General features: G+C 67.7%; 83 protein-coding genes and 9 pseudogenes (1 of these 92 running past the window's edge). 61 read left to right on the plus strand and 31 right to left on the minus strand.

Features of this window, described 5'->3' with window-relative positions; genetic code table 11:
• The 5 genes in view from ABZ920_RS01390 to ABZ920_RS01410 are tightly spaced (at most 13 nt apart) and all read left to right on the plus strand, a layout consistent with a single transcriptional unit that may run on beyond the window.
• Window positions 1–769, plus strand: partial view of a transposase gene (locus ABZ920_RS01390; protein WP_361497313.1) — the 3' portion only. The gene continues 143 nt to the left of window position 1, outside the view; 769 of the gene's 912 nt are visible here — the last part of the coding sequence; the start codon falls outside the window, past its left edge; the stop codon is at window positions 767–769.
• Entirely contained in the window at window positions 720–989 is a 270-nt protein-coding gene (locus tag ABZ920_RS01395; protein ID WP_361497316.1) for a hypothetical protein, read from the plus strand. Before ABZ920_RS01390 ends, ABZ920_RS01395 begins: the two co-directional genes overlap by 50 nt.
• Window positions 950–1,543, plus strand: coding sequence for a Mu transposase C-terminal domain-containing protein (locus ABZ920_RS01400; RefSeq protein ID WP_361497319.1), 594 nt, complete (start codon window positions 950–952; stop codon window positions 1,541–1,543). The genes ABZ920_RS01395 and ABZ920_RS01400 overlap by 40 nt, the downstream gene beginning before the upstream one ends.
• Window positions 1,543–2,286, plus strand: a complete 744-nt coding sequence (locus ABZ920_RS01405; protein WP_361497322.1) for an ATP-binding protein — start codon at window positions 1,543–1,545, stop codon at window positions 2,284–2,286. The genes ABZ920_RS01400 and ABZ920_RS01405 overlap by 1 nt, the downstream gene beginning before the upstream one ends.
• Window positions 2,287–2,299: 13 nt before the next feature.
• Window positions 2,300–3,412 (plus strand): hypothetical protein, encoded by a 1,113-nt coding sequence (locus ABZ920_RS01410; protein WP_361497325.1) that lies wholly within the window; start codon window positions 2,300–2,302, stop codon window positions 3,410–3,412.
• Between the two features lie 33 nt (window positions 3,413–3,445).
• Here ABZ920_RS01410 and ABZ920_RS01415 read toward each other — a convergent pair whose 3' ends face one another.
• The 3 genes and pseudogenes from ABZ920_RS01415 to ABZ920_RS01425 all read right to left on the minus strand — a co-directional run.
• Entirely contained in the window at window positions 3,446–3,649 is a 204-nt protein-coding gene (locus tag ABZ920_RS01415) for a hypothetical protein (RefSeq protein WP_014668659.1), read from the minus strand.
• Window positions 3,613–4,101 carry a helix-turn-helix domain-containing protein gene (locus ABZ920_RS01420; RefSeq protein WP_361497327.1) on the minus strand — a complete coding sequence of 163 codons (489 nt, stop codon included), beginning with the start codon at window positions 4,099–4,101 and terminating at the stop codon, window positions 3,613–3,615. Before ABZ920_RS01420 ends, ABZ920_RS01415 begins: the two co-directional genes overlap by 37 nt.
• A gap of 591 nt (window positions 4,102–4,692) precedes the next feature.
• Window positions 4,693–5,076, minus strand: a pseudogene (locus ABZ920_RS01425) (helicase associated domain-containing protein); the annotation flags it as partial.
• Between the two features lie 333 nt (window positions 5,077–5,409).
• Here ABZ920_RS01425 and ABZ920_RS01430 point away from each other — a divergent pair.
• The 3 genes from ABZ920_RS01430 (at window position 5,410) to ABZ920_RS01440 (ending at window position 8,376) form a co-directional block, all read left to right on the plus strand.
• A complete protein-coding gene (locus ABZ920_RS01430) occupies window positions 5,410–5,835 on the plus strand; it encodes a hypothetical protein (protein ID WP_361497330.1) in 426 nt (141 codons plus the stop codon).
• A gap of 47 nt (window positions 5,836–5,882) precedes the next feature.
• Window positions 5,883–6,275, plus strand: coding sequence for a hypothetical protein (locus ABZ920_RS01435; RefSeq protein WP_361497333.1), 393 nt, complete (start codon window positions 5,883–5,885; stop codon window positions 6,273–6,275).
• Window positions 6,276–6,633: 358 nt separating this feature from the next.
• The gene (locus tag ABZ920_RS01440; protein ID WP_361497336.1) at window positions 6,634–8,376 is read left to right on the plus strand and encodes a hypothetical protein; all 1,743 of its coding nucleotides are present in this window, start codon (window positions 6,634–6,636) and stop codon (window positions 8,374–8,376) included.
• Between the two features lie 526 nt (window positions 8,377–8,902).
• Here ABZ920_RS01440 and ABZ920_RS01445 read toward each other — a convergent pair.
• Complete coding sequence (locus tag ABZ920_RS01445; RefSeq protein ID WP_361497339.1) at window positions 8,903–11,323, minus strand: tetratricopeptide repeat protein; 2,421 nt, start codon at window positions 11,321–11,323, stop codon at window positions 8,903–8,905.
• Window positions 11,320–11,715 (minus strand): hypothetical protein, encoded by a 396-nt coding sequence (locus ABZ920_RS01450; RefSeq protein WP_361497342.1) that lies wholly within the window; start codon window positions 11,713–11,715, stop codon window positions 11,320–11,322. Before ABZ920_RS01450 ends, ABZ920_RS01445 begins: the two co-directional genes overlap by 4 nt.
• A 290-nt stretch (window positions 11,716–12,005) precedes the next feature.
• On the opposite strand from ABZ920_RS01450, the gene ABZ920_RS01455 reads away from it, so the two are divergent.
• Both ABZ920_RS01455 and ABZ920_RS01460 read left to right on the plus strand, forming a co-directional pair.
• Window positions 12,006–12,749 (plus strand): hypothetical protein, encoded by a 744-nt coding sequence (locus tag ABZ920_RS01455; protein WP_361497345.1) that lies wholly within the window; start codon window positions 12,006–12,008, stop codon window positions 12,747–12,749.
• A 220-nt stretch (window positions 12,750–12,969) separates the two neighbouring features.
• Window positions 12,970–14,043 carry a hypothetical protein gene (locus ABZ920_RS01460; protein WP_361497348.1) on the plus strand — a complete coding sequence of 358 codons (1,074 nt, stop codon included), beginning with the start codon at window positions 12,970–12,972 and terminating at the stop codon, window positions 14,041–14,043.
• Window positions 14,044–14,754: 711 nt separating this feature from the next.
• On the opposite strand, the gene ABZ920_RS01465 is transcribed toward ABZ920_RS01460, so the two are convergent.
• On the minus strand, window positions 14,755–15,786 hold the full coding sequence (locus ABZ920_RS01465; RefSeq protein WP_361497351.1) for a hypothetical protein: 1,032 nt from the start codon (window positions 15,784–15,786) through the stop codon (window positions 14,755–14,757).
• 926 nt (window positions 15,787–16,712) lie between these two features.
• Between ABZ920_RS01465 and ABZ920_RS01470 the strand changes: the two genes are divergently transcribed.
• The 5 genes from ABZ920_RS01470 (at window position 16,713) to ABZ920_RS01490 (ending at window position 22,363) form a co-directional block, all read left to right on the plus strand.
• Window positions 16,713–18,140 (plus strand): transposase family protein, encoded by a 1,428-nt coding sequence (locus ABZ920_RS01470; protein WP_361497354.1) that lies wholly within the window; start codon window positions 16,713–16,715, stop codon window positions 18,138–18,140.
• 96 nt (window positions 18,141–18,236) lie between these two features.
• Window positions 18,237–19,244, plus strand: coding sequence for an ATP-binding protein (locus ABZ920_RS01475; protein WP_361497357.1), 1,008 nt, complete (start codon window positions 18,237–18,239; stop codon window positions 19,242–19,244).
• Complete coding sequence (locus tag ABZ920_RS01480) at window positions 19,241–20,047, plus strand: ATP-binding protein (protein ID WP_361497360.1); 807 nt, start codon at window positions 19,241–19,243, stop codon at window positions 20,045–20,047. Before ABZ920_RS01475 ends, ABZ920_RS01480 begins: the two co-directional genes overlap by 4 nt.
• A complete protein-coding gene (locus ABZ920_RS01485) occupies window positions 20,001–21,149 on the plus strand; it encodes a hypothetical protein (protein ID WP_361497363.1) in 1,149 nt (382 codons plus the stop codon). The genes ABZ920_RS01480 and ABZ920_RS01485 overlap by 47 nt, the downstream gene beginning before the upstream one ends.
• 458 nt (window positions 21,150–21,607) lie before the next feature.
• The gene (locus ABZ920_RS01490) at window positions 21,608–22,363 is read left to right on the plus strand and encodes a phage Gp37/Gp68 family protein (protein ID WP_361497366.1); all 756 of its coding nucleotides are present in this window, start codon (window positions 21,608–21,610) and stop codon (window positions 22,361–22,363) included.
• Here ABZ920_RS01490 and ABZ920_RS01495 read toward each other — a convergent pair.
• A complete protein-coding gene (locus tag ABZ920_RS01495) occupies window positions 22,335–23,456 on the minus strand; it encodes a three-Cys-motif partner protein TcmP (protein ID WP_361497369.1) in 1,122 nt (373 codons plus the stop codon). The genes ABZ920_RS01490 and ABZ920_RS01495 overlap by 29 nt on opposite strands.
• Before the next feature lie 444 nt (window positions 23,457–23,900).
• On the opposite strand from ABZ920_RS01495, the gene ABZ920_RS01500 reads away from it, so the two are divergent.
• From ABZ920_RS01500 to ABZ920_RS01515, 4 genes are all read left to right on the plus strand, one after another.
• The gene (locus ABZ920_RS01500; protein WP_361497372.1) at window positions 23,901–24,497 is read left to right on the plus strand and encodes a helix-turn-helix domain-containing protein; all 597 of its coding nucleotides are present in this window, start codon (window positions 23,901–23,903) and stop codon (window positions 24,495–24,497) included.
• 23 nt (window positions 24,498–24,520) lie between these two features.
• Window positions 24,521–26,602 carry a hypothetical protein gene (locus tag ABZ920_RS01505; RefSeq protein ID WP_361497375.1) on the plus strand — a complete coding sequence of 694 codons (2,082 nt, stop codon included), beginning with the start codon at window positions 24,521–24,523 and terminating at the stop codon, window positions 26,600–26,602.
• Window positions 26,602–27,324: a helix-turn-helix domain containing protein gene (locus ABZ920_RS01510; RefSeq protein WP_361497378.1), complete on the plus strand. Its 723-nt coding sequence runs from the start codon at window positions 26,602–26,604 to the stop codon at window positions 27,322–27,324. The genes ABZ920_RS01505 and ABZ920_RS01510 overlap by 1 nt, the downstream gene beginning before the upstream one ends.
• Before the next feature lie 94 nt (window positions 27,325–27,418).
• The gene (locus tag ABZ920_RS01515; protein ID WP_361497381.1) at window positions 27,419–27,565 is read left to right on the plus strand and encodes a hypothetical protein; all 147 of its coding nucleotides are present in this window, start codon (window positions 27,419–27,421) and stop codon (window positions 27,563–27,565) included.
• Window positions 27,566–27,760: 195 nt separating this feature from the next.
• Here ABZ920_RS01515 and ABZ920_RS01520 read toward each other — a convergent pair whose 3' ends face one another.
• On the minus strand, window positions 27,761–28,303 hold the full coding sequence (locus ABZ920_RS01520; protein WP_361497384.1) for an ATP-binding protein: 543 nt from the start codon (window positions 28,301–28,303) through the stop codon (window positions 27,761–27,763).
• Between the two features lie 203 nt (window positions 28,304–28,506).
• Here ABZ920_RS01520 and ABZ920_RS01525 point away from each other — a divergent pair, with 203 nt between their 5' ends.
• Together ABZ920_RS01525 and ABZ920_RS01530 are read left to right on the plus strand one after the other, a co-directional pair.
• The gene (locus ABZ920_RS01525; protein ID WP_361497387.1) at window positions 28,507–28,743 is read left to right on the plus strand and encodes a DUF397 domain-containing protein; all 237 of its coding nucleotides are present in this window, start codon (window positions 28,507–28,509) and stop codon (window positions 28,741–28,743) included.
• Between the two features lie 87 nt (window positions 28,744–28,830).
• On the plus strand, window positions 28,831–29,733 hold the full coding sequence (locus ABZ920_RS01530; protein WP_361497390.1) for a helix-turn-helix transcriptional regulator: 903 nt from the start codon (window positions 28,831–28,833) through the stop codon (window positions 29,731–29,733).
• 29 nt (window positions 29,734–29,762) lie between these two features.
• Here ABZ920_RS01530 and ABZ920_RS01535 read toward each other — a convergent pair whose 3' ends face one another.
• The 6 genes from ABZ920_RS01535 to ABZ920_RS01560 all read right to left on the minus strand — a co-directional run bounded on the left by ABZ920_RS01535 (window position 29,763) and on the right by ABZ920_RS01560 (window position 35,585).
• Window positions 29,763–30,563, minus strand: coding sequence for an SAM-dependent methyltransferase (locus tag ABZ920_RS01535; RefSeq protein WP_361497610.1), 801 nt, complete (start codon window positions 30,561–30,563; stop codon window positions 29,763–29,765).
• A 115-nt stretch (window positions 30,564–30,678) separates the two neighbouring features.
• The gene (locus ABZ920_RS01540; protein WP_361497393.1) at window positions 30,679–31,293 is read right to left on the minus strand and encodes a hypothetical protein; all 615 of its coding nucleotides are present in this window, start codon (window positions 31,291–31,293) and stop codon (window positions 30,679–30,681) included.
• A gap of 27 nt (window positions 31,294–31,320) precedes the next feature.
• On the minus strand, window positions 31,321–32,397 hold the full coding sequence (locus ABZ920_RS01545; RefSeq protein ID WP_361497396.1) for a helix-turn-helix transcriptional regulator: 1,077 nt from the start codon (window positions 32,395–32,397) through the stop codon (window positions 31,321–31,323).
• A 1,659-nt stretch (window positions 32,398–34,056) separates the two neighbouring features.
• Complete coding sequence (locus ABZ920_RS01550) at window positions 34,057–34,578, minus strand: hypothetical protein (RefSeq protein ID WP_361497399.1); 522 nt, start codon at window positions 34,576–34,578, stop codon at window positions 34,057–34,059.
• A 62-nt stretch (window positions 34,579–34,640) separates the two neighbouring features.
• Entirely contained in the window at window positions 34,641–34,934 is a 294-nt protein-coding gene (locus tag ABZ920_RS01555; protein WP_361497402.1) for a hypothetical protein, read from the minus strand.
• Window positions 34,935–35,408: 474 nt separating this feature from the next.
• Window positions 35,409–35,585: a hypothetical protein gene (locus ABZ920_RS01560; protein ID WP_361497404.1), complete on the minus strand. Its 177-nt coding sequence runs from the start codon at window positions 35,583–35,585 to the stop codon at window positions 35,409–35,411.
• 462 nt (window positions 35,586–36,047) lie between these two features.
• Here ABZ920_RS01560 and ABZ920_RS01565 point away from each other — a divergent pair, with 462 nt between their 5' ends.
• The 3 genes from ABZ920_RS01565 to ABZ920_RS01575 all read left to right on the plus strand — a co-directional run bounded on the left by ABZ920_RS01565 (window position 36,048) and on the right by ABZ920_RS01575 (window position 46,789).
• A complete protein-coding gene (locus ABZ920_RS01565) occupies window positions 36,048–39,614 on the plus strand; it encodes a LamG-like jellyroll fold domain-containing protein (RefSeq protein ID WP_361497613.1) in 3,567 nt (1,188 codons plus the stop codon).
• Window positions 39,615–39,733: 119 nt separating this feature from the next.
• A complete protein-coding gene (locus ABZ920_RS01570) occupies window positions 39,734–46,327 on the plus strand; it encodes an RHS repeat-associated core domain-containing protein (protein WP_361497407.1) in 6,594 nt (2,197 codons plus the stop codon).
• A gap of 24 nt (window positions 46,328–46,351) precedes the next feature.
• Complete coding sequence (locus ABZ920_RS01575) at window positions 46,352–46,789, plus strand: SUKH-4 family immunity protein (protein WP_361497410.1); 438 nt, start codon at window positions 46,352–46,354, stop codon at window positions 46,787–46,789.
• Window positions 46,790–47,127: 338 nt separating this feature from the next.
• On the opposite strand, the pseudogene ABZ920_RS01580 reads toward ABZ920_RS01575, so the two are convergent.
• A pseudogene (locus tag ABZ920_RS01580) lies at window positions 47,128–47,286 on the minus strand (IS701 family transposase); the annotation flags it as partial.
• Window positions 47,287–47,446: 160 nt separating this feature from the next.
• Between ABZ920_RS01580 and ABZ920_RS01585 the strand changes: the two are divergent.
• A pseudogene (locus ABZ920_RS01585) lies at window positions 47,447–47,795 on the plus strand (transposase family protein); the annotation flags it as partial.
• A 16-nt stretch (window positions 47,796–47,811) separates the two neighbouring features.
• On the opposite strand, the gene ABZ920_RS01590 reads toward ABZ920_RS01585, so the two are convergent.
• Window positions 47,812–48,813, minus strand: coding sequence for a hypothetical protein (locus tag ABZ920_RS01590; protein WP_361497413.1), 1,002 nt, complete (start codon window positions 48,811–48,813; stop codon window positions 47,812–47,814).
• A 175-nt stretch (window positions 48,814–48,988) separates the two neighbouring features.
• Here ABZ920_RS01590 and ABZ920_RS01595 point away from each other — a divergent pair, with 175 nt between their 5' ends.
• The 6 genes from ABZ920_RS01595 (at window position 48,989) to ABZ920_RS01620 (ending at window position 53,700) form a co-directional block, all read left to right on the plus strand.
• Window positions 48,989–49,252 carry a helix-turn-helix transcriptional regulator gene (locus ABZ920_RS01595; protein WP_361497416.1) on the plus strand — a complete coding sequence of 88 codons (264 nt, stop codon included), beginning with the start codon at window positions 48,989–48,991 and terminating at the stop codon, window positions 49,250–49,252.
• A gap of 148 nt (window positions 49,253–49,400) precedes the next feature.
• Window positions 49,401–50,291 carry a DUF6083 domain-containing protein gene (locus tag ABZ920_RS01600; protein WP_361497419.1) on the plus strand — a complete coding sequence of 297 codons (891 nt, stop codon included), beginning with the start codon at window positions 49,401–49,403 and terminating at the stop codon, window positions 50,289–50,291.
• A 3-nt stretch (window positions 50,292–50,294) separates the two neighbouring features.
• On the plus strand, window positions 50,295–50,771 hold the full coding sequence (locus ABZ920_RS01605) for a hypothetical protein (RefSeq protein ID WP_361497421.1): 477 nt from the start codon (window positions 50,295–50,297) through the stop codon (window positions 50,769–50,771).
• Window positions 50,768–52,297 (plus strand): UvrD-helicase domain-containing protein, encoded by a 1,530-nt coding sequence (locus tag ABZ920_RS01610; RefSeq protein WP_361497424.1) that lies wholly within the window; start codon window positions 50,768–50,770, stop codon window positions 52,295–52,297. The genes ABZ920_RS01605 and ABZ920_RS01610 overlap by 4 nt, the downstream gene beginning before the upstream one ends.
• 220 nt (window positions 52,298–52,517) lie before the next feature.
• Window positions 52,518–52,724 (plus strand): DUF6417 family protein, encoded by a 207-nt coding sequence (locus ABZ920_RS01615; RefSeq protein WP_361497427.1) that lies wholly within the window; start codon window positions 52,518–52,520, stop codon window positions 52,722–52,724.
• Window positions 52,725–53,214: 490 nt separating this feature from the next.
• On the plus strand, window positions 53,215–53,700 hold the full coding sequence (locus ABZ920_RS01620) for a lamin tail domain-containing protein (RefSeq protein ID WP_361497429.1): 486 nt from the start codon (window positions 53,215–53,217) through the stop codon (window positions 53,698–53,700).
• A gap of 475 nt (window positions 53,701–54,175) precedes the next feature.
• On the opposite strand, the gene ABZ920_RS01625 is transcribed toward ABZ920_RS01620, so the two are convergent.
• Window positions 54,176–54,886, minus strand: a complete 711-nt coding sequence (locus ABZ920_RS01625; protein WP_361497432.1) for a hypothetical protein — start codon at window positions 54,884–54,886, stop codon at window positions 54,176–54,178.
• A gap of 310 nt (window positions 54,887–55,196) precedes the next feature.
• Between ABZ920_RS01625 and ABZ920_RS01630 the strand changes: the two genes are divergently transcribed.
• The 5 genes from ABZ920_RS01630 (at window position 55,197) to ABZ920_RS01650 (ending at window position 60,000) form a co-directional block, all read left to right on the plus strand.
• Window positions 55,197–56,453 (plus strand): IS256 family transposase, encoded by a 1,257-nt coding sequence (locus ABZ920_RS01630; protein ID WP_361497434.1) that lies wholly within the window; start codon window positions 55,197–55,199, stop codon window positions 56,451–56,453.
• On the plus strand, window positions 56,450–56,758 hold the full coding sequence (locus ABZ920_RS01635; RefSeq protein WP_361497437.1) for a DNA-binding protein: 309 nt from the start codon (window positions 56,450–56,452) through the stop codon (window positions 56,756–56,758). The genes ABZ920_RS01630 and ABZ920_RS01635 overlap by 4 nt, the downstream gene beginning before the upstream one ends.
• A gap of 814 nt (window positions 56,759–57,572) precedes the next feature.
• Window positions 57,573–57,959 (plus strand): hypothetical protein, encoded by a 387-nt coding sequence (locus ABZ920_RS01640; RefSeq protein ID WP_361497440.1) that lies wholly within the window; start codon window positions 57,573–57,575, stop codon window positions 57,957–57,959.
• A gap of 77 nt (window positions 57,960–58,036) precedes the next feature.
• Window positions 58,037–58,780: an ATP-binding cassette domain-containing protein gene (locus tag ABZ920_RS01645; RefSeq protein ID WP_361497443.1), complete on the plus strand. Its 744-nt coding sequence runs from the start codon at window positions 58,037–58,039 to the stop codon at window positions 58,778–58,780.
• Window positions 58,781–58,782: 2 nt separating this feature from the next.
• Complete coding sequence (locus ABZ920_RS01650; RefSeq protein WP_361497446.1) at window positions 58,783–60,000, plus strand: hypothetical protein; 1,218 nt, start codon at window positions 58,783–58,785, stop codon at window positions 59,998–60,000.
• Window positions 60,001–60,801: 801 nt separating this feature from the next.
• On the opposite strand, the pseudogene ABZ920_RS01655 reads toward ABZ920_RS01650, so the two are convergent.
• Window positions 60,802–60,938 (minus strand): annotated as a pseudogene (locus tag ABZ920_RS01655) (AAA family ATPase); the annotation flags it as partial.
• 236 nt (window positions 60,939–61,174) lie between these two features.
• Here ABZ920_RS01655 and ABZ920_RS01660 point away from each other — a divergent pair.
• The 4 genes from ABZ920_RS01660 to ABZ920_RS01675 all read left to right on the plus strand — a co-directional run bounded on the left by ABZ920_RS01660 (window position 61,175) and on the right by ABZ920_RS01675 (window position 66,122).
• Window positions 61,175–62,056 (plus strand): nucleic acid/nucleotide deaminase domain-containing protein, encoded by an 882-nt coding sequence (locus tag ABZ920_RS01660; RefSeq protein ID WP_361497449.1) that lies wholly within the window; start codon window positions 61,175–61,177, stop codon window positions 62,054–62,056.
• A 230-nt stretch (window positions 62,057–62,286) separates the two neighbouring features.
• Window positions 62,287–63,747, plus strand: coding sequence for a hypothetical protein (locus tag ABZ920_RS01665; protein WP_361497452.1), 1,461 nt, complete (start codon window positions 62,287–62,289; stop codon window positions 63,745–63,747).
• 92 nt (window positions 63,748–63,839) lie between these two features.
• On the plus strand, window positions 63,840–65,540 hold the full coding sequence (locus ABZ920_RS01670) for a nucleic acid/nucleotide deaminase domain-containing protein (protein ID WP_361497455.1): 1,701 nt from the start codon (window positions 63,840–63,842) through the stop codon (window positions 65,538–65,540).
• Window positions 65,541–65,549: 9 nt separating this feature from the next.
• Window positions 65,550–66,122 carry an SUKH-4 family immunity protein gene (locus ABZ920_RS01675; RefSeq protein ID WP_361497458.1) on the plus strand — a complete coding sequence of 191 codons (573 nt, stop codon included), beginning with the start codon at window positions 65,550–65,552 and terminating at the stop codon, window positions 66,120–66,122.
• A gap of 19 nt (window positions 66,123–66,141) precedes the next feature.
• Here the strand turns inward: ABZ920_RS01675 and ABZ920_RS01680 are convergent.
• A pseudogene (locus tag ABZ920_RS01680) lies at window positions 66,142–66,555 on the minus strand (hypothetical protein); the annotation flags it as partial.
• A gap of 184 nt (window positions 66,556–66,739) precedes the next feature.
• Between ABZ920_RS01680 and ABZ920_RS01685 the strand changes: the two are divergent.
• The 10 genes from ABZ920_RS01685 (at window position 66,740) to ABZ920_RS01730 (ending at window position 76,104) form a co-directional block, all read left to right on the plus strand.
• On the plus strand, window positions 66,740–67,399 hold the full coding sequence (locus ABZ920_RS01685) for an HNH endonuclease family protein (protein ID WP_361497461.1): 660 nt from the start codon (window positions 66,740–66,742) through the stop codon (window positions 67,397–67,399).
• An 823-nt stretch (window positions 67,400–68,222) separates the two neighbouring features.
• Window positions 68,223–68,432: a hypothetical protein gene (locus ABZ920_RS01690; RefSeq protein ID WP_361497464.1), complete on the plus strand. Its 210-nt coding sequence runs from the start codon at window positions 68,223–68,225 to the stop codon at window positions 68,430–68,432.
• A complete protein-coding gene (locus tag ABZ920_RS01695) occupies window positions 68,429–69,106 on the plus strand; it encodes a restriction endonuclease (RefSeq protein ID WP_361497466.1) in 678 nt (225 codons plus the stop codon). The genes ABZ920_RS01690 and ABZ920_RS01695 overlap by 4 nt, the downstream gene beginning before the upstream one ends.
• Before the next feature lie 468 nt (window positions 69,107–69,574).
• On the plus strand, window positions 69,575–70,747 hold the full coding sequence (locus tag ABZ920_RS01700; RefSeq protein ID WP_361497469.1) for a hypothetical protein: 1,173 nt from the start codon (window positions 69,575–69,577) through the stop codon (window positions 70,745–70,747).
• A 64-nt stretch (window positions 70,748–70,811) separates the two neighbouring features.
• Entirely contained in the window at window positions 70,812–72,089 is a 1,278-nt protein-coding gene (locus tag ABZ920_RS01705; RefSeq protein WP_361497472.1) for a NucA/NucB deoxyribonuclease domain-containing protein, read from the plus strand.
• Between the two features lie 114 nt (window positions 72,090–72,203).
• Complete coding sequence (locus ABZ920_RS01710; RefSeq protein WP_361497475.1) at window positions 72,204–72,635, plus strand: hypothetical protein; 432 nt, start codon at window positions 72,204–72,206, stop codon at window positions 72,633–72,635.
• Window positions 72,636–73,168: 533 nt separating this feature from the next.
• The gene (locus ABZ920_RS01715; RefSeq protein ID WP_361497478.1) at window positions 73,169–74,086 is read left to right on the plus strand and encodes a hypothetical protein; all 918 of its coding nucleotides are present in this window, start codon (window positions 73,169–73,171) and stop codon (window positions 74,084–74,086) included.
• Window positions 74,087–74,225: 139 nt separating this feature from the next.
• Complete coding sequence (locus ABZ920_RS01720) at window positions 74,226–74,990, plus strand: TIGR04255 family protein (RefSeq protein ID WP_361497481.1); 765 nt, start codon at window positions 74,226–74,228, stop codon at window positions 74,988–74,990.
• A gap of 10 nt (window positions 74,991–75,000) precedes the next feature.
• Window positions 75,001–75,774: a hypothetical protein gene (locus tag ABZ920_RS01725; RefSeq protein ID WP_361497484.1), complete on the plus strand. Its 774-nt coding sequence runs from the start codon at window positions 75,001–75,003 to the stop codon at window positions 75,772–75,774.
• A 123-nt stretch (window positions 75,775–75,897) separates the two neighbouring features.
• A complete protein-coding gene (locus tag ABZ920_RS01730) occupies window positions 75,898–76,104 on the plus strand; it encodes a hypothetical protein (protein WP_361497487.1) in 207 nt (68 codons plus the stop codon).
• Window positions 76,105–76,135: 31 nt separating this feature from the next.
• On the opposite strand, the gene ABZ920_RS01735 is transcribed toward ABZ920_RS01730, so the two are convergent.
• Window positions 76,136–76,549, minus strand: a complete 414-nt coding sequence (locus tag ABZ920_RS01735; RefSeq protein WP_361497490.1) for a hypothetical protein — start codon at window positions 76,547–76,549, stop codon at window positions 76,136–76,138.
• A gap of 97 nt (window positions 76,550–76,646) precedes the next feature.
• Between ABZ920_RS01735 and ABZ920_RS01740 the strand changes: the two are divergent.
• The 3 genes and pseudogenes from ABZ920_RS01740 (at window position 76,647) to ABZ920_RS01750 (ending at window position 82,250) form a co-directional block, all read left to right on the plus strand.
• Window positions 76,647–77,407: pseudogene (locus tag ABZ920_RS01740) on the plus strand (transposase).
• Window positions 77,408–77,713: 306 nt separating this feature from the next.
• Window positions 77,714–78,088, plus strand: coding sequence for a CU044_2847 family protein (locus tag ABZ920_RS01745; protein WP_361497616.1), 375 nt, complete (start codon window positions 77,714–77,716; stop codon window positions 78,086–78,088).
• A 61-nt stretch (window positions 78,089–78,149) separates the two neighbouring features.
• On the plus strand, window positions 78,150–82,250 hold the full coding sequence (locus ABZ920_RS01750) for a trypsin-like peptidase domain-containing protein (protein ID WP_361497493.1): 4,101 nt from the start codon (window positions 78,150–78,152) through the stop codon (window positions 82,248–82,250).
• Window positions 82,251–82,553: 303 nt separating this feature from the next.
• Here the strand turns inward: ABZ920_RS01750 and ABZ920_RS01755 are convergent, their stop codons facing one another.
• Entirely contained in the window at window positions 82,554–82,703 is a 150-nt protein-coding gene (locus ABZ920_RS01755) for a hypothetical protein (protein WP_361497496.1), read from the minus strand.
• A 1-nt stretch (window position 82,704) separates the two neighbouring features.
• Between ABZ920_RS01755 and ABZ920_RS01760 the strand changes: the two are divergent.
• The 6 genes and pseudogenes from ABZ920_RS01760 to ABZ920_RS01785 form a co-directional block, all read left to right on the plus strand.
• A pseudogene (locus ABZ920_RS01760) lies at window positions 82,705–83,155 on the plus strand (restriction endonuclease); the annotation flags it as partial.
• Window positions 83,156–83,388: 233 nt separating this feature from the next.
• Entirely contained in the window at window positions 83,389–85,278 is a 1,890-nt protein-coding gene (locus tag ABZ920_RS01765; RefSeq protein WP_361497499.1) for a hypothetical protein, read from the plus strand.
• A gap of 376 nt (window positions 85,279–85,654) precedes the next feature.
• Entirely contained in the window at window positions 85,655–86,851 is a 1,197-nt protein-coding gene (locus ABZ920_RS01770; RefSeq protein WP_361497502.1) for an exonuclease SbcCD subunit D, read from the plus strand.
• Window positions 86,851–89,859, plus strand: coding sequence for an SMC family ATPase (locus ABZ920_RS01775; protein ID WP_361497505.1), 3,009 nt, complete (start codon window positions 86,851–86,853; stop codon window positions 89,857–89,859). Before ABZ920_RS01770 ends, ABZ920_RS01775 begins: the two co-directional genes overlap by 1 nt.
• A 72-nt stretch (window positions 89,860–89,931) precedes the next feature.
• Window positions 89,932–92,172 (plus strand): Helicase associated domain protein, encoded by a 2,241-nt coding sequence (locus ABZ920_RS01780; protein ID WP_361497508.1) that lies wholly within the window; start codon window positions 89,932–89,934, stop codon window positions 92,170–92,172.
• A 1,305-nt stretch (window positions 92,173–93,477) separates the two neighbouring features.
• Window positions 93,478–94,484, plus strand: a pseudogene (locus ABZ920_RS01785) (IS5 family transposase).
• 82 nt (window positions 94,485–94,566) lie between these two features.
• Here the strand turns inward: ABZ920_RS01785 and ABZ920_RS01790 are convergent.
• On the minus strand, window positions 94,567–95,187 hold the full coding sequence (locus ABZ920_RS01790; RefSeq protein ID WP_361497619.1) for a histidine phosphatase family protein: 621 nt from the start codon (window positions 95,185–95,187) through the stop codon (window positions 94,567–94,569).
• A gap of 456 nt (window positions 95,188–95,643) precedes the next feature.
• Here ABZ920_RS01790 and ABZ920_RS01795 point away from each other — a divergent pair, with 456 nt between their 5' ends.
• Window positions 95,644–96,516 carry a hypothetical protein gene (locus ABZ920_RS01795; RefSeq protein WP_361497511.1) on the plus strand — a complete coding sequence of 291 codons (873 nt, stop codon included), beginning with the start codon at window positions 95,644–95,646 and terminating at the stop codon, window positions 96,514–96,516.
• Window positions 96,517–96,667: 151 nt separating this feature from the next.
• On the opposite strand, the gene ABZ920_RS01800 is transcribed toward ABZ920_RS01795, so the two are convergent.
• Window positions 96,668–96,886, minus strand: coding sequence for a DUF2399 domain-containing protein (locus ABZ920_RS01800; protein WP_361497514.1), 219 nt, complete (start codon window positions 96,884–96,886; stop codon window positions 96,668–96,670).
• Between the two features lie 3 nt (window positions 96,887–96,889).
• Between ABZ920_RS01800 and ABZ920_RS01805 the strand changes: the two are divergent.
• A pseudogene (locus tag ABZ920_RS01805) lies at window positions 96,890–97,240 on the plus strand (bifunctional 5,10-methylene-tetrahydrofolate dehydrogenase/5,10-methylene-tetrahydrofolate cyclohydrolase); the annotation flags it as partial.
• 19 nt (window positions 97,241–97,259) lie between these two features.
• Here ABZ920_RS01805 and ABZ920_RS01810 read toward each other — a convergent pair.
• The 8 genes from ABZ920_RS01810 to ABZ920_RS01845 all read right to left on the minus strand — a co-directional run bounded on the left by ABZ920_RS01810 (window position 97,260) and on the right by ABZ920_RS01845 (window position 111,652).
• On the minus strand, window positions 97,260–98,567 hold the full coding sequence (locus ABZ920_RS01810; RefSeq protein WP_361497517.1) for a TIGR02679 family protein: 1,308 nt from the start codon (window positions 98,565–98,567) through the stop codon (window positions 97,260–97,262).
• Window positions 98,564–102,802 (minus strand): TIGR02680 family protein, encoded by a 4,239-nt coding sequence (locus tag ABZ920_RS01815; RefSeq protein ID WP_361497520.1) that lies wholly within the window; start codon window positions 102,800–102,802, stop codon window positions 98,564–98,566. Before ABZ920_RS01815 ends, ABZ920_RS01810 begins: the two co-directional genes overlap by 4 nt.
• The gene (locus tag ABZ920_RS01820; protein WP_361497523.1) at window positions 102,799–104,073 is read right to left on the minus strand and encodes a TIGR02678 family protein; all 1,275 of its coding nucleotides are present in this window, start codon (window positions 104,071–104,073) and stop codon (window positions 102,799–102,801) included. The genes ABZ920_RS01815 and ABZ920_RS01820 overlap by 4 nt, the downstream gene beginning before the upstream one ends.
• Entirely contained in the window at window positions 104,070–105,740 is a 1,671-nt protein-coding gene (locus ABZ920_RS01825; protein ID WP_361497526.1) for a TIGR02677 family protein, read from the minus strand. The genes ABZ920_RS01820 and ABZ920_RS01825 overlap by 4 nt, the downstream gene beginning before the upstream one ends.
• Before the next feature lie 914 nt (window positions 105,741–106,654).
• Window positions 106,655–107,521 (minus strand): GNAT family N-acetyltransferase, encoded by an 867-nt coding sequence (locus tag ABZ920_RS01830; protein ID WP_361497529.1) that lies wholly within the window; start codon window positions 107,519–107,521, stop codon window positions 106,655–106,657.
• A gap of 468 nt (window positions 107,522–107,989) precedes the next feature.
• A complete protein-coding gene (locus tag ABZ920_RS01835; protein ID WP_361497532.1) occupies window positions 107,990–109,960 on the minus strand; it encodes a DUF3732 domain-containing protein in 1,971 nt (656 codons plus the stop codon).
• On the minus strand, window positions 109,957–110,439 hold the full coding sequence (locus tag ABZ920_RS01840; protein WP_361497535.1) for a three component ABC system middle component: 483 nt from the start codon (window positions 110,437–110,439) through the stop codon (window positions 109,957–109,959). The genes ABZ920_RS01835 and ABZ920_RS01840 overlap by 4 nt, the downstream gene beginning before the upstream one ends.
• The gene (locus ABZ920_RS01845) at window positions 110,426–111,652 is read right to left on the minus strand and encodes an ABC-three component system protein (protein ID WP_361497538.1); all 1,227 of its coding nucleotides are present in this window, start codon (window positions 111,650–111,652) and stop codon (window positions 110,426–110,428) included. The genes ABZ920_RS01840 and ABZ920_RS01845 overlap by 14 nt, the downstream gene beginning before the upstream one ends.
• Window positions 111,653–112,535 lie beyond the last annotated feature (883 nt).

Consider the following 112,535-nt stretch of genomic DNA (forward strand, 5'->3'; position numbering starts at 1 on the left):
CGCGCTAGGAGTGTCGGAGCGTACGGTGTGGCGCTGGCTGGCCACCGCTCAGAGCGATGAGACCGCGGCCGCCAACCCCGGCGCACGCTCCCGGGTCGATGCAAGGTTCACGGTCACCCCCGAGGTCCGTGGGCTGTTGGCGCTGTGGAAGGGGAACGTGCGGGCGGTCCACCGCGAACTGGTCCGGCGTGCTGCCAGGCAGTCTCCGCCTGCAGACGCACCGTCGCTGACGACGCTGCACCGGGCGATCCGCCGTGATCTGACGCCGGGGGAGCGGGCGGGGCTTGCGGGAGGGGAGCGGGCGGCGCGCAAGCATGATGTGTTCCTGGCCCGGCCGCGTCCCTGGCGCAACCATGTGTGGGAGACCGACCACGTCCAGGTGCCGGTGCTGGTCGACGTCGAGGGCAAGGCCCGCAGGCCGTGGATCACCTGGTTCACCGACTGCGCCACCAACGCGATCACCGGCGTCGCGGTCACGCCCGGGCATCCGTCGCGGGAGTCGGTGCTGGCCGCGCTGCGCTCCGCGGTCCTGCGTGAGAAACCCTACGGCCCGTTCGGCGGCGTGCCCGAGAAGGTGCGGGTGGACCGTGGCAAGGACTTCCTGTCGAGGACGGTGACCGCCGCGTTCGATCTGCTGGACGTGACGGTGGAGGACCTGCCCGCCTACACCCCCCCACCTCAAGGGCACCATGGAGGGGCTGAACCGGGCGGTGGAGAGCATGTTCCTGGCCTCGCTGCCCGGCTACGCCCGCCAGCCGCGCCCCGGTAAGCGTGCTTCCCGTCCGAAGGACGAGGTGCTGCTGGGCTTCGAGGACTTCACCGCCCGGCTGCTGGAGTGGACGCTGTGGTGGAACACCGAGCACCGCCCGGCACCGTTGCGGGGCAGGACCCCGCTTCAGGCGTGGCAGGACGATCCCACTCCGCTGCGGGACGTGCCGGCCGCGGATCTGTGGACGTTCACCCTGAGGACGCCGGCACCCGCACGCTGACCACCCGCGGCATCCGCTTCAGGAAACGTGACTATGTGGGGCCGTGGATGACCGGCCAGGCCGGGATCCAGGTGAGGGTCCGCTTCATGCCCCACCACGACCACCGCATCGAGGTCTACCACGCCGCCACCGGCCGCTACCTGGGTCCCGCGGACCTGGCCGACCGGGCCACCGACGAACAGATCAGCGCCGTACGGCGGGCACGGGCCGCCCGCACGCGCCGTCTGAAGAAGGACCTTCAGGCCTCGCAGCGCGAGCGCTACGCCGCCGTGAACCAGTGCGAGGCACCTCAGCGGCTCGGCGCGCTGACCGGCGCGCAGGCCGAGGCCGAACTCGCTCAGACTGCCGACTTGGACCTCGCGCAGCTCGCGATGCCAGATCTCATCCCGCACGCTGCGCCCCCGGCCGACTGGCGCACCCCGGCTTCCCTGGCCGCGCTGACCACGCCAGGCCCGCCCATCCGGTACCCGTACGGCCGTGACGGCGCTTCCGCCCCGGACGGCCGCGACGGGCGGACCGCACCTCTCACCACCGATGTAGACGGAGACGCCTGATGACCGCGGTCACCTACCAGTACGTCGATCTGCCGGACGCCTCCGTGGTCACCACCCGCGCGCTGCTCACTGCCCGGGAGAACATCGCCGACACGGTCGCTGCCCGCGCGATGATGTGCATCCACGGTGGCGCCGGCTTCGGCAAGACCCTCGCCGTCAACATCTGCCTGCGCGCACTCGAACCGGGCGAGGACGTCCGCAAGATCACTTTCCGGGCCCGGCCCACGGCCCGCGCGGTGCGCTACGAACTGTTCACCGCGCTCGATCTGGCCGGCGAGCCACCGCGCCACCCCAGCGAGTTCGACCGCCTGCTGAAGACGGCCCTGGCCGAACGTCCCCGTACCTTTCTTGTCGACGAAGCCCAGTGGCTCAACGGTGAGGCGTTCGAATACTTCCGCTACCTGTGGGACGAGCCCTCCACCCAGCTCGCGATCATCTTCGTCGGCGGCGCGGGCTGCCACACCGTGCTGCGCCGCGAACCAATGCTCTCCTCCCGGATCTTCATCTGGCAGCAGTTCACCCGCCTCACACCCGACGAGGTCCTCGAGGTCATCCCGCTGTTCCACCCGGTCTGGGCCGGCGCCGACCCCAAGGACATCACCTTCGCCGACCAGCATGCCGCGCCCGGCAACTTCCGCGCCTGGGCCCAGCTGACCGCCCACACCCGCGCCGCCCTGGCCCGCACCGGCCGCCCACGGGTCGACCAGGAACTGCTGCGCTGGGCCTTCAGCCGCCTCGCCTGACCACCGCACCACCATGCCGCTCACCGTGCCACCGCCGCCCGTCACCGTGGTCATCGACCGCCATGACGACGCGCTCCACACGCACACCGCTCTGGCCGCCCACCATCCGCCGTCCGGCCGGATCACCCTGCACCCCGGCCCGGGCACCACCAGCGAGACCGGCCTCGCCCACGACCTTCTCGCCGCTCTGGGCAAGCCACCCCTGCTCCCGGGCCGCTTCCCTGCCGGCCGTCAGCCCGCCTGGGAAGCCACTGCCGCCTGGATGACGGCCCTGCCCGTGAACCGGCTGACCGTCCTGCGCGCGCACCGCCTCACCGCCCGACGCGCGATGCGCCTCCTGCAGCTCCAGGCCCTCACCGGTGTCCACCTGACCTTGGTCTGCCACCGCCCTCACCTTCCCGCCGCACTGCACCAAGCCCTGCAGACGGCCGACTACTCCGTCACCGCCGACTTCGAGGCCGCCCGCCGCCACTACTACGGCACGCCTGTCACCGAACTCCGGCCTGCAGACGAGCCCGCCGCGCCGGCCAGCCGATGGCTCACCCTGCCCGCACTGGACCGCCTCGTCTCCTACGACAGCCCCCGCCCCTGCGCAGACCCGTGCACGCCGCCGCCGATCGCCTGGCGCCACCGCCCACCGCCCGTTCCTCTCACCGAGCACACCGCCCAGCGAGTCGCCCACCGGCTTCACACGGCGACCGCACATCCTCGCCTCACCGCGACCCTCACCGCCGCCCTGTTCACCGGCGCCTCCCTCCAGCAACTCGCCACCGCCCGCCCCCACGACTACGACGACACCGCGGCCACGCTCGCCCTGCACGACCGCGCCCGCTACACCGACGGCTGCGCCGCCTACCCCGTACCACCGTGGGCGGGCATCTTCCTGCGGGCCGCGGCCTGCTTCACCCGGCTCCTCTCCGGCAAGGACCAAGAGCTGCTCGCCGCGCCAGGTGACCGCGGGTACCTGCTGCGCATGGCGGAGACGGCCAGGCTGCGCCCGCCCCAGCCGCCCACAGCCCGCCGCAAAGGCCCGGTCGGCTGTGTGGAGTGGGACTGGCGCGAGCGGCAGGAAGCCGAGAGGTACGAAGCGATTCCGGCCGACCGAGCCAGGCCGTCGCGACGCTGACCCACCCTGCAGTACTCGCTCGATGGGCCAGCCTCAGCCGATCGAGAAGTCGGCGAACTCGACGTCGCTGAAAGCCACGTGCAGGCCGTGGGCCCGGCGGCCCCACTCGCGAAAGTAGGCGTGTCCCAGTGCACGGGCGAGTATCACCGTCTGCTGCTGCTCGCCCGCGCCGGCATCCCGGGCGGCGAACAGCTCCCGGGCTACCTCTCCCGGCAGGTCCTGGGTGATCCACCGCACCCGCGGATCGTCCGAGGACCCCGCAGGAGCCGCGAACCCAATCGCGCACGGGTATGGAAGACGAAGCCCTCCGCCTCTGCCTGGGCACGTCGACGGGCCCGTACCCGGGGCTGCCACCGAGCCAGAACCGCTTCCTCGATCGCCCGGACCTGCAGCGGACCCGGCGGACCACGTGCCTCGGCTCTCTTTGACACCCACCGCTGCACAGTGCGCTGCGAGACCCCCAGCATCGTGGCAACCTTCCGGGTGGAACCCCGGTTCCTCGCCAGCAGAAAACGTAGGCGGGCCTCAGTACTTGAGGGAATGCGCCGGGTGCGCAACGCGCGCTCCAGTCCCTGCTCGATCTGTCCCACGTCCGCCTCCCCAAGCGACCAGCCGGCACGGACGGCGCCCCCACAGTCCGTAGCATCAGCTATCCCGCATCGCCCGCCCCTGCCTGCCAGTTTCTGCATTCTCGGGACAGCGCCGGATGACGCAGGCTACGAGCCCCCTGGAGGGCACCGGCGACAAGCTGGCGGCGTGCGTCAGGACGGAAGTTGCCGACACCCCGGTGCTTGGGACCGGGACAGGTACGCAGCGCACGCTCCATCTCCTGAGCGATCTTTCCCATGTCCTGCCTCCAGTGCCCTGCCTCTCAGGTCTCCCACACCCGCCCGCCCCTGCCCGCTGGTTCTGGCATCTCCGGTACGGCACCGGCCAACGTCGGCTACGGGGGTGTTTTGAGCATGGGCACGACGAGGTCTGTACGTCCCCGTGCACCGTGACATGGGGGAACGACGTCGTCCTGACGCAAGTCCGCGCCTTCAGCCTTGCGACACCGCACGACGGCCTGGAAAGCGGGCAGGACTCGGGGCCGACGGGTGCTCTTCAGCGGTCGAGGGTGGGGAGGCACACTTCCTCCTGATCCTGCGTCTGATGGAGCCGCCCCGATCCTGCTGGGGGGCGGCGGCCGCGTCATGCCATCGCCCGACCCGCACACTCAGAGGTGGGCCCGTACGCGATATGTACGCTTTCATGGGCGCTGCGGGTATGCATACGTCTGGTTATGTCCATCGCATGCCAATCGTGGAGAGCTGCTCTACTCGCTCGGGCGACAGCGTGGCGGCCCGGCTGCGCTGATTCCCGATCCATGCACCAAGCCGGATCTGCCATTCCTCCTGGTCCTGGCCGCTGCCGCCCTTCCCGTCGCCGACGACGATCGTCTCGATGTGCTTCCTCGGGACTCGCAGGTGACCTTCGCGTTGGTAGTACTGGGTGGCGGCGGCGAGGTTGCGCGCCCATTTGTCGGCCTGGCTGCGCCGCGGCTTGGGTTTCTCGTCCTCAGCCGCGGGCTCGATCCCGAGGACGTGTTCACACATCCACTGCTGCACGCCCGTGAGGCTGTCCCAGCCGAGGCGGACCGAGCGTACCCACCGTCCGAGGTCTTTGTGAAGTGCCGTTGCAGTGCCACTGAGGGGATGTCGTTACTGAGTCAGTGTCAGGTGTCGGAGATGGATCCTCTGACCTCGGTTGAGTGTGATGCCCTTGGTGGCGGCTGCTGACATCAGTCGGTGGCGTCAAGTGACGATCCTGCTGGACAGATCGATGGCACCTCCTATGCCGCGCAGTACTGCAGCTCTTGACCTGTCGCAGCGAAGGTTGAGCCTTCTCACCAATCGTCCCTGGAGTTCGGGGCGTTGAGGAGAGCATTGATGGGTTGGTCGGCGTGTTCGGCGGCGTAGATGGCTGTCGTGCTGCGATCGGGTCAGGAGCAGGCGGCGGTGAACACGCGGCTCGGATCTCACTACTCTGGCGTCCCTGTCGATGTTGAGGGGGAGGCCGTGAGGCGAGGGACATCGGAGTACGAGGCGGCCCAGGAGGCCATGGCGGAGATCCTGCTGGAGCGGGCCCGTAACGGGGACTGGCCGATCCAGTACGGGAAGCTAAGCAAGCTCCTGGAGGATGAGGGCCACACCGTCCCTGCACACAGCGTGGAGATGGATCACCTCTTGGCCGACGTCTCCCACCAGGAGAGCCCGGACTGCACGAAGGCGATGCTCTCTGCCATGGTGGTGCTGAAGGAGAAGGGGGAGCCTGGTGCAGGGTTCTACCGCCTGGCCCGAGAGGAGTTCGGCCGCAAAGGCGACAACGTGACCATCTGGGGCGAGGAGATGAAGCTCCTGGCCCGTGACTTCAGGCAGAGCTGAAGGCGGTCACCGAGGCATGGCGAGCCCTGGACTCCTGAGCGACCCAGATGACAGGACTCTTCGACCCCGCGCAAGGCGCCGAGGCGACACGGCGATACGTGCGCCGCAAGGCGAGTATCGCGGTGATGGAGCACCGCAAGCGTGAGGCACCGGAGCGCTACCCCTGGACGCGGATCGGCATCTCTGAACGCCGCTACTACAAACTCCTGCCGCAGTTCGCGCAGAAGGTCAACGGCCGCTACGCGTACGACCACGACGACGTGGTGGTGCGCATGAAGAACCACCTGGATCGCGCCGACCAGGCACGGACCGTGCGAGCAGCCGCCCTTGACGTTCTCCGGGCACACGGTTTCCGCGACGACGCCGCACGCAAGTGGCTCCAGCGCCATCGACCCGAAGATGCCGTCCATGCGTGGCCGCGCGGACGACGACCGCAGTAGTCGCAGCCCGAGCCGCCGCGTAGTCCTCCGTCAGATGAACATGCCCGCTGCCCGCCCTAGTTCCCGGAGCCCCGAGTCCCAGCTGCTGACCGCGGCCAGCAGCCGCCTGCCCATTCGGATCGCCGTTGGTGGCCACATCATGCCGGAGCGGTCCGACCACGCACCTCCGAAACAGGACCTGCTGCCCCTACACCGCGATGGCGACGCCTCCCTGGTGGTGCGCAGACGCTCACCAGGCGCGCATGCCCCGGCATGGCCAACCACGACGAGTCGCGACCCCAGGTGGCATGCGTGCCCCCACGGAAATCAGTACGCAGCACGAGCAACGCTTCCGATACTGGTCTGCCAGGAGGTCCGCATGGGAGTCGATCCGACCGTGCTCGCCGGCATCGCAGAGGTGTCAGTCGAGTTCGCGTCTCTGCAGGAGCTGTTGCAGCGCTGGATCGCGCGTGTCAACGCCGAGGCATGGCAAGGCCAGGCGGCAGCCGAAGCTGACGCGCTCTGGGCTGCCCTGTGTTTCCACGTCACGGAACGGGGAGGGCTGGCGGGGGACTTCATCGGTCATGACGCCGATCGTTGGCCTGCGAACCCCCAGGCCGTTTCGGACAGTGCCGTGGAGACCTGGGCCGATTATGCGGAGGCTGTCGGTCATCCCATGCTGCGTGCCCGCCTGCATCACCTGGTGTGGGAGGCGCGCAAGCGTTTCCCGCATGCCCGGAAGGCGATCGAGGACTATACGGAGGCTGTGCCCCGATTCCTGGGAATGGCGGACCGTTCCGCGGGACGCTGCCGGGCCAGTGACTGCCTGTGCTTCGCGTACGACCTTGCGGTACGGCTGAGCGTGCGGGACCTGGAACTCATCACCAAGCAGACCATGATCGGCTTTGTTCGTGAGCTTTTCGACGCCCCCCAGGAAGCGGCGCCGGGCCTGGTCCTGGAGATCCTGAGGAAGCTGGTTGGCCGCAACGCCTCAGACGCTGCCGTGCAAGCACTCCTCAGCCGCGCCACCAGCATCCACAGCGGGGACATTGCAGTCCTGGTCGAACTGCTGCAGCTGCGGATCGCGGGGACGCAAGACCCGCAAGAACGGACGGCACTGCAACGGCAGATCGTCGAATCGCTGCTTACCGAGGCAGAGCGGTTCCCGGGCTTTGTCCGGCTGGACCGGCTCAACGCGGCAGCCATCGCAGCACGTGACTACGGCTTGGAGGACCTGTTCGACGAGGCGCGGGTACGGATGCAGGCGATCGATCCGGACCAACTCGGCATGGGAAGCTTCCACTTCGAGTTCCCTCTGCGGCGAGACGAGATCGAGGACTACTCCCAGAAGGTCCTTGGCCAGGCACGGACCCTCGGACAGGCCTTCAGCGCCCTGGCCAGCCTGCCGGCACCCTCTGGAACGCGGCAGGCAGCCCAGGAACATGCACGGAGGCTGGCATCCGAGGGACTGCTGTCCTCCTTCGTCCCCAGCATCCGGATCAACGCCGCCGGCCCCGTTCCCGTGGCGGAGGCCCGAGTGCGCACCGCAGCGGACGACGAGAACGAGTGGCACGTCACCGCAATGATGCTCACCTCTGTCTACGTGCACCACCTCCTGGAGACGGTGGGGGACCGCTTCGACCCGACCGCCGCCCAGCTTGCCCAGCTGTTCACGGCCGACCCCATCATCACGGGGACCCGGGCTGTCAAGCTCGCGCTCGCGTTCCGCTACTACTGGAGCGGGGAGTACGATGCCGCCCTCGCGATCGCCCTGCCCCGGATCGAAGGAATCCTGCGGGAGACCCTGCGCTATCGCCGCATTCCGATCCTCCAGCCTCCGCAGGGTGACAGTCGCGGCAGAGTGACCCTCCTGACCACCCTCATCGACCGGGTGACGGACGCCGGCATGCACGCCGATTGGCAGGCCTTCCTGCGTCTCCTGCTCGTCGACAGCGATGGAGGACTCAACCTCCGCAACAGCGAACTCCACGATCTGTCGGACACGGAGACGGCCCCTCAGACGGTTGCCCTCGTGCTCCTGGCCGCGCTGCACGTCACCGCACATGCTCACCAGGCGGCTGCACCCGCCTCGGGGATCGGAGAGGAGCAGCAGCGAGGCTGACGCTGTGGACGTCAGCGCTTCAGGCCAGGGCGGCAGGCAAGAGCCTGCAGGGACACCATGTCCCGGTCACTGTGGCCCAGCCAGTCCGGGCAGCGTCGTGGGCGAGAGTGGCTGGGCCGTGCCATCAGTGCTGCCGGCCGTGCTTGTTCTACAGTCGATGAGCTTGGCGTGAGCCATCTGCGCGCGACGGACGCTCCCTTCGAAGGCTCCGGCCCGCAGGAGTGGCCAGTCGTCGGTGAGTTCCTTTCCGATGGAGCTTGGCAGGCCGTTGTCATCCCACCCCCAGGTGGAGTGAAGGAGGAACTCGCCGACCCACGGGTAGGCGCGGCACTCGGAGCCCGTATCTATGGCGATCATGGAGATCAGGAACTCGAAGCGTTCGCAGGCCTCGTGGTAGGCGCTGTCATGGGGTTCGATGAATCGATCCCGAGTTCGTCGGCCTCGCCGCCAGGAGGCGCGAACATCAGCAGCAAGGGAGCGCGGCCTCGGGCTTCGCGTGCGCGCGCCCCCGTGATGTGCGACTGGGTCAGGACTGGAGCAGCGCGAGCAGCTCTCGAACGTCGGCCGCTTCGCTGGTGAGACCAAGGTCTTCAAGCAGGCAGGCTGCACGCGTGAGGTGAGTGATGGCCTGGCTCGTGTCGCCTGCGGTGATACAGGCCCGGCCGATGGCGCTCAGTGCGTGCGCGTACAAATCGTGGGCGTTGGCGCGTTCGCACGCTGCTTGCGCCTGTAGTAGATAGGCAATTCGCTGCTGCGGTGTGAGGTCGGTCAGCAACTCGGTGCAGGTCATCAGGATCGCCGCCTCGTCGCGGGGATTGCCTGCGGTGCGGCGGGCGGCTTCGATGGCCCGCTCGCAGACCGCCTGTGCTTCCTCGCTCTGTCCTGATGCCTGGAGTGCGAACGCTGCCGTACACAGCGCTTTCGCTTCGTTGGTGGTGTCGCCGAGTTGCTGGAACAGCGAGGACGCTTCTTCTGCTGCGGCGCACGCCTGTGCGACGTTCCCCAGTTCCTGGTGGTCCAGGGACAGGTTGTTCAGTACCGCGGCCTGTTCCTGCAGGTCTCCACAAGCCCTTTGGGCCGTCAGGGCTTCCTGGTGGATCTGTAGTGCCTCGGCAGGTTTCCCTGAGTCGTGCAGGGCTGAGCCGAGCCCGTTGAGTGCCTTGCCGCGTTCGTTGTGGTTGTCCATTGAGGCGAAGAGTTCGGCGGCCCGCCTGTGAGCGAGGACAGCCTCGTCGTAGCGTGAGGTCTCGGTCAGGGCGATGCCGAGGTTGTTCCATGCTCCTGCCTCGGCGGCAAGCGCTCCCGCTTGGTGAGCAACGTCGCACGCGATCGTCGTCACGGCGATCAAGTCGTCGAAGTATCCGCGCCAGGTGAGGTAGTCGTAGAGGATCACCGGGAGTTGGACAGCAAGGTCCTGGTGCCCGGTGGCGGCTGCGGCGGCCACGGACGCGGTGAGATTGACACGCTCGCGGTCCAGCCAGGCCAGTGCCTCCGCTTGACCGGTGAATGCGCCTGCCGCAGATGAGTGCGCCCTCATGGTGAGGCGTGCGCTCGCCGCGAAGGCGGTGGTGGTGTAGTGCTCGAGCAACCGGCTGCATGCCTGAGCGTGGGACTCTGCTGCACCCGGTGTCTCTTCTCCTCCGACGCCATTTGCTGCGGCCCGCTGAGCGCCGTGCACGAGTTCGGTGGCGTAGTCGCGGACGAGGTCGTGCATCGACCAGCGCCTGTTCACGCAATCGAGCAGATGCGCCTGGACGAGATCGCGGAGCATGGTGCGGACGGCCGGCAGCGGGCGGGCAGTCAGGACTGCCGCTGCTTCAAGGCCGATGTCGGGACCAGGATTGAGCGCCAGGAGACGAAAGAGTCCGGCATGATCCGGTGAAAGGCGACGGTAGGAGAGACCGAAGGAGGCACGGACAGCCCGCTCTCCGACGTCCAGGAGGCTCAGCCGTGACCGGGCCGCGGCGAGTTCGGCCGCGAGCTCGGCGACGGTCTGGTCGGGTTCCAGGATCAGCAGGGCGGCGCTGATGTGCAGAGCCAGCGGCAGGTATCCGCACAGGCGGGCCAGTTCCGCAATTCCGTCTCCGGTCTCGAGGACGCGTCGGTCGGCGGGGTTGGCTTGCTGCAGGGCAGCCCGCAGGAGTGCCACCGCCGCCTCGGGGCTGAGCACGGCAAGATCCAGGAGCCGCGCGTCGAGTGTTGGCAGGGTGTGCCGGGAAGTGATCAGGACTTGGTGCCGACGGCTGCCGGGAAGCAGGAGACGGACCTGATCAGCGCTGGCGGCGTTGTCGGCCACGATGAGCAGACGTTGCCCCTGGTCGGCCCGGTCTTCCAGTTCGGATCGATACAACGCTGCCCGTTCCTCAGCCGCTGCAGGAATGCTGGCCGAGTCGACCCCGAGGGCCCGCAGGAGCGCCTCCAGAGCCTGGCCTGGCTGCACTGTTTTGTCGTCGTATCCACGCAGGTCGATGAAGAGGCTGCCGCTGAACCAGCCGGCCTCGGTGGCGGCATGCCCGCAGGCCAGGGCGAGCGCCGTTTTGCCCACACCGGCAAGTCCGGCGACCGAGGTCACCAGCACGGGCGGCAGGACACCATCTGCAGCCGGGGCAGCGATCGGTCCGGCCCCGGAGGAGTTCACGTCCCGCTGCGGCGACACGGTGTGCGGCCGAAGGGCCGACAGAATCTGCTCGATCTCTGTGTCCCGGCCGGTGAGCTTTGAGGGCGCTGCGGGGAGGGAGGCTAGCGCGGTCGGCGCGGGTGCGGCTGGGTGAACGTTGACCGTCAGAGGACTGTGGTCGCCCGTGGTGACCGCGCCGATGTTTCCGGCGGCCGCAACAGAGCGCAGGCCGGACGCCTCCACGCCAGTTTCCGGCATCAAGGACTGCCGGTCAGCAGGCGAGTTCTGTGATTCGGCGGCTGGTCTGGGCTTCCTCTGCCACGGATTCATGCGCGCGCGTCGTCTCCGGTGATGGCCTCGCCGACCCCGCCGGCCGCTGCGACGCCTCGCTCACCCATCGCTTGCGCCGAACCGAAAGTCCCTGCTGCTGGTAGTGGTGTCACCGGGGGTGTGGTGAGGGTGGCGCGATCGCCGGTAACCGCTCGACCGATGCTGCCGCCGGCCGCGACGGAGCGCGTTCCCGCCGCTGTCGCAGCCGCCCCTTGGCTGCCGCCAGTTGACGGCCGCAGAAGCGTGTAGCAACTCAACGCGACCCCGACCAGACCTGTGACCGAACCAGCCACGCTCGCCACCTGACCAGCCGTGTCGAGATCGACCACGGCCGCGACGACGCCCAGCCCCACCGCCGCCAGCCCGCACAGCACCGCCAGCAGCCACACCATAATTCTCGCCCGTCCCGTCACTCCCACATCATCGCACTGGCGACTGACATCCCGGCCGCCCACTGCTCGACCCCAGCGCCGCACCGAATCCTCTGCTGCCCGGGGGCAGGGCATCTGGCCGGCTGCGCTGAATCGGATTGTTGTTCGTGTGGCTGCCGCGTCATGCTTGCTGCAACCGTACGGCTCTGGATCAGGCGGTTCACCTACTCCTGGAGGAAGTGATGGGGGCCCGCGGTCAAGCGGGGGCGGATCCCGCGGCGCGCCACCGCAGCAGACTCGGGGCGTTCGTAGTGCGCGCCCGCAGGGTGGAGGCCCACTCGCTGGCGGCGGACTGGGACGCGTTGGTTGCCCTGGCCGGCGCGCCGTACGTCGTGACGGCCCTCGGTAATGGTGAGGTACACATCCGGCAGGAGTGCCCCGCCGAGGAAGTCGTGGAGTCGGCCGCGGCCCGGATCAGGCCTCTGTTGCTGGAAGATGACGCCTGCTCGTATCTAAAGGCACTGGCCGCGGTTGGGTACTTCTGCCGAGAACTGCCACACGACACGGCGTGGATAAGGACGGCGCGGGCCGAGTGGCGCACGAGAACTGAGGCGAACGCCGCACGGGAGGGCGGCTACCAGGTCATGCTCGGTGACACCGCCGAGGGCTGGACCGTCGAACTCGACGACCGCAAGCTGGCCACGGCGTGGATCTACGGAGACGTGGTTCACCACGACACCCAACTCCTCGACGAGGCCGATCCCTTTGGCCTGTCTGAACGATTCCGTGCCGCGGTGCCCCTGGTCGCCTGGGCCATGGTCAAGGCGATCGAACTCCTCAACTACGTCAGAGCCCTCCAGACTGACGGACTTCTTGGGCTCCCAGTGCAACTCTTTGACCGTGAGGTCGTCCTGGCATCGACCCGCTGGGAGCACACGGCACGGGCGTACATGGCACCGGTCGGAACGCCCGCACCCGCTGACGCCCTGGCTCCCTTCAGCGACGAGTGGATCCCGGTATCGGACAGCACTGTCCTGCGGCACGCAGATGACTGATCCCGGCTGGGAGTCCACGTCTCGCGATCTGACGGCGGGATTTCAAGTAATGCGTGCCGCACAGCAGCTCCTCCCTCGTGCCGGTGAGGCCTACCTGCCTACGAGAGAAGAGGTCGTCCTGCACGTAGTCGGCAACAGTGCGCAAGGGATAGGCCAGCCCGATCAGCAGGCCGACGGGCGCTCTCGAACCAAGATCGAGGCCGTGAATAGGATTGCCCGAGTGGCAGACAAATTGATCGGCAAAGGACCCCTGCGCGGCTACCTCCTGGAGGAGGTGCTGGCTTGGCTCCTGCGCTCCAGCGGCTTCGAGGTCCTCACCGCCGACGACGATCGGGACACGGAGCCGTGGAAGGTCCTGAAGGAGGACAAGAACGGTCTGCTGGTCCGCGGACGCGGAGCCTGGCACCAGGTCGACGCGCTCGGGCAGTTCCGCTACGTCCCACCGTTTTCCCTGCCGGTCCGCCTGTTCGTCGAGGCAAAGTACCTGACCACAACACCAGTTCAGCTGCCCACCGTGCGCAACGGCCACGGCGTGATCCACGACGTGAACGAGGGCGAGACCACCACACTTACCGCTCCCGGGACCGGCCGGCCCCGGACGCGATACCGCTACAGCTACGCAATCTTCTCCACCTCCGGCTTCAGCCCCGCGGCACAGGACTACGCGCTGGCCCATCAGATATCCCTGGTCGACCTCTCCGCACCGGACTTCGCCGTACTGCGGGATCTCGTCAAGAACACAGCCGACACCATTCACGCAGTCCTCGAAGCGACACCGGCGGCCCAGCGGCCGAAGATACGCGACATCCGGGCCTATCTGCGCGGCCCACTGCTGGAAATGGACCCAGGTAACGTTGAACTGGCCGACGCGATTCGCGGCCCACTGGACTACCTGGCTCAGGCTCTGCACAGCCGGTCACAACTCGGTCTGGTCCTGGCCTTTCCCGCAGCACCGTTCGTCCTGGGGTTGGCCTCGAACGATCTGTACTCATTCGTGGATTACGCCAGAGAGCACCCCACACACGCGGTACGCCTGCGCCGCATCAACCAGCCGGCCTCACATCCCGTGTGGGAACTGCGCTCCGCGGAGCACCCGGAGGCATATGCGCTGCGGTTCGGACTGCCGGAGCGGATAGAAAAGTGGATCGTTGCGCAAGACGAAGGGATGCCCTCACGAACCCGGTACGTCAAGCGCAGCATGCTGTCGACCATGACCCTGTACTGGATGCACGGGGAGCACGCCCAGACCTTTCAACTCCGTTACGAGCCAGGCGAACTCCGACTCGACAGCTGATCGCCCGATACGACGAAGCCCCGGTGCCCGGGCCTGTCGAGGGTGTGGTGATCGACGGAGTACGCGAGTGGTGCTCCCGCACCGCCCCTCAATCATGTCGTCCCTGCCGCTACTCAACTCACCGGTGTTCGAACCTGGTCTTCATGCGGGCATTAAAGCGCTTCGAGAGAAGTTCATCGCGTGCCTGCCGGACATGCGGTACTCGAGCGCAGTGGACATGCGAGCCGAAGTGGAGCGCTATATGTGACGAGACGTGACGATACCCAAAGGCGCACGTACCGACCGGTCGTGCGGCCTCGCGGGTGCGCTCTCCGCGTGGTGGATCTGGGACAGCAGCTGAGGTGTCGCGGAGCGGGCCGGGGGAGAGGCGCGTCCTCCACGTAGAGACCGAAGGCCCTACGCCCACCACCCCGGGCCCGGCCAGCGGTTGACGGGGAGGGGTAAGCCTGCAGTGGCGCACACCCTCGCAGGGCGGGCCGCGACCGGCCATACCGCGCGGGGCAACGTTCCGGCTGCCAGGCGCGCCCCATCGAAGCACCGGGAACGCGGTGCAAGAGGAGGCCCCTACGGGATCCTCGTCTACGCCTCGGGGGTCTCCAACAGCGCCGTTTCCATGAAATCCGTGTATCCACCGGCCATTGTCTCGGTGCCAGCCAGCGTTCTTTAACCTGGGGATCTCGCAGTATTTCTCGCTGAAGCGACTGCGGCAGGTCAGGGCAGGTCGCCGAAGAGCGTGTCCTGGACCGGGGGAGCGCTGCGCGGGCGGGGGAGGGGGCGGCGCTGTTCCTTCGGTGGGGGAGGGTTTCCGGCAGCGCCGTTGGTCAGCGCGTACTGGCAGGCGGCGCGCAGGTCAGGCAGTTCCAGTTGTGCGCCCATGAGGCCGAGGAAGTCTGCGACGCTCCAGTCGATGAGGGCACCTTGGCGGGAGAGGTACAGCCCTACGGATTTGATGGCGTAGTTGTTGTTGTAGTCGAGCAGGAGGTAGCCGGCGAGCTGGTAGAACTCGGTGCGGCCCATCCGGTCGGGGCGGGTGGTGGCTTTGCAGTCGATCAGTTGTCCGTCCAGGATGAAGTCGGCATCGGCTCCGTCGACGTCCATGCTGCCGTCGAAGACGGGCCCACAGACCCGTTGTGCTGCGGGCAGTTGTCGCAGGCGGTTGAAGGGGCCGGGGTGTGCGGCCAGAGCCATCTGCCGACGGATGTCGTCGACCACGTAGGACGGCACGGCGTCGACGAGTTCGTCCAGTGTCGCTCCGGGCCTGCTCGCCCCCAGACTGTTGCCGCGCAGCCAGCCCCCGAAGCGGTAGATCGCCTCGAAGCTCGAAGCGCAGTGGCATAGCCGTACCAGCCGGTCCTCGTCCTTTGCATCGAGCACCAGCGGCTGGCCGTCGCTGTTTGTGTACCGGGCCAGCTCTTTCAGCATCACCAAGCCTGCGGCCTGCACCGTGTTGATGACTTCCGGACTCGGCCAGCCGTCATCTTGGATAACGGCCCGTACGATTCCGTCTTTGATCGGCTGCCCGGTGGGGGCGCCGAGGCTGATGCGCAGCCGGTGGTCGATTGTGCGGCCAAGCGTCCGGTATTCCTGGCGCTGATCTGGTCCGATCACAGGCTTTACCGGCGCGGGATAGTGGGTCAGGCGCTTGCGGCAGTCGCGTAACAGGTCATGGGCGTTGGGTAGATGTTCACTCAGGAACCGGGACATCGTCGATGTGGGGTCGCTGAGGGATGAGGTGAGGCTCATGCCCGCATCCTGGCGCACTCAGCCAACCACCAGTTCGTGCCCGTACGCCGTACCGAACGGTAGCCGAATTTTCGCGTCATCCCCGTTTCATCGGCACCAGGCCCATTGTCAGACCCTGCCTCTACAGTGCCCCGCCCTCTTCCCGGCAGCGTTTTGCCGAGCACACCTGTCACCCGGCCAGGAACCGCTCCGACCTGCGAAGGCGACCTGCCGGAAGGTCAGGCCGGCCGATTGCCTGGCGACGGATTGCGTAAAGTCCTCACCGCTGCTACGCGCGTTGCACGGCAGCCCGGAACAGCGGAACAGATGACCGGAAAAATCTTGAGCTCCACCAGCTCGCTCTAAGTTCGAGCCGTGTTCGGCACGCCGACCGCGTCCAGCACATCGCGGCCCTCATGCCATGCGCCCACCCGCTGTGGCGTGGGCCGCCCCTGCCTTTCGGCCGACCATCATCGGGGGAGCTATCTCGAGGAGAGGCACTGCACGCGCCTGGCAAAGCCGCGCGCCCTCGCTGGCGCGATGCGCACCCCGGCCAGATCCATGCATGGCACTGGCACAAGGGGACGGAACAGAGCCGACAAGCCCTTCTACAACATTCGCTGTTCTGCCACGAAGCGACTCGTACACCCCAACCCGCCAGCAGCAAACCACTCTGACCGACGTGAAGCCGGCCAGCGTCGCCATCGAACACATCCCCTACCCCGACTTGAGAATTCAGCTGCCGTCCGCGTGTCCGGCGCCTACAGAAAGACATGGTCCCTGTGGTGGTTCCTGACCCAAGTGATCACCCTGCAGCCGACGGCACAGTCCGACTACGGCGCGAACGTGACGAACTTATGGGTCCCGCCATCCGGGCCCTACTGGAGTTGTCGAAGCGGGGCGAGCTCACCACCGCGCATGTCCAGCTCTCCGCCCACACTCTCGGAGTGCACGTCAGAACGGTGTGGCGCAACCTGGCCCGCGCCCGGCTCGGCGAGCCCTTGCAGCGCAGCCGGGACCGCTTCGAGATCACCGACGACATCCGGGTTCTGCTGGCCTACCACCGCGGCAACGTCAAAGCCGTCCACGGTGAACTCGCCATGGATGCCGAGAAGACGGGTGCCACCCCGGTGGGCCTGTCCACCTTGCACCGGGCCGTCAAACGCGACCTGACGCCCGGCGACCTGGCCGGCCTACGAGCCGGGCTGCCGGCTTCCCGCAGCCATGACCCGCACCTGCGTCGCCCGCCTACAGCACGCAACGAGGAGTGGGAAGGCGACCACAAGCAAGCCCCCGTCTGGGTATGGGCTGACGGGCGGCTGGTCAAACCGTGGGTGACCTGGTTCTGCGACTGCCACACAGGCATGATCATGGGCTGGGCCGTCACTCCCCACTTCCCGCACCGCGGCTCTATCCTGGCCGCTCTCAGATCCTGCATCCTGCGCGGCGACACCTACGGGCCGGCAGGAGGCCTGCCCACCAGAATCCGTATCGACCGCGGCAAGGACTTCCTGTCGCGTGCCGTCCAGGAGGCCCTCGGCGCCTTCGCCGTCCAGGTCGATGTCCTGCCTCCCTACACCCCCCATCTCAAGGGCAGCATCGAAAACCTCAACCGTGCCGCCACCAGCATGTTCTTCTCCAAGTTGCCCCGCTATACCAAGGCCCAGAAGCTCGATACCCGTCGCCGCTCGGGGGAGAAGGACCCACCCCTGACCTTCGAGGGCTTCGTCGAGCGCTTCGCGAAGTGGGTTCACGAGCGCAACACCGAACACAAGATGGCCGACTACGGCGGTCTCACCCCGCTGGAATGGTGGAACAGCGAGGACACCCCGCTTCGCGAGGTCAACGCCGAAGACCTGCACGCCTTCCTCCTGGAAGGAGACCGTTCCACCCGGGTCATCCACGGCCATGGCATCCGCTTTAAGGGACGTGACTACATGGCCGGCTGGATGACCGGCCGCTCCGGCACTCGCGTCCACGTCCGCTTCCAGCCCCACCACCTCGAGCAGATCGAGGTCTTCGACGCCGACAACCGCCACCACCTGGGCACCGCCTACCTCGCCGACCAGGCCACCGACGAGCAGATCGAGCAGGTCTACCAGGCCCGCACCGAACGCGCCCGCCGCCTGCGCCGCGACCTGCGCAGGGCCGAGGCCCTGCGCCGCCGACGCTTCAAGCCGCACACCACCGCGGGCCCGGCCCGCACAGACGCAGCCATGACCCGCCAGCAGGCCGTAAAAGAACTGCGCACCCTGCGCTCCAACCGGCCCGCCGATGACCTGCCCCCCGACTACATGCCCCGCCGGGTCATCCCCTCGGGCCGCTGGGCCGTCCCCAGCACCCCCGAACCCACCCAACCCGAGGAACGCACGTGACCACCCCGCTCCCCCGACCCGCCCTCCAACCGGGCCACCCGGATCATCCGCGGCCAGCAGGTGCGCTGGCGAGGCCGCCCCTACACAGCCACCTGGATGACCGCCCACGCCCAGTGCACCGTCTGTATCCGGCCCCGCGGCCCCGACACCTTCGACGTGTACGACGCCGCCACCGGCCAGCAGCTCGGCACAGCCCACGCCCAGCCCACCCACCCCGCACCTGACGACACCCACACCGCCCCGATGACCACGAAGGACACAGACGTGACCGACACCGACACCACGCAGACGACACCCCGCCCCGACCAGGACGAGGTCGTCGGCGAACCCGACTTCTACCTCAACCTCGCCGACGCCCGCATCGTCGCCACCGAAGCCCTCCTCGAAGCCAGCGAAAACATCGCCGACACCATCGAAGCCCGGGCGATGTCCTGCATCTACGGAGACGCCGGCCTCGGCAAAACCTTCTCCGTCCTGGCCGCCCTGAAGGAAGTCTCCGCCGAACGCGTCCTGCTCCTGCAGTTCCGCTCCCGCCCCACCCCCCGCGACATCCGCCAGGAACTGTTCACCGAACTCCGCCTCGAAGGCGAACCTCCCTCCCACCCCAGCGAGTTCGACCGCCTGCTCAAGCGAACCCTCGCCCGCAAGCCCTACGTCCTCGTCTGCGACGAAGCCCAGCAGTTCAGCCGCGAATGCTTCGAGTTCGTTCGCCACCTGTGGGACACCGGCAAGAACAAGAACCGCCCCGCCGTCCTCTTCGTCGGCGGCGAAGAGGCCTACAAAACCCTCTACAGCGAACCCGCCCTCGCCTCCCGCATCTACATCTGGCAGGAATTCGCCCCCATGGAAGCCGACGAGGTCCAGCGCAACATCCCCCTCTTCCACCCCGTCTGGGCCGACGCCTCACCCGAACTCATCGACTACGTCTACGAAGAAGGCGCTGGCGGAACCTTCCGCGTCTGGTCCAAGATCACCTACCACGTCCTCGAAGGCATGAAGCGCCGCGGCCTCGAAAAGGTCGACGAGACCATCGCCCGCTGGGCCATCCGCCGCGCCCTGCCCCACCGCCGCCGCTCTCGCCGCCCCCAGCAGGACGCCGGATGACCAGTCCCGACAGCGCCCCACCACCCCACTACCTGAGCCTGCCCGGCGCCCGCACCGTCACCACCCAGGCCGTGCGGGCCGCCGGCCACGCCCTCGACGACGCACTGCATCAACAGAGCATGATCTGCCTGACCGCCGACCCCGGCGTTGGCAAGACCTTCGCCCTGCACGTCCTATGCGAGCAGCGCCCCAGCCTGCCCACGCTACGGCTGCTGCAGCGCCCCCAGTCACGCCCCGACGACCTGCGCCACAACCTCCACCACGCCCTCAACCTGCCCGGCGACGCACCCCACGATGCCGGCATCTGCGACGACTACCTGCGCCACGCCCTGGCACACACACCCCGCCTCCTCGCCGTCGACGAAGCCCACCAGCTGTCCGCCTCCTGCATCGAATACCTGCGCTACCTCCACGACGACCCCGCCCCGCAGGTCACCATCCTGCTGCTTGCCAGCCGACCCCGCCTCAGAGCCCTGCGCTCACAGCCCACCCTGCTCAGCCGGGTCACCACCTGGCACCACATGGAACCCCTCGACGCGGACGAGGTCCTCACCGTCCTGCCCGCCTTCCACCCGCTGTGGCACAACACCCCCAGCCACGTCCTCGCCCGCTTGGACGACATGTGGGCGCACGGCAACATGCGGCGCTGGGCCGCCCTGACCCACCAGCTCCAAGCCCACCAGCGCCGCCACCCCGACCACCCGCCCGAGCCGGCCACCCTCCTGCGCCGCCTGGACCCCCGTCTGGCCCTCACACATGATCTCAACGCATTCCAGTACCGCACCGGACGAGATCTTCCATAAATGGACCCCCGCATGGTCCCCAGACCACACCGATCCCAGCCTGCCGCCCGTCACCCTAATCACCGACACCCACGACCAGCCCGCCTACACCACCACCGCACTCGCAGCCCACCAGCCCGAGCACGGCCGCATCGCCGTCCACCCCACACCCCTGGCCACCGCACCCGCCTACCTCGCCCACGACCTCATCCGCGCGCTCGGCAAGCACCTTCCAGCCCCACACATCGACCCGCCCTGGTGGACCAGCAACGCCGACGAGTCCTGGCGTGTAGCAGTGGCCTGGACCCAAGCTCTCAACATCAGCCACTACGTCATCTGCCGCGCCCACCGCATCACCGGCCGCCACCTCGAGCACCTCATGGCCCTGCGTGAACGCACCCGCATCCGTCTCACGCTCGTCGTCAGTGGCCCAGCACCCGCCGCCCTGTCCACCACCCTCAACACTGTCGCCCACCACCAGATCGACAGCATCCAAGACACCCGCCAGCACCTGAACGCAGACCAAGCCCCCACACCGCGCACTCTCGCCAGTTACGCCTGGTGGCAGCGCGCCCCGTTTCCCGGCCCGCACGACGAGTCCTGGTACGAGCTGCCCCCACGCCCCCGGCGCCCCGCCGGGAAACCCGACGAAGTCACCTCCAGCACCCGCGGCACTCCCACCCGGCTTTCTTCCACCGACAGTCAGCCGCCCGCCATCGCTCTGCAAACGTTCACGCGCGCCGACACCTCCAGCGCGCACCTCGAAACCGTGGCTCAGCGCATCCACACCCGCGTCGCCCACCCCGTACATGCCGCAGCCGTCGCTCTCCGGGCCCTGACCGGCTACGGAACCGACCAACTGGCCCAGCTCACCATTCCCACCCCCCACCGCCCACGAGCCGACCTCCCCACTGATCTACCCGACTGGGCTCGCCTCCTTCGGGACGCCGCCCGCATTCACACCGACCTGCAGGGATACATTCGCCACGATCTGACGGACCGTTTGTCGGGCGAGGACACGCCGTTCCGGCTGTCCGCCTGGGACAAAAACGATGTCGCTCACGCCACCGAGACCTGCCACCTTGTCGCGGCTCGCGTTCGCCGTGCACGCCAACGGCCCTGAGAGAGAGGCGTGATGAGTACCCCCGGTCATCGGCGCCTTACCTCAACAAGCCCCCGTCTGTCCTGCGCGGGAAGCTGACCAGCCAGGACGGCGACGGAGTCAGAGGCTGGCTCCACAGCTCTGCCGGATGCGCCGGGGCGGGAATTCACGGGCGACCGCCTCTCCCGTCCCCGCGGCATCAGTGTCGAGCAGCTTCCTCAGCAGGGCATGTTCACGGACGGCATGCCCTGACCGCCGCCCTGCACAAGGGTGGCCTTGCCGAAGGCAAATAGGTCGTTCGTGGCACGCGCACCTCGCAAAATTAGTGCGCATGTTCTATTTTTGAGAACCTGTGACACCCTGCAGCGACGGATGGTTGGATGCCGATGTCTGGCGGCCTGATCGCTCGTTGAACACACCACAGGCTGCACACCGGACCTGCGGGCGGCCGTGACCGCAGGAGGATGGGGAGCCGACGGGTGAGTGACCGCAGTCCGATCGAGTGGACCGAAGCGACGTGGAACCCCACGACGGGCTGCGACCGGGTCTCGGACGGATGCGACAACTGCTACGCGCTGACGCTGGCGAAGCGGCTCAAGGCCATGGGATCGGCGAAGTACCAGAACGACGGTGACCCCCGCACCTCCGGCCCCGGCTTCGGCCTGACCGTGCACCCGGACGCGATGCGGGTCCCATTGGGCTGGAAGGCGCCGCGCACGGTGTTTGTGAACTCGATGTCGGATCTCTTCCACGCCCGCGTACCGCTGGACTATGTCCGGCGGGTCTTCGAGGTCATCGAGCAGACTCCTCAACACACTTATCAAGTGCTCACGAAGCGAGCACGCCGGCTGCGGCAGGTCGCCGACCGGCTGGAGTGGCCAGCCAACCTGTGGATGGGTGTGTCCGTGGAGAGCGCCAAGGAACTGTCCCGTGTCGACGACCTGCGTCAGGTCCCCGCCACGGTGCGGTTCCTGTCGTGCGAGCCGTTGCTCGGTCCTCTGGACGGACTGGACCTGGCGGGCATTCACTGGGTTATCGCGGGAGGCGAGTCAGGTCCCCGCTTCCGCCCCGTGCAACAGGAATGGGTCACAGGAATCCGGGACGCCTGCCTCCAAGCCGAGGTGGCCTTCTTCTTCAAACAGTGGGGAGGCCGGACCCCCAAGGCGTCTGGTCGGCACCTTCAGGGCCGGACCTGGGACCAGATGCCTACGCTCGAGCCTGCGCCTGCAGGCTGATCCGGCTCTTGGTCGTGAGCTTGCCCGGCGACTGGACGGCGACCACGCCGTCCTGCCGCATCTGCCGAGCCGCCTGCAAAGCATGCTTCGGCATCCAGCGGGCGGTCTCCGCCAGCAGCCACTCGCCGATGGCCTCCACCGTTGTGGCCCCGGCACTCAGCCGCTGGCCGACCAGTTCGGCCAGTTCGTCGTCGATCAGACCTGCGGCCTGGAACAGGTCGAGCTGCCCGTCCGCTTTGGCGCCTCGGGTGCGTGGGTCGCGGAAGCTTTCGCCATCAAGCGCGTCGACCTTCCACATGCCGTCCTTCATCGCCCTCAGGCCTGCGGTGCTGCCGGTGCCGAAGACGAGATAGAGGGGCTGGCCAGTACGCGGGACGAGTTCGAACTGCAGCTGGTAACCGAAGCCGGCCCGGCGCAGCGCGTCTCGGTAGGTGCGCAGCCACACGCGCCACTTCTCGTCGGGGCGCAGTTCTTCTGCGGCAGGGCTCCAGAAGCCGCGGCCACCGAAGACCGCGTCGAGGATGCCGGCGTTGAGATCCTCGCGGCGGCTGAACCAGTTGGGCCCGAAAGTGGTGATGACTTCGCTGGAGCGGTTGCGAGCGATGCGGGACATCACATGCAGCGGTACGTTGACGCTGCCCCAGCTGTCGAAGATTCCCAGGATCGGGTGGCCCCAGGCTCCGAGCTCGTCGAGGAGAGCGAGGCTGTCGCGACCTGCGTCGCCGCGCCGCACCTCCACTCGGACCGGCAGATCCTTGAGCGGCCCGAAACAGGAGACGAGTTCTGTCTTCAGGTGCTCGTGGCGGGCCCGGTCCTTCTCGATGAATATCAAATGCACCCGCCGCGGGCTGAGGTGCATCCGATCGGCCGCGTCATGGTGCAGCAGGCGGTCTAGGATGAACACCGGCGAGCCCGGCTCGCCGTTCTCATAGCGCCCCGGCCCGGCGAAGGCGTCCAGGAGCGTGACCCGGGGCCGGGAGTATCCGTTGCTCTGGGAGGTCTGCAGCAGGATCGGCCACCAGGCGTCCAAGTACCGCTGGTACAACCGGTGCTTGGCTGCGGTCGCTGGCTCCAGTTTCCACAACACGCCCATCCGCGCCCCCTGTCCAGGATCGCCGCAGCCGGCGGCTGGCACGTGCCAGCCGCACCCCCTAGTACCAGATGGTGTGCGCAACAACGTTCAACGTAAAGACCGCGTATCGGCTCCTGAGAGAGCCGGATGTTCAGCGTCTGTAGGACGTCGGCGATGGGATCTGCCCAGGGAAGGAGGCGGCCGATTGGGCCCCGTCACGGAATCAGCCCCAAGCGGAGCGGACTGGTCACTGTCCAATCCTGTGGATCTCATCGTTGGGCAGTCCGTAAGGCGCACTCCGAACCCGGCCACTGAAGGCCATCTCGGGACTGGCGGCCGAAGGCAGGCGCGGTGCTGTGGGGCGCTGATCGTCTCATTTGCTGCGCCTTTGACGCGCTTTTAGTCGCCGCACTAGAGTGAGTCCCCGATCAGATAACAGAGTCCGCTCGCAGAGGGGAGGCTGGCATGCTGCTGACGACCGGGCAGGCGGCAGACGAACTCGGCTGTGCGATCACCACCTTCCGCCGCCTCGTGCGCGCTGGCCTGCTGCCAGGCCTGTCCCGCCGTGGCGTACGCGTCATGATCCCCCTGGACACGGTCCAAGCCCTCGCCACCCGCCGACGCGCCTCGCTGGAACAACTGGACGCCACGGAGATCGCCGTGCTACGTGTCGACGCAGCCCGCCCGGCCCCCGAGCCCGACCGGCCCTGGATCGGCTTCGCCGCCACCCTCACCCCCGACGACCTGCTCAAGGCCCTGCGCGGCTGGTGGCGCTGCGACCCGGTCAGCGTCGCCGCCGGGGGAGTGCTACCCGTGACCCTGTCGGGCTACGTCGTCGCCGTCCTGACCGGCCTGCAGGCATGGGAAAAGAATTCAACCGGCCGCCACGCCTTCTCCCAGGCCCGCCTGGCTGGCTACGTCACCGACCTGGCCGCACCCCACATCACCCTCACCTCCCGCGCGGACGGCGACCAGCACCTTGCCGAGTTGCTGCTGGGCACCCGCCTGCCCTCCGACTCCGGCGGGGCGATCGCCTACATCACCACCCACACCACCGGCTGAACCGCCCCCCATAAGGAAGCCTCATGGACGCGCAGAGCTACAGCGCCGCTCTCACAGAGCTGCGCACCGTGCGGGACACGATCAAGAAGGCCCGGGCGGAACTGACCAAGCTCGAGGCGGACCGGGACCAGCGGATCACCCGGCTCGCCTCCTACGCCAAGGCCAAGGCAGACCGGATCGCCCCCGCCGCCGGGCTGAGCGTCGCCGACGTCGTGGCCTTGGCACCCGCCCTGGCCCCCGACAGCCTGGCCGCCGCAGCGGACGCTGCGCCGCAGCCCGCGCAGCCCGCACACGCCGAACAGACCGTGGCGCCCACCGCCCGGTCGGCCGCCTCCTCGAAGACTCAGCCGCCCACCGTGATGACGCCCCCCGCTGCCGAGCCCATCGCGGCTGCCGGGATCCCGTCCCCCGAGCAGGAGCCGCGCACCCTGCCCTCGATTCCCGAGGGCGGCGCCGGTGACACCTGGTTCGCCCACACGTCCGGCCTGGCCTCCACCAGGCCCAACTTCATCCAGCAGGCCCGTTCCACCGTCTTCCTCGACACCGCCACCGGCGTCCTGGTCCACCGCCAGCAGACCCACCACCTCGACCTCGGCAACGCCACGGCCGCCGACATCCTCACCGCCGTGTTCCACACCATCCCCGAAGGCGTGGAACGGATCTACATCACCGCCGGCGATCCCTGGCACCGCGACGCCGACCGCTACCCCTACCTGCGTGACGCGGTCGCCGCCTGGCTGAACGCGCCGATCCCGGGCTGGCGTACCGACACCGGGCGCGGCCGCGATCGGATGGCCGGGCACTTCGTCCACGCCCGCAACCCCGTCGGCCGCTACCAGCGCGAGAACGGTGAGCAGCATGTGGAGATCCGCTCGGTGGGGGAGTGGTTCGACACCGATGGCGACGACCCCACCGTCATTCGCGACGCCTTCGTCTTGCTGTGGCAGGCTCTGCGCCGTCACTGGAGCGACGCCGTCATCATGGGTTCGCCCTCTCAGACCGGCCGTGACCTGTGGACCCGCACCATCCCGACCCGTGGCCAGTACGCCGAGGGCTTCCCCGTCCTGTCGGAGGAGCTGCGCGGTCTGCTGCACGCCACTGCAGGCCAGGGCCGCAACGAGCTACTCACCCCGCCCCGCGTCCCTGAGCAGCTGCCCCAGATCGTGGAGTACGACCGTACCTTCGCCTACGCCAAGCACACCTGGAAGTCCCCGGTCGGCACTCCCCGCCGCATCACTGCCGCGACGTTCGCCTCCTGGTCGGAGAAGGAACAGATGCGGGCCCTGTACGGGTGCGGGCACTGGCAGGTCCGCGTGACCGTCCCCGACATCTGGAACCACGTCGGCCTGCTGCCCGCACCCGCCCCCGGTGACCGCGCCTGGCACTACCCGGCCACCCCCGGCACCACCTTCACCACCTGGGCCGGCGGCCCCGAGATCCACACCGCCCTGACCAACCCGCTTCAGCCGTGGAAGATCGAAATCCTCGACGGCATCCTGTGGGACGACGGCAAACCCCTCGACGACTGGGCCAAGAAACTCAAAGAAACCTGGACCAACCTCACCGCCCAGGCCCACTTCCAAGGCGACCCCCAGCAAGCCCGCGCCGCGCACCTCGCTTCCCGCGCCGTGCGCTCCATCCTGCTGTACGGCATCGGAGCCTTCGCCCAGCGCCCCCGCATGGTCACCGGCACCACCCCCCGCACCGCCGAACGTGACGTGCCCCCGGACGCAGAGATCATCTCCTTCGACGACGAGCACATCACCTGGCAAAAGCCCACTGGGTTCTCCCGTGACCCTAACGCCCACCCCGAATGGGCAGCCGCCATCTGGTCCGCAGCCCGCGCCGCCCTCCTCACCCAGCGCCACCGCGACGACGACACCTACGCCGGAGCCCTGCACACCCCGCCCGGTACCGTCGTCGCCTTCCGCACCGACGCCCTCTACCTCACCGAGCCCCAGAACTGGCCCTACCACCACCAACCCGGCGACTACCTCCTCAAGGGCCAGCTCACCGGTCCCGTGGCCGCCCCGACCACCGAAGAGGAGCTCCTCACCCTGCGGGATACCGGACGCGCCACCCTCACCAGTGACCAGGAGGCCTGATGTCGCCCCGGTCCCGCCGTACCCCCCCAAGCCGCCAGCAGGGGCTGAACGAGGCCGCCCGCCTGGCCGACCGACTCCAGCAAGTCGGCTACACCAAACGCGACATTGCCCGCATCATCAACCGCGACCCCTCCCTCGTCTCGCAGTTCTATACCCGCAACAAAGGCGCCGCCTTCGTCGCCGCCCTCCGTGAGGTCCTCACCGCCGTCGAAATCGGCGGTATCACCGACCTGCCTGAACTCACCGCGATCGCCGCCCGCCACACTCATCGGCGCACCACCGCCTCCGGCGCCCGCGCCCGCGTCCGCACCAAGGCCGTCCTCATCACCCCCACCGGCTCCGGCACCGGCCGCGTCGGCACCCAGGCCATCGCCTCCGGCTCCGCACGCCTACGCCCTCTGATCGCCGAAGCCGCCCGCCGCGGTCTGCGCCTGGCCTTCACCGTCCGCCTCGCCAAGACCGCCTACCTCCACCCTTCCGGCAGCCGCACCGACTCCCCCGGCATCCGCCGCGACGTCATCCAGCGCACTGACCACACCGAGGAACGCTCCTACGGCTCCGCTCAGACCGGCGGCTTCGACGCCGCCGACTTCGCCCGCCGTGTGGACGCCGCAGGCGGCGACGTCACCGTCGCCGTACACGAGTGGCTCGTGGAGACCGGTCGCATCCGCTCGGACGCCCAGATCCTCCACCTCGAGGTGCGTACCTGGCGCCCGCGTTGACACGCTGCCTCCGACCTTGCGATGACCTGCCGTCACCGAGCTGATCAAGACGTGGGATGTGGCAGGCGGAGAGCTTGGCCGGGATTCTCACGCGATGACCAACAACGCAGACAGCGAAACGGCCGAACAACGCTGGGACGGTCCCTGGTACCGAGGCCGTACGGACTGCTTCGAGGCGTCTTACCTGCCCGGCGCCGGTGAGGACCTGGGGTGTGTAATGTCGATGTCGAGGTCCGGTTGACGGAAGGGCCGCGCTGGAGCGCGACTGTGCTCACCGTCGCCGAGATTCATCGACTGATGGAAAAGTCTGCTTGTCCGACGTCCAGGCACAGACAACATGGTCCAGGTGATCAGGGGCCTGCTCGGCAAGGTGACTTCGAGCAGGTCTTCCAGCGTCTCGACGACGAGTGACCGCTTCGGCCGCATCCTGAAACGCTCAGCTAGGAGCGGAGATGCGGATCCAAACGGCCTTCCCACCGGGGGCGGTTGCGGCATAGCCCCACTGGTCGGTAAGAGCGTCTACGACGGCCAGCCCTCGACCTGCGTCTGCCAAGCATGCGGGACGGCGCTGCGAGGGGGGAGTGGGACTGGGGTCGGCCACGGCGCACATCACTGTGTTGCCGGCGCGGGTCATCCCCAGCCAGGCCCTGCCGCGCGCCCCGTCCGGTGTCGTCAGTGCATGCTGCACGGCGTTGGTGGTGAGTTCGTTAACCGCAGAGGTCAGGTCGTCGGCGAGGGCAGTCAGACCCCAGGCGCTGATGGTCTCGCGGATGAAACGTCGGATGCTCTTCAGACTGCCCGGGTCACGGGTGAACGAGCGGGCGACGAAGTCAGCGGTGCTGATACCCAGTGCAAGTCCCCAGTCCAGCGGGGCGGGTGGCGCCAGCGCCGCGCCTCTGCCGGTACTTTGCTCCGTGGACGGGAGCAGGTCCTCGACTGTTGCGCTCCGGCTCAATACTTCCGCCGCGTGTGCCGCCACTGTTCATCCCCCCGGAAGACGTCCAGTTCATGGGCCGCGGAACCCCGCCCCGGATGGTCAGTATCCCCGCCCTCACACCTCAGATGCAATTGCATCGGTGACTTGCATCCAAACGAGAAGTCCGGGGAAAGCATGTCTTCGGCCAAGGAGGAAGGACTGGTCAGGAACGGGAGAGGCCGGACAAATTTTGGAAAGGGGTGGACATGACGAAGATCATCAACGGTCTTCCGGCGGGCTTACTGCGCGGCGTTACGTGGCTGAAGAGCCGCCACAGCACCGCAGACGGCAACTGCGTCGAAGTGGCGTTGCTGGCCGGAGGTGACGTGGCGGTACGTAACTCCCGCGACCCGTACGGTCCTGCGCTGGTGTACACGCAAGCCGAAATCGCCGCCTTCATCGCGGGGGTGAAGGATGGCGAGTTCGATCTGATCGCCACGTAACGCCAGCCAGGAACAGGCTAATTGGGCCCCGCCATCGGGCGGCATCCTGCAAGACTGACGCTCGTCGTCTGTCCTTCAGGAGACCCAATGCCCACCGCCGCCCGTCCGGTCGATGTACCCACGCTCGAGTACTACCTCGCCGTCTCCGCGCGCAGCCCGATAGCCGTGCGCCTGGTCCTGGGGCACCTCCTGCGCAGCCTCCGGAAGGACGCAAGGATCCACGCGGAGACGGCCGGCCGGTTCATCCGTGGCTCGGAGGCCAAGATCTCCCGGATGGAACGAGCGCAGGTCACCTGCAAGCACAACGACGTGATGGACCTGCTCGACTTCTACGGCATCAAGGACGCCCAAGTCCTCACCTGCTTTGCGGAGATGGTGCGCATCTCTCGCCAGCCCGGCTGGTGGCACCGCTTCGACGGTGTCCTGCCGGATTGGGCCGGCAAGCTGATCGGTCTCCAGGAAGCCGCCTCCATCATCCGTACCTACGAGGTCCAACTGGTGCCCGGGCTGCTGCAGACGGCCACCTACACCGAGGCCGTCGTCCGCCAGGCCTACCCGCTGGCGCCGCAGGACGAAGTCGACGAACGAGTAGAGTTGCGCGCGATTCGCCAGAACCTGCTTGCCCGCCAGGACGCCCCCCGCCTGTGGGCCGTCCTGGACGAAGCCGTACTGCGCCGGCCCATGGGCGGTGAGCAGGTCATGCGTGAACAACTCCAGCACCTGATCAAGATGTCGCAACTTGAGCACATCACGATCCAGATCGCCCCGTTCAACCGTCCCGGCTGCATCGCGGGCGGCTTCCCGATAACCCACCTGCGATTCGATCTTCCCGCTCTTCCCGACATCGTCTACCTCGAGCAGCTACGCGACGCCGAATACCTCGACAAGCCCGAGGAGACCCAGCACTATCGCAGCGTTCTGGACAGCCTGGCCCACGCCGCCCTGTCGCCGCAGGACAGCCGCGATCTCCTCGAACGTGCTCTCGGCTGACCCGCCAGAACATCCGCAACCCCAATACGTCAGGCCACCACAGCCACGGCACCGTACTCGGACCACGCTGAACTGCCGACCCTAACGACACAGTCACTGCCCGGCCGCCACCGCGAGACATCGACCAGCCCCGGCACGAGCAGCCGCAGCGAATCGAACAGCGACGCCACCTCACTGCGCGCCCACACATGCCCGCACGCCCCCCCGACCGCTCGCTGAAGGACAACCTCAGCGCGCCGACGTACCTGCGCCTCCTCGCTGACCAGGTGGCTGGCCACAAGAAAGCTCCCCGGTGGCAACAGGCCGGCCACTTCCTTCAGCACCCGAGCGGCAGCGACGGGTCCGGGAACCGAGTACAAAGCGGACACGAACGTCACCGCCACCGGCAGTCTCATGTCGATCACTCTGCGCACCTCAGGATCAAGCAGCAGATCGCCCGCCTCCAGCGGGCCGGCCCGCTGGACCACAGTGCGCCGCCAGTCTTCCCACAGCGCGCGGCAATGCACGAGGGCCAGCGGGTCGTCATCGGCATAGACGACGCGTGCACGCGCATCGATGCTCTGGGCGACCTGGTGCACTCCCACCGTGGTGGGCAGTCCGACACCGAAGACAATGAACTGACGTACCCCATGCTCCCGTGCCAGGTAGCTGGTGACCCGTAGCAGGAACTCGTGCGCGGCCACGGCTACAGCCCGTGCAGAGGGCACAACCTCCAACAGCCGCTCGCACGCCACTCGGTCGGCGCCATAATGATCTTTGCCGCCCAACAGGTAATTGCTCATCCGGGCTCTGCTCGGCGACGCGACGTCAAGAGCGTCGCGCCGCGGCATCCGCCCGAACTCCAATGCGGCACCCCACCCCGTCCTAGCACGTGCAGCACGCTGCGTGCCGCAGGCACCCCATGGTAGGAAGACCCTACCCAGCAGGTTGAGGTTCCGCCCAGAATCACTCGCCAGCGGTCCGAAGTGCGCTAGGCAAGACCCTTCCGGTCTGTGTCACCGGCGCACGCTGCCTGCCGGTGTCTGTGCCCCCGTGGCCCCCGGCGGGCGCCGCAGTCAACTCTCCGGGCAGTGCCCGCTGCGCCATCCGTAACCAAGAGGCGACGGTTGGCGCCTCGACGCCCATCAGGTCCGCGGCCCGCGCCTCACTCAAGTGCAGCCTGCAGCACAAGATCACTGCGTCAGCCTGAGCCGGCGGCAACAGCCGGTGCACGACGTCCTTGGACTGCGCGGCCCGGGCCCTGTGGTCTCGCAGCGCGGAGGAGATCAACGCGTCCAGCAACCGCCAGGCCACCGCCGCCGGCCGGGGACTGCTGATGACCGTCGGCCAAATCGTGGCGAGATTACCCAAAGCCACTTCCACGATCTGCCGGCTCATCCAGGTATCCTGCACCCGCTCGCGTGCGTAACGCAGATAACCCTCCTGGTGGAGCAGGCAAAACGCCGTGTACTCCAGCGGCAGGACCACTTCAATACCCGGCTGCGGACCATCCTCCGGTCCTTGCTGCGGACACAACGCCCGCACCGGCAAGCCACTGCGGCGGCGTGACGTCACGGACATGGCACCTCATTTCCGGGACAGTAAGCCTCATGTGGACTCGGGGTAGGCGACAGGAAGCTGGCGGGGCCCCTCCTCGGGGTCCAGACAGAGCAAGAACGTGTAGTGGACGGCCTCCCACAGGGGCCGTACATCCGCAGGCCAGCCGCCCAGAGCGGTCACCAAGGCCGACGTCTGCTCCCAGCCCGGAATCATCTCGCCCGCCAGGATCTCGCTGATCGCCTGGCTGCTCAGCGTCCCATGCGAAGCCCTGCGGATTGCCGCCAGCTTCGGGCGTCCCGCGGCAAGATGCAGCCCTCGCAGCGCCGCCTGCAGACGCGCCACCGCATCAGGGATCGCATGCCGTCCCGGCGGCACCAGCCCATGGGCACTTTCGAACAGCACGCTCAGCTCAGCCGGGTCCCCACCGCAAAGCTGTACCAGCGAGCACGTCACAGGCCAGGACGGTGTGCGCTCGCCGGAAAGGATGCGCGAAACATAAGACGGCGACAGCGACAGGTGCTCGGCTACCTCCCTGACCGTCAGGTCACTGGCCCGGTGCAGATGCGACAGTGCCGAGGCCAGCTTGGCCGACGCCCGCTCGGCCGCCTGCGACAGCGGCTGCTCCCGCACCGAGTCCAGCCCTTCCGCCGGCGGTGCGACCGGCTGCCGCACCGCAGCGCGCTGTGCGGAGCGCCGTTGCAGACGCTCCTTGACCCGGCCCTCCGACCACCGCGTCCGGGCAGTCGTCGCACTGACTTGGGCGGCCTCGGCCACCTGGTCCCAACTAGCCCCTGCGTTGCGAGCGTCCTGCACGGCTGCAGTCATGTAGTACTCCACCTCGCGAGCCACATCGCCCGCACAACGCAGCAGCTCCTTCAAAGGACGCCCGTCGTACTCGGCCTCCAGCAAGGCCGCCGACAACGCCTGCAGATCCTCCGCGATCCGCCGGCCCAGCGGCAGCGCGCTGCGAGCCTGCTGCTGTCCCAGCCGGCCGTCCCGCTCACGCTGGGCTTTGCGTCGGCAGTCGACGTTGCAGTACTCCTTCTTCCGCCCAGGGCCGCCCGCCTGGGGGAAGCGCTCCTGGCAGTAACGGCAGATGTCATAGCGGGAAGTGGTGCCCGCCATCGTTCCTCCCACGTGCTGTGGCGGTTTCTCCCCCGGGTGCGCGAATCTTTGCGCACCCGGGAGAGGAACTCGCCATTCCCAATGCCGCAATGGCGGCTGACGCCTGAACACGTGGGGGTGCACCCGCAGGCCCACCGCCACGCCCCGGGACGGCTCAGCTCAGCCGAACACGCTGGTAATGGCAACGAGACTGGCGCATCGCCACCATCAGGCCTGCCACCAACGCCGTGGTAGCCGGCGCAGCCCACCAACCGCGGATCAGAACCACAGGCAGTACAAGGACCGCCAGGAACACGCTCGCCTGCACCGTGACAACCCAGGCACTGGCACTACGGGTTTCAGTCCGGGGAAGACGCGGAATGCTAGCGTCGTCGCGAGTTGCCGCCCCGATGAGAGCGGCAACCGAAAACGGATCAAGCACTGAGCACTTACCTGCCTTTCTTGGTCTCGTCGATGAGGGACCCCGGAGTCGGTAGCGAGCCTGCCCGGGGTTTCCTCGCGTCAACGGACGGTAGTGCCTCCATCACGCCCCGCGCCATATAAACGGTTCATCGCGCAAAGTTCGAATCTTGCGGCGGTGACAAATTGCAGAGCGGGGACGACGTGACTACTGGGTAGCCGCCATTCCCGCCCAACTCTGACCGAAGATGACCGGAAATGATAACGCCCATCTTCCTTTTGCGTAGATGAAGGAAGCTGAGCTGGCGAAGACAAGATTGCGCTCATCGTCACACTCGCCCCAAGGGCCGCAGCCAGGTATGCCTAGTGGCGCTTGAACTCCACCGGCCCCGCGTTCATTCGACGGTGCCGTCCGTGTGCAGGACCGGTCGGTGTTCGGTCATGCGGGCGCTACCACTCGACGCGGTGGATGACCGCTCCGACGGCGGAGGTGAAGTCGACGAGCGCGATCGCCACTCAGTAACGGGCCCTGGTGCTCGTAGTGCGAGAGGGTGATGGTCGAGCCGCGGCCGTCGTCGACAACGACTCTGGCCCCGAAGCTGCAAAGGGATCGGAAAGCCTCGCGGAGCGCTGAATACGCGTACAGCCCGTGGGGACGCTCGATCTGCACGGCCTCACGCCCGGGAACGTGGACGTCGCCGTTGAGACGGATGTGGGGACGGCTGGTGAGCGAACCCAGCCGCCGGTACCGGATTTGACCACGGTACCGGGGTGCCCTGGTGCCGCATAATGCCTTGCAAGCGGGAACGAACAAGGCGTACAAGTCGAGGTCGGTGCCCTGCCTACGGCGCCGCTCGCTGCCGCCGTCCCACTCCAGGGCCACGGTGACGACCAGCTCGCGTTCGGCGTCCAGGCTGAGGGAGACTGGCTGGGCTCATGCGTGATGCCCTACCTCCGATCGCCCCGACCGCGGGGGCGAACAAGGCAGGTGGGGAGCCGGTGATGTGGCCGTGGACGGTGTCTGCCCGGTGATGAGGTAGAGGGGTCCGAGGCGGCCGAGGAGGAGGGCCGGTCGACGTGGTGGAGCTGGTCCCACTCGATGTGACGGACAACCCGGAGCGGCGTTTGCCGAGTGCAGCGCACCGCGGGGTCGCTGTCAGATGCTCGATCGCTCGGCGCGAGAAGCACACGGGCTCATCGCCTGACGCGCGTTCTGCCTGCTGGTCCCTGCCCGGGCGTCATCGCAGCGGTCAGGCACGATTATCTGTGCGGCCACGCTTCGGCGTTGGCGTAGATCTCCCGGATGCGTTGGGCAACGGCCTCTTGAGCGGCGTCGACCTGTTCCGTGGCCTCGAAGAAGGCGGCCCGTTCTGCCTGCTCAGGTTTGGCGCGCATCATCATGCTGGGCACGTGCAAGGCATGGGCTGCGTCGGTGACCTGCGCGCGCAGAGCGTCGTCGAGGACGAGGTTTTTCAGCATGCGCACGGTCCGGCCGGCCTGGTGGAACGTATCGGATACCCCCTCGGGGAGCAGCGTGCCTGCGTAGTGGCCGGTCTCCCGGCTGACACGCATGTCGGCGAAGTGGGCCTGCGCGGCGGCCCGGGCGAGGTCTTGCAGGGCTTCGTTGAGGCGGACCAGGTGGTCCAGCTCGAACGCCTCGCGCCGGTCGGTTATGGCCTTCCTTCGTTCGGCTTGGCGGGCCTTCGCCTCGCGGGCTATCTGCCGCTTCTCGTTGATGAAGCTGGTGAGGTAGGTGGAGGCCAGGCCGAAGGTGAAGGTCATTACAGGCCATACGGCGTTGCACTATGCGGGCATGGCGGGCAGCATACGGCCGGAGTCTGGGATCAGCGCACCAGGTAGGTCCAGCGGTGCCGACGGCCGAACCGGCCTCGCCAGGTCACCTCGACTGCCCAGTCAGCGGGGTCGCCCATGTCGTAGCTTGAGATGACCCGGACGACTTCCCCGGGGCCGACCGTGTCAGCCTGCACCCGATGGTCGTCCGGACCTGGGTTGGCGGCTGATCCGGCGCGTACGCGGACGTCGTGCGCTGCGGCCTGGCTGGTGTTGCGGACCAGCGAGATGCCTTCCGACTTCTCGATCAGCTCCCAGGCCGGTGACGGCCGTTCACGCCACCACACGGCCACGGATGCTGTGGCGGCGACGACGGCTGCGGTGGACCCGACCCAGGTTGCTGCGTCTCCTGCTTCCGCCCGGGCACCGTACCGGGCCTATTGCTCGGCGTTGCGCTGGCGCTGATACGCGGTCGCTTCGCAGACGCTCGCAATGCGATCAAGTTGCTTACCTCGTCGCGGGGTTGTCCACAGACGATGCTCACCATGACCGGCCGTGCGCGGTGGGCGCGCCCGCCATGGAAGCCGCTTGACGATGCGTTGCCTACTCTCCGTCCTCGTCGTCGACGTGCCATGAGGGGTGGCCTGCCTGATCACCCCCCACCGGCACCGGCACCGGAACCAGAAGCGTCAGCCACCAGGCCATCGCCTCCGGCTCCGCCCGTGGTGGGCTTCGCATCGCCTTCACCGTCCGCCTCGCCAAGACCGCCTACCTGCGCCCCTCCGGCAGCCCCACCGACTCACCCGGCATCCACCGCGAGGTCATCCAACGCGCCGAGCACACCGGGAGAACGCTCCTACGGCTCCGCCCAAACTGGCGGCTTCGACGGCAACCAACTTGCTCGCCCCGTCGATGCCGCCGCAGGCGATATCACCGCAACAGTGCACCAATGGCTGGTCGAGACCGAACGCATCCGTGCCGATGCGCAGGTCGTCCATCTGGAAGTCCGTACGTGGCGCCCCCGCTGAAGACTGGGAGAAGAGCGGCTTTCTGCTTGTGATTGGTACGTTTTCCGTCGCCTTGGGGTGATGCCTCGTGCTCGGCTTATGCCCTTTCGGCAGCGCAGTTTTGGCCCGAGTTCACTGTCGCGGTGACGCCTTTCGATTTCGGTGTATGACGCATCATGTGGCGTTGATGGCCTAGGGGTGGGGTTGGTGACCTTGGGTCGAGGATGCGTTGTTTGCGCTCTGTATTCCCTCCTTGACAGAAGGTAAGTGTGGGGTTTGAATTCGGTCCACCTTTAAAGATCTTGTGCTTGTGGGGGCGGGGCTGTGCGGGTGGGGTGGGGCGGTCGTGGAGGTAGTGCTGCAGTAGGGCGTGGGCCCAGGCGACGTCGGTCGGCCGACGTAGTTGTGGCTGCGTTCGTCACATTTGCCGCGGTTCTGACGTTGCCGGGTCAGGTGGTGTCTGCTGCGGCAGCAGAGGTCGATACACCGGTGCTGTCGGAGGGGCAGCAGGCTTTGGCGCAGGCGCAGGAGTCTGGCGAGCGGGTGGAGATGGTGGGGGAGCGTACGGAACGCACCACGGTCTATGCCAATCCCGACGGTTTCACTTTCACGCTGGAGGAGTCGGCGGTCCCGGTACGCGCGGCCAAGCCGGGTGGTGGCTGGCAGGCGCCGGACGCCACGCTTGAGAAGCGTTCTGATGGCTTGATCGCTCCGAAGGCAGCCGCGGTGCGCATGGCGTTCTCACCCGGCGGTGACGCGGCGCCGTTGGCGCGGATCGCCGACCAAGGCGTGTCGATGGAGATCGGCTGGCCGGGGAAACTGCCGGCGCCGCAACTGGATGGTCCGAGCGCTCTGTACACCGACGTCTTGCCCGGCGTCGATCTGAAGCTGACCGCGACCCCTGAAAGCTTTCAGCCGGTGTTCGTGGTCAAGACACCGGAGGCGGCCGCAAGCGATGAGCTGAAAAAGCTCACCTTCACCCTTAAGTCCGAAGGGCTGAGCGTACGTGAGGGGGCGGCCGGCAACTTGGCGGCCCTCGACGCGAACGGCCGTACGGTGTTCAAGGCTCCGCCGGCCCGGATGTGGGACTCGGCAGGCAACGCGGGAACGCAGAGCCAGTTGGTGGTGACGAAGGCCGCCGCAGGCGGGACCGAGCCCTCCGATCCCGCCGAAGCGGCGCCGTCGGGCTCGGGTCTCGAGCCCGGTCAGGGGGACACGGTCGCCCGGATGGACGTGGACGTCACTCCCACCTCGCTGTCAGTGGTGCCGGATGCGGACATGCTCACCAAGACCGAACGTTCGGCGTTCCCTGTGTTCATCGACCCCACCGTGACGTGGGGCGAGTCGGAACGCACCCTGCTGCGCAGTGACGGCTATGAGTCGTACGGGTGGGGCAACGGGGACGACGACCAGGGCAAGGGCGCGGGCAAGTGCGGCACCTGGAACGGCTATTACTGCGGCTCGGGATATGTGCAGAAGCTGTACTTCGAGTTCTCCCCGGCCAACCTGAAGGGCAAAAACGTGCTGGACGCCACGTTCCGGGTGACCGAGCCGTGGGCCTTCCAGTGCGACCCGCGCTGGGTGGACCTGGAACGCACCAACAACATCTCCTCCTCCACCACCTGGTCCACACGGCCCAAGGAACTGGACCTGATGGTCGACCGGCATGTGTCGGCCGGGCGCGGCTCACTGTGCGACCCGGATTCACCGAATGCGCCCATCGAGTTCCGGGACAACGCGGACGAATCGAACGAGAACCTGACCCCCACGGTCAAGGACTTCGCAGCGGGCCAGTTCTCCCGGCTGACGCTGGAGATCCGGGCGCATGACGAGTCGGACACTTCCGCGTGGAAGCGGTTCAAGAACGATGCGGTCCTCTCCGTGAAGTATGTGGGCATTCCCGCCACTCCGACCGAGGTCGGTGTAGTGACCGGCTCCGGCTATGTGTGCTCAACCAACTCGGCCGATCCCACGGTGGTGTCCGACCCGACGCCGCTGGTGCAGGGACGGCCGCGCACCGTCGCCGGTGGTGAGTCGGCGGCCAACCTGCGTATCCGGTGGCGGACGGACAAGTACGACGGTGCGAACTGGGTGGTCGCCCACACCGACATCGACAGCCCGACCTCTGGTTATGTCGGGAACCTGCTCAAGCAGTCCCGTAGCCTGCCCACACTGCAGGAGGGCGTGAAATACCGGCTGAAAGCGCTGACCCTGTCCTACTACGAGGACGGCAGCAACCGGCTGAACACCGGGTACACCACTCCCTGCTACTTCACGGTCGACCCTACGGCGCCCAAGGCACCGCAGGTGACCATCGGGTCCCCGTACACTGAGTGCACGAGCAACGACTGCGTGGCGCACGGGGGACCGGGGGTGACGGGGACGTTCACCTTCGCGCCAGCGGCGGGGGATGCCAACAACGTCGCCTACCAGTACAGGCTGTCGGAGCAGGACGCGTGGTCGGCCGCGCTGTCCGGTTCGACGGCGTCAGCCGCCATCACGCCGACACATTCGGGTACCTACCGGCTGTACGTCCGGGCCAAGGACGGCGTCGGCCGCTGGGGCGCCGAGAACGTCGTCGACTTCCTGGTCGCCGCCGGTGACGGACCGGTCGGGCGGTGGCATTTCAGCGAGGCCAGTGGCGCCGCACTGGATTCGGCGACCTCCGACGGGGCGGACGACGCCACACTGGGAGGCACTGCCGTACGCGACGACCGAGGGCGCCGCGGGTTGATCACCCATGATGCGCAAGGGGCGCTGCTGGACACGCCCGTCACCGACCTGGGGCTGTCCCTGGACGGCAGCACGGGCTATGCGAGTACAGCCGGTCAGGTGCTCGAAACCCGGGCGTCCTACACAGTGTCGGCCTGGGTGCGTCTGTCCGCTGCGCCGCAGCGCAATCTCACGGTCCTCAGCCAGAACGGCACCCATTGCAGCCCCTTCTCCCTGGGCTACGAGCATGCGTCGGGCACCTGGGCGCTGCGGGCGGTGAACCAGGACGCTCCGGCAGGAGGGTCCTGCTCATACCAGAAGGTGGCGGCAACCGTCGCAGCGACGATCGGGGCATGGACTCACCTGACAGGCGTCTATGACGCCGAACACCAGGAGATCCGGCTGTACGTCAACGGGAAGCTGCAGGGCAGCGCACCGTACACGACGGCATGGGCGGCGACCGGACCCCTGCAGATCGGCCGCACGTTCTGGTCGGACACCTACACCGACTACTTCAACGGCTCCGTCGACGAGGTGTCGGTGTGGCAGCGGAAGCTGACCTATGACGAGATTGCCGAGGAGACGCGGTTGCTGACCTCGCAGCAGTACGCCGGTGTGGAGCTGGTCGCTGACTGGTCGGCGGACCGGGGCAGCGGCAGCAGCATCCCGGACACCACTTCCGGCTACGGCAGGTCACTAACACTGAGCGGCGGTGCCTCGCTGGACGGGGAGGCGATCGTGCTGGACGGTGTGGACGACGCCGCCACAGCACCGGGGCCGGTGGTGGACGACACCGGATCGTTCACGGTTACCGCGCTGGCCTCCCTGGACGGGGATCAACTCGCGGCCAAGAGTGTCGGCTACACCGGTCAGGTGCTCGGGCAGCGTGCGGCGGACGGATCAGCCTGGGGGCTGTGGTACGAGCTGACGGATAAAACGACCGTTTTGGACGAGGAGACACTAGAGGAGAAAACAGTGCCAGTCGGCTTCTGGCGCTTTGGCCGGCTTAACGCGGATGGGACGTTCAGCGCGGTGGCCTCCGATGAAGGTGCCCTGGTGGACGGCATGGTCCGGTTGACCGGCGTGTTCGACGCCCAGGCGGGCACGATCAGCCTCTATCTGGGACACACCCAGAACGGCGAGCCCAGCGCGTTCACCGCGAAGATCGGCTCGGGTGACTTCGCCGTCGGCAAGGGCTTCACCGAAGCGGCGTGGCGGCACTTCCTTCCGGGCCGGGCGGCGGAGGCACGCTTGTGGGCTGGCGCGATGGCCGGCGGGGAGCAGGTCGAGGAAGCCGTGGGTGACTGATCGGCGGAAGCAGTGAGGACAGCCCTCAAGATGGCTGTCCTCACTGCGAGGACGCGGCAGACCCGGTGTTCTGCGAACGACTGGACTTCTTTTCTATGGGACTGGGCGGGACGAAAACGATGGCTTTTGGCATAGACACCTCAAGGCGGCGGCGTGCAAAAGCCCCACGGCACCGCACTGGCCGACTTCTGGTGCAGTCGCTGGCCCTGGCACTGGTGGTACCCCTGGGGCTGGCACAGGTGGCCGAGGCCAAGGAGTCCGCGGGGCTGGGGCGGCCCGGTGTGCCCAAGTCCCGCGTGAGCAAGGTCAAGGTGTTCGACGGGCCGGGCGCGAAGAAAGCCCGGCAGAAGGTCGCCCAGGACAAGAAGGCCAACGCAGCCCAGGCCAGACGGGCCCGAGTGGAGCGGAAGACCACCTGGCCGAAGCCGGGCACAGCGACGATCAGCCTTACGAGCGGCCAGGCGGGGAAGGCCGATCCGGGCGGTCTCCCGGTCACGATGGCCCCGCCGTCTGCGAAGGCTGGGACCACCGGGAAGCAGGACGCCGCAAACGGTAAGGCACGCATCACCGTGCTGGACCAGAAGGCCGCCCGCAAGGCGGGCATCACGGGCGTAGTGCTGACGGCCGAGTCGGACACGGCCAGGACCGCCGCGGTGAGCGTCGACTACAGCGGATTCGCCTCGGCGATCGGCGGTAGCTGGTCCCAGCGGCTGCGCCTGGTCCAGTTGCCCGCCTGTGCACTGACGACCCCGCAGAAGGCAGGGTGTCGTAAGCAGACTCCGCTGACGTCCGACAACGACATCGCCCATCAGTCGGTCTCCGCAAAGGTCCACCTGTCCGAGTCTTCAGGCGGTTCGTCCACGCAGCTGATGCGCTCCACACCCAGCGCCACCACTGGAATGGCGGTGCTCGCGGTCACCGCCGCCGACACCGGATCCGGGCAGTCACCAAAGGGAACCGGGGACTATTCGGCGACGCCGCTGTCACCATCCTCGTCCTGGCAGGCCGGCGGCAGCTCGGGGTCATTCACATGGTCATACGACTTCACGATGCCGCCCGCGGCGGCCGGCCCTACTGCGCCACTGTCGCTGTCGTACGACTCGGGCAGCATCGACGGGCGCACGGCGACCACCAACAACCAGAGCACGTCGGTCGGTGAGGGCTTCACGCTGACCGAGTCCTACATCGAGCGCACCTACGGCTCCTGCGACGACGACGGCCACGCGGACGACTTCGATCTGTGCTGGAAGTACGACAACGCACGCATCGTCCTCAACGGCAGCTCGACCCGGCTGGTCAAGGACGACAACAGCGGCCAGTGGCGGCTGGAGGACGACGACGCCTCGAAGGTGACGCGCTCCACGGGGGCGGACAACGGCGACGACAACGGCGAGTACTGGACCGTCACCACCGGCGACGGCACCAAGTACGTGTTCGGCCTGAACAAGCTGGACGGCGCGGACACTCAGCGCACCAACTCTGTCTGGACAGTACCGGTGTTCGGCGACGACTCCGGTGAACCCGGCTACTCGGGCGGCGACGTCTTCGCGGACCGGGCGCTCACACAGGCGTGGCGGTGGAACCTCGACTACGTCGAGGACACCCACGGCAACGCGGCCACCTACTGGTACACAGAGGAATCGAACTACTACAAGAAGAACAAGTCCACTACGGCCGACGCCTCCTACACCCGGGGCGGCTACCTCACCCGGATCGAGTACGGCCTGCGCAAGGGTGCCCTGTTCACGGACAAGGCGGACGCGAAGGTCACCTTCGACCACGCCGAGCGCTGCACCGCCTCCGACTGTTCCAGCCTGACCAAAGACACTGCCGAGAACTGGCCGGACGTGCCGTTCGACGCGATCTGCTCCAAGGACGATGCCGACTGCAACGCGGCCGGCCCCTCCTTCTTCACCCGCAAGCGCCTGACCGGCATCGACACCTTCTCCTACAACGCCACCAGCGGCGCCTATGACCCGGTGGACTCCTGGGCCCTGACCCAGGAGTACCTGGACGGCGGGGACATCGGCGACAGCTCCGACCAGGTCCTGACACTGAAGTCACTCACCCGCACCGGCAAGGCGGGTGAGACGAGCATCGGTCTCAATCCGATCTCGTTCACCTACCAGATGCGGCCCAACCGGGTCGACGCCACCGACGACATCTTGCCGCTGACCAGGCCACGCATCTCCACCGTCACATCGGAGACCGGGGCGATCACCACGGTGACCCTGTCGGCCCCCGAATGCGTGCGCAGCCAGGTACTGGACGCGGCACCGGACACCAACACCCGTTCCTGCTATCCGCAGTACTGGAACATCAACGGCTCCCAGGACGCCTCGATCGACTGGTTCCACAAGTACCGGGTGCTGGCCGTGACCGTCTCCGACCCGGCCGCGAACTACAAGGAGGCGCTTGAGTACGCCTACTCCTACAGTGGTGCGGCCTGGCACTACGCTGACGACCCGTTCACGCCGAAGGACGAGCGCACCTGGTCGGACTGGCGCGGTTACCGCCAGGTCACCGCGTGGACCGGCGCGACCGACGTGACCCGTTCCAAGACGGTTTCGCTGTACCTGCAAGGTATGGACGGCGACAAGAATCAGGACGGCACCACCAAAACCGTCACCGTTGCCCCACTGTCAGCGCCCGACCTCGGCGCCGCCCCCGTCACCGACAGCAACCAGTACGCGGGCCACCTGCGCGAGCAGGTCACCTACGACGGCTCCACACCGATCTCGGCGACGGTGAACGACCCCTGGTCCAAGGAGACAGCCCGGCAGACCGCGCCCGGCGCCGCCGATCACGTGGCCCGCTACGTACGCACCGGCAAGACCAGCACGTACACCTACCTCACCGCCTCCCAAACCTGGCGCACCCACTCCTTCAGCACCAGCTTCGACGACTACGGCATGCCCGTCAGCGTCAGCGACTCCGGCGAAGTCGGCACCGACGGTGACGAGACCTGCACCCGCACCTGGTACGCCCGCAACGACATAGTCGGCATCACCGGCCTGACTTCCCGTGCCCGCACCGTCGGCCGGGCCTGCTCCATCACGGAAGCCAACCTCAACCTCCCAGCCACCTCCGCCACCAGCGGCGACGTCCTGTCGGACACCGCCACCGTCTACGACACCCCTAACGCCACAAGCTGGACCGCCACACAGAAACCCACCCGGGGCGAAGCCACCTGGACCGGCCGCGCCACCGGCTACGCGGCCACCGCCGACCTGGGCGGCGAGAGGCTGCCCACAGGCTGGCAGACCGTGGCCACCACCAGCTACGACACCCTCGGCCGCACGCTCAGTGTCACCGATGCGGCAGGAAACACCACGTCCACGGCGTACACGCCCGCGGACGCGGGACCGCTGACCAAGACCATCACCACCGATCCCGCTCCCAAGCTGTACAAGACCACCAGCTTCCTGGACCCACGCCGCGGCCTGGCCCTGCGTGTCTACGACGCCAATTTGAAGAAGACCGAGAGCTCCTACGACGCCCTCGGCCGCCTGACCAATGTCTGGTTGCCGAACCGGTTGAGTGGCAGCCAGGCCCCGAACATGAAGTTCGCCTACCACCTGGACAGCACCAAGCCGTCCTGGGTATCGACGTCGACCTTGAAGAAGGACGGCGAAACCTACAACACAAATTACGCGTTGTACGACGCCCTGCTGCGGCCGCTGCAGACCCAGTCGCCCACACCGCAAGGCGGTCGGCTGCTGACCGACACCCGTTACGACACCCGTGGCCTCGCCTACGAAACGTACGCGGACATCTTCGACACCTCCAGCACACCCAACGGTACTTACACCCGTGCCGAGTACGGCGAGGCCCCCACCCAGACGGAGACGGTGTTCGACGGGGCGGGCAGAGCGACGACCAGCAGCCTGTACGTCTACGGCGTCAAGAAGTGGTCCACCACGACGACCTACACCGGAGACTCCGTCGCGACCACCGCCCTCGACGGCGGCTCCGCCCAGCGCACGATCACGGACATACGCGGTCGAGTCACGGAGAGCCGGGAATACGCGAGCACCAGCCCGGCCGACAGCGGCTTCGGCACCGGCCCCGGCGCTGCGTACGCCTTCACCAAGTTCACCTACGCTTTGGACGGCCGACAGGAGTCGATCACGGGCCCGGACGGCGCCAAGTGGACCTACCAGTACGACCTGTTCGGTCGCCAGACCAGCACCGGTGACCCAGACAGGGGCACCACGACCACCGAGTACAACGCTCTCGACCAGGTCATCAAATCCACCGACTCGCGTGGCATGTCGCTCCTGAGCGCCTACGACGAACTGGGCCGTGTCACCGGCACTTGGACCGGCTCGAAAACGGACGCCAACCAGCTCACCGGCTACACCTACGACACGATACTCAAGGGCCTGCCCGCCTCCTCCACCCGCTACGTCGGTGGCAAGAGCGGCGCGGCCTACACCATGACCGTCACCGCCTACGACAGCCTCAGCCGTGCCACCGGCACCCAGCTTCAGTTGCCGGCCAGTGACCCGTTCGTGCAGGCCGGCACTCCGTCCACGCTGGCATTCGAGACGTACTACAACATCGACGGCACCCAGCAGTACGACAAGCAACCCGCACTCGGCGGCCTGCCGTCCGAGATCATCGGCTTCGACTATGACGGCCTGGGAAATCTGACCTCGATAGGCGGGTCAACCGGTTACCTGGACGACGTCTCGTACTCGGCCCTGACCCAGCCCGAGCAGCTCACCCTGGGTACCGGCGGCACCGGTAACAAGTACTCAACCGTCACCAACACCTACGAGGCGGGCACCGGCCGCCTGGTCCGCAGCCACGTCACGGACCAGACCCACCCGTACATGCTGCAGGACCTCAACTACACCTACGACCAGACCGGCAACATCACCGCCATCAGCGACCCCACCACACTGGGCGGCGCCAGCTCGGCCGACACCCAGTGCTTCGCCTATGACGGCCACCAGCGTCTCACCGAAGCCTGGACCCCGGCCTCACAGAAGTGCTCCGATGCCCAGGACGCCTCCAACCTGTCGGGCCCGGCCCCGTACTGGACCAGCTACACGTACAACATCGCGGGCCAGCGGACCAGCGAGACAGTCCACCAGAGCAACAGCAATGACACAAAGACGACCTACTGCTACGCGAACACCAAGCAGCCCCACACCCTGACCGGTACTACCACAAAGGCCGACTGCACCAACCCCGAGCACGCCTACGACTACGACACGACCGGCAACACCAGGCACCGCCCAGGTACCACAGCCACCCAAGAACTGGACTGGTCACCTGAGGGCAAGCTGACCAAGCTCACCGAGAACGGAACGTCGACCGACTACCTCTACGGCGCCGACGGCACCCTGCTCATCCGCGCCGCACAGAACGGTGAGCGCGTCCTGTACGCGGGCGCCACCGAACTTCACCTCCGCGCCAACGGCACCACCTGGGCCCAGCGCTACTACGCCGCTGGCGCCGTCACCGCCGCCGTCCGCTCCAACGAATCCGGCACCAACAAGCTGACCTACCTCACCGGCGACCACCACAACACCTCCACGCTGGCGATCAGCTCGGACACCGCCCAGACCTTCACCAAGCGCTACACCACCCCCTTCGGCGCCGACCGAGGCACACCCCTCTACGGCCCCTGGCCCGACGACAAGGGCTTCCTCGGCAAAACCCGCGACGCGAACACCGGTCTCACCCACATCGGCGCCCGCGAATACGACCCGGGCATCGGCCAGTTCATCAGCGTAGACCCCATCCTCGACCCCACCAACCCGCAAACCTTCAACGGCTACAGCTACGCCGCCAACAACCCGATCACCTATTCCGACCCCGACGGACAAATGATCTTCGCCGGGGACAACTCCCCGGGCGTCGACAGCGGCGGCGGAAAAGGCTCCAAGGCCACCTCCAGCGGACGCTACGCCGGCGACGGGTGCGGCGGCTGCGCCAGTAAAGGAACCGGAAGCCACAGAGGCGGAACAGGCCACAAGGGCGGCAACGGGACGGCGCACGTCGGCAACAGCAGTGGGGTTGTCGTACAGAATGCGAGTGACGGTGGCTGCGGGTTTTGGGACGTCAAGTGCGGATGGAACCAACTCTGGAAAAGTGAGTGTGGATTCTGGGATGTCAAATGCTCGCTCAAGGAGAATTACCACGCTTGGAAAAACGCTGTAGTCACACTCTCCCCTCTGGAGGATGCAGAAAACTGTCAGCAACAGGAATACTCCGCCTGCGGGTGGCTCATTGCAGGATTCTTGCCCCTTGGGAAGCTTGCAGGCTTGGCGAAGGCGCTGAAATCGGGGGAAGACGCGGCTAAGGCGGCGCAACGCTATGCCCGTGGGATGAATCTCGCTGGCAAAGTTGCGTACGGAGAAGGGCACCTAAGTCAGGCGGTACAACTGCAGCGCCTCATCGATAAAAATAAAACGGGCAATTATGCAGCCGCACTGCTCTCAGATGGGACGACTCTGGTCTCAAGGTCGGGCGGAGGGCCGCATGCGGAGGAGAAACTGCTCGATGCGGCAGGCGACAGGATTGTTGCCTTGTACTCTGAGCGTCAACCCTGTAACGGAACGCACAACTGTGCTGGTAAAATTGCAGCCGCCGGTATAAAGAACGTGAGTTGGTCGTTCGACTGGAACTCGAGCAAGGCTGTACAGGAAAAAGCGACCGCTGATTTCAAGGCGGCGATTACTGAGTTGTTCAAAAAGTAGTGCGCCCGATAGTTGAGATTGGGGATGTTGATGCAGTTTGAGTTGACTGAAGTTTCTGGCGGTGGGGTAAGTGTGGAGGTGCCGGTTGCTTTCTTTTCTTACCGAGCGAACGACCACCTGGAACGGCTTATGTCGGGGGAGGGTGAGGTTTATCACCAGTTCTGGCGGATGGGTCATCATGTTGGCGTTTATTTGCAGCAAAATTCGGGAATCATCTTTGCGGGTGCGAGCCTGAATGACCTAGTTTTTGCGAACTCGTCAATCGAGCATTTCAATAAATGCGTAAAGAGAGTTATCGATCGATTCCCGTTTTATGCCGAAGGGGTCGATCTTGATGATTGTGAAATGGCGGCTGAAGACTTGGAGAGGATTGTTCGGGGTGTCGATCCCCCTGCGGCTAATGAAGGAACATTCTGGAGTGATTTCATTACCGACGTATCCATTGGTGACTACCCTGAATAAGCACTGACTTCGATTCGTCAGTGGCCGTGATTGCCTGGCTGGACTTTCGGCCAACCTCGGGCTTTCGCGCGCCCAGCAGATGCTTCAGGCGTAGACCGGGCCGTTTGCTGTAGTTCGTCACGGCGGTGTGGCTGGCGGTAGCCGGGTGGTCTCCTGGGGCGGTTGCGTCTGCGATGACAGGCTCGGGCGAGGGCTTGGTGCAGACGCCGCCATCGTGACCAGTGCAGGCCGTGCCGGATCCGTGCCTCGCCCGTCGGCTGACGCCCATCATGATGAGGAGCCGGGCGATCTCGAAGGCAGTCAGCGTGATCGGGGTGAGGCCGGCGGGGCTGCTGGGATCAGCGTGGTTCCCCTGTGTGGGTGCGACCGGTCCGCTCGTCGTGTTCGCGGCGGCGTTCGGCGGCAGCCTGCACGGCCAGGAACGCGGCGGCGGGCTGGGCGAGGGTGATGTGCCGGTACCAGCCGTGGAAGTGGCGCACCTCGTAGTCGGCCACCCCGGCGGCCGACTACGCCAGCTTGATCCTTCCTCCACCCGGTACACCCTCGCCCCCTGCGCGGCCGACCTGACCCCGTCCGAGGGGCGACTCCCACGACGCATGGGAACTGTTCGGCGCCAAGGCTCCGTCGGTAGGACACTCCGTGATCGCTGACGGCGGCTGGGAGCTGTTCGGTGCGAAGGACGCCGTCGGCCGGATCATCGTTATTGCTGGCGGTGGCTACCGGGGCACTGGCCTGATCATCCCTCACCGCCGTGAACCCGGCCAAGCCGAACTTCCGGCCTGAAAAGAGGAACACAACGCCTCGCACCGCAAGGTGAGGGCCCCGCGTCGAGCACGCCTACGCCCGGATGAAGAACTGGAAGATCCTCTGCGACTGCCGGTTGAAAGGCGACGGCGTCCACCACGCGATGCTCGGCATCCGCCTCCGCAACCTCATCGTCACCGGCAGAACCGCGAGCAGGCAGGTCAGCGAGCACGACCGTGATCAATTACGGGACAACTCTTAGGTCAGGACCGGAGCGGTCAGCGCGGCAGCCACCAGAAAATCTCTTCCTGGCCGATGGGGTGCTGCCATGCCTGCAGTAGCCGGAATCGGACCAGCTCATCGAGTGCATCTTCGAGCTGTTCAGGTGCCTGCCCACTCAGACGGGCCAGGAGGTCGGCGTCCGCACTGCTGGCTGTGCCGGAGGTATGAGCCGCCAGGGCGAGCGCAGTGAGTCGGAGCGCCGAAGGTGTTGCCTGCGGGAGGATGAGAGGCGTTGGGTGCATGGCCCAGTGGGCTGCACGGGCACGTAGCCGGCGGCCGGTTGCGTGCGCGTGCATGGCCGCATCCAGCAGGTGCACTTCCCGGTGCGGTTCTCGAGGTGCGGCGCACTGCAGCCAGCCGGCGTAAGCCAGTTCACTCCACAGTTCAGCGCGGCCGTGCACGTGCATGCCACGCAGGAGCCCATGGGGCAGGCGTACATTTCCGCGGGTGTCGGCGCGCAGGGCGCACTGCAGAGCCAAGAGCCGGGCGGAGGCGGAAGAGAAGCGGGGAAGCGCTGCCGCCAGGTAGGTGAGCATTTCCTGCACCAGCAGACGATCGCCTGCGCCGCAGGCGGGCTTCCGTCTCTTTCTCGTCGGTGCGCCAACCGATCCGGAGCGCTGTGAGTTCAGCAGGGTGTCGGGTACGACGGCCGTATGACGGCTGGCGGCTGCGCACGCCGAGCAGATATCGGCCAGGCGCCACAGGCGGCCGCCGCTGCCACAGGACAGCGCCAACCGGATGGGGCCGGAGCAGCCGCGGTGGCGGGGATGCCAGCAGCAGCCGCGTGTCCGGCACTGGCAGGTGCGCAGGTGCTTGGGGATCACCTCCCGCTGCGCATGCTGGGCGAGGTGGGTCAGCGCGGCCGACCGGGCTGATGCGGGTGACAACCGTGGGGTGTGCAGCGGGCAGTGCGAGCACACCAGTGCGGGGCCATCGGCCTGAGGGTGCAGCTGCACGGTCCAGATGCGCTGCACCGGATAGTGCGTGGAGAGCCTCATCGGGCTCGTGGTCCTCCGATCATGCGCGCCGTGAGACCTGGATGCAGGCTCGCAGGGCGTTCGGCCATAGGGGACAGCCGGGCAGCCCGAGGCCGCTGGATGTCACCCCCTTCCCTAGCAAATAGTGCAGTTTTCTGCACTGACAGGGCAGGGTTCTGCACCATCGGATGGTGGGGTGACGATCTTCCCGCCCGACCCCAACCTCGCTGCGCTCCGCGTCGAACTCGCGCGGCTGCGGGCCGAGCGCGGATGGACCTTCGACGAACTCGCCCGCCGCACCGGTCTGGCCCGCCGCACCCTCATCGACCTCGAACACGGCCACACCGCCGGAAGCCTCACCACCTGGCACACCCTCGCCCACACCTTCGGCATTCCCGTCGAGCAGCTCCTCGGCGCCTTGTGCGAGGGCCACCCCGCACCCGGAAACGCACCCTCCTGAACAGCTCCTGAGCCCCCCTTCGAGCACACAGCGCGATCACCCGAAAAGGTGCAACGCCCTCGAACGCCCATCATCAAGATCGCTTACGTGTTCTCTCCCCGCTACGCCATCAGGGGTAGGCGCCGGCGCCGCAGATCAGCACAGCGGCATGCCGCCTGGCACGGTCCCGGCCATGCGCTCCCACGACTTTGCTGCCGATCGCCACTGGGACGGCAGTTCCCGCCTTACCCAGCCCCGCCGCTCACTGCAGATCGCTGCGTCCAGCCCGAGCCGCCTGCTGCGTGCCGGCCAAAGTGGCCGCTGCCGCAACTGCGGCAACCGCATCGACTGGTACCAGCGCACCGACGGCCGGCCCATCGCTCTGCACCCCGCCGAACTCTCCACCCCCGACGTCCCCGAAGCCTGCCGCTGGCACCTCAGCGGCGGTATCGCCCACCCGCATGACGACGCAAGAGGCTGGTGCCGCATCCCGCACGCCGTGCTCTGCCCCCGTCGCACCCCCACCCACACCCTGGACCCCCACCTCGAGGCCATCCGGCGCCAGCTCGCCATCCGCTCCCGCCGCCTGACCGACACCAGCACGTTCACCCCCGCACACCACGACGCACCCGCCACCACACCCCAGGACACGGACGACCGCCCCGCTCGACCCGTTCTACGGATCCTTCTCACCTGCTACCTCGGCGGGGAGTCCATCGAAGACATCCGCTGCGTCGCCCAGACCCGCCAACGTCACCGCTGCACCCAAGCTCTCCTTGACCCGGCCCACCCGGCAGGCCGCTGGATCCTGCTACCCCTAGAAGCAGAGCAGGGGCAACTCGCCCTAACGGATCGACAAATGGCCGTCTACGACCTCAGCCACCTGCCCTGGGCCGAGCAGCTGCGCTGGCGCGCTCAACGCTGCACCACGCACACCGCCGCACCCGGCGCCGCCGATCTGGCCCTGGCCGACTGGCAGCCCTTCGACCCCCTGCTGCACGCCGCGCACATCCACACCCGACTGCCGCATCCCGCGCCGCACCAACCCCACCGGCGGTGAGGAATGCCGCATCACGCCCTGGAGATCGCCCTCACCCGTCCCCTGGACCCGACCGAGTTCGACGCGGCCTGCGGCAGTACGCAGCTCGCCGCCAACCACGGAATCACCCGGCTGATGGCGCTCGTACACGCCAAGACCCCCGACCGGGCCGCCCATCGACTGCGTCAGCGTCTCGAGGACCGACTGCCCATCGACGTGATCACCACCCACTACCCGGACGCCAACGGGCAGGTCCTGCTCAACGTCGCCCTACCGCCCGCCGCGCACGCCGCCCTCACGGCTGCAGCCCGCCGCGCGGGACAGAGCCGCGAGCGCTTCGTGGAACTGGCCGTCCACCGGGCTCTTGCCACACACGCCGAGCAGGAAGCGGACCGCCTCAACCACGCGGTGCGCCGGTTACTTGCCCACACCACCCCCGCCCACCTGCTGTCCGCCGTCGGACACGCCCTAAGCCACCTCCCGGAAGAACCCACGCAATGAAGCCGACCGACGAACAGACCGCTGCAGCCGACGCCTTTGCGGCGGGCGATCACCTGGCCCTGCAGGCCGGCGCGGGTACCGGCAAGACCACCACCCTGGCCCTGCTCGCGCACGCCACCAAACGCCGCGGCCGCTACCTCGCCTACAACCGCGCCATCGCCCAGGACGCCACCGCCCGCTTCCCGAAGAACGTCCTGTGCAAGACAGCACACGCCCTGGCCTACGCCGCCGTCGGCCACCAATACACCCGCCGCCTGAACGCTCCCCGCCGCCCGGCCTGGCAGACCGGCCAGGCCCTCGGCATCACCAAAGCCATCCGCATCGGCGACCGCGACGTCACCCAGAAGGCCCTGTCCAACACCACCCTGCGCACCGTGACGCGCTTCTGCCACACCGCCGATGAGGCCATCACCCCTCACCACGTGCCGCCTCTGCGCGGCCTCGACGACGCAGACCTCCACGCCCAGCTCGCCACCCACATCGTGCCCTTCGCCCGCAAGGCCTGGGCCGACCTGCAACACCCCGACGACGGCGCCGTCCGCTTCGACCACGACCACTACCTGAAAATCTGGGCCCTCACCCAGCCCACCCTCGACGCCGACTTCCTGCTCCTGGACGAAGCCCAGGACACCAACCCCGTCGTCGAACAGATCTTCCTCGCCCAGCGTCACCACGCCCAGCTGGTCATGGTCGGCGACTCCGCCCAAGCCATCTACCACTGGCGCGGCGCCAAGGACGTCATGACCGGCTTCGACGGCACCCAGCTCGCCCTGTCCCAGTCCTTCCGCTTCGGCCCCGACCTCGCCGCAGAAGCCAACCGCTGGCTCCACCTGGCCGACGCTCCGATCCGCCTCACCGGCACCCCCACCGTGCCCACCGAGCTCGGTCCCGTCGCCCGTCCGGACGCTGTGCTGTGCCGCACCAATACCGGCGCCATGGCCCAGGTCATGGCCCTCATGGCCGCCGGCTCCCCGGTAGCCCTGGCCGGGGGAGGGGACAGTCTGCGCGCCCTCGCCCTTGCCGCCCGCGACCTGAAGGAAGGCCGCCGCACCCACCACCCCGAACTGATCCTCTTCCCCTCCTGGGGTGACCTGCAGGACTATGCCGCCCACGACCCGGCCGGACGCGACCTACAGCCCCTGGTCCACCTCGTCGACACCCACGGCACCGACGCCATCCTCGCCGCCGTCGATCACCTCGCACCCGAACCACACGCCCAGGTCACCGTCTCCACCGCCCACAAAGCCAAGGGGCGTGAATGGCCCTGTGTGCTGATCGCCGACGACTTCGCCCGACCCCGCGACAACCACTTCGGTGATCACACAGCCGTTCCGCCGCCGCCTGACCCCGTCGACCACGCCGAAGCCCGCCTTGCCTACGTAGCTGTCACCCGCACTCGCCGACGCCTGGATCTAGGAGGCCTGGCCTGGATCCACGATCACCCCGACGGCCACCCCGACCCGCCAGAACCGTCCGCACAAAACGAGACTCCTGCCCGGGAACATCTATCGGGCCCGCACGGTTGAAAGGATCGTGGTTGTGGAGGGGACAGTGTCCCCGGGCCTCACCTATTGCCTGCAGGGACGATCGTTCGGCTGAAGCCCTGCAGAGCCTCTCGCCGCGTAGGCGACCGCCCTCCACGATCACCACATCACATACCGCCCCGGCTGGCGCTCTCGCCGTCCGGGGCGGCGCCCTTCTCCGCCCAAGGCGTAACCGTCTGGGCCAGAGCGCGTTGCCCCGGTCATGGACGACGACGGCCTTTTCGATCTGCAAGCGGCAGACTTCGCTCCGTCGGAGGGCACCGGGCCCCGGCTGGCGCTGCTGACGCTGGAGGAGGCACACGACCTGCTGCGACTGCTGACGACCATCGCGCAACAAGACGGGCCACTCTCACCAGAGGCAGACCGGCTAGCCAAAGAGATCGCCGCACGTATCCCCTCGGAGAACTGACCTAGTCCTCCGAACACCTGCTCGCCAAAAGCCCGAGCTGGCCGGGCGAGCATGGCGTCAGGACGGCAGGGCGGGCGCCGTCTCAGACATCCGTGGGATAGGCCGCCGCGGTGTTCCCCCCCCGCGATCTCCCGACGAGGCTGCCCCCGTGCCCGCTGTAGGCCCACAGCCAGGACAGCCGTTACCCACTTTCGGGTGATGGGCGGACGCTGCCAGTTCGACGCACCATAGCGAGCCACTGCCGCAGGCCAACCCCTGCAAGGCCTGCCGTTACAGCAAACCGTCAACCTGGCGCATTCAGCGCATAAATGGACGATGCATGGGACAGTCACGCAGATGTGGACGTCCTGTAACACAGTTCATGTCTCACCCACCTCCTCATCACGGGGCGGACAGGGTGTGGATGCGCGGCCAGCCGGCCGCCACTCGCACATCGCACCACTCCCGACGGGCCACGTGCAGCCGTCCGTCCGGTGGTGGTGCCCGCACCATGCAGGGGGACCTTGTGACCGTATCCACCACCGCTCGCCGCCTGACCGCTGCCGCGCTGACCACCGCAGCGATCACTGCCGCAGTCGCGGTACCGGCGTCAGCCGCCGACCACCGCGCGCCCCGCCCGAGCGTGGAGATTAGCCGCGTGCAGTACGACTCCCCAGGCCGGGACGACCGCTCCAACCGCTCCCTCAACGCCGAGTGGGTAGAGATCCGCAACAACACCCGCCGCGCGGTGAACCTGAACGGCTGGACCCTGAAGGACGAGGCCGGCCACACCTACACCTTCCACGACTACCGCCTGCAAGGACGCGCAAGCGTGCGGATCCACACCGGCATCGGCCGCGACAACCGCACCGACCTCTACCAGGACCGCCGCGCATACGTGTGGAACAACCGCTCCGACACCGCCACGCTGCGCAACGACCACCGCCGCTTCGTCGACGACTACTCCTGGGGCCCCCGCCACGGCGGCCGTCACTGACCCACCGGCTCTCGCTGACCCTGGAGCCCGGCCGCCTTCGTAGCGGCCGACGGCACATCTCCTCCTCTCTACGAGGGGGCAGACCATCGGTCCAGGCACGACCAGGGGTGTGGTCGTGAAGGAGACCATGTCCTTAGGCAGGGGCCATCGTTCGATTAAAGCCCTGCGAAGCCTTTTCGCCGCGTGGGCGACCGCCCCCACGGCGGCACCGTGCTGATCAGCCCCGTCCGGTGTTTCACCGGCCGGGGCTGACTGCCGCTCACGAGTGGTGACTCACTCGTACGCGGCGATGAGCGTGCGTCACCTGACGGCCTCTAATACGGTGAAATCGCCCGGCTGAGACAGGACGGCAGGGCGTGGCGGCCCCGCGCTTCGTTCGCACGTCGCGCGGGACGCCGAAACAACGTCCTCGGTGCTGCCTTCACCGGACCAGTCACGATCCACAGGCCCGGACTGGCTGAGTAGTGCAACGTTCCTATGCCGAAGCCGCAGCCCTCTCACCCTCGGCTGCTGACCCGTCGGTGATGGTCTGAGCAGCAGATCGGTCGGTGCTGGAGTACAGCACAGTTCGCTTCTGCCGCGTCCGTTCGATCTCGCTCTTGGCGACCAGCCGTTCCAGGGTGTTGCGCACGATCGTGACAGCACGCGCCCGCTCGGGGTATCGCCGCTCCAACTCCTCACCGATTTCCAAGGCCGTGCGCGGCTGTCCGGCATGGCCGTCCACAATCGCCTTGAGCAGTACCCCCAACACCGGGGTGGTCGTGGTGCTCACAGCGGACTTCGCCCCAGCAGCCTGGGCCGAGGTCTTCTTGGCCGTGACCTTCTTCGTCGCAGTCTCTGCCGCGGTCTTCTTCTGCGCGGTCCTCCGGCCTCCCGCAGGCTGCGCCGCCTTCTTCCGCGTCCTGCCGAGCTGCTGCGGCAGGGACGACTGCTCAGGCGTCTCGGAGGAGCCACAGTCGGCCTCGTCGTCGGCGGGGCTGCTGTCTTGTGCACCGCCCGGACCGGCCAGGGACGCCTGGACGCCGGCTAGCCATGTCTCCTCCAAGCGCAGGTGCTCCAGACGCGTGTGGAGCGTCTGAAGCTGTGCAGTCACCTCCTGCTGTTCCGCACGGTTCTTCTCCAGGTCGGTGGTGACCTGCTGTGCGTACCGGTCCTGAATGGTGTTGGCGCCTGTTTCATCAGTCATGCCGAATCACACTCCTTATCCGTATTTGGGTGCGCTGGATGCTACCCCGGTACGCACCAAGCTGGTGACGCCGCTTACTCACCAGAACGAGACTGCCCCGGTGTTGTCTCACCTCGAGCGTCGCCCCCGGCCGCAAGGAAACAGCATGCTGTCGCGCACTGTTGAGCATCACCAAGGTGGGGATCAGAGCCATGCTCAAGACCTGTGGATCGAGCTCGGGGAGCACGTGAAGGGCGTACCTTTCCCGAGTGATCGACTGATGGTCATCGAGTAGGCCGGTGTTCGCAGCACCGGTCGGGAAGGCACGCCCGTGCTCAGCGTAGTCAACGACGACGGCACCACTGCCAACGGCTCCTCCTTGATTGACGAGATCGTCCGGGAGGGGGCGCGACGGATGCTCGCGGCGGCGCTGGAGGCCGAAGTCAACGCTTACATAGCTGAGTTATCCGATCAGCGGGACGACAGCGGTCGGCGGCTCGTGGTCCGCAACGGCTACCACCAGCCCAGGAAGGTCACCACCGCGGCCGGGGCGGTCGAGGTGAAGGTTCCGCGCGTGAACGACAAGCGGGTCGACGAGGCCACGGGCGAGCGCAAGCGGTTCTCCTCGGCGATCCTGCCGCCGTGGTGCCGCAAGTCCCCGAAGATCAGCGAGGTGCTACCGCTGCTCTACCTGCAGGGCCTGTCCTCCGGCGATTTCGTCCCGGCCCTGGAGCAGTTCCTCGGCAGCGCGGCGGGGCTCTCGCCTGCCACCGTCACCCGGCTCACCCAGCAGTGGCAGGCCGACCACACCGCGTTCATGGACCGCGATCTCGCGGAGGTCGACTACGTATACGTGTGGGCCGACGGCATCCATCTCAACGTCCGCCTGGAGGAGGCCAAAGCCTGCGTCCTGGTGCTCATCGGGGTTCGCGCCGACGGCTCCAAGGAACTGGTCGCGCTCAAGGACGGCTACCACGAGTCCGCCGAATCGTGGGCCGATTTGATGCGCGACTGCGCCCGACGGGGCATGCGCGCCCCGGTCCTGGCGGTCGGCGACGGCGCCCTGGGCTTCTGGAAGGCCCTGGCCGAGGTGTTCCCCGAAACCCGTGAGCAGAGATGCTGGGTTCACAAGACGGCCAACGTCCTCGACTCCATGCCGAAGTCCGCGCAGCCGGGCCCGAAGAAGGCCATCCAGGACATCTACAACGCTGAGGACCGCGACCACGCCGAGGCGGCGATCAAGACGTTCGCCAAGCTCTACGGCGCGAAGTTCCCCAAGGCCGTCAAGAAGATCACCGACGACCAGGAGCAGCTGCTGGCATTCTTCGACTTCCCGGCCGAGCACTGGATCCACCTGCGAACCACGAATCCGATCGAGTCCACGTTCGCCACCGTCCGTCTGCGCACCCGGGTCACCCGGGGCGCAGGCTCCCGCACCGCCGCCCTGGCCATGGTCTTCAAGCTCGTCGAGTCCGCCCAGCAGCGGTGGCGCGTCGTGAACGCACCCCATCTTGTTGCCCTCGTGCGCGCCGGCGCCCGTTTCGAACGCGGCCTGCTGGCTGAGCGGTCGAAGGCGACGGCCGCATGACGGGCCGAGAACGCCGGCAGGAGCGGTCGAGGCGGAGAAGCGAGCGCGGCTACTTCCCGCTGAAAGCAGACCGCGTCGAGGACGACGCCTGGATGTCCCAGCCAGAAGCCGCCCGCCACCTGGGGATCGCGCTGATCAGCGTCGGGATGCTGATCGCCAACGGCCACCTGACAGCGGCGGAGAACCCGATCGGGCAGGCCGGCGTGACAACTACCAGCGTTCAGGCCGAGAAGACCTGGCGAGTGAACGCGACAATCCCCGCGAAGTTCGCCCGTCTCCTAAAGGACACGGTCAACTGGTTCTGATCAATGATCCACAGGACTTGACGATGGCTCTGGGGATCAGGACGTGGAGAGACACCGCAAATCGCCGGGCGCTGAAGTCAGGAAGGCTCGTTCGCTTGGTTGAGCTGATGACCGTACCGCCGCAGGCATGCCAGCCGGACATCGAACGGATGTGTCGGCGGGTAAACGGGTGTACCGCCCGGGCGTCGTCGAAGACGGTTGCCACCCGGGGGCGTGGGGGGGCTCCCCGACCTGCGACAGCAACTCACCCACCCCGGAGCAGTGGAACCCGGCGCCACCCCGAGACGGCACTCGGGCCCTCAGCCTGCCTCCGCCACCCGCAACAAGTTGGTCCGCCGACTCCGTCGGCGGGCCATCAAGAAAGATCGAGGTTAGCGATCACTATGAGACATGTTCGTTCGGCAAAGGTCCACTGCTTGAAGCAGGTTCCGGTACGGGCACCGAAGTACCGGAGCAGCCGTGGGGTTTCCGCCTCCGTCAAAAGACTTCGGATTCGGCAGCTTCGTGCTGCGGTCGTGACGTCCCAAGGAGCGCAAGCGGCCTGTGGTCTCCTTTGCGGACTCGGCCATACTTCGAGGCTGCCTACCGATGGGGCGTCCGCTTGGCTGGGGGATTACCGACTCCGAGCAGACCTGGCAAGGAGGGACGTACGGGTCATTGTCTCCCAACCCCCGGGAAAAGCCGTGCAGTCCGGATGACTGATATTGGCATCCGATGCTTTACCGCACCATGACTTAGAACATATGTTCCTGGCGGTCACGGATTCTCCGGACGAAAAGGCATTGCCAGGCTGTTTTGCGAGAAGAGGCATTACATGGACATGAAGGTAAAGCGGGCGGGAGTCGTCGCAACGGCTGCCCTGGCTGCGGCTTTCACGCTGGCCCCTCCCGCCTCCGCGGAGGGTAGTTGGACGAGTTCCATATCCAACTGGCTGGGGGGTAACGAGTCCCGTCGCTGGACGGACAACCACACTGACGGGGCGAGCACCACGGTGAGCTTCTCGGGCTGCAACTTCGGTGGGCCCAGCAGCGCCACCCTGGAGCTCGACCACGTCAGAGACGTTCTTCCGGACGTGAGCCACGGCCAGCGGAGCAACACCTGTAACACGGTGTCCTGGGGCGAGGTGGGGAAGGCGCAGTTCTACTTCATCTACATCGGCTCCACTAGGCTCAACGTCAACAGCGTCGTCACCCGTTACTGATAACGCTTCAGACCGTCGGCGGCCCCCCGGCTTTTCCTGGGGGCCGCGCCGCTAAGAGAAGTTGACAGAAGGCCAGAATGACCATCCACGTCTCGCGCTGTTGCTTTGGCTACCGGCGCCGGGATCTCGTCCTTGAAGATCTGACGCTCGACCTGCCGTCAGGGGCGGTCGTGCTTCTGGGACCCAACGGTGCGGGGAAGTCGACGTTGCTGGGACTTCTCGCATCCGCCCTCAGGCCACGCACCGGCAGCGTGAGACTCGGCGACCTCGACACCTGCAGGCGGCGGGATTTGAAGGAATACCGGCGACAAGTCGGGTGGCTGCCGCAGCAGGTGACCCCCGTCCCGGGGTTGCGCGTCCGAGAGCAGGCGGCGTACGCCGGCTGGCTCAAGGGCCTTTCACGGCGGGACGCCTGGGACAGGTCTTCGGAGGCGATCCGACAGGTCGGCCTGGGAGAGCTTGCCGAACGCTCTGCCAGCCATCTGTCAGGGGGCCAGTTGCGGCGTCTGGGAATCGCCCAGACTCTCGTGCACTCGGCGCGAGTGGTGCTGATGGATGAGCCGACTGCCGGCCTCGACCCGACACAGCGTGGTGCGTTCCGCGCCCTCTTGGAGAAGTTCAGGGACCGGGTGACGTTCGTGGTCTCCACCCATCAGACGGAGGATCTGGCGGACAGCTACGACTCGGTCATCCTCCTCGATCAGGGACGCATTCTTTTCCAGGGATCAACCACCTCCTTCCTCGACCTCGCGCCCCGCCAGGTCGCCAAGGAGCGCCGGGCCGAAGCGGCCTACGCGGGCCTGGTCAAGGAGGAGGTGTAAGCATGCCGTGGCGCACCGTGCTGCGTGTGTCTGTTGCTCCTCGCATCGGCATACTGCTGATCCTGTGGCTGCTCGCCTACCACGGCAACGTCATCGAGCTGGTCACCACCGGGTACTGGGAGTCGGTTGCCGCACAAAGCGCATCTTTGATGGTCTGGACCGCACCCGCGGTGGCGGCCTGCGCCGCCTGGGAGGGACAGCGCATCCGGCAGTCCCGCGCTCTCCAAGGAGCGCCGACTCGGACCTTCAGCGGTGTATCTCTGGCCGTCCTCACCCCTACCCTCCTCCTGGGAGCACTTGCGGTGACAGTGAGTCTCGGTCTGCTCCTGCCGCAGGCCAGCGGCAGCCCCGACTGGACCGTTGCCGCAATCCTCGGCATGGAACTGCTGGTCGTCGCCGCGCATACCGCCATCGGATACGTCATCGGGCTCAAGCTGCCTCGGCTGCTGGCCGTCCCCGTGGCACTGGTAGGCAGCTTCGTGTGGATGGCCTATCCGGCAGCCATGAACATCTTCTGGGTCCGGCAGCTCAACGGCACGAATCTGGCCGAATGCTGCGCGCTTAACCAAACAGCGGCACCCCGCAGTATGGCCGCTCCTGCGCTCGTTGCGATCGGTCTGCTCCTGGCCGCCCGGCTGGTGACCGCACGGCGAAAGGGTGTGCGGATCTGGGCTGTGGGTGTGCTGGCTGCCGTAGTGCCTGTCTCCGCGTGGATCGCCCATCCGCTCGGATACAGCGCAGCCAAGCCCCGTCCCGTCGCCTCCCGCACATGCACCGGAACTCAGCCGCGGGTCTGCCTCTGGCCCGAACAGCATGACTTCGCCTCAGACGTCGTCGCGTGGGCAACCGACGCACACGCACGTCTCGCTGCACTCGGCGTCACCACCGCCGCCGAGTTGTCACCGACAACCTCCACACCGACCTCCAACGACATTCGCTCCCTTCTTGCCTCGAGTGCGCTACCCCGAGACATCCCGGAATGCGCCAAGCACGGGCAATGGCCAGGGAGCCAGGCCTTCGGGCCCCTCAGTGCCTGGCTCACCATCACAGCCGGCGCGGACCCACAGGTCGTCGCATCACGCTACGCACCGGCCGAAGCAGAAGTCGCCACCCGCATTCTCCAGCGCCCCGCCCGGGCGCAGATGGCCTGGTTCGAACAGAACACGAAAACCCTCACCCGGTGCGACCTCACGCCCGTCCTGGACCCCATGCGCTTTTGAGTCCGCCGCCAAGAGCCGATCGACAGGAACAGCACATCCATGCCCTGGTGGCTTCACATCCGCCGCGTACCCGCGATCTGTGCCAGCCTCGCCGCCTGCTTGGTGCTCGGCGCGGTCGCCGACTCCATCCAGGTCCCCGTGCCGGTTGTGGTGGGTGGAGTCTCCTTCTCACTCCCTCTGCCATTTCTGCTGTCACTCGCACCGGTGTGCCTCATCCTGCACGGGCAGTCTCGGGGAGACAGCGCCATCGAAGCGACCGCCGTTCGGCCGGTGCGGCTCTGGGACGGTGCCTTCATGGCAGCCTGCAGTGTGTTCATGCTGTCCGCAGGTTGGCTTTTGTCTTCCATGACCGGCCATGTCCTCGCCGTGGGCATGGCCCGCAACTTCCTGGGCTACCTGGGCCTCGCGCTCCTTCTGTGCACAATCACCACCCCTCATGCTGCAGCGGCGATCGTTACTCTCCTACCCATCGCCTGTGCGGCCTTCGGCGTCCACCACGGAGTCCCCGCACTCTGGGCATGGCCACTGCACGAGCCCAGGTATGCACCCGCGCTCATCCAGGCCACGGTCCTGGGCGCGGCCGGACTGACGGCTGCCCTACTGCCTATCTCAGCCCACCCCCGCGTAAGCCACTCGACGGAGAGATGACCCCCTCGGATACGAGAGGGTTCAGCTGGTCACCGCGCCGCCGTGAGAGTCGCCCCAGACGCCAGCCTCTGCCGGGCACAGGCTCGCATGGTGGGCTCACTGACCACCACCTTCCTCGGCCCGTGCACACCATCACCAACTTCGCCGAAGGCTTCAGCCAGCAACTTGCTGTTCTGCTCGGGCTCGTGTGGTGGCGCGTCGGTAGGAGTCGGTGCCGGTCTCGATGATGTTGCCCCGAAGGTGAGGCAGTCGACCATGGCCGCGCAGAGGCGCGGGTCGGTGAAGGTCTGGTCCAGCCATCTGGGGCTGGCACTTGTTCCCACGGCCAACCCATACGTCACCAAAGGAACCAAGGCCGGGTGAAGCCCGGCCTCGACTGCCCATCTCTCCCACGTCCTTGACGATTGTGGCTACCCGCCCCGGACGATCCGCAGCACCCGCCTTCTTGACCTCGTGAACACCATGGACGCCCAAGGCGGCCTACTAGGGTCTAGGGCGACCGCCACCAGCCGCGAGAGGTTGCCTGATGTCTGAGTCCTCCCCGGATCCTTCCGTCGCTCATTTCGGCGTGGAGGGAATGCGCCGCTTCGACGTACCCGTTACGTACGGCGTGGGCATCCCGGACGAGGCGCTCGACGCGCTGAAGTCCACCGGCGTGCCCCTGCACGTCGCGCCCTACTTCACGGCCGCAGCCTCCACCGATGGCATCACGCTTGGCCTGTATGCGGGGCATCACGGCGTTTCCGGCCTGGCCGCTGAACAGGCCGCCTGGCTGCGTCTGGGCAGCGACGGGCTCGCGCACCTGTGCGTCCGGCAGGACGGCGCGGTGCAGGCGGTCTTCCTGCGTGAGGAGGAGCCGGACATGTACGTGAGCTCAAGCGTCGACGCCTTCGTTCGCTCGCTCACCGTGCTGGACCGGCGCAAGGCGGAGCTCGTCGCTGCTTCGAGCATGCCGGAGGCGGCAGCGGTGTTCCGTGAACTGGATGCCGAGCTGTACCAAATCGATGCCGTGGCCTTCGAATTCCGTGAGAGCTGGTGGCCACGGGTCGTCGAGGATCTCGGCCACACCACGAGCTTCCCATTCATGGCCACGTTCGAGTATGTGGACGCCTCGGGTGACAAGCAGGTCGTCACCGACTCCACCGGGGCGGGTCGCTCGCACCCCGAAGAGATCGTGTGGCGCGAGCTCGCCGCTCGCGGTGTCCTGCCGCAGCAGGTGCGGCGCGTGCACTGCGATCTGGAGCCGTGCATGATGCCCGGCCACTACTGCGCCGTGTGGATGCAGCGCCTGTTCCCGCAGGCAGACTTCACCCACTCCTTCGACTACCCCTCCAAGGCCGAGAACCGCGAGGCGGGTCTGATGGCGCTGATGAAGCGCACGGCCGAGCAGCAGGCGGACGACCGGTGAGGTGGGATAGGCCCCCGGCCGGACGGGAACCCGCCGGTGCGGCACTGCTGGCGTGGCTGGCTGACCCGCATGCGCCACGCCTGTGCCTGATCACGGGAAGCGAGGGCGCCGGGAAGTCCCTTCTCCTGGCGTGGCTGATCCAGCACGGCACACGACCGGGCACTGAACCGGTCCGCCGCGTTCACGGCTTCGTACCGCTGGCCGGCCAGACCGCCACGACGACGGCATGGATGTTCGCGCAGCAGCTGTCGCTGTCCGTGCGTACGCCGGGCGAGCTGGTGACCAAGGTCGCCGAAGACCCTCGCCGCACCGTGATAGTGCTCCCAGAGCTGCACAGCGCGGCCGGACCAGCCGCCGTCGGCGAACTGATCGGCGAGCTGCTGCATCTGAAGCACGTCCGCCTCGTGGTCGAAGACCGCCGTGGGCGCGCATCCGACATAGCCCACCTGCACGCTGCGGTGATGGACCTGGATCAACCGCAGTGGATTGACCCGCAACGGCACACGGCATGGCTCGCCGAGCGGCAGCCCACGATCCCGAAGCGACGGCGGATTGCCCCTGCGCCCGTCATCCACCTCGATGACGCGGCCGCCGTCTGCGGTGCCGACCCATGGCACACCACCGCATCGTTTGAGCGCGCGCAGGACACCCACAGGGGCCTGCGCGCCGCGTGGCTGCGGGCCGGAGCGGCCTTGATACGGGACCAGACGCCGGCCGACCGCGCGCTGACGCTGCGCGCGATGCTGGGCGAGGACGCAGACCCTCGACTGCCCGCCGAACTCGACGCTCTCGCCGACACAACGGACTGGCAGATCGCATGGACGCGCGTGCGCGGAGACACCACGCCCCCGTGGCCCGGGCCGGTACGAGCCCTGGCCTGCGGCCGGGGCCGAAGTCTGGGCGCCGTGCTCGTGGCAGACCACCAGGACACCGTGCGCCTGGTCATGGAAGCCGATGCGACTGCGCTGGGGCGCCTGCCTGGGCCCGTCCACGCTCCGCGGGACCTGGCGGTGCGGCCGGACGGCACCGCACTCGTCCTGGACGCGCAAGGCCGGCTCCACGTCCACGCTCATCTCACAGGCCAGGGGCCGACCGGGCTCGCGGCGCTCCTGCACGACGGCTCCACCCTCGAAGACGAACTCCTCGATGCCGTGGCCGGCCGCCTGCGCGCGATGCCGGGCACGGCAATCGCCTCGGGCACCCGCCCTGTCGCCGTGGGCGATGCCACAGGTCAGGTGCACGTCTTCTCCCAGCAGTACGCCCCGCGGAGCGTGCCGTTGCACGACGGCCCCGTCACCGCCCTGGCGGCACTGGAGGTGCGGGAGTTTGGTGAACCGGCCGCGCTCACGTTGTTCTACAGCGGCGGCGCCGACGGGCGGGTCCGCGTGTGGCGGCAGGACAGCGAGCCCCTGCCCGACCCGGTCGCCGAACGTCCCGGCGCGGTGACCGCGCTCGCCGCCGAACACGTCGAACACGGTCCCGCCCTCGCGATCGCTTGGTCGGACGGTCTGGTCGAGCACCGTTGCCTCGCTACCGGGCGCGTGCGGACCTTCCGCCCAGGAGGCCCCGTAGCAGCGCTGGCCCTCACTTCGACGGGGCAACTCCTCGTCGGTACCGACCACGCTCTCGTCTGCCTGGCACCACGACGTTCCCGCGGACCCGACCGCCGGATTGTCACAGATGGGCCCTAACGCCTAACGCCCCTCTGTGCGTCAGCTGTTGACGGTCTTTAGGCTCTGGATGGAACACGGGGCAGTGGCCGCAGAAGGGGGCTGGACGGGGGATGGGCTACACGATTCCGGGCTGGCTGGACGACGTACTCGACTTCATCGGGATCAACTTCCCCAATGTGGATGAGGACGACTACCGGGAAATGGCTACGGCCATGCGGAACTTCGCCGAGCAGTTCGAGGGCCACGGCGCGGACGCGCACAAGGCGTTCTCCCGGGTCCTGTCCTCCTCCGAGGGCTGGGCCGTCGACGCGATGGAGAAGCACTGGAACCAGGTCAAGGGCAGTCACCTGGAGAAACTTCCCGAACTGGCCCGATTGTTCGCGGATGCGTGCGACGTCCTCGCCGACATCATCTTCGCGATGAAGACCAAAGCCGAGATCGAACTGGGCGTCATGGCGGCATCGCTGGGCATCTCAGCGGGACTCGCCGTGGCCACCGGCGGCCTCTCCGCGCTGATAGGCGCAGGCGAGGTGGCCGCGATGCGGCAGATCGTCAAGCGAATCATCGACGAGGCCGTGGACCGCATCGTCGACGAGGTCATCGCCAAGATCACCGAACCGGTCAACGCGAAGCTGGAGGCCATGGTCGAGGACATGGTCCTCGACCTCGCCGAAGGCGCCTTCCACGCACCGGCCGACAGCAGCGGCGGCCACGGCAAAGGACACGGCGGCATGCAGCTCGCCTCCGCCGGCAGCGACTCAGCATCCGGCGGCTCGAACAAGCCGCTGGTCATCGACCATCTCGAGTTCGAAGACGGCGCGGGCAAGGTCTCCGGACACGGCAAGGAGATGAAGACCACCACCGCGCACCTGGACATCGCCCGAAACGCCTTCGGCCGCAGCAAGGGCCGGGACACGTTCACAAGCGTCTTCGACCCGGTCCTGCACGGCGCACTCAAGGGAGCCAAAACAGCCCTCCACAAGGTCGGCGAACACATCGAGGAGACCCTCCCCAAGCATGTGAAACTCGCCTCCGCCACGCACAAGGCCAAGGACCATCACGTCCGCGACCAAGTCGAGAAGGTCAAAGACACCCCCCAGCCCGACGGCGGCAAGCGGGAGGTGCCCATGTACCTGCTCAATGCCAACGGGCACGTGGACCGCCTGCACCGCGACGGCACCAAGACACGCGTCACCGGCAGCGAAGAGAGCCTGCCGGACATCGTCGGCGGGGACGGAAAGGTCTGGCGATACCGATCAACAGACCCCGGCACCAACCCCTATCCCGTGGACACGCAAAAGGATGCCAAGGTCAACTCCCGGCGGCTCGACCCCGACGAGAAGACCGATCTCGCAGAGGCCACGCAGATCGCGCGGTACGCCAGGGGCGACTATCAGAACGGTAACTACGCGGCCGTGCACTACACCGACTGCAACGGCAATCCGTTCATCCTGGTCGGCCACAGCCACGGCGTTCACTCCGAACGGGTCATCGGCTACCCCGTCCTCAGAGACGGCAACCCGAACGGCATCCACGACCTGTACACAGAACGTGAACCCTGCCAGGAGTCCAACTCATGGTGCGACAAATGGCTGGCCCAACACTTCGGCGAGAACACCGAGGTCACCCACTCGCACTCGTACGATCAGACACGCGACGAAAACGGCAAGATGGACCCCAAGAAGGACGTGGAGCATACGGCCTTCAAGGACAATCTGAAGGAATGGCATCGTCAGCACGGCCTCAGCGCCGGGATGATGACCGAGTCCGACGGCGCCGCGATGGAAGCTGCGCGTAAATCTCACAAGTGAGGCAAGCAAGTGCTCTTCAGCATCGATCACCAGGCCCTCGCAGACGTCGAGCTGGTGGAGGAAGTCGCCGTACTGCCCGAGCCCACCGCCCGCAGGTACGGCTTCAGCGGAGAGACACTGGACTTCCTCAGCCGCGTCGGACTCCCCCGAGCCGAAGAATACGAGCTGGGCTTCTACCTGCCGCAGGACTTCGACCCGGCGTTCATCTGGGACGCCGCCAAGAAAGCCGCCGGCGGGTGGCAGACGCCCGACGACCTCAAGACCGTCGTCAAGATCGGAAACTTCCCGATCAACCCAATCGTCATCGCCCCCGACACCGGCGTCGTGTACCAGTACACAGAGGGCGTCAACATGGTCATCCCCATCCACCGAGACATCTCGTCACTCATCCACACAGCAAAGACCTGGCTCGACTTCATCACCTCGTTCAACGCCGACGTAGAGGACCCCGACGCCAACCGTCGGCGTGAGGTCGAGGCCCTGATGGCCGGCATCCGCGAAGTCGATCCGCTGCCGTTCGCCAACGAGTACAGCGAATGGACCGAACTCTTCGACAACCTGCGCAGCGGCATGTACAACTGAAGCTGGCACCGTGATCGCCGTCGAGCGGGGTGTCGATCTGCACGCGGGTCACCGGGTGCAGGGCGGTGCGGGGGAAGGGCTTGTGCCGGTCGGGCACGCCGATGGCGTCCTTGATGTGTATCCCATGATCGTGCCGCCGGAACCCACCACTGGCATCCGGGAGTAGCCGGCGCCTGTGGCCGCTTTCTCCAGCTCGGCGGGGGTGACGCGGTGATCGACCGCGCTCATCTTCGCCAGCGACACCAAGACTTCCCCGACCGGGCGTTTGCCGAGCTCCAGGGCGTCGCGCAGCCGTTCGCCGTCGGCCGGGTCGAGCAGGCCGGCCTGGCTGGAGTCGGCGACCAAGCGGGCGAGTTCGTCGTCGGTGAAGACGGCGGCGACCTCGTCCTTTGGGCTCGACCTTCAGCAGGCGCAGCAGGGTGTTGGCGAAGGACGTAGCCATGACGAGACCTGATCAGCCCGCTCCGCTCTGGCCGCTGGCCAACGGACGCGCTTGAGGGTGATGCGCTGCGGGAACGCCGTGCCGCGCCTGTTGCGGTATGACCATTGCCCCCACATGGGCGGCGCACTGCCCAAACAGCTGACCGTGCCCCGCTCCAGGCCGCTATCAACGGCTCATGCTCAAGCCTGTGCTGCGCCGCTTGGCCGTCGCTTCCCTCGCCGTCCTACCCCTCACCGTCTCCTCTCCCGCTCATGCGGCGGAAACTCTCCCTTTAACCGAGGCCGTCACCGCTCTTCCGGTAGGTATCGAGTCCCGTGACGGCTACAACCGGGACGCCTTCCGCCACTGGAACGCCGGCACCAACCCCTCGGACGGCTGCAACACCCGCGCGGAGGTCCTGCTCTCCGAGGCCGTCGAACCCCCTGTGGTCGGGCCTGGCTGCCGCCTGTCGGGCGGGCGCTGGTGGTCGTACTACGACCAGACGTGGGTGACGTCGGCCTCCGGCCTAGACATCGACCACATGGTGCCCCTGGCGGAGAGCTGGGACAGCGGGGCAGCCGCCTGGTCGGCCCAACGCCGGGAGGCGTACGCCAACGACCAGGGCGCCAACGCCAGCCTGGTCGCCGTCACCGCCCGCTCGAACCGCTCCAAAGCAGACCAGGACCCCTCCGAGTGGCTGCCGCCCGCTGCCGAGGTGCACTGCCGGTATGCCGCCGAGTGGACCGCAACCAAGCTCCGCTGGAGCCTTGCAGCCGACGAGCCTGAGCTGGCGGCCTTGCGGGAGGTGGCGGCCAACTGCCCAGACCAGACGGTGACGTACGAGCTAGCGCAGTAGCCCGCGGGGAGAGATCCCAAAGCCGTCAGCTGCCCGGGACAGTGCGAGCGCCCAGTGGTGCGGGCGGCTGGCGTCGCGCAGCGTCTGGGTGTCAATGCTCTACCGCCGGTGGACTTGCAACCACTTCGTAGTCCGAGTCATCTGTTGTTGAGTGCGCGCAGCACAGCTGCGGGAGCCGGGCCCACAGGTTGCAGGGATCGGGCGCGCGTTGACGGGCGCCTGCCACACACGAGGCCGGCGCATGCCCCGATGGCCTGTCCTGTTGAGCGTGTTCCCCTCAGATGCCTGCCCCATGTAGCTCGCCAACTGCTCATAGCTGCTCTTGGACCGCGGGCTTCTTTACCGCCGCCCGCCAACAGGGCGCGGTGCCGGAGTGGCCTTCGCGTCATCGTCCCATAAGGGCGCGGCAGTACGTACCTCCGAGCACCCCGGTGCACGAGGCGGCGTCGATGCTGCAGACGCGGCCAAGGGCGGCTCCGGCGTGTGGCGGTACAAAGGTTTGCGCCCCGCTGCATCTCGCCGTTCTCGACCAGGACACCGTCTGACTCGAGACGATTCTTCCCGCAGGTGACAGCGTCAGCGACGCATAGGTCACAAGGCGCGCGCCAAGAGCTGGCTAGCTGAAACTCTCAAGCTGAAACCGCATGCAGCGCGGTCAGCGCACTAAAGGCCGTCGGCCTTGCAGGTGCGCATTCATGCTGGTGGCCGTGGCTGGATGGTGTCCTGCCAGGTCACGCTGCGGCCAGGCGCTGTCAGTGCCCGCTGCTACACCGATTCCTGGAGACGGGCCGCGCTTGGCGGGCCGCATGATGGGAGGGGAAACATGGCCAAGGTACCGGACGGATTCCACTACGTACGCGGGCACATCCGCCGCAACCCGAAGCCCAGCAGCGCTAAGCGGATGAGCGGATGGATGATCGCCGGCCTGCTGGCGGGGGCCTGGCTGTGGGGGCAGGTGTTCGGCTTCGGCACGGCGACACCCACTACTCCGGCGCAGCCGGATCCGGCCGTCAGCGCACCGGCCGACCGATGAGCCGAGGATGGCGGCTGCGGCGCCCCCGCGGGCCGGTCGAAGTCGCCTCGGCGGCCGTCGTGGCGCTGGCCGTGCTGGTGATCGCCCTCCGAACAGTCACCGTAGCGGCCGGCGCACTGGTCGATGCCTGGCTGGCACTCCTGGCTCTCGCATTGCTGGGGGTAGTTGCTGCTGTCTGGCGGGGAAGACGAGCCGTCGCGGGCCGACGCCGGGACAACGCGCGGCTGGCTGCCTTGCGGATTACGCTCACCGAGTTCGATGCCATGGACGACCGGCGTTTCGAGTACGCGCTGAGGGACCTGCTTGTCCGCGACGGCTGGATGGCCCGGAGGGTAGGCGGCGGTGGGGACCAAGCCGCCGATGTCATTGGTGACCATGCCGTCCTCGGACGGATCGTCGTGCAGGCCAAGCACACGCGCGTCGGCGGGAAGGTCGGATCCGCGGTGATGTACGCGGTGAAAGGGACGGCCGGCCCCGCTCACAGGGCCGACCACGCGGTGGTTGTGACCAACGGGTTCCTCACCCGCGATGCCATGGCGTGGGGAGACCGACATGCGGTCCACTGGGTCGACCGGGAGAAGCTGCGGCGCTGGGCCGAGGAAGGCGCCGCGCTGCACGAGCTGATCAGACTGCCCGTCCGCGCCCGCAGCGGCCGACTCAAGCGGGCTGCCTGACCGGCAGCCGTCTCCCGGTCAGAGCTGAAGAAATGGGCCCCGGCCAGCACCTGTATCACGTCATCGGCCTCCAGGACACCGCGCCGGTACCCTGCGGCCTCCCTTTCAGTGCCAGTGCACGACGGCGTCCTCGGCCGTCCAGTCCCTGTGTCTTGGTCGAGGCGCTGGGCTGGCTTGCCCTGGCTCACCTTGTCGTCGATGACGGTGCAGTGACGGTGATCACGCGTGGATATCGAGCCAACTCATCCTATGAGCGGACAAGTGTTGAGGGTGTGGCGGTAGGTTCCCGTTGACCACACTTGATCGTTTCTTGGGGGAACCTTGTCGCGTTCACGCGCGAGATTCTTGGCTTTGGCGTGCGCTGGAGCCACCGCACTCACGATTCTCGGCACCGCACCGCCGGCGAGTGCCGCTCCGCCCAACGATGCCTGCAGCATCCTCTACAACGCACGGATCACCTTCTGGGCCATGACCTGCAGCCAGCCGGGAGAGCCGATGATCGGCGGCTTCGCGACCTGGCGCAACGTGCCGATCACCTTCGACCAGACCGACACCGGCAGCGCGACCGTGCAGGCCTCCAACTACCTGCGGGTCACCCCGAACACCGAAAGCAGCCCGCTCGCCGCCAACATCGAGATAGGCCTGTACGCGCAGAAAACAGGCAAGACCACGTCCACCTACGGGCCGCGCTGGTCGGAACTGACCACCAGCGGAGGACGCACCACAGCGATCACGGCCGGCGTGAACCCAACAATACCGGACAACCGCAACCACACCTACATGAGCGTCCGCCAGGACAGCGGCAACCAGTGGGACGTGCTGTACGACTTCAACAAGGTCGGCTCCACCACCAGCCAGCTCAAGGTGCCGCGTGGCAACCCAAACCGCATCGACGTCGGCCTCGAGGTGACCGGCCCCACCTACATCAACATCCCGTCGATCGCGGACCGGATGCAGTTCATGGGCGAGAACAAGGCATGGACGCAGGTGGCCACCCGCAACGTGGCCAAGTCCGTCACGCTCCCCACGTGCAGCACCACCGACAAGCCGCCGAGCTGCTTCACCACCAAGATCGCCGATGCCACGAACTTCACACAGTGGACCATCTCCAAGCCCCGTCGGCAGGCAGCCGCCCTCACCTCACCGGACGCGACGTCTCCTGCCCCGGCCCGCCGCCCGGCCGCCGACAGCCTGCCCGGCACGTTCAACGGCGTGGACCAGCAGGCCCTTCAGAGCTGCCTGGAGAACGACCCGGACAGCTGCCTGGCCACCGTGCCCGGCCTCGCCGACTGCGTGGTCACCGTCCGGGTCTGCAATGCCGCGGCCCTGCCGCCTGCCAGTAGCGGCCTGGAGGACACCACGGGCACCGACGTTTCGGCCGCCGACATCCGCTCTCAGGCCGCGACTGCCTTCGATGTCCCCGCCGACACGCTCACCCTCATCCCGCCCACCGCGCTAGCAGGGCCGAAGGCACGCCTTCGTGCCGCCGGCAGCGACGCCGCCTGGACGGTGACCTCGACCGGTTCGACATCTGGGCTGCAGCGCACCGACCGGCGCTTCGACGGCTTCACCGCCCGCTACTCCGTGCATACGGGCGCGTTGCTGGATGCCTGTTGGGGTGATCTGTGCGACGCATCGTGACCACTGTCGCCCGGCCTCAGCAGCAGACGACGCCCAAGCCCGTACCCGCGCAAGGAGTTTCCAGGTGAAGACCCGTGCAGCACTGGCACGTTGTGCCCGTGGCGCCGTTACCGCTGCCGCCCTGATGTTGCTCACCGCGGCCACCACCGTCGCCCAGTCCGTACCGCCCACCGCACAAGCTTCCAAGCCGGGCGCGTTCGTCGACGCCTCATCGGTCCCCGCCGACCAGCTACGCGGACTTGACCACCCCATCCCGCTCGCCGACTACGCACGCAAGCACGGCTCGCGCCTCGCCGCCCCGCACGCAGTCGCCGCACCGGACGACCCGCAGGACCTGCGACAGCAATGCGCCGCACACGCCGCGCAGGCCAACACCGCGACCGGCTGGATCAAGTCCCGGTTCGAAAGCTGCCAGAAACGGCCCTACGACCTGGTCGTACGCGACAAGAACGGCACCACCTCCATCGGCCGGCTCTGGTTCGACATGTGGATTCTCGGCTTCTCCTACGACGGCAGCCGCCGTGTCGACTACGTCGCCAGCATCGAGAACATCCGCGTGCAGACCGTCCCCACCGAGGACGCCACCAAATGGAGCGTCGGCCAGCACTTCCGCCACAGCATCGACGCTTCCAACAGCGACCCCGATCCCCAGGTGACCGCGCCGCAGACCACCGCTCGCGACGAACTGCTCGGTGACTGGGACCGCACACCGCAGTGGAGCCTCACCTACACCTCCCCAGACAAGGGCCCCCTGTTCGACCAGGGCAAGCAGCAGCGCGTCTACTCAACCGTCGTCATGGACCTCAGCGTCGCCTCACCCAACGCGGCCCCCTACACCGACGGCGTTGACGCTTACCACTCCAACGTCCGCTACGACTACGCCGGAAAGGTCGCCGGCAAGTTCAAAGGCACCGTCTTCACCCAGGCGCGCGTGGAGCTCGTCATGAGCCAGAAAGACCCGGAGGTCAAGGAAAGCGCCCTGCACATCTATGACGCCCAGAACCGCCCTGAGCGCACCTTCCCCTCCTGGCCCGGCAAGACCGTCCCGGGCGCGAAAGAGCCCCTGCACCGGTTGATCAACAAGGACATACAGAAGGCCAACCGGGATCGGTCGATCAAGGAATGCGAGAAGGTGTGGGGAAAATACGACGGCACTGACCTTCAGTGCGACGAGTACCCTTTCGCCTCCACCAAGGAAGGATCCGCCAAGGGCGACAACCGGTTCTCAGTCCGTCTGATCGAGGGCGCCGACAATGAGGCTGGCGGCCGCAGGCTCGACGGGACGTACACCCTCAATCGCATGCTGGACGACGACCCCTTCTACGTCAAGATCACCAACTAACAGGAAAGGCAGCCACCCATGGCGCTCCTCGCCGAATACAGCTGTAAGGCCACCCCCGGCCGCCGCGTCGTGGAGGTCTACGACGCAGATGCTTACCTCGGCGACGACGACGCCATGAAAGCCGCCCGCACACAGGTGGTAGCCGGCAACGGCTACCACCTGTACCTGCGCAGCCTCCAACCCGACATCGACGTCGACGTCACCATCCGCATCTGGGACACCTCACCCACCCCACCCTCCGACGCCGAAGGCCACATCAACATCGGCATCGAATCCGAGACCGGCATCCTCGTCATCAACCAGCTCAGCCTCGGCCCCGCAGGCGAAATGCCCCTGCCCCGCCCCGGCGTCTACGAAGGCCACGCCTGGTGGACCAACCGCCAAGCCACCGCCGACTACTACAACACCACCCTCGCCCAGCTCCCCGAAGACTCCCCGGACGGCTGGCTCACCCAAGCATGGATCAACTGCCCCGTCACCGAGCGATACGTCCTCGACCTCGCCTACACCCGCGAACCCGAACCCGTCGACGACGAAGACCTGTGACGCCGAGGAAGAGGATGAAGAAGGCCCTGTGGCCCATAGGAAGACGCCCCCGATAGGCAGCCGGGCCTCGGGGCCTACGCCTTCCTTGGCACAGCTCACGCTCGCTCACAGTGGCTGGCTCGAGATGCCGGCCATCACCCCAGAGGAGTCCGCCGCACAGAACACGCCGTCCCCGGTCGGCACCACCTCTCCCGAATGCTCCGTCTCGCCGGCAGAGAGTGCGTTGCCCGGCTGCGACAGCATCCGTCGCGCCGCGCGTCGTCTCGCCACCGGAGAAGGGTGACCTGGCGCCTACGCGCAGGTGTCAATTGCAGCCTGACGGATTCGCCCATTCGGGTGATTGGGTGTGGGGGAGCGGTGCGTTTGCGCTGGTCTTTGAGGTGCGGCGAGCCGATGTGGCGGGGCTGGATGCGCGCGTGTCGACGAGTCCCATAGGGTGACGGTTCGTGCTGGTGGGGTAACTCAGTGGCATAAGCGGGGTGTACGGACAGCAAGACCGGCCTTCTTGTGAGGCTGAGGGGGGCGGGGGCGCCATGAGCCTGGGCAGCTTCGTGGATGGTGTGCCGGCGCGTGAGTCGTGGCCGGCTGGTATCTGGGAAAAGCTGGAACGCTTTGTGCAGGGGCATGTGGTCGCGGCGCCGACGTTCAGTTTCTACGGAAGCGTGCAGGAGCCGCTGAACTCGGTATCGGCCGCTTTTGCCGCCAGCGGTCAGTTCAAGGGCGAGATGGTCATGCAGGTCCCCGAGGACCTGGCGCCTCAGTGGGCGATCATCACGACGGCGACCTGTGACATCGCCGAACCGGGCGTGAAGAAGCCGAAGAAGCCCTTCGTCCAGGTCGCACCGGTGGTCAACCTTGAACACATGGACCGCGGGCAGCAGGGACACGTTCGCCGGAACAGGGTCGGGCACTTCGTGTACCTGCCGGCCCTGGCCGCGCGCCAGAGCGATCTGTGGGTGGCTGACCTGCGCTACGACCAGCCGGTCGAAAAGAGCTGGCTCGCCGGGCAGGAGCCGGTGGAGGTCTTCGATAACGAAGCGCAGCGTGATCAGTTCGGCAAGGCACTGGCCTGGGTCAGGGACCGTCCTGCGATGGGACAGGTCTTCATCGATCATGTGCAGCGTCCGCTGCAGCTGGCGTTCCAGAGGCTCTTTGCTGAGAACAGAGAGCTCGGTGTGCGTATCGATGAGGAAGTGAGCGAGTGGGCGGTGCAGGCGGACAGCCGTCTGGACCCTCACCGGCTGGCGATCTTTGTCATCAGCGGGGGAGGGGTCAGCGGGGAATGCCGGGAGTGGTGGCAGGTTGCGGTGGACGGGCTGCGTGAGCAGGCCGCCATGGCTGGTCTGACGATCACAGGACCCGTCTTTGCCGACCTCTCCACTTATCCGGCCGCCGAGTATCTGCAGCTGACCGTCTTAGGGCGCCCGCACAGCGATCTCAGCAACAGTTGACGCACGAATAGTCCAAATCACCAATTTGCCTGTTTTGTGTTGACGAGCAGGTTGCCGCGCGAGATAGTCGGGAGTGAAAGTTCGTGAAAGTCTGTTGCCCAACCCCACGTGATGGCCGGCCGAGGAAGCGAGGGAAGGCATGAACGCCAAGCCCTCCGCCCTGCCAGTGGACGAACTGGACCTCACCCGTCCCCCGGTCTCCCTGGTGGTCTGCCAAGTCCGCCATGAAACCCTGCCAGCGGCCTGCAGCCCCGCTGCGGCCCTGGCTATCGACGCCGCGCTCGGCTGGGACACCCGACTCGAGGAACACCAGCCCCTGCCCGCCCCCCTTGCGGACACCGAAACTCCGGCCGCCCCGCCTGTCGGTACCGTCGCGCGTGGCTGGCGGATGCAATCCGTCGACGGAGAGTGGAGCGTCACCGTCCAGGCAGACCACTTCACCATTGAGACTTCCTGCTACCCGGGCTGGGAGGCGTTCCTCCGTAGAGCGCGCACTCTGGTCGAGGCTGTCCAGGCCACCGTCCAGCCGGAGATCGAACAGCGCATCGGCCTGCGCTACGTCAATCAACTGCAGCACCCCGACGTTGCTCAGCCCGCCGACTGGCGCAGTCTCATCAGCGACGCCCTCTACCAGGAGACTCTCTACACCTCCGTCGGCGCCGACCTACAAGCCGCCATGCAGGTCGTCGACCTGCAGCCCGACCCAGCCCACCGCATCGTCATGCGCCACGGCTTCCAGCTCCGCGAAGGCCTCGCCTACGTCCTGGACAGCGACTGCTCCCGTCAAAAACAGCGCACCTTCGAAACCGAGGCCATCATCGCCTCGCTCGAACACCTGCACCGCATGGCCCGCAGCGCCTTTGTCTGGGCCACCACCAAAGACCTGCGCACGTACTACGCCTAGGGGGACAACGATGGACGTAGCAAAAGGGGTGCTTGGCGTCTACAGCAGAGACTGGTGCATCGACGAGACACCCGTGACCATGCACCCGCCCGGCCCCGACCGCAACCTCCAGCCTGCCCAGGCCGCAGCCCAGACCATTCGCCGCGACCTGCCGCGCTTCCTGCAGGCTCAGCAGCCCCAGACCTGGTCACAGACGTGGGCAGCCATGGTCCACGGCGGATTCACCGTGACCGAGCGGCTCCTGCCCCCTGCCGCCGCACAACACCCGACACCCGACTGGACGAGCTCCCCGCAGGAAGAGACCGCCCACGACACCTCGGCCGCTGCCGACCCCGGGCGCCAGCGCACGCGGGCCGCCGTAAAAGCCATCCGCGACATCGCCCGCTGGCTTTGCGTCTCCGACACACAAGCCGCCCGGCTTCTGGGCCAACGCCGCAACTACTACAACTGGATCAAGGGCGATTTCCACCCTAATGCGGCCTCCCTGGCCGGCATCCACGAAGCACACGCCCTGGTGCAATCCCTCATCCAAGCGGAAGGAGAAGCGAGAACCCGCGCCTGGCTAGCTGCCCACACAGGCGGCAAGCCTCGCCAGAACTACCTCGCTGACTCCGTAGGACGTGCCGAACTCGCACGCCAAGCCCGTGACATGCTCTTCCCCCCGGCTCCAGTCGCCCGCTGGGAACCCGACGAGGACATGGACTACGACGCACCACCCCCACCCGCTCCGTCCACCACCACACCTCTGCGCTCCGGCACATCCCTGCCCACCAGGAGTCAGTAACCTGCCGACGCCCGCCTTCGCAGTAGACGGCAACCGGTAAGAAGACGAGGGCAGCCTGGGCATCACGCCGACCTTTGGGGTCGCATATGCGTGACGCCCTGGCCACCTCCCCACCGCCACAGCTTGCCGGGCTTTCACACCCAGGCATTCAGCAGTTACCAGCTGCCGTCCAGGGCGAGGGGCGAGGCGTTCGCGGTCCTGCGCTGCGAGGCGACGGCCAACCCGCAGGCCGCCCCGTTCCGCGAGCAGATCGGCCGCGCGTGCGAGCGGACCGCTAGAGCACTGCGTGACGACGCCCCCGAGACCGAAGAGCCCGGACGGGCGGCCTAAGAGTTGTTCCGTAACATCACGAGGCTGAGGGTCATGCTGTGTCAGGGTCGGCGCCGATGGCACTGACCGAGCGAAGCGAACGCCCGAGGTCTCCGGTGAGGATGCGAGGGTGTCGTCGCCACCACCACAGGTCGGGGCCGGGCAACCTGTGGAACTGCTCGAGCGCCTGGCCGTCGTCGTCGACAGTCGCCGCCTTGTACCGGTCGTCCAGAGCGTTGATCTGCGGGGTCCAGAGCCGCACGATGTAGTCGTCCAACAGGAGCCACGCCTCGTGCAGCCAGTTTCGGCAGTAGAGGTCGTTGGTGTACTCGTAGATGTCGTCGCCGTAGCCGCGCTCAATGACGCCTACCAGGGCGGCCCACGCGTTCACTCTTTCTGCGACGGTGAATGCCGTCCGCCAGCCGCGCTGGTGCAGCAGCTCTCCCACCTCGATCTCCGTAGCCACGGGCGGGAGGATCTCACGCGGATCCCGTCCGGGCGACTGAGATATGCCCCGCCAGAGGCTGCGGCCCGGAGCATGATCAAGGTGAGACGATCTCACCGTGGCTGTTGTGATCACGGCGTCGGAACCCTCCCGGATAGCCCCGTTCACCGGGCTGAGCTCGCGACCGTTCGGGAAGCTCGTGAGCGCGTTGCGGCGGGAGGGCGCCGACCCGGTGCGCAAAGGCCGCCCCTGGGGCCTGCCGCTGGAAGACAGAGTCTTGCTGGTGGCCGCGTACTGGCGGACGAACCTCACCCTGCGGCAGCTGGCCCCGCTGTTCGGGGTCTCGAAGTCCGCCGCGGACCGGATCATCGCCCACCTCAGGCCATTGCTCGCCCTGCAGCCTCGCAAGAGGTTCCGGAGGGGCACCGTGCTGATCGTTGACGGCACCCTGGTTCCCACCCGTGACCACGCGATCGCGGAGCAGTCGAAGAACTACCGGTACTCCACCAACCACCAGGTCGTCATAGACGCCGACACCCGCCTGGTCGTCGCCGTCGGCCGGCCGGTCCCGGGGAACCGCAACGACTGCAAGGCATGGGAGCTGTCCGGTGCGAAGGACGCCGTCGGCCGGACCATCGTGATTGCTGACGGTGGCTACCAGGGCACTGGCCTGATCATCCCTCACCGCCGTGAACCCGGCCAGGCCGAACTTCCGGCCTGGAAAGAGGAACACAACGCCTCGCACCGCAATGTGAGGGCCCGCGTCGAGCAGGGATGAAGAGCTGGAAGATCCTCTGCGACTGCCGGTTGAAAGGCGACGGCGTCCACCACCCCATGCTCGGCATAGCCCGCCTCCACAACCTCATCGTCACCGGCTGAACCGCGGGCAGGCAGGTCAGCAAGAACGACCGTGATCAATTACGGGACAACTCTTAGGTCGATAGCTCCACGTCGTGGGGAGGTACGGGGCTGGCGAACGTTGAGGCAGGCATCGGTGACCGCAGTCATGGGGTGTGCGACGGGAACCCGGCCGTGTTGCCAGAGGGGCGCCATCCCTCAGATGCGGCAATCAGACGACTCACCGGAGATGCATCCCTTTCCGGATTAGATGATGATCGGGTTAGCTGTGCGTGAGTTCTTCCTCGCAGCCAGAGCTGGACCTGCGCTCCTTTCATGGCGAAGTGCATGGTCGGAGTAGAGGGAGGAGGTGCCTTGGTCCACTTGGCTCGGGTTCCGCTGGAGGGTGGAGGCTCAATCCTGGTAGAGGCGTCGTCCACAGCGGACGGCCCTATCAAGGCGGGCCGCGTTGACGAGGCCGTCCGTGATCTTCCGGAGAGTCTTCAAGCAGCGTTGGTACCGGTCGGCACGGCGGCTCGCGCCGCGGTGAATCAGCTGCGCAGGGCGGGCCCTCACGAGATCACCGTCGAGTTCGGTGTCGACCTTTCGGTGGAAGCCGGGGCCGTGATCACGAGGGCAGGAGCGCATGCTCACCTGCACGTAACTGTCCGGTGGGAGAAGGACGAGTTTCCGCCGCCCAGTGATGACGGGAACTCAGGGTGACCCGATGAACGCGCCGGGATCTGGCTGGGAGAGCAGACACGCACAAGAGTTGCCCACTGCTGTGGCACAGGTGCTGGGACGACAAGGGCAAGTGGCCGGTGCCGGGTTCCTGGTCGCTCAAGATCTCTTGGTGACCTGCGCGCACGTCGTGCAAGCCGCCGAGTCCGCCCCAGGCGAGACACTGCAACTGCGCTTTCCACACGCAGAAGGCGCTCCTGAGGTGCCGGGGCAAGTCCTGGAGGCAACATGGCGTCCCCAAGGCGAGGACGACGTGGCCATGGTGCGCCTGGCCAGCACACCGCCAGGCGTGACCGCGCTGCCCCTGGGCTCCGCTGAAGGCTGCCGCGGGCACCAGGTGCGCTCGTTCGGCTTCCCGGCCCAGGCCCCACCTGGCGGCCATTTCGGCTTCGGCGTGTGCGGTGACCTGTTAGGCGCTGCCGGGGGCAGGGGAAGCCATCTACAACTGACCGCTGCCAACGATTTGACCACCGGGTTCAGCGGCGCGCCCGTACTCGACGAGGTGACTGGGCTGGTCATCGGCATGCTCACCGAGATCACCGCCCCGGACGCCCATGCGAGGGGCCAGGGCATCGCCTACGTCACCCCCGCGCAGACCCTCCGAGAGATCCAGCCCCAGCTGATCGAGCAGGAAGCGTCCCCGTACCGGGGGCTGGAGTCGTTCGAGGCCGAACATACCCGCTGGTTCCATGGCAGGCAGGATGCAGTACGGCAAGTGCTGGCGAGCCTGGCGCGCGGACGGCGGCTGACGCTGTTGCTCGGGCCCTCCGGTTCTGGAAAGACATCTCTGATTCAAGCCGGTGTGCTGCCCGCGCTGGCCGCGGGCGAGCTGCCGGGTAGCGACAGCTGGCTTCCTTTGGTCGTCCGTCCGAGGCAGGACCTCCCAGCAGAATGGGAGCGCGCTGGACTGTCCGGGGCCAGCACCGACGGGCTCTCCGCAGCGGTCGACCGTACGCTCGCGGCTCATCCCACGCGACAGCGCCTCCTGCTCATCGTCGACCAGCTTGAGGAACTGTTCACCCAGCGGGGCACCGGCACACCGGACCGCCGCCAGAGCATCACGGAGCAGATGACCGCGGCGCTTGAGGACCACCATCAGCTGTCCGTGCTCCTCATCATGCGCGACGACTTCTATCCCCGGCTCGCCGCCGCAGCCCCCCGGCTGCTGCAGGCTGCGATGTCAGGGCTCCTCAACGTGCCGACGGTGCTCAGCCGGCATGAACTGCACGACATCATCACGTTGCCCGCGGGCGACGCGGGAGCGCACTTCGAGCCGGGACTGCCCGGACACATCGTCACCCAAGTGTTGGCCGCCACCCCCGAAGGCACGGCCGCCGGTCAGGCACCGGCCACCATGCTCCCTCTTGTGGAAGTGACGTTGCACCAGCTGTGGACAAGACGCCACGAGGGCTTTCTCACCCACGACGCCTATGAGCGCATCGGCGGGGTGACCGGCAGCCTCGCCACCTGGGCGGACACCGCCCTGGACGAGCTAGCGCCGCACCAACGTCCCGTCGCGCAGCGCATCCTGACCTCATTGGTGCGCCCCGCGGACCCCGTCCACCGCATTCCTGCCGTCCGCGCGCAGGTCCCCCTACGGGAACTGCGCGACCTAGCGAGCGACCCTGACACCGAGCCGGACAGCGACAGCACCTTCGAGGAGGTTCTGACCGCACTGACCGCACACCGCATCGTTACCACACACACGCCGGGGGCACCGCAGGACGCCGACACATCGTCGGCGCAACCCATGGCCGAACTGATCCACGACGCGCTCATCCGCGACTGGGGCACGCTGCACGAGTGGGTCCGCCAGGACCACCGCTTCCAGGGATGGCTGGAACACGCCCGCGTCGCGCGGGCCCGCTGGGCCGAGACGTCCGATCCCGGCGACCTGCTCTCCGGGACAGCACTCGCAGAGGGCCTCGAGTGGGCGCAAAGACGCCATCTGCCGACGGATCTCACCGCTTATCTGACCGTGAGTCGGCAACGCCAGCAGGAGGTCATCCGGCGCAGCAGACGCCTCAATGTGGTCCTGGCCACGGTGCTGGCTCTGGCACTGATCGCGGCGGGAGTAGCGGTGTGGCAGGGGCGGACAGCCAGGATCGAGCAGCGGGCCGACCTATCGCGACAGATCGCCGCGAAGTCCGGTCAGCTGATACACACCAATCCCGATTTGGCGTCTCTGCTGGCTGTCCAGGCATACCGTACGAGTCACACTCCCGAAGCCTTCGCGAGTCTGCAGGACGCTGCGGCTCTGCCGCTGCACCGCAGTCTTGTCGACCATGCGCGGCCGGTGTACTCGGTTGCGTACAGCCCGGACGGCCGTACACTAGCCACCGGCAGCACGGACGGCACGGCACGCCTGTGGGACGTCTCCACCGGCAGAACCCGGCTCGTTCTGCGGGGCCACAGGAGTGAGGTGTGGTCGGTCGCCTTCTCTCCGGACGGACGCACCCTGGCCACCGGCAGCGCCGACCGCACGGCCCGTCTGTGGAACGTGGCGACGGGACACACCCGCAGAATCCTCACCGGCCACACGGACGGTCTCAACTTCGTGTCCTTTAGCCCAGATGGGTACACACTCGCCACCGGCGCCAAGGACGACACCGCCCGTCTGTGGGACGTGGCCACCGGCAGGTCCCGGGCCGTCTTGCGGGGGCACAGTGACTGGGTGTATTCCGTATCGTTCAGCCCAAACGGTCGCACCCTTGCCACCGGTGGCAAAGATGACACGGCCCGTCTGTGGGATGTGGCCACTCATAAGCCCCTGGCCGCCCTCCGAGGCCACACGGCGCCCATTTGGGCGGCCAAGTTCAGCCCTGACGGGCGCACCCTTGCCACCGGTAGCGAGGACACCAGCGTGCGGCTGTGGAACGTGACAACCCGGACCACCCGTAACATCTTGAACGGCCATACAGATGCCGCATGGGCGCTGGCGTTCAGTCCGGACGGCCACACTCTCGCCACGGGAAGCGCGGACCAGACCGCCCGGCTTTGGGATGTGGCCACCGGCACCGGCCGTGAGGTCCTCGCCGGTCACACAGGAGCGGTGGAGGCAGTGGCGTTCAGCCCGAACGGGCACACGCTCGCCACCGGAAGCGACGACAAGACCGTCCGATTGTGGAACCTGTTCAGCGGCAAGGCACGCAGAGTAATTACTGGTCATACGGGCTTTGTCGAGGCCGTCGCGTTCAGCCCGGACGGGCATCTGCTCGCCACCGGCAGCGGTGACCGGACGGTGCGGCTGTGGGACGCGGCCTCGGGCGGGGCCCGCGGCACCCTTCCCGGGAACACCGGAGCGGTGAACACGGTCGCGTTCAGTCCGGATGGGCGCCTGCTCGCCGCCGGTGGCGATGACCAGAACGTACGGTTGTGGGACGTGGCCTCTGGGAAAGCCATCGGCATGCTTCACGGGCACTCCGGAGCCGTATTGACGGTGGCGTTCAGCCCCGATGGCCGGACCGTCGCCACCGGCACCACCGACAACGTTGCGCAGCTGTGGGACATGGCCACACGTAAGGTCCGCCGTTCGATCACCGTCACTCAAGGGGCGGGCTTCGTCGTGCACTCGGTGGCGTTCAGTCCGGACGGACGGACTCTCGCCACAGCCCTCGGCGACACCACGGTGCGCTTGTGGGACGCGATCACGGGTAGGCCCGGCGCCACATTCACCGGCCACACGGACGTGGTGTGGTCGATGGCGTTCAGCCCGAACGGCCACACTCTTGCCACGGGAAGCCAGGACCTGACCGCCCGGTTGTGGGACGTGGCTACTGCCAGGACTCGTAACACGCTGACAGGTCACACCGGTCCGGTGCATTCGGTGGTGTTCAGCCCGGACGGGAACACCCTGGCCACCGGAAGCAACGACCAGACGGTGCGGTTGTGGGACGTGGGCACCGGCCAGGTCCGCGCCACATTCGCCGGCCACACGGGTCCGGTGTGGCCCGTCGCGTTCCGGCGCGACGGCCGCGTGCTCGCGTCCGCGGGGGACGACCGAACCGTACGTCTGTGGGACACGGACCTTCCCAAGCCTGGCGCGGCTGTCCGCGCCATCTGCCAGAATCTAGGCCGCGATCTCACCCAGGATGAGCGGGCGGCATTTCTGCCCGGACTGTCAGCTGGGCGGGTGTGCCCCTGACCTCTGCGGCAAGTATGAACACTCGTTCACCTGTCGGACAGCTGCACCACTCGCCAGGCCGAACAGCGCCAGCGCGAGGCGGCTCGTAGCTGGGCTCGCACACCGAGTGATCGGTGGGTCGGAGCGCGTCATAGGTACAGGGCGACCGCGGCCGCCGTTGCCGCGGAGCCGAGGTAGCTGGCGACAGGGTGGAACCGGAAGAGGCCGGTGCTGTCCACAAGATCCAAGTGGATACCGGGGAAACGGTCTAAAGGGCGCAGCACGGCGATGAGGCGCCGTGGTCGGCGATGTTGACCCATCGGCCTACGCTAGGTGAGCGATGGCCTGACTGTCGCGCGGTGCGAGTCGCAGTTGGTGGAAGGCGGCGTGCGGCAGCGCCAGCGAGGAGCCGAGGGGCAGCAGCAGGCCGATCTGCAGGTCGGGGTGGGCGGGCAGGGCCTCATAGTTGACCACTCGGCTGGCTGCCTTGCGGATTACGCTCACCGAGTTCGATGCCATGGACGACCGGCGTATCGAGTACACGCTGAGGGACCTGCTTGTCCGTGACGGCTGGATGGCCCGGAGGGTAGGCGGCGGTGGGGACCAGGCCGCCGATGTCATTGGTGACCATGCCGTCCTCGGACGGATCGTCGTGCAGGCCAAGCACACGCGCGTCGGCGGAGGTCGGGTCCGCGGTGATGTACGCGGTGAAAGGGACGGCCGGCCCCGCTTACAGGGCCGACCACGCGGTGGTTGTGACCAACGGATTCCTCACTCGCGATGCCATGGCGTGGGGAGACCGGTACACGGTCCACTGGGTCGACCGGGAGAAGCTGCGGCGCTGGGCCGAGGACGGCGCCGCGCTGCACGAGCTGCTCAGACTGCCCGCCCGCGCCCGCAGCGGCCGGTTCAAGCGGGCCGCCTGACCGGCAGCCCGCTTGCTGAGGCCGCTGTCCTCCTACTCGCCCCTCAGCTTCAGCGATCGGCTCGGGCGCCGCCTGGCATCCGGAATGGAGACGGCGAGCCCGACGAGCAGGGCGTCGAGCATCTGTTCAGTGGCTCACCAGCGGTGAGCTAGTACAACTGGTGGAAACCGTGCGGTTGTTGTGAAGGATGCCTCTAGTATGACGGTCTGCGCTCACGTCTCGAGCGTCCCCTTTTGCCCATCCAACACCGCACGTCACCCCTACCGGCCGGGGAAGGGGAGATACGGAGCACGTCGACTGTGTACCTCACCCGCTTCTCCGCCTGCGGCTTCCGTTCCCTGGCCTGTATCGAGGACATCCCGGTCAGTAGTCCGACGATCCTGGCCGGCCACAACGACGGCGGGAAAAGCGCGGTCCTGACGGCACTGGCCTTCCTGCTGGGCAGCCACCGGCTCACGGACGAAGACCGCACCTACGAGCAGGCGGAAGGAGCTGTAGGCGGTCGCTGCGCCCGCACTTGGGTCGAAGGGCACTTCCGCCTCGACGCCACGGAACGGGCTGCCACCGGCCTGCCGTCGACTGCCCGGATTCGCCGAATCTCCGAGCAGGGCCAGCCGGCCCAGTGGCAGTACTTCGGCTCCCGGCCGGCCGACGACCGGCTCCACGACCTCACACGCCTGCTGAAGAGCGAACTCGCCGAACTGGTCGCAGAGTTCTCGTTGTCCCCGGCCGGACCCTTGAAAGACGACCTGTTGCAGGCGCTCACCGCCTACGCGGCCACGGCACCGCAGGTGGAGCAGTGGCAGCAGCTGCCCAAGGAGCTCCAAGAGCGCCTCCCGCGCCTGCTGCCGTTCGGAGGAAAGGATGAAAGGCCCGATGACGCGGTGCGGACCGCGCTGAGCAGCTGCTACGAGACCTATCTGGAGGACGAAACACTCCAGGGCCGGGTCAGGGAGATCGAAACGGAGATCACTCAGCGCCTGGAGAAGGAAGCCGATTCGCTGTGTCGGCACATCCGCCAGCACTGCCGGGAGTTTGTCGGCGTGCAGGTCAAGCCCGAGGTCTCCTTCAAGGGCGGCTTCAAGCGCGCACCTCTGGAGGTCTCCAAGGCCGACGGCGAGCCGGTGGACCTCACTCGCTCCGGGCAGGGCAGCAACCGCCGGATTGCTCTGGCGGTCTGGGAATGGACCAGCAACCTGCTCGAGAACAGCGAACTCGCCGCCGCGGGGGAGGAGAACCATGCGGAGCCGACCCAGACCATCGTCGTCTACGACGAGCCCGACACCCACCTGGACTACCGCCACCAGCGCACCGTCATGGACATCATCCGCAAACAGTGCGCCCTGCCCCACGTCAGCGTCGTCGTCGCCACCCACTCGATGAACCTCATCGACGGCGTCGACATCGCCGACGTCGTCCACCTCCGCCTCAGCGACAGTGGCCGCACCATCGTCGAACGTCTCATGGACGCATCTCACGAAGGGGTCGACTTCCACCTCGGACAGATCGCCTCCGCCGTAGGACTGCGCAACTCCGTCCTGCTGCACGAACGGTGCTTCCTCGCCGTCGAGGGCCCTACGGAACAGCAGTGCCTGCCGCTGCTGTTCCGGCTCTCCCAGGGCCTGCCCCTCCAAGCGGCGGGCATTGCCCTGTGGGCCTGCGGCAACAACGAAGGCGCCCTCCACCTGGCCGGATACCTCGTCAAGAATCGCCGCACTGTCATGCTGATGGTCGACGCCGACAGCCGCACCAACAAGCACTTCAGAACGGAACGCCTGATCAAGGCCGGCCTCGACCTCGACACCCAGGTCACCTGGATCGGCGAGGCAGAGGGGTTCAACGAACTCGAGGAACTCTTCACCGACGCCCAGTGGGCTACTGCCGCCAACACCCACTGGCCACGCCCCCAAGGCGTCCAGTGGACCGCCGAGAACTTCACCGCACACCGCGGTGGCAAGTTCAGCGCCCACGTCCTCACCATGATCAAAGAGCAGGCGGAGCACACCAGCCCTGACGGCAAGGACGACATGCTCTACGGCCTGGTCACCACCCTCACCACCCGCGAAGACGTCCCCTCACAGCTGACAAAGGCCTTCAGCGACCTCCGGAACCTAGCTTCCTGACCGGCCTCACAGCGCGCCGCTGCAACATACGCTCCTTGCGCTGCTGCAACGTCGGCGCCGTCCAGACATGCCAGCCCACCCCCGCGACATGCTGCCGGCCATGCCCGCGCGCCTCAATCCCACACCAGCGGCACCCACCCGGCGCAACGGTGGATCCAGTACCGGTAGAACGCGATAACGACATCACATCCTCCTTCCCCCCACCGCGTATCTTGCCGCCTACCACTGACAATCAACCGGTGGCACAACACTGTGCAAGCCCACGCGCGCCAAGCGGAGGAGCTTCTCACCATCCGCACCACACGACTGCCCTGAGAGCAGTGTTTATCAGGAAAACCACCCACAACCCTTCCCACAGTAGTTACTGTCTGTGCTCATGCGGCTTCTGCACACTTCGGACTGGCACCTGGGCCGCCGGTTCCACGGAGAAGACCTGATCCCCGCCCAGGAAGCCTTCCTCGACCACATGGTCGACACAGCCCGCACCGAGGCCGTCGACGCCATCCTCGTGGCCGGCGACATCTACGACCGTGCCATCCCCAGCCTGGACGCCGTGCGCCTGTTCAACCGCGCCCTGCACCAGCTCGCCGACCTCGACGTGCCGATCATCATGATCAGCGGAAACCACGACTCGGCCTACCGCCTCGGCGTCGGATCCGGCCTCTTCGCCCGCGCCGGCATCCATCTGCGCACTGACCCGGACACCTGCGACGTCCCCGTGGTCCTTAACGACGGCTACGGCCCCGTCGCCGTGTACGGCATCCCCTACCTTGAACCGTCCATGGTCCGCACTCAACTCGAAGCGGAGGCCGCCTCCCACCGAGCAGTGTTGACCGCCGCCCTGCAAAAGATCCACACCGACCTCACCAACCACCAGCCTGCCGGGACCCGGTCCGTGGTCCTCGCCCACGCCTTCGTCACCCCCGGCACCGGCCAGAGCGAGGAACCCCGGGTAGAGGAGTCGGCCAGCGAACGCGACATCAGCGTCGGCGGTGTCGCCCACGTCGGCGCGGACGTCTTCGACGGCATCGACTACGTCGCCCTCGGCCACCTCCACGGCCCTCAGAAGATCACTGACCGCGCCCACTACAGCGGCTCCCCACTGCCCTACTCCTTCTCCGAGGCCGCCCACACCAAGTCCTTCACCCTGGTCGACCTCGCCCCCGGCACGGCCCCCGCCGTCACCCGCCTGCCCTGCCCGACCCCCCACCGCCTGGAACGCATCCAAGGCCTCCTCGAAGATCTCCTCAACGACCCCGCCCACGAAACGCTCAAGGACGCCTGGCTCGAGGTCACCCTCACCGACCCGGCCCTGCCCTTCGAGGCCATGGCCCGGCTGCGCCGCCGCTTCCCCCACACACTCAGCCTCAAGCACCAGCGCGCCTTCATCCCCGCCCAGGCCACCGACAGCCCCACCTACACCGAACGCCTCCGCGGCCGCAGCGAACTCGACATCGCCTGCGACTTCATCGCCGACCTGCGCGGCAGCGCACCCACGCCCGACGAACACGCCCTGCTCCAGCAGGCCGTCGACGCCGCCCGCGTGAACGAACTGCAGAAGGAAACCGTCTGATGCGCCTGCACCACCTCACCCTGCAGGCCTTCGGCCCCTTCGCTGGCACCCACACCGTCGACTTCGACGCCCTGTCCGCCGACGGCCTGTTCCTCCTGCACGGCGACACCGGCGCCGGGAAGAGCACCCTGTTCACCGCCGTCTGCTTCGCCCTGTACGGCGAGCCCCCGGTCGACCGCGACCTGATGCTGCGCAGCCACCACGCCCCAGCCGACCTGCTCACCCAGGTCACCCTGGACGTCACCATCGCCGGCCACCGGCTGCTCATCGATCGCGTTCCCCAGCAGATGCGCCCGAAGAAGAACGGCACGGGGGAGACCCTCCAGAAGGCCGAGACCCGGCTCAGCCGGTGGACCACCGACTCTTCGGGCCAGGGCCACTGGGAGGCCTCCAGCAAGTCCCACCAGGAGACAGGCAAGGAGATCAAAGACCTGCTCGGCATGAGCCGGACCCAGTTCTGCCAGGTCGTTCTCCTGCCACAGAACGAGTTCACCAAGTTCCTCTACGCCGATGCCGGCAAGCGCCGCGAACTCCTCGGCAAGCTCTTCCACACCGACCGGTACGCCTTTATCGAACGCTGGCTGAGCGACCACAGCCGCACCACCCAGAAGAACCGCGACGCCGCCCGCGACGAGGTGTTGCACCTGGCCGCCCGTATGCACCAGGCCGCCAGCCCGGACCTGAAATCCCAGTACGACGCTCCCACCCCCGACGCCGCACACGATTTGACCGACCCTGCCCTGACCTGGGCTAACGACCTCATTCAGGCCAGCCAGGCCGACGCCCTCACCGCCGCGGCCGACGCCGAGAAAGCAAAGAAGAACCAGCTCGCCCACCAAAAGCTGGAAGCCGCCGCCCGCGACCTGCACAGGCAGCAGACCACCTACGCCACCGCCCGTGAACAACTGGACCGGCTGGACGAGCAGACCCCGCACCAAGAAGCCCTCGGCCGGCGCCGGGATCAGGCTCGGCGTGCCCAGCAGCTGGCACCACTGCTGCACGTTCTCAGCACCGCCCGCGTCGACCACAGCCGCGCCCAGAGCCGTGAAAGCGATGCCCGCACCCGGCTCCTTGCCGAGCATGCCGCACTGCAGGCCGCCGGCCTCGTCACGGCCGGACAGCGCATCCGCGCCGACATCGCCGTGCTGAACGCCCTCCTTCCTGAGGAAACCGGACTTAACCAGCTCACTACCGAGCTGAAGCGGATCGACGCCGAGCGGCAGGACTTCGCCGACCAGCAGCGCACCGCACGCGACTGGCTCGAAGGGGAGACCGCCCAGCGCACCGCCCTGGAGATCCGCCGGGAGGCGGCCCGCGAGGCCGAGGAAGAAAGCCGGCGCCAGCAGACCCAGCTGGAGAGCCTGAGCGGCCGCGTGGCGGCCGCCGAACGCCGCGACGCCCACCGGGCACAAATCACCGCCACCGACCAGCGCCTGGACGCTGCCAAGGAGGAGACCGAGAAGGCCGCCCAGGCCCACCTCCGCATCCGCCGCCGACGTACCGAGGGAATGGCCGCCGAACTCGCCATCGACCTCACCGACGGCGCTCCGTGCCCGGTGTGCGGCTCCTGCTCCCACCCCCATCCCGCCCAGGCACCTGACGGGCATCCCACGCGCGAGGACGAACAAGCCGCCGAGAAGACCCACCAGCGCCTCCAGCAGCAGCGCGACAAGATCGCGGCCGAGCTGCACAAGCTGCGCGAGGACGCCGCCGCTGCCGCGGGCGAAGCCGGCGACACCCCGCTGGCCGGCCTCAAAGCCGACCACGAGACACTCACCAAGCAGCTGGCCGACTCCCTCAAGCGAGCCGCCGACCGCAGGAGTGCCGAGGAGGAACTCCTCGCGCTCGAACGCGAACACGCGGCCATGACTCTGCAGGACAGCACTGCCACCGCAGGCCTGTCCGACCGCAACGCCCACTACGACAACCTGTCCCAGCAGCACGCAGAGCTCACCGGAAAACTCGACGCCGCCCGCGGCACCGCTCCCACCCTTGCGGCCCGCATCGACGACCTCACCCGCACTGCCGACCATCTCGAGCAGGCAGCCGAGGCATCCCGCACCGCAGCCACCGCCACCCAGACCCTGCACACCCGCACCAGCGAAGCCACCGACGCTGCCACATCCCAGGGGTTCGGCACGCTCACCGAAGCCGAACAGGCCCTGCTCAGCGAGCAGGAACTGACCGACATCGAAGAAGAGATCAACAAGTGGCGCGAGGCCCGCGCCTCCCACCAAGCCGTCCTCGACGACCCCGTCCTACAGCAAGCAGCCGCCCAGCCAGCCGCCGACATCGAAACGGCGGCAGCCCTGCGCGCCGCAGCAGACGACCAGCACGCCCAAGCGGTCACCGCCTCCAGCACCGCCCAGACCCGCACCACCAACCTCACCAACCTCACCACCGCTCTGGCCGAAGTCGTCGAGCGCCTCAAGGCACTCGAGCAGGCCCACAGCACCGCCCGCCACCTCGCCGACCTCGCCACCGGCACTGCCTCCGGCACCCGGGTCCGCATGCAACTGGAGGCCTACGTCCTGGCCGCACGCCTCGAACAGGTCGTCACCGCCGCCAACACCCGCCTGCACCTGATGTCCGAAGGCCGCTACGCCCTGCGCCACTCCGACCACCAAGCCGCCCACGGCGCCCGCTCCGGCCTCGGCCTGGAAATCACCGACTCCTGGACCGGCCACCCCCGCAAGACCGACACCCTCTCCGGCGGCGAATCCTTCTTCGCCTCCCTCTCCCTTGCCCTCGGCCTGGCCGACGTCGTCACCCACGAAGCCGGCGGCAACCCCCTGGACACCCTCTTCATCGACGAAGGCTTCGGCACCCTCGACGACGACACCCTCCACAACGTCCTCGACGTCCTGGACTCCCTGCGCGCCCACGACCGCACCGTCGGCGTCATCAGCCACATCCCCGAACTACGCCGCCGCATCACCCAGCGACTGCACGTCCGAAAAGGCCCCACCGGCTCCACCCTCGCCCACCTGACCGAAGCAGCCGAATAACCTGCACTCCAGGAGAGCGGAGCCCCCGCCCTCCTGGAGCACCCAGCCGACCCCACGGAGCGCTACACCTCCATGGCCCCCGACATCGAGCTACGGCCTCACCAAAAAGAGGCCGTCGCCGCTACGACCGCCACGCTCCGCGACCACGCCCGCGCGAGCGTGATCGCCGCCTGCGGCACGGGCAAGACTCTGATCGCCGCCCGCACCACCGCCCGCATCGCCCCGCGCGGCCGCGTGCTGGTGCTCCTGCCGACGCTGGACCTGCTGTCCCAGACGATCCGTTCCTGGCGCACTGCGGGACGCAAAGGCGCCGCTATCGCGGTCTGCTCAGCACGCCAGGCCCTCGACCACGAACCAGTGGGTGCCGACATCCCGCTGACCACCGACCCCGGCGAGCTGACGGCCCTCGCCACGCCGTCCCGTTCCGGCCCGGTCACCGCCTACGCCACTTATGCCTCCCTGCCCGCCGTGGTCGCTGCCCACCGCGACCACGGCCTACCTGCTTGGGACCTGGTCGTCGTCGACGAGGCCCACCGCACCGCGGGCCGCCTGGGCAAGGCCTGGGCGGCCGTCCACCACGACGACCAGCTCCCCGCCGCCCGCCGCCTCTACCTGACCGCTACCCCCCGCCTCTGGAGCCCCGACGATGCCCAGGACGGCGACGCGGAAGCGGTGGCCTCCATGGACGACGAAACCCTCTTCGGCCCCGTCGCCTACCGGCTGACCCTCTCCGACGCCATCGACCTCGGCCTGCTCGCCGACTACCAAATCCTCGTCCCCGTCGTCACCGACGAAGACCTGCGCGACTGGCTCGCCACCGGTCCCGGCGCCGGCGTCGACGGACTACGCCTGGCCGGCCGACAGGTCGCCGCCCTACGCGCCATCCACGACCACCGGCTGCGCCGCATCCTCACCTTCCACCACCGCGTCGCCGACGCCCGCGCCTTCGCCACCACCCTGCACGAGACCGCCAAAACCCTCCCCACCGAGCTGCGCCCCGAAGGCCTGTGGGCGGACTGGATCAGCGGCAACCACGTCCCCCAGGTGCGCCGCCGCCTTCTGCTCGAGTTCGCCTCCCACACCGACCCCCACACCCCAGCCGTGCTGTCCAACGCCCGCGTCCTCGGCGAAGGCATCGACGTGCCCGCCATCGACGCCGTCGTCTTCGCCGACCCCAAGAACAGCCCCGTCGACACCGTCCAGGCCGTCGGCCGCGCCCTGCGCCAGACCCCCGGAGCCGGCAAGAAGGCCACCCTCGTCGTCCCCGTCTACCTCACTCCCGGCGAAGACCCCGACGACCTCCTCGGCGCCGACGCCTACACCCCGCTCTGGCACACCATCCAGGCTTTGCGCGCCCACGACGACCGTCTCGAAGCACGCCTCGCCGACCCCCGCACCCACCGCCCCACCATGCCTTCCGAGGACCCCGAGGCATGGCTCCGCTTCGACCGTCCCACTCAGGCCGAAGAAGTGGCCCTCGCCCTCTCCCTACGCGTCCTGGCACCCAAGAGCGCCGAATGGCGCCGCGGCCTCAAAGCCGCCCGCCGCTACCACCACTCCCACCACCACCTCGACGTCCCCCAGACCTACGCAGACACCACCGGCTACCCGCTGGGCCGCTGGCTTACCTGGCAGCGCCACCTCCACACCACCGGCGCCCTCGATGCGGCCCGCACCCAGGCCCTGGAACGCCTCGGCATTATCTGGGACCCCCGCCAGCAGGCCTTCGACCGAGGACTCTCCCACGCCACCGCCTACGCCGCCCGCCACGGCCACCTCGCCGTCCCCGTTGACGAGGTCCACGACGGCTTTCCCCTCGGCCGCTGGTTGGCCACCCAGCGCACCCGCGCCCATGACCTCACGGCACAGCGCACCGCCGCCCTCACCGCTCTGGACCCGTGGTGGAATCCGCCCTGGTCGATCACTTGGCAGCGTGCCTACCACACCGCTCGTCGGCGGACAGAACAGAATGCGGCAGGGGAAAAGTGGCTTACAGCCCAAGGCCAGCGTGCCGACGGCCTCCATCGCGAGCAGCGCCGCCTCCTGAGGAAATTGGGGCTCGACCTGCCGAACACACCCGCCTCCCGCGCCAAGAAACCTGCGCTGTCGGCAAGGGAGCGCGCCTTTGAGCGCGCTCTGGCTGCTGCTCGTGCCTTCCGTGAACGAGAGGGTCATCTCCATGTCCCGCAGCGGCATGTCGAACAGATAGACGGCGAGCAGGTACGGCTAGGACAGTGGCTGAGTAACCTGCGCCGCCGCCGCTCCAGCCTGAGCCCGCAGCGGCGAGCCGCATTGGACGAGCTCGGACTGTGATCCAAGCGTCTGAGCCGTCTTCTGCCGAGCGCTCCGGTGCCTGGGCCTCGTCCGCCGCGCACGTGGACCAGGCGGTGGTACCCCAAGCTCCGCGGCTTCCCGCTCGGCCAGCTTCCTTTCTTGCCGCCAAGCCTGGTCGGCCCTGAACGGATAGAACATCGCCTGCGGGAAAAATCCCACCGGGCCTGCGGGCCAGCAACGTACGGCTGGAAGTGGACCGGAGCGAGGAGCGAGTGCGGCTTGCCGACGCGATGAACCAAACCGGCTGGGCGGCCTCGAGACTGGAGATGACAGTGGAGTCCGACGTCGGGAAGTCCGCTCTGACAATCCGCACCGCGTAACAGTTCACTACGCACTGCGCCGCCGTGACCTGCCAGAGCCTGTGGGACCTTCCCCAATCGGCGGCCCAGGTCGAACACCTCCTGGGTGAACACTGTTTATCGGCGCGGGCGAACAGCGCAGCACAGCGTCACGGTGCAGGAGAATGTGACGGCACGGAAGGAGCCGTCGCCGGAGGTGAGCCGTTTCCTTCCCCCTGCTGAGTGCTGTTCAGGTTGAGCATCTGCATCAGCAGGACAACGACAGCGACACCGACGAGCAAAGACGCCCCCCTTCTTGTTTCTGAACGCGAAGTAGCTTGCGCCAGCCCCCAGTGCGAGCACGACAATGTACGTGAGGGTCATAGGAACCTCCTGGTTGTCCGGACCCCAGGGCCCGCTCGCCGTGCACCTACCAAGTCCTCAGCGAGCGGGCCTATCCACGCCTGTCCCTGGGAACAGGCCTTCCCCTCGCCAGATTCTGTCGAAGGTCGGAAACACGCTGTAGTGACATGTCGACACAAAGCAATGGTTGGCCCCGTCCCTCCATGGCATCCCCAGCGGAAACGCCGGTCCTGCCTGCGGAGATGCTGCCGTACTCCTCGATGACAACTGCACCAAACTGCAGAAGCGGAACGACAGTCCGCTGCCCCCTGGCTGAAGGGACCGCACTCGCCGGGCTGGCGCTGAGCCAACCGCCACTCTTGAACGATCGGTCCTTTTGCTTCAGGGACCCACTCGGCCCTCATGAACGGGCACGTGCGATCAGATGTCGGCATCGGAAGTCATCATTTTGGGAGAACGTCACCGATGCGTCTTTACCGAAGGAGTGCAACCCTAAGATCGATCCATGCCGAGTCCGATCGAGGGGGAGACAGACCGCAGTGGTCTCGAGCGACGAGCCTGAAGAGATCGTCGTCCGCGTGACGGACGATCGAGCACTAGGGCGTGTGCGGAGTCGTGATCAACGTGGCGGTAGAACATTCGTGTGGCCAGACGCGAACTGAGCGATGACGATTGGGCGTTGGTGGAGCCGTTGCTGCCGATAGGTGGGTACGGGCCGTATCCGCACCGGCTGCGGGATCAGTTCGAGGGTGTGGTCTGGCGGTTCCGTACCGGAAGCCAGTGGCGGGAGATGCCAGAGGAGTTCGGGTCCTGGTCGACGGTCTACGACCGGTTCCGTCAGTGGCGCGATGCCGGGGTGTTCCAGGCCCTGATGGAGGCACTGATCGCCGAGGCTGCGCGGCGCGGGCAGGTGGACCTGTCGCTGGTCAGCGTGGACTCCACGACCGCCCGTGCACATCACGACGCGGCGGGCGCACGGGTGAGTGAAGATGTCCTGGCCGCCCTGGAGGAGGCCATCGAGCAGTCAAAGGGGGCCGCAGGAAGGGACAAAAGGATCAAGAAGGTGCGGAAGAAGCTGACGCGGCCGACCCTGCCCGTGCCGAGCGGCGCCGGGTTCACCGTCGGCGCCGCGCGCGGCTGAAGGCCGCTGCCCTGGGGCGCTCGCGGGGCGGGCTGACCAGCAAGGTGCACCTGGCTACCGAACGACGCTGCCGTCCGCTGTCCTTCGTGCTCACCCCCGGGCAGGCCGCCGACAGCCCGCAGTTCATCCCCGTCCTGCAGGGCATCAAGGTCCGCGGCCCGGTAGGCCGGCCGCGCACCCGGCCCGACGCGGTCGCCGGCGACAAGGCTTACTCCTCGCGCCGCAATCGCACCCACCTGCGCACACGCCAGATCAAGGCGGTCATCCCGGAGAAGGCCGACCAGGCCGCCAACCGGAAGAAGAAGGGGCGCCGCGGTGGGCGGCCCGTCACCCACGACGCCGAGCTCTACCGTGACCGCAACATCATCGAGCGCCTGATCAACAAGCTGAAGGCATGGCGCGGCATCGCCACCCGCTACGACAAGACCCCCGAGAGCTACCTCGCAGCCCTCCACCTCCGCGGCGCGATCATCTGGCTCCGCAGCCTCCGCCCCGCCACACGAGACTGAACCCCCTGGGCTGGCCGATGAGTGGTTGGTTCGCCCTGTACAGCGTCGGCCACCAGCAAGCCGCCATCCGGGCAGGAAGCTGTCAGGGCGTGCGGAGCTGGGGCGGGAAGCCGGTCCAGCGCAGGTCGTCCGGGAGGTCACTCACGTCGTTGTAGACGAGGACGGTTGCGGGCCGGGCAGGCGCGTAACGGATCACCGTGAGCGCAGCGTTTGCGTGGTTGAGTCCCATCCAGCGCCAAGTCGGCGCTTCGAAAGCGGCGCGCACCAGCCAGGCGATGAGAAACGCGTGGGTGACGACAAGGTCGTGGCGGGGGGCATCCCCGCCGTCGACCGGCCCGGTGAACTCCGCGACCGCCTGGCGGGCCAGCTCCGCTCCGCGCGCACGGTCCACGGCAGACAGCGAAGCGAGGCGAGGCAGCATGGCGTCGGCAACATCTGCGGGAACCTCGTCACGCTCCGGCACGTACGGGACGTAGTCCCCGGCCGCCTCGCACTCACGCAGCGGCACATCGCCCAGACGCTCCCCGACCAGCCGGGCCGTCTGCACCGCGCGGGGCAACGGACCGTGGTGAACGGCCGTCAGCCGCACGCCGTGCAGACGCTTGCCCAATAGCTCAGCCTGACGGCGCCCGGCCGCAGTGAGACTGCCTTCGTCGGGTGTGGCCTCGCCATGGCGGGCCAGGTAAAGGTACCGATCTTGCATATCGGGGTCGACGCCCCCCGGTGGCCGCTGGTTCCCCCGCCCCGCCCAGGGAGCCCAGAGTCGGCCGCCGGCGGTGCTCATGATCACGACCCCGCACAGGCCCTAGTGGTCGGTGCTCCCTCCGAGACGAAGCTCTCGCTCTGGGGGCGCTGGATCTCGGAGCTCACCCGCGGCGAGTTCGCATCTCTCCTGCGGACACTGGACCCTGCGACCCGGGCCTTCATCGAGGCCAGGCGTCTGACCGGCCGTCTGGTCGAGGTCGATCCGACCTCTCGCGCAATGTGGTCGACTGCCAAGAAGGTCACCGAGGAGGGTGGCTAAATCCAGGCCAATCTCCGCAACGATCGAGGGCAATTCGCACGTCTGATGCGCATCCGGTCGGCCACGGGTGTCGCCGCGGTGTCGGGTGGGGCGGCCATCCTGGGTGCCATTGCGACTCAAGCCCAGGCAGCGGAGATGGCCCGGGACATCAAAGCCATCCGGCAGCGGGTGGACGATATCTACGAGCACCTGCGGTCCGACCAGATCGGTGCTGTCGGGAATGCTGTCGAGCAGGTCGAGGATCTGGTCGCGCGGCTTCGTGTTCATGGAAAGGACGGCATCAAGGAGGGCGAGCTCGCGGTCATCAAGGACCGCCTGGGTGAAGCCAGGCACAAGTGCCTGGCCCATCTCAAGGACTCGGTCCAGAAGTTGGAGAGCGCCAAGCAATATGGATCGCGGCGAAAGGCGCAGAAGAGCGTGAGCCAGGGCGCTGTGGAGGAGGCGATGCTGTACCTCGACCTCCTGGGGACGCTCTATGTGGCTTCCGTCCAGTTCGGACTCGCTCAGGTCGCCATCGACTACCACGAGGGAAAGCCTGACGTCGCCAGGACAGTGGCCGGGCAGATCACCGACTCCACCGCCAAGTTCCGCGCGGAGTTCGAAGACGTATGTGGCCGGCTCAGCCAACTCGACGAGATCGTCCGTGCTCGGTTCGGGACCGTTCTGCAGCGCAGGCTCTGGCTGGCCCCTGTGTCTGTAGGAGCCTCGAAAATTGTGCACGCCGTCGTGGAGAAATCAGCAGGAACGAAGGGGATCACGGTTCGCCTCCCAGGAGCCGCGATCCCGATCCCCGTGCAAGCCGTCGCCGCCATCGGTGGCGCGCTGCTCCCGCCTGTCGTGGGAGGTGTCGACGCCGTGGCTCAGGCCCGCGCCGAGAAGCACCTGGACGAACGCCTGTCACATCTGATGGAGGCCAGCCGCAGAACCTCTGAGCCTATGAACCAGGCGGCAAGGGGCCTTGAGGTGCTCCGGACCTTGACCGAAGACCTTGCTAGTTCCGACGAGTGACGTCGTCTCAGCGGCGATCACATCCGGGTTCCGTTTGAGGATGAGCACTTGAGCCGTGCATTCGGTGGAGGGGATGCGCGAGGACGGGCCGGAAGCCTTCCGCGGGTGTGTCTGCGCCTGGTCGGCGACACGTGTTGGCCTCACCGACTTCTCAGCTGGACAGATCGGCAAGGAGGCGGGACAGGAGTGCCTCCTCGTACACGGCGAGACCTCTATCGCTCATTGCTTGCTCGAGGCGAGGGCCCCAGGGGGTGGCCACGGGTTCTCCGGCCAATGGAGCGAGACGGTCCGTCAGCAGGTCGGCGAGCGCCGTGAGGTAGTCGACGGCACTCATGCGCCATAACCACAGCACCCCGGCCTGAGCCGTCATCGCGCGATCCTCGGCAAGCCCGTCGGAATGCTCTTGCTCGCCCGGGACGCCACGGTCACCTATTGCCACTCCCGTACGACCGATCTGGCCGCGATCGTGCGGGAAGCGGACGTGGTTGTGGCGGCGGTGGGACGGCCTCGGCTTATTCGCGGCGAAGACGTCAAGCCGGGGGCCGTCGTGATCGACGCCGGATACAACCCCGGCAACGTCGGCGACGTCGACTTCGACACCGCCCGCAGTCGCGCCCGCTTGATCACGCCGGTCCCCGGTGGGGTCGGGCCCATGACCATCGCAGTCCTTCTGGCCCAGACGGTTGACGCGGCATCCATCCAGCTCGGGCTGGCCGGCCACTGAGCGCTGGCGCACCGACTTTTCAGGCGGACAGATCGGCAAGGAGGCGGGGCAGGAGTGCCTCCTCGTGCACGGCGAGACCTTTCTCGCTCATCGCCTGCTCAAGGAGAGGATCCCAGGGGGTGGCCACGGGCTCTCCGGTCAGTGGAGCGAGACGGTCTGTCGACAGGTCGGCGAGCGCAGTGAGGTAGTCGGCGGCGCTCATGCGCCATGGGCGGCCGCCCAGCCGAACTACACGCTCGGCGATGGTGATTCCCGCCCAGTCAAAGTCGCCGTGGTAGTAGACGTGTGCGCCGTCCGTGAGGAGACGCTGGAGCAGCTCCCATCCGGCGCTTGAGGGATTGCCGCTCCCGCAGACCAGGATGCCGGGGAGTCCGTAGCGTGCGGCTGCCTGCAGGACCTGTGGGTTCTCGCACCAGCGCACGGTGGTCTGCGGCGCGGCCACCGGCGCGCTGCTGGCGGCGGTCCGCAACTCGTGCATGGTCAGGTGGGTGGCCAGGCCGAGGTCGCCGCGGGCACGCATCATCGAGGCCCAGGGATCGGGTCCTGGCGGTGACAACTTCCACACGATGACGGTGCCCGACAGCATGTCGGCACTGACCCCCACCTGTTCCCAGAGAAGTCGTCGGCCTGCCGATGACTCAGATCCGGGCAAGGCGCACGCCGCAGCGATCCCTTTGAGTGTCAGCGTGCCGGCGAGACGCCCCTCGTCGAGGCCGTGCGCGTCGCCGGTGATATGCGCGGCGAGTTCGCCCAGTTCCCACCACCGCGCCGGTTGCCCGGCAGGGCCACCGACCGATGGCGTGCGGGCGAGGCCCAGGACTGCCATGGTGCGCACGGCGTTTTGCAACGCTGTCGTCGCGGTCTGGGCGCCCGCGCGGGTCAGGATGCCGCTGCCGCGCAGGTCTGCCATCCAGCCGGGGATCCACACGGCTTCGGCCAACCCGCTGCGGGCGAGTTCACCGTCCAGGTCCTGCCACACGGCTGCCCACGTCGTGTCCTGCTCGTCCCTGGCAGCCTGCCGGTCGCTCAGGGTCCGGCCGGTGAGGTCGGCGACGACAGCGACGAGTCCGCACCGGGCGGAGGACGCCCTCAGCGCGGTGTCGAGGGCGGCGAGCTGGATGCGGCGCAATCCTGGTTCCACGGGGGTGCCCAGCAGCCCGCCCAACCGTTGGGCGCCCTCGGCGTCGAGGTGGACCTGCAGGGTGCCGGTAGGGGACAGGCGGTTGCGTTCGAGGCGGTCCCGGGTCTTGCCCCACAGCGCTGTGAGACTGGGATCGCTGAGGTAGGTGCGCAGCGCAGGCGGCAGCGCGGGGGAAGCGGAGGTCATGAGACGGTCCGCAGGTGGCGGGTGTGACCGTCCCAGTGGATGTGTGTGGTCACGGCGGCGGTTCCCTCGGCCCGCCGCACCTCGTAGGTGTCCATCTGCGGGACATCGGCGAAGAAACCCCAAAGGGCATGCCCGGTCATCACGAAGTCCAGGTCCAGGCGAACCAAGAGGGCCATCAGTTCACCGATGGTGCGCTGGTCGACCTTGGCGAAGGCGTCGTCCAGGAGGATCAGCCGCAGGGCCCGGCCGGTATCGGGCAGGCTGCTGAGGTAGGCGTCGGCTGCGGCGAACAGGGTCACGTAGGACACGAAGCGGGTTTCGCCCTGTGAGAGTTTCGCCCGGCGGCTAATCTTGCGTTCCTGGCCCGGTCCGGGACCGGTGATGTAGGCATCCACGACATGCCAGGCCCGGTAGTCGAGCGCCGTGTGCAGGTGGGTGGCGTACCCGGCTTGCGGATCGTTGCTGTAGGCGGCGTCGACGAGTGCCTTGAGCCGGCTGATGAGTTCTTCGGATTCTGCTTCACGCAGTACCCGGACGTCGCGTTTCATCAGCTCTTTGATCCGTGTGACGTGTTCGTTGGCCGCATCGGCCAGACGCCAGCGGATCTTGACACCGATGCCGTGGCTGGTGGTGATGGGCTCGAGCGAGGTGTTCATCGCGTCGATCAGCTTCTCGGCCTCGACGATACGGTTGCGGAGTTCCTCGGCCATCCCGCCCAGGACGAAGTTGTGGAAGGCCGTGCGCTCACGCTGGGTCAGCGCGCTGCGTCCGCGGTCGCGTCGTTCCCGCAAATCGGCTGCGGCGTCGGCGATATGGCGCCGGCCGACGGCATCTGTCAGTTCCACGACATGGAGGTCGTCCTCGATCGTGACGGTCACGTCGTAGGTGCCCGTGGTGTTGCGTTCGAGCAGCGACTGGGCGCGTGCCAGTGCCGTGGCGTCGGCGGTGCTGTCCGGACGCTGCACCGCTGCCCGAACCTCGCGTACAGCGGCAAGGATGTCGTCCGCTCCGGCGTTCGCCGACAGCAGTGCCGCAGGAGCAGTCGTGTCCGGGACCAGGGCCACGGTCAGAGCCGGATGACTCAGGCGCCGGTGCAGCGCCCTGGCCTGCTCTACGAGGGCTGTCCGTGCCTCCTGCGCTTTCTCCCGAGCGCTTTGGGCCTTCTCCTTGGCCGTGGCGACCTGGCCGGTCAGCTGGAGTACCTGGCTGTTGGTGCGCTGCAGACTTTCCTTGGTCTGCTTCAGTTCCCGTTCGGCTGCGTCGAGGCGGTCGTGCACCTGCTGAGGACTGGATCCGAGGCTTTCGCGTAGCGCGGCAAGCGCGGACGCCTCCCGTGACCAATTCAGAGCTGCCGCCTCGGCGTGCTCCTCGGCCGTACTGCGGCGTCCGCTGACCGTGTGTAGATGCTTCAGCAGGAGCTGCTGGCGGGTGAGATGCCTGCTGATCGCCTCGCTGGCGCGGTCCAGAGTTTGGCACATGGTTTGTGCCTGCTCCGCACGGGCCTGTATGGCCCGCAAGCCGTCTGCATCGTCGGGCATCCCCAGGGCTGCGCAGACTTCCCTGTGGCTGCGGTGACGGGCTGTCCAGGCCCGCTGCATCAGCTCGGCCTCTTGTGCGAGGGCGCCCGCCTGTCTGCGGCTGGTGACGGCGTCCGCGCGGGCGGAGGCGGCCTGCAGGCGCAGGGTCGCGAGGTGCACGGAGCGCGGAGCGTCCAGCAGGTGGTTTTCCAAATCTTCCAGCCGGGTCGTCAGGGCATCCTGCTGCTCGCTGCGTGCCTGGGCCGTCTGCTGCAACTGCCCGAGCAGTGCGTCGATCTCGGCGAGACGCATCGCGCGGGCGGCCGCCCGCGCGGTGGTGCCGATGTAGCGGGCGGTGGCGGGCAGGTGGCGTCCGGTCAGAGGGCCGTTGCCCCATGAGCCGTCGGCGGAGACCCAGGTGGGATGCCCGGCGCTCAGGGCGATCCGGTCCAGGACGGTGTTGACGCGCGCCGCGGTGCTGCTGTCGTCCGTGTCCGGGATCAGGAGTGTGCGCAGTGAGTGCAGTGCTGGGGGGCCGTCGGCTCCCAGCAGCAGCTGGCCGTTGTCGGCGATCATGTTTCCGTCCGGGGTGAGCACGCCGTGCAGCAGCCCCGAGGCCAGCAGGGCGCCCTCCACGCCTGCGCGCACGGGTGGGGTGACCTCGGGGCGGAAGTCCAGCAGTTGCCATAGCGCCGGCGCCCCGGGGGGAGGGTTGTCCAGCCAGTCGGGTACCTGCGGGGGCATGTCCCGTTCCCGGCGCAGTTCTCCGGCTTCGGCCAGCAACTCCTCGCGTCGTGCCTGATCCTGCTGGGCCTGTGCGGCCAGTCCCGCCATCTGCTGTGCGTGCAGGGCCCGGGCTGGCGCTGCCGCTTGCTGTGCGAGGGCGTCCAGGAGGGCCAGCTCCCGGTCGGTTTCCGGGCCGGGGGGCACGTCACCGCAGAGGGCTTCGACGTCGTTCAGGAGGGCGGCGACAGCCGTGCTGTGCCAGTCGATGTCCCCCAACAGATGGTGCGACCGAGAGGACGCAGTCCACGTTCGCCAGGCCACGGCCAGCTGAGCCGCGGCTTCATCACGGCTGGCTTCCGTCTGCTCGGCTCTGCCTTCGTTCGCGGTAGCGTCTTCGGCGGCGTCGTCGGCTCGGTCCTGCGCGCGGCGTACGTTCTCGAGAGCCGATGTCAGTTCTCTGGCCTCGTCGGCGCGTGCGGCTGCCTGCTGGGCCCGGGTGGCTGCGGCGGAGCGCAGGGCGGGAATCGCCGTGAGCAACTCTTCGACGGTCGCGCCGATGCGGTCCGGGGCAGGGACGAGGACCAGCGCTGCCGGCCGGCTGACGGGCTGCGGGTCGGTATCGGCTGTGGTGCGCACCGCCTCCACCACGGGCTCCGGAGACCGCACCTCGACGTGTGCAGCAGGGGGCAGCGGGGTGTTGAGACCTGCTTGGCGCAGCAGTTCACCGGCCTGCTGGGCGATCTCGGCGGCCTCGGCCGCCGCGTTCTTGACGTCCTGGGCCGCTTCGTTGCACGCCTCGACGCCGCGCTGTTCCTCCGCACGGGCTCCCTGCGCGGTCGCCATGGCGTTTCGGGCGGCCGCGTCCAGAGCCTGCAGGGTGCTGAGGCGTTCGCTGAGTTCCCGGGCGGCCCTGTACTCGCTCGACTGCCGGATCCCGGCGACGGTCGCTTCCAATTCTTCGCGATAACCGTCCAGTTCACCGCCTTCGGCCACCGCGTCGGCGTGGTCGCGCACGAGCCGGAGGTACGCCTCCTCCCGCTGCACGGCTGCCGCGTCAGTCTCCCGGGCAAGCACGGCCGCGGCCTGGGTACGGTCACTGGCGGCGATGCAGACGCCGGCCGCGTAACGGGTGTAGACCCTGAGGAAGTCCGCGACGTGGCCGTAGGCGGTTTCCAGCCGGGCCAGCGCGGCCCGGGTCTCTTCCAGCCCGTCGAGTTCCTCACCCGCAGTGGCGATGGCCTTGTCGGACAGAGGGGGCAGGGCGTCGGAAAGGATCTGCGGTAGGCGGCCTTCGTCGATGCGATTCCCCACATCGGGTGAGCGCAGCGTGTGCAGCAACTGCAGCAGCCCGGTGTACCGCTCGCGTCCCTGGTCGCCGTGGAGCCCGAAAACAGCCGCGCGCACGCGGTCGCGGTGGATCTCGGCAGAGGAGGTCAGACGGTCCGCTCCGATGGCGGCGGCCAGGCCTTCCTTCGACAGCGGCACCCGGCTGGTGTCGAGAAGGACCAGGTCCTCGTCGACCCGCTGCGGGGTGAGGAAGTACCAAGCCTTCGCCTCCGCGGTGCTGTGCGAGAAGCGGATCAGCGCGCCCGCGGTAAGGAACTCTGCGCGCTGCTCGCTGCCGGAGTCCTCCACGTCACGGACGAGCTCCAGCCACACGTACCCGAGCCGGTTGGCCTGACCGTCGCCGCCCGCCCGCATCAGGTCCTCAAGCCGGACCTTGCCGGAGCCGGTGGCATCCATGCGGCGCCGGTCGGCGTCCAGGACGAACGGAAGCAGCATCTCCAAGGCCCGGGACTTGCCCGATCCGTTCGAGCCCCGTAGCACGAGGCGACCGCCCGAGAGAACGAAGCGCTGGTCAAAGTAGAACCACACGTTGACGATTCCCGCCCGGTTCAGCCGCCACCGGTGGGGATGGGCGCCAGCAGCGCGCGTTCGTCCGGCTGTAGGACTGTCGGGCTTGCGCGGGCCGGGGAAAGCGAGGGCACTCACAGCGCCTCCCCGAGGAAGGACTCGGTGAACAGCGCCTCGGAAGGCGCGCCTGCCCTGTCGGGCCGGGCATCGCCCAGCCGCCGTGCGGCGCGCGTGGGCTGAGCGTGCGGTTCGGGCCGGTAACGGGCCGCTGCGGCATGCAGCACCAGACCTTCGGGCAGACTGCGAGCCAGCGACATGGATTCCAGCAGGGCCACGACCTCCTTCTGCAGACGCGCCGGATCGGCCACGTAGGCCCCGGCCCAGGCCCTGGCATGGCGTGAGGCCAGGGTGTCCAGTTCACTGCGGACCGTGTCCCACGGTGTCATCAGGCCCGGGACGTCCGCCCCGGTTCCTGGGGCGTGGTGGCCCGCCGTCGGCCGGCCGAGATCAGTCAGTGCGTCGGTCAGCAGCAGCGCTGCCTGGCGCACGGTGCCCGGACCCGGATAGGCCACATCGCTGAGGGTCCCCTCGGTGTCGTAGGCAAGGGCTCCCTCCGCTCTGACCTCCAGCGTCAGCCCGAAGTGCTCCTCCAGGAGGCGTGTCAGCTCCGAACGTTCCCGGGATAGGACATCACGCTCGTCCTCCGGGAGCTCTTCCCGCTTCACCAGCGGGTTCTCCACCAGTCGACGCCGCAGACTCCGCCGCGGCTCGGATCCGCCGCTCGGAAGCTGGGCCGCCAGGTCGGCCAGGGAGGCCACATTGCGCAGCGGGCGGGGGAGTACATGGGGCAGCAAGGGACGGTGGATCTGCAGCACACCCTCCTCGTGCCGTTCGCTCCACGCCGATAGCGACCCGTCGGTCTCGGTCAGCACACCCCAGTCGATGAGAAGGCCCACGGCCTGGACCAGGCGGCGGTTCTCGGCGGGGGTGTTGCGCAGTTCGACACCGGCCGAGGCGGCATCGGCCCGTATCTGTTCGACCAGCGAGGAGATCAACAGCCATTCCCCGGTTCCCGGGGTGAGCAATGCGGCACAGGCCAGCGAGAACAGGGCATAGGTCTGCGGGGTGAAGAACGGGCTGTCTCCGCGCTGGACGGGGCGCAGCGGACTGTCCGGGCTCGGGGGCGTCTTCACCAGCCGGGCGAAGGAGGTCTCGACGATGAGGTGGTAGCTCAGGAGCTTGGCGAAGGTGGACCGCAATGCGGCGGAATGCCGGCGGACCACGGCCAGGTCGTCGGGGTGCCGGTGCAACGTCAGTACGGGGTTGGCCAGCAGGATGCGGGCCGCCAGGCGCCGCTCCGCCGTCTCGTGCTGGATGGTGGTGCCGTGCGGCATGCTGATCACCCTCACTGGGTGCCTCCTGCGGCCGGAGGCGGCTGCCGGTCCGCGCCCGCGTCGTCAGCGTGTTCGTCTGCGGTACCCGCTGCTGGCGCGTCACCGGAATGGCCCTCGTCGGCGGCAGAGGCGTTGAGGGCCAGACGCGAGAAGGTCGTGTCGCCGTCGTCCGATCCGACCACGGTGTCGGTGTCCGACTCCGCGACGTGTACGGCGACGTTGAGATCGACGTTGTCCACGCGCACAGCGTGGGACGGGCTGAGCTCCCTGGCCAGCGCCGCGGAGACCAGTTCCAGCAGCAGGTCGCGGGCTGCGGGATTGAGGTGTGCCCCGTTCAGCGCACCGGCAGCCGCGAGTTCGGCTCCGGCTGCCTGCCGGGCCGCCAGCTCCCGGGTGGCCTCCTCCTGCAGGCGGGCGATGTCCATGCCCGGGTCGGGCACCCGTGCGGTGCGTCCCCGCGCCGTGCGGTCGCCCCGCTCGCGCAAGGAGACCGGGACGTCCACCGGGCTGGCGTCCCACCACGAGGTCGAAGCGGTGTCGCGGGGGTCGGCTTCCTCGGGTCCGAAGCTCACGTGGCGCGCGGGGTAGGCGCCGAAAGCGGCCGCGAAGCCGCGGTGGGCCTCCTCGACACTGGCCTGTGCGAACAGGCCGGCCAGGTGCATCAGGTCGCTGCGCCTGGCCCCTCCGGTGCCACCGGGGGTGAGCATGCGCCGCGCGTTGGTGAGCAGCTGTCCCAGGGCCGACTCGGCTGCGGCCCGCAGTTGCGCAGGCCCGGACATGCCGCCGTTGCCGCCGCTGTACCAGGCCAGCAACTCTGCCCAGTCGCCGCGCCGCCGTCCGGGCAGTCGCTCGACGGGGGCGCCGTCCGCGGAGGCCAGACCCGGCAGGTTGTCCAGGGCGCTAAGGACACGGTCCAGGACCGGCTGGAGGTCTTCCAGGCGTCCTAGGACCGCGGGGGAGTGGCGGGAGACGTCGGTGTCGATGAGGTGGACGTATTCCAGCAGCAGGCCTTTGAACGACGCGTACTCCTCGCCGGCCAGGTCGTACCGGACCAGCACGGACGAGAGGTACGCGTAGAAGTCGCGGATGCTGTCGACGAAGTAGTTCTGGTTGGTGAAGACGGTTGTGACATCGGCCGCCAGGGCCTCGGCGTCGATGGAGCGGGGGTTGTGTGCCTGGCGGAGGATTTTCGACAGCAGTGCGGCCATACTGCCGAGGAGTTCCCGCGCCACCTCCCGCGCGTCGTCGCGCATCTGCAGAACCTTGGCGACCTGCCGGTGGACCGTGCCGCCGAGCCGGGTGACCTGGAAGCGGGCGCGGGTGTGGCGCAGCGCGGCGACCGTGGGGACACGGGGGTCGCGGGCGGACGGCATGAGGTTCTTCCAGCGGACCAGGCTGGTGCAGCGTGCCTCCGCCTCCTCCGGGGAAAGGACCATGCCGCGTTGTGCCAGCCCCTCGCTGACCTCCGCGGCGGAGAGATCGGTCAGCAGCGTCTGCGTGAACTGGTCCATGATGGCGAGATATTCGGCCGCATGGTCTGCACGGTCGACCGTCACGTACCGGAACAGATCGCGCCGCTCGTCCGAGTCGTCTTCGAGGCCATCGTCGCCATCGAAGTACCCTTCCTCCACTCCCGTCCCCCTCGGGCCTTTTGTCGGCCGCAAGGGGCCATGAAGGTTCATGGTCAGGTTAGGGCGGAAAGCCTCTGCTTCCCGGCGGTCGATCACAAAGGACCGAAAATGATTGGATTTTGACAGCGGTCGCCTGGAGGCTTCGGCCGCTGCCGAGCATTGCGCGCTCGTCGACCACTACATCACGGCCCGGAGGCGCCACTCCTGGACCGCCGTGACGTGTCCCATGGCCGCCAGCCCGCACCGCCGCGCCTGGACGGCCGCGCAGCGCGCTAGGCGCGGGCGATGATCTGCCATCGGCGTGATCAGCCGATCAAGCGGCGCGGCGCAGTGCGGCCATCGTGCAAACCGGCGCCGCCGAAAACCTTCACTCACCCTGAGTCGAGCGATTCGAACGCAACCAGGGGGCATCTCCTCACCCTGCCTGCGAAGCGATGGCCGCACAGCGAAGATCACCACCGATCCCCAGACATGCCCGCGCTGTGGCGCCTTCGATTCACTGGCACCCAGCCTGCGACCCTGACCCGCGCCTCCCAAAACGCGCGCTGCCTGTTCAGAGCGTGCCCGCCGAGCCCCGGCAACGCGCGGATCCGCAGCCAGCATCTTGCCCTTCTCCCGCAGTAGGAGCCGGGAGCCCACAAGATGCCTCCTCGACGGTCTTGGTGTCGAGCGCGGGCTCCGACTCGGGCGTACTTGGCTTGGGAGCTACCTCGGGCCTCGAGCCAAGCAAACAAGCTCTCTCCTGCAGCTGAGAACGGCTAACGGCGGGCGTGAGGGGAGCTGTCGTGGTGCGGGGGTGACGTAAAGCGCAACTCCCCTTCACCCCCGGAACGTCAACGGCCCAGTTCTGTTACACCTCTCCCTCCCCGCCCACCGGTACCGGTACCTGCAGCCTCCCGCGCGGGAAAGGGCCCCGCCTGTCCGCTCCCTCCGTGGCGGACGGGGCCGTCTGGGGGCGGTGAGGCTCAGAGCTTGGCGACGCTGACGAATCCGAGTGCGCGCAGCCCTTCGGTCAGGCACAGCCGGTCCGATGCGCCGCCGATCTCGGTCTGGAGGAGCTGGTAGTCGGCGCAGCGCGCGGCACCCCACGCCATGGCGGCGCGCCACAGGGCGCGGCCGTGGCCGTGGCCGCACTGCTCGGGCAGGACGCCAAAGTACTGCGGCAGCAGCCGGGTTGCTCCGGCCGAGTCGGTCATGGTCTCCATGGGGCCGATCGCGCCTACGACGCGGCCGCCGTCGGTGGCGGCCAGGACGGGGCCGACGGTTCCGGCCTGCATCTGGGTGTGCAGGAACGCGAACCCGTCGCTGGTGAGTCGGTCGGCGAACGCGGCGAACGTCTCCCGGATCGGCTCGGGCAGGTCGGTCACCGCGCGGACGAGTCCGGGCGCGTCCTCCGGCCGGGGGTGGTGGAAGGACATCATCTGTACGCGGGTGGTCGCGGTGTCGACCGGTGGCGTCTCGTGCGGGGCGTGGAAGGTGACCACGCGGGCGGTGGAGGTGTGGTGGCCGGCGGCGAGCTTGGCGGCCAAGTCCGCGGCTTCCTCTACGGCGGCCCCGTAGGTGTAGACGGTGAGGGTGCCGCTGCCGCGGCTGCGCAGGGTGGGGATCAGGGTCCGCGTGCTGGTGTGCTCGATGTGATCAAGCAGTACGGTCTCGTCCTTTGTCTCGGCCCAGCGCTGGTCCTTGTCGTAGAGCAGGAAGGCGCCGGTCCCGGCGACGCGCAGCACGTCACCGAACAGGCCCGGGCTCAGGGTGTCGGGGTGGACGGGGCCGATCGTCGGCACGTACGGCACTCGGACCACAGGATGCAGCCAGTCCCACAGCAAGTGCATGGGCCAACGCTACTCGCCTGCCACGCACGGCTCGGGCCCCGGCGCGAAAGACGCCGAGGCCCGAGCGGTTTCCACCGGGTACGACCGGTTAGTGGGGCCCGTTACGGCTGGGCGTGCGGATTCCTCGTACTGCGGACCGCCGTGCCGGCAGAAGGCCTACCGCCGCCGCACCGCCGCCCGCCCGGCAGCCCATGTCCCGGACCCGGTGGCGGAGTTGACCAAGGCTATGACGCCCTTCGTGGACGAGACCGCCGGCGGGATCTCCCAGGCCCTCTACACGGCCCTATACCGGCTGCAGGCCACTTACCGCGACGGTCCCCGCCAGCAGGGTCCTGGGCCGCCTCGTGTCTATGGACCCCGGTCGCCTCAAGATCCCGGATACCGCCGACGGACGCCGGCTGCGCGCCGCCCTGACCTCACTTCGCAGCACACTCGGCGTGGAGCGGACGCCGAACGTCGAGTGCCGGGCTACTCGTCCTCGTCGTCGATCGGTTCAGTGATCCACTCCGGAGGTACGAGGGCCTGGTTATTGCTGTAGCGCCAGCGCTCGACGACGTGGTCACGGAAGAGCGGGTCGGCCAGGTCGGCGTGCTCGACAACGATGACCTGGAGCGCGCCGTCGAGTGCCTGGACGGTGTCGTTGATGGTCCGGTAGATATTCAGCAGGTGGCTGAGGTCGGTCCCCTGGGGTGTGGGCTCGCCGGTGTAGTCGGGCGGGAAGTACACCTGGGACGGCTGGTCGAGGATCAGCGTCCGCGGGACAGGTCCGCGGTGCTCGCTGAACCACTCGTGCAGGCTCAGCAGCGTGGCGACGTGGTAGCCGAGGTGGTTCTCGGCGCTGCCCATGTCGGCGAGCCGGACGGGACCGTCGGCAGTGTCGGCGACGACAGTCAGCCGGTTGACGTCGAGGCGGATGGGCGCGTCCGAGTGGTCGAGCTCCAGCACGGCAGCCTTGGTGCGGATGTTCTGGCTGATCAGGGACAGGTAACTGGTGAGCCGGTCGCCCTGGGTGTCGTCGCTCAGGAGCTCTTCCAGCTCAGCGATCTGTCGCTGGAGGTCGTCGCGGCGGTCTTCGACCTGCGGGGCACTCACATGCTGGGCGGTGGTGTCGAGGTAAAGGCTGATACGGCCGCGCACATGGGCGGCCCGCTGCGCCTGGTCCGGCTCTTGCTGCAGCGCGCGCAGCCCGGCGCTGATCTCGTTGATCTCGTCCTGGCTGCGGGAGAGCGCCGCGCGCAGTTGCTGCAGCTGCTCCTCCTCCAGGGCCATCTGGCGATGCAGGGCGGGTGTGTCGCTGCCGATCACCTGCAGATCGCCGTCTAGGCGTTCGAGGTCGTGCATGATCGTCGCCACCGTGGTGTTGGCCGAGGCGATCGGGCTTTCGCACACCGGGCACTGGGCAGCCTGGGAGGTGTCCGGAGACAGCCGCATCAACCCGAGAGACGCCAGACGCCGGCGCTGCTCTCTTGCCTCGCCCGCGAAGTCGTCATTCTCCTCGAGCGCGCGCTTGAGGTCGGCGATGCGGGCCCGGGACTGCCCGACGGCGCGCCGGAGTTGGGCACGCCGACCGATGGCAGCGGCCAACGGGTCGCCGTCGTTGTCCGGTCGGGACTCCAGCTCTAGCCGGATGTTGCCATCCAGGGCCAACCGCAGAAGGCCAAGGACCTCCTCGGCCGTCGGCTCGCTGTCGCGGTGTGGTAGAAGCCCTGCCTCGACCGCCTCGGTGAGCAGTGCTCGGGCCTGGCCCGACGCTGGGCCGAGGTCGCGGGCCTGGGCGAGTTTGGCTTCAAGGTCGGAAAGGTCCCGGCGCAGGAGCCGCAGCCGGTTGCGCAGCGCTGCCTGTTCGGGGTCGACGGCGCCGAGGAAGTACGGGATCACACCCCGGATGGTGTTCGGCCGCCACTCCTCACCTTGGGAGTGGAACAGCAGGTCGGGGTTGGCGACCTCGTTCTGCGCCTGGAAGCAGAAGTACAGCGCGTGGCGGATCGACGGAGCGATGGTCTGGGCGCGGGCGACCGCGGGCACCTTGACGGTGCGGTCGATGCCGCAGAAGTCGCTGAGGATGTCCTTGGCGGTGTCCAGGGGCGTCGCGAAGGTCAGCTCCTCCAGCGGGGGAGGCGGGGTCTCTGGGGCCTGGGACAGGACACACTGCACGGTGCTCACGGCGTTCCCCGGCTCCGGGGCGCGCCGGGCGACGAAGAGCTGCTGGCCGGGCTTCGCCAGGGTGACGGCGTAGGCGCCCACGTACTTGCGGACCTTGCCAGCCTTGACGGGGTAGTCGGAGCTAGCCAGGCAATAGTCGATGATCGTCAGCAGCGCGCTCTTCCCGCGCCGGGAGTCGCCCGTGACGATGTTCAGGGTGCCGGTGTCGAACGGGACCGTGCGGACCTGCCCGGGCTGCTTGCCGTAGACGGTGACCGCTTGGATCTGAAAGGTCACGCTTGGACTCCCAGGAGTGTCAGGACAGTGCTGATGCTGCCGGTGCTGGGCAGCCAGCGCCCGAGTTGGTGGGCGGCTTTCTGGATCGCGGTGTTCTGTTCGGGGCCGTCCTTGAGGGCCGTCACGGCCCGTGGCTTCACTCTCAGCCCGGAGCCTTGAAGCCTGAGCACATCGCTCTGAAGGGCGAAGAGCAGGCCTGGTCGCACGACGGCGGCGAGGGCGGCGGCGTTGAGACCCATGGCCACGCGCACGGCGTCGTTCTCGTCGAGCCAATTCATCAGCCCGGTGCGGATGGTGGCGGGCAGCGCCGTCCGGATGGACGGCTGGAGAGCCATCACTGCGGCGGTCATGGTGACTGGAAGCGGGCAGGCGGAGCGGTACTGCTTCTCGTAGCCCTGCACAGCCCGGACGCCCAAGAGTGCTGTGAAGGCCGGGTTGAACAGGGCGCGTTCCTCGCGGCTGAGGTCACGCTCGGCCATCAGCGGCTCCCGCCGGCTCCAGCAGAGCCGCCAGCCGGGCGCTGAAGTCCGGATGCCATCCGACCTGCAGCTCGTCCGCGAGCATCTGGTACGACCCCTTGACGACGAACACCTCTTCACAGCCAGTGCGGATGCGAAGCCGGGCCTCCCGATCGACCCACCTGTAGATCAGCTTGGCCTCACGCTTCATCTCTTCTTCGGTGGCTTCATCGCCGAGATCTTCACGCATCTCGGCGAAGCGCGACTGCCACTCCTCCACGAGCCTGCGCTCATACGCGCCGATCTCGCCGGCACGTAGCAGGTTCTCGTTCGCCCAGCGGGAGCGCTGAGTGAAGGCCCTCACCCAGTCCCGGACCGCGTAGCCGATCCGCTCCGCGCCCACGTCGATCAGCCGAAGCTGATGCACGAACACCTTGTCGGCGGCATCGGCAGCGGCCGGGGCCGCAGCCGTGAGCGCGGCGATATCAGGGTCGATCGGCAGATTGTGCTCACCGATCTGATTGCGCAGATCGTTGAACAGCTCGTCGAACTCGGCGCCGGTCACCGGATCCGACCCCGGGAAGCTCATCTGGACGGACGCCCGCTCGAAGAACCAGCCCTCAAGACGCTGAAGAAAGGACTCGGCGTACCGGCGCTCGACGGCCAGGCTTGCGTAGCCGAGCAGGTCCTCCCTGATGGAGTCCATCCCCGGCGCGTCACCGATGACCTCCACCCGGCTGATGAGCTCGGCCCGGCGCTGCGCCCCGAGCGCGTCGAACGCCTCGAAGGCCTTGGCCAACGTCGTACTCTTCGAAGACTGCCGCGCCTGGACAAGGAGGGCCTCGGCAGCCTGCTCGTCACGGTGTCCGCTGGCCTTGGGCTGCAAGAGAAACCCCGCGCTGTCGTCCGGCAGCTCTGCGGTGGTAATCAGGTAGAGGCTTGTCTCGGCAAGGTCGATGTGCCCCTCGGTGACGGCGTGTGACCAGATCCTGATTGTCTTCCACAGGTCCGACGAGAGGTCCGTCAGTCTCACGTTGTCTGCCCGCTTCTTCAGCTGCGTCAGCTCGGTGTGCGACCCGATGAGAGCTTGGACATCGTCCGTTGCCTCAATTGCCACACTCCACTCGATCCCGCCCCTAGAGAGCTCCACACACCGCTGGAGCGCCACGCGGAGCTGGTAGAGGTACCCGAGCGCTGACGCCGATGCCTCGAAGGGGTTCTCCGGGCTGGTCATGCACCCACCGCCTCCCTCTGGTTACCGAGTGCAGCGATCATTCCATGACCGCGCCGCAGGTAAAACACAGACTGCCGAACTTGCCTAACCGTTATGACGGTTGGCCAGCCGCCCGTAGTAGCCGTGCTGATCGTGACGGCAACCCGCGAATCAGCGTGAGGCGGGCGGCTTGGTCATGTACATCTTGATGATGCTGGCGCAGGTGCGGAGCAGCTCCTACGGAGCGAGGGCGTCGGCCATGGCCTGGGCGAGCTTGTCGATCGCGTCCGCCTGGCAGGGTGAAGGCGGAGCGCCGCCCGGTGCGGCCTTACTTCGAGGACTCCGCAGCCCCGGCACCCCAAAAGGGCGGGGCAACCGGATAACTGTCCAACGAACCCCTACGACATCACGGCACCGCAGGCGCCGACACACCAACCCCCAAGGCAGGGAACCCCTCACGACGGGCCCCATTCGCGACTGAGTACCCAAAGGCAGCTTCACTGTGATGGGAAAACAAACCCACGTCAGTCCGGCGGCAGCCGGACAACCAACACCCAAGCTCCCCGGCAGGGGAGCGCAAGCAACCCAAATATCTGTGCAACCACCCCGTTTCGACATCACCGGCGCCGACAGGCGCCGGCGCTCACTTCCCATGCTTCCTCCCCGTCAGGGGAGGGGCCTGTATCACCCCTTGTCCTGCCGTCAGGCAGGACACCCCCATCCCCTGCCGAGCGGGCCGCCAGGCCCGCCAACTCCTAGAGAAACCAACCAAGTTGGCCCGCCAGGGCCAACCCCGCACACGACACGCAGTCGTGCCGCCAGGCACGGCGACAGCACTTGACGGGCCGTCAGGCCCGTAGTTGGCCGCCAGGCCAACTGAAGAGCCTTCAGGCTCTCCGCCCCA

Origin of the sequence: Streptomyces sp. NPDC046831 (assembly GCF_040645305.1) — a bacterium.
In the GTDB taxonomy this organism is placed as follows: Bacteria; Actinomycetota; Actinomycetes; order Streptomycetales; family Streptomycetaceae; genus Streptomyces.

What these genes read in the sequence shown, in the direction of transcription:
- ABZ920_RS01395 (WP_361497316.1), top strand. Translation starts at nt 720, where the DNA reads ATGTTCCTGGCCTCGCTGCCCGGCTACGCCCGCCAGCCGCGCCCCGGT.
- ABZ920_RS01405 (WP_361497322.1), top strand. Translation starts at nt 1,543, where the DNA reads ATGACCGCGGTCACCTACCAGTACGTCGATCTGCCGGACGCCTCCGTG.
- ABZ920_RS01410 (WP_361497325.1), top strand. Translation starts at nt 2,300, where the DNA reads ATGCCGCTCACCGTGCCACCGCCGCCCGTCACCGTGGTCATCGACCGC.
- ABZ920_RS01420 (WP_361497327.1), bottom strand. Translation starts at nt 4,101, where the DNA reads ATGCAGAAACTGGCAGGCAGGGGCGGGCGATGCGGGATAGCTGATGCT.
- ABZ920_RS01435 (WP_361497333.1), top strand. Translation starts at nt 5,883, where the DNA reads ATGACAGGACTCTTCGACCCCGCGCAAGGCGCCGAGGCGACACGGCGA.
- ABZ920_RS01440 (WP_361497336.1), top strand. Translation starts at nt 6,634, where the DNA reads ATGGGAGTCGATCCGACCGTGCTCGCCGGCATCGCAGAGGTGTCAGTC.
- ABZ920_RS01445 (WP_361497339.1), bottom strand. Translation starts at nt 11,323, where the DNA reads ATGAATCCGTGGCAGAGGAAGCCCAGACCAGCCGCCGAATCACAGAAC.
- ABZ920_RS01450 (WP_361497342.1), bottom strand. Translation starts at nt 11,715, where the DNA reads ATGGTGTGGCTGCTGGCGGTGCTGTGCGGGCTGGCGGCGGTGGGGCTG.
- ABZ920_RS01465 (WP_361497351.1), bottom strand. Translation starts at nt 15,786, where the DNA reads ATGAGCCTCACCTCATCCCTCAGCGACCCCACATCGACGATGTCCCGG.
- ABZ920_RS01475 (WP_361497357.1), top strand. Translation starts at nt 18,237, where the DNA reads ATGACCGCCCACGCCCAGTGCACCGTCTGTATCCGGCCCCGCGGCCCC.
- ABZ920_RS01480 (WP_361497360.1), top strand. Translation starts at nt 19,241, where the DNA reads ATGACCAGTCCCGACAGCGCCCCACCACCCCACTACCTGAGCCTGCCC.
- ABZ920_RS01485 (WP_361497363.1), top strand. Translation starts at nt 20,001, where the DNA reads ATGATCTCAACGCATTCCAGTACCGCACCGGACGAGATCTTCCATAAA.
- ABZ920_RS01495 (WP_361497369.1), bottom strand. Translation starts at nt 23,456, where the DNA reads ATGGGCGTGTTGTGGAAACTGGAGCCAGCGACCGCAGCCAAGCACCGG.
- ABZ920_RS01500 (WP_361497372.1), top strand. Translation starts at nt 23,901, where the DNA reads ATGCTGCTGACGACCGGGCAGGCGGCAGACGAACTCGGCTGTGCGATC.
- ABZ920_RS01505 (WP_361497375.1), top strand. Translation starts at nt 24,521, where the DNA reads ATGGACGCGCAGAGCTACAGCGCCGCTCTCACAGAGCTGCGCACCGTG.
- ABZ920_RS01510 (WP_361497378.1), top strand. Translation starts at nt 26,602, where the DNA reads ATGTCGCCCCGGTCCCGCCGTACCCCCCCAAGCCGCCAGCAGGGGCTG.
- ABZ920_RS01515 (WP_361497381.1), top strand. Translation starts at nt 27,419, where the DNA reads ATGACCAACAACGCAGACAGCGAAACGGCCGAACAACGCTGGGACGGT.
- ABZ920_RS01525 (WP_361497387.1), top strand. Translation starts at nt 28,507, where the DNA reads ATGACGAAGATCATCAACGGTCTTCCGGCGGGCTTACTGCGCGGCGTT.
- ABZ920_RS01530 (WP_361497390.1), top strand. Translation starts at nt 28,831, where the DNA reads ATGCCCACCGCCGCCCGTCCGGTCGATGTACCCACGCTCGAGTACTAC.
- ABZ920_RS01535 (WP_361497610.1), bottom strand. Translation starts at nt 30,563, where the DNA reads ATGCCGCGGCGCGACGCTCTTGACGTCGCGTCGCCGAGCAGAGCCCGG.
- ABZ920_RS01540 (WP_361497393.1), bottom strand. Translation starts at nt 31,293, where the DNA reads ATGTCCGTGACGTCACGCCGCCGCAGTGGCTTGCCGGTGCGGGCGTTG.
- ABZ920_RS01545 (WP_361497396.1), bottom strand. Translation starts at nt 32,397, where the DNA reads ATGGCGGGCACCACTTCCCGCTATGACATCTGCCGTTACTGCCAGGAG.
- ABZ920_RS01550 (WP_361497399.1), bottom strand. Translation starts at nt 34,578, where the DNA reads ATGACCTTCACCTTCGGCCTGGCCTCCACCTACCTCACCAGCTTCATC.
- ABZ920_RS01560 (WP_361497404.1), bottom strand. Translation starts at nt 35,585, where the DNA reads ATGGACGACCTGCGCATCGGCACGGATGCGTTCGGTCTCGACCAGCCA.
- ABZ920_RS01570 (WP_361497407.1), top strand. Translation starts at nt 39,734, where the DNA reads ATGGCTTTTGGCATAGACACCTCAAGGCGGCGGCGTGCAAAAGCCCCA.
- ABZ920_RS01575 (WP_361497410.1), top strand. Translation starts at nt 46,352, where the DNA reads ATGTTGATGCAGTTTGAGTTGACTGAAGTTTCTGGCGGTGGGGTAAGT.
- ABZ920_RS01590 (WP_361497413.1), bottom strand. Translation starts at nt 48,813, where the DNA reads ATGAGGCTCTCCACGCACTATCCGGTGCAGCGCATCTGGACCGTGCAG.
- ABZ920_RS01600 (WP_361497419.1), top strand. Translation starts at nt 49,401, where the DNA reads ATGCCGCCTGGCACGGTCCCGGCCATGCGCTCCCACGACTTTGCTGCC.
- ABZ920_RS01605 (WP_361497421.1), top strand. Translation starts at nt 50,295, where the DNA reads ATGCCGCATCACGCCCTGGAGATCGCCCTCACCCGTCCCCTGGACCCG.
- ABZ920_RS01610 (WP_361497424.1), top strand. Translation starts at nt 50,768, where the DNA reads ATGAAGCCGACCGACGAACAGACCGCTGCAGCCGACGCCTTTGCGGCG.
- ABZ920_RS01615 (WP_361497427.1), top strand. Translation starts at nt 52,518, where the DNA reads ATGGACGACGACGGCCTTTTCGATCTGCAAGCGGCAGACTTCGCTCCG.
- ABZ920_RS01620 (WP_361497429.1), top strand. Translation starts at nt 53,215, where the DNA reads ATGCAGGGGGACCTTGTGACCGTATCCACCACCGCTCGCCGCCTGACC.
- ABZ920_RS01625 (WP_361497432.1), bottom strand. Translation starts at nt 54,886, where the DNA reads ATGACTGATGAAACAGGCGCCAACACCATTCAGGACCGGTACGCACAG.
- ABZ920_RS01635 (WP_361497437.1), top strand. Translation starts at nt 56,450, where the DNA reads ATGACGGGCCGAGAACGCCGGCAGGAGCGGTCGAGGCGGAGAAGCGAG.
- ABZ920_RS01640 (WP_361497440.1), top strand. Translation starts at nt 57,573, where the DNA reads ATGGACATGAAGGTAAAGCGGGCGGGAGTCGTCGCAACGGCTGCCCTG.
- ABZ920_RS01645 (WP_361497443.1), top strand. Translation starts at nt 58,037, where the DNA reads ATGACCATCCACGTCTCGCGCTGTTGCTTTGGCTACCGGCGCCGGGAT.
- ABZ920_RS01650 (WP_361497446.1), top strand. Translation starts at nt 58,783, where the DNA reads ATGCCGTGGCGCACCGTGCTGCGTGTGTCTGTTGCTCCTCGCATCGGC.
- ABZ920_RS01660 (WP_361497449.1), top strand. Translation starts at nt 61,175, where the DNA reads ATGTCTGAGTCCTCCCCGGATCCTTCCGTCGCTCATTTCGGCGTGGAG.
- ABZ920_RS01665 (WP_361497452.1), top strand. Translation starts at nt 62,287, where the DNA reads ATGTTCGCGCAGCAGCTGTCGCTGTCCGTGCGTACGCCGGGCGAGCTG.
- ABZ920_RS01670 (WP_361497455.1), top strand. Translation starts at nt 63,840, where the DNA reads ATGGGCTACACGATTCCGGGCTGGCTGGACGACGTACTCGACTTCATC.
- ABZ920_RS01685 (WP_361497461.1), top strand. Translation starts at nt 66,740, where the DNA reads ATGCTCAAGCCTGTGCTGCGCCGCTTGGCCGTCGCTTCCCTCGCCGTC.
- ABZ920_RS01690 (WP_361497464.1), top strand. Translation starts at nt 68,223, where the DNA reads ATGGCCAAGGTACCGGACGGATTCCACTACGTACGCGGGCACATCCGC.
- ABZ920_RS01695 (WP_361497466.1), top strand. Translation starts at nt 68,429, where the DNA reads ATGAGCCGAGGATGGCGGCTGCGGCGCCCCCGCGGGCCGGTCGAAGTC.
- ABZ920_RS01700 (WP_361497469.1), top strand. Translation starts at nt 69,575, where the DNA reads ATGACCTGCAGCCAGCCGGGAGAGCCGATGATCGGCGGCTTCGCGACC.
- ABZ920_RS01710 (WP_361497475.1), top strand. Translation starts at nt 72,204, where the DNA reads ATGAAAGCCGCCCGCACACAGGTGGTAGCCGGCAACGGCTACCACCTG.
- ABZ920_RS01715 (WP_361497478.1), top strand. Translation starts at nt 73,169, where the DNA reads ATGAGCCTGGGCAGCTTCGTGGATGGTGTGCCGGCGCGTGAGTCGTGG.
- ABZ920_RS01720 (WP_361497481.1), top strand. Translation starts at nt 74,226, where the DNA reads ATGAACGCCAAGCCCTCCGCCCTGCCAGTGGACGAACTGGACCTCACC.
- ABZ920_RS01725 (WP_361497484.1), top strand. Translation starts at nt 75,001, where the DNA reads ATGGACGTAGCAAAAGGGGTGCTTGGCGTCTACAGCAGAGACTGGTGC.
- ABZ920_RS01745 (WP_361497616.1), top strand. Translation starts at nt 77,714, where the DNA reads ATGGTCGGAGTAGAGGGAGGAGGTGCCTTGGTCCACTTGGCTCGGGTT.
- ABZ920_RS01770 (WP_361497502.1), top strand. Translation starts at nt 85,655, where the DNA reads ATGCGGCTTCTGCACACTTCGGACTGGCACCTGGGCCGCCGGTTCCAC.
- ABZ920_RS01775 (WP_361497505.1), top strand. Translation starts at nt 86,851, where the DNA reads ATGCGCCTGCACCACCTCACCCTGCAGGCCTTCGGCCCCTTCGCTGGC.
- ABZ920_RS01780 (WP_361497508.1), top strand. Translation starts at nt 89,932, where the DNA reads ATGGCCCCCGACATCGAGCTACGGCCTCACCAAAAAGAGGCCGTCGCC.
- ABZ920_RS01790 (WP_361497619.1), bottom strand. Translation starts at nt 95,187, where the DNA reads ATGCAAGATCGGTACCTTTACCTGGCCCGCCATGGCGAGGCCACACCC.
- ABZ920_RS01795 (WP_361497511.1), top strand. Translation starts at nt 95,644, where the DNA reads ATGGCCCGGGACATCAAAGCCATCCGGCAGCGGGTGGACGATATCTAC.
- ABZ920_RS01800 (WP_361497514.1), bottom strand. Translation starts at nt 96,886, where the DNA reads ATGACGGCTCAGGCCGGGGTGCTGTGGTTATGGCGCATGAGTGCCGTC.
- ABZ920_RS01810 (WP_361497517.1), bottom strand. Translation starts at nt 98,567, where the DNA reads ATGACCTCCGCTTCCCCCGCGCTGCCGCCTGCGCTGCGCACCTACCTC.
- ABZ920_RS01825 (WP_361497526.1), bottom strand. Translation starts at nt 105,740, where the DNA reads ATGAACCTTCATGGCCCCTTGCGGCCGACAAAAGGCCCGAGGGGGACG.
- ABZ920_RS01830 (WP_361497529.1), bottom strand. Translation starts at nt 107,521, where the DNA reads ATGCACTTGCTGTGGGACTGGCTGCATCCTGTGGTCCGAGTGCCGTAC.
- ABZ920_RS01840 (WP_361497535.1), bottom strand. Translation starts at nt 110,439, where the DNA reads ATGGCCGAGCGTGACCTCAGCCGCGAGGAACGCGCCCTGTTCAACCCG.
- ABZ920_RS01845 (WP_361497538.1), bottom strand. Translation starts at nt 111,652, where the DNA reads ATGACCAGCCCGGAGAACCCCTTCGAGGCATCGGCGTCAGCGCTCGGG.